The sequence below is a fragment of the Bacteroides mediterraneensis genome (assembly GCF_016900355.1).
Lineage (GTDB): Bacteria > Bacteroidota > Bacteroidia > Bacteroidales > Bacteroidaceae > Phocaeicola.
Genome location: NZ_JACJKA010000009.1, coordinates 1 through 105,303, shown reverse-complemented (window position 1 = coordinate 105,303; position 105,303 = coordinate 1). Strand labels below are relative to the sequence as shown.

85 protein-coding genes, 1 rRNA gene and 5 pseudogenes are annotated in these 105,303 nt (G+C 47.6%); 43 read left to right on the top strand and 48 right to left on the bottom strand.

Going from position 1 to position 105,303, the window contains the following annotated elements:
- Window positions 1–107: pseudogene (locus H6A28_RS15125) on the top strand (IS982 family transposase); the annotation flags it as partial.
- A 1-nt stretch (window position 108) separates the two neighbouring features.
- Here H6A28_RS15125 and H6A28_RS06760 read toward each other — a convergent pair.
- The 5 genes and pseudogenes from H6A28_RS06760 to H6A28_RS06740 form a co-directional block, all read right to left on the bottom strand.
- Entirely contained in the window at window positions 109–699 is a 591-nt protein-coding gene (locus H6A28_RS06760) for a DUF262 domain-containing protein (RefSeq protein ID WP_239465284.1), read from the bottom strand.
- Between the two features lie 15 nt (window positions 700–714).
- Window positions 715–1,191 carry a hypothetical protein gene (locus H6A28_RS06755; RefSeq protein WP_204475088.1) on the bottom strand — a complete coding sequence of 159 codons (477 nt, stop codon included), beginning with the start codon at window positions 1,189–1,191 and terminating at the stop codon, window positions 715–717.
- Window positions 1,192–1,486: 295 nt separating this feature from the next.
- A pseudogene (locus H6A28_RS06750) lies at window positions 1,487–2,890 on the bottom strand (mobilization protein).
- Window positions 2,891–3,113: 223 nt separating this feature from the next.
- Window positions 3,114–4,064, bottom strand: coding sequence for a toprim domain-containing protein (locus H6A28_RS06745; protein WP_204479458.1), 951 nt, complete (start codon window positions 4,062–4,064; stop codon window positions 3,114–3,116).
- A gap of 231 nt (window positions 4,065–4,295) precedes the next feature.
- A pseudogene (locus H6A28_RS06740) lies at window positions 4,296–4,889 on the bottom strand (helicase); the annotation flags it as partial.
- Between the two features lie 183 nt (window positions 4,890–5,072).
- Here H6A28_RS06740 and H6A28_RS06735 point away from each other — a divergent pair.
- Window positions 5,073–7,088 (top strand): KUP/HAK/KT family potassium transporter, encoded by a 2,016-nt coding sequence (locus H6A28_RS06735; protein ID WP_204479456.1) that lies wholly within the window; start codon window positions 5,073–5,075, stop codon window positions 7,086–7,088.
- A gap of 158 nt (window positions 7,089–7,246) precedes the next feature.
- Here the strand turns inward: H6A28_RS06735 and H6A28_RS06730 are convergent.
- Window positions 7,247–8,367 (bottom strand): annotated as a pseudogene (locus H6A28_RS06730) (PDDEXK nuclease domain-containing protein).
- Between the two features lie 25 nt (window positions 8,368–8,392).
- Window positions 8,393–9,622: a site-specific integrase gene (locus tag H6A28_RS06725; protein ID WP_204479454.1), complete on the bottom strand. Its 1,230-nt coding sequence runs from the start codon at window positions 9,620–9,622 to the stop codon at window positions 8,393–8,395.
- 432 nt (window positions 9,623–10,054) lie between these two features.
- Here H6A28_RS06725 and H6A28_RS06720 point away from each other — a divergent pair, with 432 nt between their 5' ends.
- The 10 genes from H6A28_RS06720 (at window position 10,055) to H6A28_RS06675 (ending at window position 23,769) form a co-directional block, all read left to right on the top strand.
- Complete coding sequence (locus H6A28_RS06720; RefSeq protein WP_204475084.1) at window positions 10,055–10,864, top strand: Fic family protein; 810 nt, start codon at window positions 10,055–10,057, stop codon at window positions 10,862–10,864.
- Between the two features lie 256 nt (window positions 10,865–11,120).
- Complete coding sequence (locus tag H6A28_RS06715) at window positions 11,121–11,831, top strand: hypothetical protein (protein ID WP_204479453.1); 711 nt, start codon at window positions 11,121–11,123, stop codon at window positions 11,829–11,831.
- 87 nt (window positions 11,832–11,918) lie between these two features.
- Entirely contained in the window at window positions 11,919–12,476 is a 558-nt protein-coding gene (locus H6A28_RS06710; protein WP_204475080.1) for a sugar O-acetyltransferase, read from the top strand.
- A 278-nt stretch (window positions 12,477–12,754) separates the two neighbouring features.
- Window positions 12,755–13,429 carry a hypothetical protein gene (locus tag H6A28_RS06705; RefSeq protein WP_204479451.1) on the top strand — a complete coding sequence of 225 codons (675 nt, stop codon included), beginning with the start codon at window positions 12,755–12,757 and terminating at the stop codon, window positions 13,427–13,429.
- Window positions 13,430–13,441: 12 nt separating this feature from the next.
- Window positions 13,442–14,032 carry an RNA polymerase sigma-70 factor gene (locus H6A28_RS06700; RefSeq protein ID WP_204479449.1) on the top strand — a complete coding sequence of 197 codons (591 nt, stop codon included), beginning with the start codon at window positions 13,442–13,444 and terminating at the stop codon, window positions 14,030–14,032.
- 65 nt (window positions 14,033–14,097) lie between these two features.
- Window positions 14,098–15,108, top strand: a complete 1,011-nt coding sequence (locus H6A28_RS06695) for a FecR domain-containing protein (protein ID WP_204479447.1) — start codon at window positions 14,098–14,100, stop codon at window positions 15,106–15,108.
- Window positions 15,109–15,334: 226 nt separating this feature from the next.
- Complete coding sequence (locus H6A28_RS06690) at window positions 15,335–18,616, top strand: TonB-dependent receptor (RefSeq protein ID WP_204475073.1); 3,282 nt, start codon at window positions 15,335–15,337, stop codon at window positions 18,614–18,616.
- Between the two features lie 11 nt (window positions 18,617–18,627).
- Window positions 18,628–20,400 carry a RagB/SusD family nutrient uptake outer membrane protein gene (locus H6A28_RS06685; protein WP_204475071.1) on the top strand — a complete coding sequence of 591 codons (1,773 nt, stop codon included), beginning with the start codon at window positions 18,628–18,630 and terminating at the stop codon, window positions 20,398–20,400.
- A 28-nt stretch (window positions 20,401–20,428) separates the two neighbouring features.
- Window positions 20,429–21,802, top strand: coding sequence for a glycoside hydrolase family 27 protein (locus H6A28_RS06680; protein ID WP_204479445.1), 1,374 nt, complete (start codon window positions 20,429–20,431; stop codon window positions 21,800–21,802).
- 206 nt (window positions 21,803–22,008) lie between these two features.
- Window positions 22,009–23,769, top strand: a complete 1,761-nt coding sequence (locus H6A28_RS06675; RefSeq protein ID WP_204479444.1) for an alpha-L-fucosidase — start codon at window positions 22,009–22,011, stop codon at window positions 23,767–23,769.
- 80 nt (window positions 23,770–23,849) lie between these two features.
- On the opposite strand, the gene H6A28_RS06670 is transcribed toward H6A28_RS06675, so the two are convergent.
- From H6A28_RS06670 to frr, 12 genes are all read right to left on the bottom strand, one after another.
- Window positions 23,850–24,956, bottom strand: coding sequence for a sulfotransferase family protein (locus H6A28_RS06670; RefSeq protein WP_072541621.1), 1,107 nt, complete (start codon window positions 24,954–24,956; stop codon window positions 23,850–23,852).
- A gap of 23 nt (window positions 24,957–24,979) precedes the next feature.
- Entirely contained in the window at window positions 24,980–26,425 is a 1,446-nt protein-coding gene (gene cysN / locus H6A28_RS06665; protein ID WP_430622424.1) for a sulfate adenylyltransferase subunit CysN, read from the bottom strand.
- 72 nt (window positions 26,426–26,497) lie between these two features.
- Window positions 26,498–27,409: a sulfate adenylyltransferase subunit CysD gene (cysD, locus tag H6A28_RS06660; protein WP_148329772.1), complete on the bottom strand. Its 912-nt coding sequence runs from the start codon at window positions 27,407–27,409 to the stop codon at window positions 26,498–26,500.
- Between the two features lie 13 nt (window positions 27,410–27,422).
- Window positions 27,423–28,034 (bottom strand): adenylyl-sulfate kinase, encoded by a 612-nt coding sequence (cysC, locus tag H6A28_RS06655; RefSeq protein WP_204479442.1) that lies wholly within the window; start codon window positions 28,032–28,034, stop codon window positions 27,423–27,425.
- Between the two features lie 28 nt (window positions 28,035–28,062).
- Window positions 28,063–29,604 (bottom strand): SLC13 family permease, encoded by a 1,542-nt coding sequence (locus tag H6A28_RS06650; RefSeq protein ID WP_022054054.1) that lies wholly within the window; start codon window positions 29,602–29,604, stop codon window positions 28,063–28,065.
- A 10-nt stretch (window positions 29,605–29,614) separates the two neighbouring features.
- Window positions 29,615–30,424, bottom strand: coding sequence for a 3'(2'),5'-bisphosphate nucleotidase CysQ (gene cysQ, locus H6A28_RS06645; RefSeq protein WP_204475063.1), 810 nt, complete (start codon window positions 30,422–30,424; stop codon window positions 29,615–29,617).
- 96 nt (window positions 30,425–30,520) lie between these two features.
- Window positions 30,521–32,203 carry an amino acid permease gene (locus tag H6A28_RS06640; protein ID WP_204475062.1) on the bottom strand — a complete coding sequence of 561 codons (1,683 nt, stop codon included), beginning with the start codon at window positions 32,201–32,203 and terminating at the stop codon, window positions 30,521–30,523.
- 52 nt (window positions 32,204–32,255) lie between these two features.
- Window positions 32,256–33,578 (bottom strand): TolC family protein, encoded by a 1,323-nt coding sequence (locus H6A28_RS06635; RefSeq protein WP_204475061.1) that lies wholly within the window; start codon window positions 33,576–33,578, stop codon window positions 32,256–32,258.
- Window positions 33,575–36,607 carry an efflux RND transporter permease subunit gene (locus H6A28_RS06630; protein ID WP_204475059.1) on the bottom strand — a complete coding sequence of 1,011 codons (3,033 nt, stop codon included), beginning with the start codon at window positions 36,605–36,607 and terminating at the stop codon, window positions 33,575–33,577. The genes H6A28_RS06635 and H6A28_RS06630 overlap by 4 nt, the downstream gene beginning before the upstream one ends.
- 11 nt (window positions 36,608–36,618) lie before the next feature.
- Window positions 36,619–37,695 carry an efflux RND transporter periplasmic adaptor subunit gene (locus tag H6A28_RS06625; protein WP_204479440.1) on the bottom strand — a complete coding sequence of 359 codons (1,077 nt, stop codon included), beginning with the start codon at window positions 37,693–37,695 and terminating at the stop codon, window positions 36,619–36,621.
- A 33-nt stretch (window positions 37,696–37,728) separates the two neighbouring features.
- Window positions 37,729–38,664, bottom strand: coding sequence for a ribosome small subunit-dependent GTPase A (rsgA, locus tag H6A28_RS06620; RefSeq protein WP_204479439.1), 936 nt, complete (start codon window positions 38,662–38,664; stop codon window positions 37,729–37,731).
- A gap of 76 nt (window positions 38,665–38,740) precedes the next feature.
- Window positions 38,741–39,301: a ribosome recycling factor gene (frr, locus tag H6A28_RS06615; protein ID WP_204475053.1), complete on the bottom strand. Its 561-nt coding sequence runs from the start codon at window positions 39,299–39,301 to the stop codon at window positions 38,741–38,743.
- A gap of 172 nt (window positions 39,302–39,473) precedes the next feature.
- Between frr and H6A28_RS06610 the strand changes: the two genes are divergently transcribed.
- Window positions 39,474–39,998, top strand: coding sequence for a histidine phosphatase family protein (locus H6A28_RS06610; RefSeq protein ID WP_204479437.1), 525 nt, complete (start codon window positions 39,474–39,476; stop codon window positions 39,996–39,998).
- A gap of 66 nt (window positions 39,999–40,064) precedes the next feature.
- On the opposite strand, the gene pyrH is transcribed toward H6A28_RS06610, so the two are convergent.
- The 4 genes from pyrH to H6A28_RS06590 form a co-directional block, all read right to left on the bottom strand.
- Entirely contained in the window at window positions 40,065–40,775 is a 711-nt protein-coding gene (pyrH, locus tag H6A28_RS06605; RefSeq protein ID WP_177865661.1) for a UMP kinase, read from the bottom strand.
- A gap of 71 nt (window positions 40,776–40,846) precedes the next feature.
- Entirely contained in the window at window positions 40,847–42,163 is a 1,317-nt protein-coding gene (locus H6A28_RS06600; protein WP_204479435.1) for an MATE family efflux transporter, read from the bottom strand.
- The gene (locus H6A28_RS06595) at window positions 42,160–42,897 is read right to left on the bottom strand and encodes a biotin--[acetyl-CoA-carboxylase] ligase (protein ID WP_204475047.1); all 738 of its coding nucleotides are present in this window, start codon (window positions 42,895–42,897) and stop codon (window positions 42,160–42,162) included. The genes H6A28_RS06600 and H6A28_RS06595 overlap by 4 nt, the downstream gene beginning before the upstream one ends.
- A gap of 17 nt (window positions 42,898–42,914) precedes the next feature.
- Window positions 42,915–43,283 carry a YraN family protein gene (locus tag H6A28_RS06590; protein WP_204479433.1) on the bottom strand — a complete coding sequence of 123 codons (369 nt, stop codon included), beginning with the start codon at window positions 43,281–43,283 and terminating at the stop codon, window positions 42,915–42,917.
- A gap of 73 nt (window positions 43,284–43,356) precedes the next feature.
- Between H6A28_RS06590 and H6A28_RS06585 the strand changes: the two genes are divergently transcribed.
- Window positions 43,357–43,590, top strand: a complete 234-nt coding sequence (locus tag H6A28_RS06585) for a hypothetical protein (protein WP_204475093.1) — start codon at window positions 43,357–43,359, stop codon at window positions 43,588–43,590.
- A 2-nt stretch (window positions 43,591–43,592) separates the two neighbouring features.
- Window positions 43,593–44,027 (top strand): nucleoside deaminase, encoded by a 435-nt coding sequence (locus H6A28_RS06580; protein WP_204479431.1) that lies wholly within the window; start codon window positions 43,593–43,595, stop codon window positions 44,025–44,027.
- Window positions 44,028–44,033: 6 nt separating this feature from the next.
- Here H6A28_RS06580 and H6A28_RS06575 read toward each other — a convergent pair whose 3' ends face one another.
- The 5 genes from H6A28_RS06575 to H6A28_RS06555 form a co-directional block, all read right to left on the bottom strand.
- Window positions 44,034–44,312: a DUF4834 family protein gene (locus H6A28_RS06575; protein WP_204479429.1), complete on the bottom strand. Its 279-nt coding sequence runs from the start codon at window positions 44,310–44,312 to the stop codon at window positions 44,034–44,036.
- Between the two features lie 55 nt (window positions 44,313–44,367).
- Window positions 44,368–45,072: a CDP-diacylglycerol--serine O-phosphatidyltransferase gene (gene pssA / locus H6A28_RS06570; RefSeq protein WP_204475042.1), complete on the bottom strand. Its 705-nt coding sequence runs from the start codon at window positions 45,070–45,072 to the stop codon at window positions 44,368–44,370.
- Between the two features lie 43 nt (window positions 45,073–45,115).
- Window positions 45,116–45,802, bottom strand: coding sequence for a phosphatidylserine decarboxylase family protein (locus H6A28_RS06565; RefSeq protein ID WP_204475091.1), 687 nt, complete (start codon window positions 45,800–45,802; stop codon window positions 45,116–45,118).
- Window positions 45,803–46,371: 569 nt separating this feature from the next.
- Window positions 46,372–47,406: a DUF4831 family protein gene (locus H6A28_RS06560; RefSeq protein ID WP_204479427.1), complete on the bottom strand. Its 1,035-nt coding sequence runs from the start codon at window positions 47,404–47,406 to the stop codon at window positions 46,372–46,374.
- An 8-nt stretch (window positions 47,407–47,414) separates the two neighbouring features.
- Window positions 47,415–48,932 carry an NAD(P)H-hydrate dehydratase gene (locus H6A28_RS06555; protein WP_204479425.1) on the bottom strand — a complete coding sequence of 506 codons (1,518 nt, stop codon included), beginning with the start codon at window positions 48,930–48,932 and terminating at the stop codon, window positions 47,415–47,417.
- Window positions 48,933–49,089: 157 nt separating this feature from the next.
- Here H6A28_RS06555 and hpt point away from each other — a divergent pair, with 157 nt between their 5' ends.
- The 9 genes from hpt to H6A28_RS06510 all read left to right on the top strand — a co-directional run bounded on the left by hpt (window position 49,090) and on the right by H6A28_RS06510 (window position 55,143).
- Window positions 49,090–49,626 carry a hypoxanthine phosphoribosyltransferase gene (hpt, locus tag H6A28_RS06550; protein ID WP_204475039.1) on the top strand — a complete coding sequence of 179 codons (537 nt, stop codon included), beginning with the start codon at window positions 49,090–49,092 and terminating at the stop codon, window positions 49,624–49,626.
- Between the two features lie 28 nt (window positions 49,627–49,654).
- On the top strand, window positions 49,655–50,224 hold the full coding sequence (locus H6A28_RS06545) for an adenylate kinase (protein ID WP_204475038.1): 570 nt from the start codon (window positions 49,655–49,657) through the stop codon (window positions 50,222–50,224).
- Between the two features lie 55 nt (window positions 50,225–50,279).
- Window positions 50,280–51,464 carry a GTPase ObgE gene (gene obgE, locus H6A28_RS06540; RefSeq protein ID WP_204475037.1) on the top strand — a complete coding sequence of 395 codons (1,185 nt, stop codon included), beginning with the start codon at window positions 50,280–50,282 and terminating at the stop codon, window positions 51,462–51,464.
- Window positions 51,464–52,270, top strand: coding sequence for a peptidoglycan editing factor PgeF (pgeF, locus tag H6A28_RS06535; protein WP_204479424.1), 807 nt, complete (start codon window positions 51,464–51,466; stop codon window positions 52,268–52,270). The genes obgE and pgeF overlap by 1 nt, the downstream gene beginning before the upstream one ends.
- Before the next feature lie 24 nt (window positions 52,271–52,294).
- Window positions 52,295–52,957, top strand: a complete 663-nt coding sequence (locus H6A28_RS06530; protein WP_204475090.1) for a B3/B4 domain-containing protein — start codon at window positions 52,295–52,297, stop codon at window positions 52,955–52,957.
- A 1-nt stretch (window position 52,958) separates the two neighbouring features.
- On the top strand, window positions 52,959–53,576 hold the full coding sequence (locus H6A28_RS06525) for a M23 family metallopeptidase (RefSeq protein ID WP_204475034.1): 618 nt from the start codon (window positions 52,959–52,961) through the stop codon (window positions 53,574–53,576).
- 7 nt (window positions 53,577–53,583) lie between these two features.
- Window positions 53,584–53,778, top strand: a complete 195-nt coding sequence (locus tag H6A28_RS06520) for a hypothetical protein (protein ID WP_204475033.1) — start codon at window positions 53,584–53,586, stop codon at window positions 53,776–53,778.
- Window positions 53,779–53,846: 68 nt separating this feature from the next.
- Window positions 53,847–54,380: an outer membrane beta-barrel protein gene (locus H6A28_RS06515; protein ID WP_204479422.1), complete on the top strand. Its 534-nt coding sequence runs from the start codon at window positions 53,847–53,849 to the stop codon at window positions 54,378–54,380.
- Between the two features lie 124 nt (window positions 54,381–54,504).
- A complete protein-coding gene (locus tag H6A28_RS06510; RefSeq protein ID WP_204475031.1) occupies window positions 54,505–55,143 on the top strand; it encodes a porin family protein in 639 nt (212 codons plus the stop codon).
- Here the strand turns inward: H6A28_RS06510 and H6A28_RS06505 are convergent.
- The 4 genes and pseudogenes from H6A28_RS06505 to H6A28_RS06490 form a co-directional block, all read right to left on the bottom strand.
- A complete protein-coding gene (locus tag H6A28_RS06505) occupies window positions 55,140–56,735 on the bottom strand; it encodes a hypothetical protein (protein WP_204475030.1) in 1,596 nt (531 codons plus the stop codon). The genes H6A28_RS06510 and H6A28_RS06505 overlap by 4 nt on opposite strands.
- 17 nt (window positions 56,736–56,752) lie before the next feature.
- Window positions 56,753–57,787 carry an HlyD family secretion protein gene (locus tag H6A28_RS06500; protein ID WP_204475029.1) on the bottom strand — a complete coding sequence of 345 codons (1,035 nt, stop codon included), beginning with the start codon at window positions 57,785–57,787 and terminating at the stop codon, window positions 56,753–56,755.
- A 31-nt stretch (window positions 57,788–57,818) separates the two neighbouring features.
- The gene (locus H6A28_RS06495; RefSeq protein WP_204475028.1) at window positions 57,819–59,123 is read right to left on the bottom strand and encodes a TolC family protein; all 1,305 of its coding nucleotides are present in this window, start codon (window positions 59,121–59,123) and stop codon (window positions 57,819–57,821) included.
- Window positions 59,120–59,910: pseudogene (locus H6A28_RS06490) on the bottom strand (alpha/beta hydrolase fold domain-containing protein). Before H6A28_RS06490 ends, H6A28_RS06495 begins: the two are co-directional and overlap by 4 nt.
- A 307-nt stretch (window positions 59,911–60,217) precedes the next feature.
- On the opposite strand from H6A28_RS06490, the gene H6A28_RS06480 reads away from it, so the two are divergent.
- Entirely contained in the window at window positions 60,218–61,024 is an 807-nt protein-coding gene (locus H6A28_RS06480; protein ID WP_204479420.1) for an AraC family transcriptional regulator, read from the top strand.
- Window positions 61,025–61,089: 65 nt separating this feature from the next.
- On the opposite strand, the gene H6A28_RS06475 is transcribed toward H6A28_RS06480, so the two are convergent.
- The 4 genes from H6A28_RS06475 to yaaA form a co-directional block, all read right to left on the bottom strand.
- A complete protein-coding gene (locus H6A28_RS06475; RefSeq protein WP_204475089.1) occupies window positions 61,090–62,061 on the bottom strand; it encodes a type I phosphomannose isomerase catalytic subunit in 972 nt (323 codons plus the stop codon).
- Window positions 62,062–62,221: 160 nt separating this feature from the next.
- The gene (locus H6A28_RS06470) at window positions 62,222–63,385 is read right to left on the bottom strand and encodes a hypothetical protein (RefSeq protein ID WP_204475021.1); all 1,164 of its coding nucleotides are present in this window, start codon (window positions 63,383–63,385) and stop codon (window positions 62,222–62,224) included.
- Between the two features lie 60 nt (window positions 63,386–63,445).
- On the bottom strand, window positions 63,446–66,145 hold the full coding sequence (locus H6A28_RS06465; protein ID WP_204479419.1) for a TonB-dependent receptor: 2,700 nt from the start codon (window positions 66,143–66,145) through the stop codon (window positions 63,446–63,448).
- Between the two features lie 113 nt (window positions 66,146–66,258).
- Window positions 66,259–67,023: a peroxide stress protein YaaA gene (gene yaaA, locus H6A28_RS06460; RefSeq protein ID WP_204475019.1), complete on the bottom strand. Its 765-nt coding sequence runs from the start codon at window positions 67,021–67,023 to the stop codon at window positions 66,259–66,261.
- 113 nt (window positions 67,024–67,136) lie between these two features.
- Between yaaA and H6A28_RS06455 the strand changes: the two genes are divergently transcribed.
- Entirely contained in the window at window positions 67,137–67,655 is a 519-nt protein-coding gene (locus H6A28_RS06455; RefSeq protein WP_204475018.1) for a TlpA family protein disulfide reductase, read from the top strand.
- 180 nt (window positions 67,656–67,835) lie between these two features.
- Here H6A28_RS06455 and carB read toward each other — a convergent pair whose 3' ends face one another.
- Entirely contained in the window at window positions 67,836–71,060 is a 3,225-nt protein-coding gene (gene carB, locus H6A28_RS06450) for a carbamoyl-phosphate synthase (glutamine-hydrolyzing) large subunit (RefSeq protein ID WP_204479417.1), read from the bottom strand.
- A 157-nt stretch (window positions 71,061–71,217) separates the two neighbouring features.
- Here carB and trpS point away from each other — a divergent pair, with 157 nt between their 5' ends.
- From trpS to H6A28_RS15350, 4 genes are all read left to right on the top strand, one after another.
- Window positions 71,218–72,312, top strand: coding sequence for a tryptophan--tRNA ligase (gene trpS, locus H6A28_RS06445; protein ID WP_204475016.1), 1,095 nt, complete (start codon window positions 71,218–71,220; stop codon window positions 72,310–72,312).
- Between the two features lie 4 nt (window positions 72,313–72,316).
- Entirely contained in the window at window positions 72,317–73,609 is a 1,293-nt protein-coding gene (locus H6A28_RS06440; protein WP_204479415.1) for a UDP-N-acetylmuramoyl-tripeptide--D-alanyl-D-alanine ligase, read from the top strand.
- Window positions 73,610–73,849: 240 nt separating this feature from the next.
- Window positions 73,850–75,130 (top strand): BNR repeat-containing protein, encoded by a 1,281-nt coding sequence (locus H6A28_RS06435; protein ID WP_204479413.1) that lies wholly within the window; start codon window positions 73,850–73,852, stop codon window positions 75,128–75,130.
- Between the two features lie 15 nt (window positions 75,131–75,145).
- Entirely contained in the window at window positions 75,146–77,455 is a 2,310-nt protein-coding gene (locus H6A28_RS15350) for a DUF2264 domain-containing protein (RefSeq protein WP_204479411.1), read from the top strand.
- Between the two features lie 144 nt (window positions 77,456–77,599).
- On the opposite strand, the gene H6A28_RS06425 is transcribed toward H6A28_RS15350, so the two are convergent.
- Window positions 77,600–78,610 (bottom strand): aspartate-semialdehyde dehydrogenase, encoded by a 1,011-nt coding sequence (locus tag H6A28_RS06425; RefSeq protein WP_204475010.1) that lies wholly within the window; start codon window positions 78,608–78,610, stop codon window positions 77,600–77,602.
- 187 nt (window positions 78,611–78,797) lie between these two features.
- Here H6A28_RS06425 and H6A28_RS06420 point away from each other — a divergent pair, with 187 nt between their 5' ends.
- From H6A28_RS06420 to H6A28_RS06405, 4 genes are read left to right on the top strand one after another with little or no spacing between them, the layout of a single operon-like run.
- Complete coding sequence (locus H6A28_RS06420) at window positions 78,798–80,942, top strand: cation:proton antiporter (RefSeq protein WP_204475008.1); 2,145 nt, start codon at window positions 78,798–78,800, stop codon at window positions 80,940–80,942.
- Complete coding sequence (locus H6A28_RS06415; protein ID WP_204475006.1) at window positions 80,939–81,664, top strand: tRNA threonylcarbamoyladenosine dehydratase; 726 nt, start codon at window positions 80,939–80,941, stop codon at window positions 81,662–81,664. The genes H6A28_RS06420 and H6A28_RS06415 overlap by 4 nt, the downstream gene beginning before the upstream one ends.
- Window positions 81,665–81,668: 4 nt before the next feature.
- A complete protein-coding gene (locus H6A28_RS06410) occupies window positions 81,669–82,331 on the top strand; it encodes an ABC transporter ATP-binding protein (RefSeq protein ID WP_204479409.1) in 663 nt (220 codons plus the stop codon).
- Window positions 82,328–83,164, top strand: coding sequence for a CvfB family protein (locus H6A28_RS06405; protein WP_204475004.1), 837 nt, complete (start codon window positions 82,328–82,330; stop codon window positions 83,162–83,164). The genes H6A28_RS06410 and H6A28_RS06405 overlap by 4 nt, the downstream gene beginning before the upstream one ends.
- A 69-nt stretch (window positions 83,165–83,233) precedes the next feature.
- Here the strand turns inward: H6A28_RS06405 and H6A28_RS06400 are convergent, their stop codons facing one another.
- The 3 genes from H6A28_RS06400 to H6A28_RS06390 all read right to left on the bottom strand — a co-directional run bounded on the left by H6A28_RS06400 (window position 83,234) and on the right by H6A28_RS06390 (window position 86,127).
- Window positions 83,234–84,139 carry a hypothetical protein gene (locus H6A28_RS06400; RefSeq protein WP_204475003.1) on the bottom strand — a complete coding sequence of 302 codons (906 nt, stop codon included), beginning with the start codon at window positions 84,137–84,139 and terminating at the stop codon, window positions 83,234–83,236.
- Window positions 84,140–84,289: 150 nt separating this feature from the next.
- Window positions 84,290–85,288 (bottom strand): DUF4435 domain-containing protein, encoded by a 999-nt coding sequence (locus H6A28_RS06395; RefSeq protein ID WP_204475002.1) that lies wholly within the window; start codon window positions 85,286–85,288, stop codon window positions 84,290–84,292.
- Between the two features lie 14 nt (window positions 85,289–85,302).
- Complete coding sequence (locus tag H6A28_RS06390; RefSeq protein WP_204475001.1) at window positions 85,303–86,127, bottom strand: AAA family ATPase; 825 nt, start codon at window positions 86,125–86,127, stop codon at window positions 85,303–85,305.
- Window positions 86,128–86,316: 189 nt separating this feature from the next.
- Here H6A28_RS06390 and H6A28_RS06385 point away from each other — a divergent pair, with 189 nt between their 5' ends.
- Both H6A28_RS06385 and H6A28_RS06380 read left to right on the top strand, forming a co-directional pair.
- Window positions 86,317–88,209 carry an AAA domain-containing protein gene (locus H6A28_RS06385; RefSeq protein WP_204479408.1) on the top strand — a complete coding sequence of 631 codons (1,893 nt, stop codon included), beginning with the start codon at window positions 86,317–86,319 and terminating at the stop codon, window positions 88,207–88,209.
- Between the two features lie 78 nt (window positions 88,210–88,287).
- The gene (locus H6A28_RS06380) at window positions 88,288–89,886 is read left to right on the top strand and encodes an aspartate:alanine exchanger family transporter (RefSeq protein ID WP_204474998.1); all 1,599 of its coding nucleotides are present in this window, start codon (window positions 88,288–88,290) and stop codon (window positions 89,884–89,886) included.
- A gap of 515 nt (window positions 89,887–90,401) precedes the next feature.
- Here the strand turns inward: H6A28_RS06380 and H6A28_RS06375 are convergent.
- Window positions 90,402–90,770 (bottom strand): thioesterase family protein, encoded by a 369-nt coding sequence (locus H6A28_RS06375; protein ID WP_204474996.1) that lies wholly within the window; start codon window positions 90,768–90,770, stop codon window positions 90,402–90,404.
- A 7-nt stretch (window positions 90,771–90,777) separates the two neighbouring features.
- Window positions 90,778–91,992 (bottom strand): mechanosensitive ion channel family protein, encoded by a 1,215-nt coding sequence (locus tag H6A28_RS06370; protein WP_204474994.1) that lies wholly within the window; start codon window positions 91,990–91,992, stop codon window positions 90,778–90,780.
- 90 nt (window positions 91,993–92,082) lie between these two features.
- On the opposite strand from H6A28_RS06370, the gene H6A28_RS06365 reads away from it, so the two are divergent.
- The 4 genes from H6A28_RS06365 to H6A28_RS06350 are packed head-to-tail and all read left to right on the top strand — an operon-like array spanning window position 92,083 to window position 96,298.
- Window positions 92,083–92,661 (top strand): TlpA family protein disulfide reductase, encoded by a 579-nt coding sequence (locus tag H6A28_RS06365; RefSeq protein WP_204474992.1) that lies wholly within the window; start codon window positions 92,083–92,085, stop codon window positions 92,659–92,661.
- A gap of 18 nt (window positions 92,662–92,679) precedes the next feature.
- On the top strand, window positions 92,680–93,567 hold the full coding sequence (locus tag H6A28_RS06360; protein ID WP_204474990.1) for an electron transfer flavoprotein subunit beta/FixA family protein: 888 nt from the start codon (window positions 92,680–92,682) through the stop codon (window positions 93,565–93,567).
- Window positions 93,568–93,572: 5 nt separating this feature from the next.
- Window positions 93,573–94,592: an electron transfer flavoprotein subunit alpha/FixB family protein gene (locus H6A28_RS06355; RefSeq protein WP_204474988.1), complete on the top strand. Its 1,020-nt coding sequence runs from the start codon at window positions 93,573–93,575 to the stop codon at window positions 94,590–94,592.
- Window positions 94,592–96,298 (top strand): acyl-CoA dehydrogenase family protein, encoded by a 1,707-nt coding sequence (locus tag H6A28_RS06350; protein ID WP_204474986.1) that lies wholly within the window; start codon window positions 94,592–94,594, stop codon window positions 96,296–96,298. Before H6A28_RS06355 ends, H6A28_RS06350 begins: the two co-directional genes overlap by 1 nt.
- A 168-nt stretch (window positions 96,299–96,466) precedes the next feature.
- Here the strand turns inward: H6A28_RS06350 and H6A28_RS06345 are convergent, their stop codons facing one another.
- Both H6A28_RS06345 and H6A28_RS06340 read right to left on the bottom strand, forming a co-directional pair.
- Window positions 96,467–96,826: a hypothetical protein gene (locus H6A28_RS06345; RefSeq protein WP_204474984.1), complete on the bottom strand. Its 360-nt coding sequence runs from the start codon at window positions 96,824–96,826 to the stop codon at window positions 96,467–96,469.
- 3 nt (window positions 96,827–96,829) lie between these two features.
- The gene (locus H6A28_RS06340; protein WP_204474982.1) at window positions 96,830–97,375 is read right to left on the bottom strand and encodes an RNA polymerase sigma factor; all 546 of its coding nucleotides are present in this window, start codon (window positions 97,373–97,375) and stop codon (window positions 96,830–96,832) included.
- 133 nt (window positions 97,376–97,508) lie between these two features.
- Here H6A28_RS06340 and H6A28_RS06335 point away from each other — a divergent pair, with 133 nt between their 5' ends.
- Both H6A28_RS06335 and H6A28_RS06330 read left to right on the top strand, forming a co-directional pair.
- Window positions 97,509–97,910, top strand: a complete 402-nt coding sequence (locus H6A28_RS06335; protein ID WP_204474980.1) for a DUF6249 domain-containing protein — start codon at window positions 97,509–97,511, stop codon at window positions 97,908–97,910.
- Window positions 97,911–98,088: 178 nt separating this feature from the next.
- Window positions 98,089–98,502 carry a hypothetical protein gene (locus H6A28_RS06330; protein ID WP_204474978.1) on the top strand — a complete coding sequence of 138 codons (414 nt, stop codon included), beginning with the start codon at window positions 98,089–98,091 and terminating at the stop codon, window positions 98,500–98,502.
- 307 nt (window positions 98,503–98,809) lie between these two features.
- On the opposite strand, the gene H6A28_RS06325 is transcribed toward H6A28_RS06330, so the two are convergent.
- The 3 genes from H6A28_RS06325 to H6A28_RS06315 all read right to left on the bottom strand — a co-directional run bounded on the left by H6A28_RS06325 (window position 98,810) and on the right by H6A28_RS06315 (window position 104,147).
- Window positions 98,810–101,194 (bottom strand): FtsX-like permease family protein, encoded by a 2,385-nt coding sequence (locus tag H6A28_RS06325; protein WP_204474976.1) that lies wholly within the window; start codon window positions 101,192–101,194, stop codon window positions 98,810–98,812.
- A gap of 35 nt (window positions 101,195–101,229) precedes the next feature.
- Window positions 101,230–103,578: an ABC transporter permease gene (locus H6A28_RS06320; protein ID WP_204479406.1), complete on the bottom strand. Its 2,349-nt coding sequence runs from the start codon at window positions 103,576–103,578 to the stop codon at window positions 101,230–101,232.
- A 395-nt stretch (window positions 103,579–103,973) separates the two neighbouring features.
- On the bottom strand, window positions 103,974–104,147 hold the full coding sequence (locus H6A28_RS06315; protein WP_204474972.1) for a hypothetical protein: 174 nt from the start codon (window positions 104,145–104,147) through the stop codon (window positions 103,974–103,976).
- A 799-nt stretch (window positions 104,148–104,946) separates the two neighbouring features.
- Here H6A28_RS06315 and H6A28_RS06310 point away from each other — a divergent pair.
- Window positions 104,947–105,303, top strand: a 16S ribosomal RNA gene (locus tag H6A28_RS06310); the annotation flags it as partial.

Genomic DNA, 105,303 nt, shown 5'->3' with positions numbered 1-105,303 from the left:
ACTTCATTGCCAATTCTCTATCTGCCATAGCAGCATACTGTTTCTTTGAAAAGAAGCCCGCCATTGACCTGTGTTTTGTCAAAGACGGGCAACTTACTATGTTTTGAATTATATCGAACTCACGTTATTTAATACTTTAAGCTTTTTGGCAAAATATTTTTTTGCAAACATAAGGTTTGCGGTATACAATGTTTCTGGGTATTTGTCTGCTGTAGATGATTCTTGTTCTAATATTTTTGTCTTAAAGTACTCATCGCTTGGATTGTCCTTTTCATATCCAAATACAAATGATTTATATATCGAATTATAGGAACGATACAAAAAACGATCAATCCATTCACTCTTTTGCCCGTAATTAATACCTTCATCATCACTGAATGTACGCAAAATTTCATGCAGTAGGATAATTAATGTAGTTAATCGCTGCTGACCATCAATTACATAGTAAGCAGACAATCCTTTTTTAAAGAGCCATAAATCATCTTTCCATTTTTCAATATTTAATATATCGCTTTCTTTTATTGGCTCGACTGTTAGTAAACCGATATAGTGAATTTTGTTAGGGCTAAGATTTTGAATATCTTCCCAAAAATCTTCTAATTGACGTTCTTCCCAAGAATATCCACGTTGAAAATCAGGAATTCGAAATATTTTATTATTGAATATTTCAGATAATGATAAAAGTTTCGTGTCGCTCATAAAATAGTATACTAATTATTGTGGGGTTTTCATAAATTCTAAAATATCATCAATTGTAGCTTTGAAAAAACGTCCGAAGTCATTTGACGTATTTATAGGTTCCCAAATCTTGAAACATTTTTGTCCTAAAGTCCGGCTAAAAGACAGTTGGTAATTTTTCCCACATGCGGAGAAATCAAATACTTCACCTTTTTCACCTTCTTCAAGGGCGTCTGATAAATCTTGTAAATTTTTAATCATTTCATCTTTATTCCCAAGAAAGAAAACTATTGGTTGATGATATTTTGAGTTATTGGGTAAAGTTACAGAATATACTTCGACACCATCTAAGGACGTTTTATTTAAGGTAACAGAACCAGCTGTGAAAGATTTTACCTTTTCAATTTTTGCCGTTTTCTTAAGTTGGGCAAATACGCAAACAGTACTTGAAAGAAAAAAGACTGAAATAAAAATGCATTTTAAACAAGTGGAGAGTGTTTTTGAGAATTTCATAATTGAATGTATGTATTTAAAGATTTAAAAATAAGCGTGAACCGCATGCCACACTCTTACTTGAAGGTCGTAGGAAACCCTGAATACAGATGCAACAATAGCAGCCCACGCTATATGCGTGAGAACCACTATGCTATCCTTGTATTCAGATTGAAAATTTCCTACGTTTTCAAGTACAAGATAAGCATAACGCTTCTTCTAATTCTAATATGTCTTGGAAAGAGTTTCCTCAATCCATTGGCAAAGATACACAATTTAATTGATTATCGGGAATATAGAGCCTCAAACAATCAAGTTATATTTTAAATCCTTTGCCTTTCCTTTCTTCTTGTTGCGGCACTCTTGTTCCATATCTAAGCTTGTGCCATTGTTCCCTGAACCACTCGGCAATCGGTTTCCTGTTTATTGTCAGGTTCAGCCTGCTTTCATCGTCAGGGTCGTTTTCTATCATTAAAATGTCATCCTTGACATCAAAGTTCCGTCTGTGTTGCTCGGAATAGATTTTACCGCTGCATTTCAGGGCTTCTTTTTTGACTATAAGACTTTCAGTCATTTCTTTAGTGAACCCCAGCGTGGCACAGAACTTTTCCATGCGGAGCATTTCCCTGAACATCGGGAACCACCTGAAAGCCTTGTCTATGATTCTGGCGAGCCGTGACAGTTCCTTTTCCTTTATGTCAAGTTCCTGTCTGTGCATTTCCCTGAGATTGTGGATTTGCGTATCATGCTGTTTCTGCATCTGCTGTATCTGGCTCTGCAATTTTTCAATATTGGTGTCCCGTTTTGAAACCTCGTCTTGCAGTTTTTCGTTCGCATGTTCCAGTTCTTTCAGTTTTCAGCTTCCGAAAAGAGAAGCAACACCGCTTGTTATGGCTGTCGCTGCCGTGGTGGCTGTCTTCTTTAGCTTGTCAGTGCGTATTTCTGATTTTACCTGTTTCAGTTCCTGTTCGGCAAGATTTATCTGTTCTTCTTTGTGCCGTTTTGCAGCGTCCATGCGTTGCAGCTCGGCTTTCTGTTTCTCGATGATAAAGTCGTTACGTTCCAGATGTTCCTTGCTTGTAACAGCCTTTGACTGCCCACGCTCCATCAGCAGGATATCGGATGCAAGGGTCTGCATCTGCATCATGTCCTCGTCATTGAGCTTCCGGCTCTTTCCGGTTTCGTGGTTCATCCAGTCGAAAACGATGTGGGCATGATAGTTCGGCTTGAACCATCTGCCGCCTACTTTGAAACTTTCCTTATCCTCTGCTTCCGGCTGACCGTTCAACCAATGCCCTTCGTCCTTGTGCAGGAAGATTTGAAGAGGTGTGATACCCCAGCGTCTTTGGCATTCCTCTCCGAATCTGCGCACGTCCGCCAGTGTGGTGTCCGACCTGACAAGCAACACCCCTTCACGTATGGGCGAGCAACCTGCCACTTTGATGATTTTACCGTTTTTGCCTTTGCGCTCCCGTTCCTTTTCCTGCATGGCACGTCCTGTCTTCTCCTTTACCATCTGCCTGATGTTGTCATAATGCGTCCGCAAATCCGGACTGCCGAAGTCGGGATTTATCCACTGTTCGTTATCGGCGGAGAGTTCGGGAACCACATAGATTCTGGACTCTCCGATGTGGCTCATGTATTCGGCAGTCCTCCTGTTGTGAGCCTCGCTCGATGCGATATTGCAGGGCTTGATATGTATGCTTGATTTTGTTGCCATAGATACTTGTTTTTGAGTTTGTACTTTATTATTTGCTTTTCCGCTGTCCGTAAACGCATGGGGTTCTTAGGGGTGCAACTCATAAGCGGAGATTGCAAAGAGAGGGTCACTCTTTGCTCTGGGTTCTCAGGGGAGAAACGCCCTGAGTGGGTTATTAGGGTAAAACCCTAATCCCCTCGGGAGAGCCCACAACTACGTAAGCGAAGCGTGTAGTTATAGTGGGCTATAACCGAAAGCCTCCCGGTTTATTGGGCGGTGTCTTCACTTTGATGGATTGAGCCTGTTTCTTTGTCTCTGCCCGTTTTTGCAGGTATTCGTTTAAATCCTTGCATCCGCTGTAAATGTGTGAAGCGTCACGTATATATCTGGCATTGTCATATTCCTTTTTGATTTGCTGCAGGGCTTCCATTCCTGCACGGTCATTGTCAAGGAAACAGTGGATGCGCTCATAGCTGCCCAGTGGATAGAGTGCCTTGGAAACATTGGCAACAGAGTTCAGAACCATGTAGTCCTGTCTGTCGAAATCGGGGAATTGCGGACAGCTTTCAAGCCTTAGTGTCAGAAAGGAAAGGTAGTCCATGAACCCCTCAAAAACGTAACATGCTTTTCTCGGCTCTCCCGATTGTCTGATATGTGAAATTTCCTTCGGTGCGATGCAGCCCTTGAAATATCGGTTGCGGATTTCATATCCACCCGATATGTTCGGAAAGGCAATGGCGAAATACCGTTTGCCGTTGTTGGTGAAGTGTGCCTCACGGCATTCTCTTTTCGCCAGTGCCGTATTTATTCCCCTTTCCTGCAGGTAAGAGAGCAGGGCAGGGGAAGACAGCTGCACGATGTCAAGCTGCTGGAAACTCGGCTCGGTGGCAGACTGCCTGTGAAAAGAGAAAGACACGGGACGGACATGCGGTGTCTGTTCCTCTATGCGTTTCAGGATATGCGGAACACTCTCCGTTGCGTAGAGGTGTGCCGCCAGTGCGATGATGTTGCCGCCCTTTCCCAGACCGAAGTCGAACCATTGTTCACGTTCGGTGTTTACCTTGAACGAGGGCTCGTTCTCTTCCCTGAACGGGGATTTGTACCAGAGGTTTACCCCCTGCTGCTTTACTGGGGAATACCCCAGACAGTGCAGATAGTCTGCGATTCTTATCTTTTTTGCTTCTTCTGTTGTCATTTTCGTACGGTTTTGTGATGAGTGAAAAAACGATGATTTGATGAATTTTACCTGTAATAAGCTATTATACAGAATGGTAACACTTCATCATTTTTTCATCAGACTGCTTGCCAAAAAAGAAATGATGATTTCTCTTTTCATCAGCATTATATTCCGATGAATAAATGATGAGCTTGTATTATATTGTAATACAACGTGTTATATACTGTATTCATCATTTCATCAAAATAATCATATAGCGGTCAGCTGTTTCTTGGTTATCGTGTAGAACCTTCCTGTCTTCCTTTTCGTTTCGTAGTGGCAGTCACGGTGGGGAGCAATCTCATAGGCGGTGTAGGAAAGCGAGTTCGGTGCGGAAGTCAGCTTCCATACTTCCTGAACCACTTTCCGCACCTGATATTTCTCTGCCTTTACCTGCGAATAGATAAGCAGTGTCATGAGGTCGTTCAGGCAGAATGATACGCTTTCTACATTCATGTTTGACATGATGTCAAGGAACAGTTCAGCCATTTCTATCTCCAGACGGTTGCGGTTGCTCCGGATGATTTTCTGCAGGGCTGCCGTATGTGTCAGCTTCGGATTGAACCACATACGGCTTTCCTTTTCCGTTGAAAGCTCCCTTTGTGTCAGAAAGAACAGGAAGGCTGGTATTTCCTCTTTCAGCTTTTGCAGGAAATTCGTATCATCGTTCTGCAGCGGATTTATCTTCCTTACCCAGTATCGTGTTTCCCCTGCGTCTATGATTACAGGCAGATACTCATTGTTTGAACACAATACGAACTTGGCGAAGAAGGCTATTTCCGTGCGGTCTTTTCCATCGGCTTTTGAGTTTAATAGTTATACGTAATTCAAACAGACTATTTTTTTAGACAAGCCTTGACCATCGTCAAGGTTTATATGATATTTTTCACGAAAAAAGAAAAGTGAAATCTTATTGTTAAGATTTTATTTTATATTTGCGCCGCTTGAAAGGAAAACAAATATATGTAGAACAAAAAACTACTTTTTATGGCAAACCTATCAAAAGAAGGCAATATTCAACATAAACTTGGATTTGCCGGGTTACTCATCACATTGGGTATTGTTTTTGGTGACATTGGAACATCGCCACTCTATGTTATGAAAGCCATCATTCATACTGGAGAAGCTCTTGATGAAAATTATGTTTTAGGCGCATTGTCTTGTATCATATGGACGCTTACTCTTCAGACTACGGTGAAATATGTGCTGGTGGCTCTCCGTGCCGACAATAACGGGGAGGGTGGCATACTTGCGCTTTATGCCCTTTTACGCCGCCACAGAAGAAGGTGGATTTACATCATTGCCATTATCGGTGCGAGCACTTTGCTTGCTGATGGTATTATCACTCCAGCCATTACGGTCACAACTGCCATAGAAGGACTTGAAAGTATCAGTCCGCATCTGCCTGTGATTCCTATTACACTGACCATTATTACCATTATATTTTTCGTTCAGCGTTTTGGTACAGAAAATATAGGACGGTCATTTGGCATATTTATGCTACTTTGGTTCCTGCTTCTTGGAATCGCCGGAGCTATCAGTCTGACTTCCTATCCTCAAGTATTCAAGGCATTCAATCCTTACTATGCCATACGGTTATTAGTGGAATCCCCCCACTGGTTTCTGATATTGGGTGCCGTTTTCTTGTGTACCACTGGTGCAGAAGCCTTATACTCTGATTTAGGGCACTGTGGCAGACGAAATATTACGGTCAGTTGGATATTTGTAAAGGTGATGCTTATTCTAAATTATTTGGGGCAAGGAGCGTGGGTATTGCATCATCCGGAAAGTGCAGAAGGTACAGTGAACCCATTTTATTCAATCATGCCACAAGAAATACTGTTGTTTTCCATAGCAATGGCTACCGGGGCAGCTATTGTTGCGAGCCAAGCTCTAATAAGCGGTTCATTTTCCATATTGAGTGAAGCTATGAACTTGAATTTCTGGCCTCGTATGCGTATTAAGCACCCTACCAACGTAAAAGGTCAGTCATTTATTCCAATGGTAAACCTTGTAATGTATATTGGAGTAATATTTACTATATTGTTGTTTCGAGATTCCACCCACATGGAAGCCGCTTATGGACTTGCCATAACTATTACAATGTTGATGACAACATTGTTGTTGGGATTCTATTTGCATATGCATAACATTCCACGCATTCTATCAATACTGTTTGTCGGCGGATATTGTGTTATTGAAGGTATTTTCCTTGCTGCAAACCTGTCCAAATTTATGGTCGGAGGTTGGTTTACGCTGTTAATAGGTGGATTATTATGTTTTATCATGTTTGTATGGGTAAGTGCCAACAAAATTCGTCGAAAACATATGTCTTCCAAACGGTTGAGTGAATACTACAACATTATTTCTGATATTAAGGCGGACGAAAGCATATCCAAATATGCTTCTAATCTTGTCTATGTGAATCATGCAGACAAAGAAGGTTGTGTGGACGATAAATTGTTGTATTCCATAATTAATAAGCAGCCTAAACGGGCAGATCATTATTGGCTTATTAACCTTGAATTTGTGGATACACCAGACACACTTGAATATAATTGTTCCACATTAATAAAAGGGACATTGTTTAGTATAACCATGCGTATAGGTTTTCGTATAGAACCGCGCGTGAGCCTTTATTTACGACAAGTAGTTGATGACCTTGTTGCGGATGGTGAAGTAGAACTAACAAGCTCTTATCCTTCATTGCATAAGAATGGCATACCGGGTGATTTTCGCTTTATTATTATCCACCGGATATATTATCCTGAAGATTCCCGTAACCGCCGACAAAATTTGCTGATGAGCCTTTATGCCTTAATTAGAAAGATAGGCATTGGAGAACCGAGGGCGTTGGGGCTTGACACATCGGTTGTTGTTGTCGAGCGTGTACCGTTAATTATAGCTAATAGGGCAAAACATATTCGTCGTATAGAGCGGATTAAGCCTGAAAAATGCGATAATGATGCTAATATAGTCTTGGAAGAACAGAATGTATCATAAGTGACTTGCTATAATTATCGTCTGCATTTACGGTTTAGTTCTGTCTTTTGTATATACATCCAAACTAACCTAAACCTATTCTTGTTGGCAGTAATAAACGTGCTGGCGAAAAGAGAAAGAATGGCTTTCCTTCTTTTCGCCAGTAGTGTTTTTTATTGCTAATAGTTTGCAGTTGAAATGAACTTCTTAATTTCCTCTTCAGTGGGAAGTTCTATCATATACTTTTGCACGAAGATGTTCGGGTCTAATCCGGCAGTGGCGTATTTTACCAACGTGTCGCCCTTCTCGGTGCAAAGCAGGATGCCCACAGGCGGATTGTCGTCGGGTTGCATCACTTCCGCCTTGAAGTAGTTAAGATATAGGTTCAGTTGCGAAGCGTATTCGTGGCGGAACTTGTCTATCTTCAATTCCACGATGACATGGCATTTCAAAATGCGGTGGTAAAACACGAGGTCGGCAAAGAAATAATCCCCGTCTATCAGGATTCTCTTTTGGCGTGCTTCGAAGCAGAACCCATGCCCCATTTCCAACAGGAAGTGTTGCAGGTTGTCGAGAATGGATTGCTCCAAGTCGCTTTCCGTTACCAAAGCACGGTCGTTCAATCCCAAGAACTCCAACGTAACAGGCGTGTTAATAATGTCTTTGGGCTGCAGCGGCATGGCTTGCCGTTGCAGCCCAAAGCAGATAAGGCTTCTTTGTTTTTCGACAATCCGCTGCGCTCGTAATAGAGGGAATTGATTTGCCGCTCCAGTTCTCTTGCTGACCAACAACCCCTTATTGCTTCCATTTCATAGAAAGCACGTTTGACCGGATTTTCTATTTTAGAAATAAACTTTAAATGAGAATACGGTAATCTTTCAAATAATCTATCAGCTTGTGTATTCCATTCACTTGGTTGATTATTAACGGATTGTAATTCGGCACTCACCGTGTGCCGAATTGGGTCTGTGAATTCGGCGGACAGTGTGTGCCGAATTTCGCTTCCTGCCAATATGTATTGTGCGATAGGCTCTTTCAGTTGCGGATAAACAAGGTATAGCCGCCGGAACTCACGAAACCTGCGCTCGTTCAGTCCTTTGACATTCAACCGCTGTTCCAGTTTCTTCAACAGTTGTTCGCCGTATGCGGCACGGTCTTCACCGTTTTGCTCAAACTCCACGATATAGCAGCCCATGAGCCAATTGCGGGCAGTCAGGGCGAGGTTTACAGCGTGTGCGGCTTGCGCCTGCAACGTGCTTTGTATCGTGCTGATATGTTTTACTAATGCTTCAAAGTCCATAGTTGCAAAGGTAAGTCTTTTATGGTTAAAACTTTAATTCCGGCAGGCTGTTTATCGCCTCCTCTTTCAATTTATCCACCGCACGGGTGTATTTCTCCGTATGTTTCAGTCCGCTATGCCCGAGCAGGCTGGCAACCGTCTTGATGTTCGCCCCATTGTTGAGGATATTTACGGCGAATGAGTGACGGGCGCAATGCCAGCTTATGTGCTTATCTATCCCGGCTCTTTTCACCCAACGCTTGACGGATTTGCAGCAACTTTCATACGAAGGCAGGTTGAAGATGAGAGCGTCTTTGTTACCGTCTGCCGGCGGTTCTCCCACAAGCGAAAGAAGACCGTCATTGAGCGGAATGACCACACCGCTACTGGCGGAATGACCTTTGGTCTTGTTCTGCTCAAATTTTAGCAGCTTATTAGCGTAGTCGATATTCTTATAGGTAAGGTCTTTCACATCACAGAAGCGCAAGCCACAATACAGGCAAAAGATAAACGCACGCCTTACGTTGGGGTTCTCGTTGTCATAATGGCACGCAATCAACCGCTGGATTTCTTCCGGCGAAAGCACGTCCTTGCGTAGTATCTGGCTATCCGCCTTGCAGGTAACGCCTTTGCAGGGGTCTTTCAGCATCACATCGTGGTCAATCGCATAGTGGATAACCTTCTTGAAACGTTGGAAGATGCTTTTAGCCCCTTCGCCCACGCTCCGGGATTGCAGATAAGCTACGAACTGTTCCATCATGTCCTTCGTGATAAGTTCCGGCTTGATGCCGAACTCGTGCATCGGGTAATGTTCCTTCAAAAAGTCCTTGAAACGGCTTAGGGCGATTTGCACCATCCGAATGTCTTTCTTGGTATAGTCATTGATATAGGCTTGAAAATAATCCAAGAAATTCACGTTCCGGTCTTTTTTCAGGCGATAGCCCAACATACTTTCCTTAAACTCCTGTTCACGTTCGGCACGTATTTTTACAGCAAGCTCCAGTGTTTCCTTGTTCTGCTGGCGTTCCGCAGGGGTACGTGGCTTCTCTATCAGATACAGGCTGAGGTTCTCTTTTCGCCTGTGATGCTTGATAGCGAACTTCGGCTTTCCCCACATCTTACCGCTTTCATAATACACCTGATTACCGTTTTCATCCAATACAGGCTTTTCCTCTCTACCCAAATAATACTCCAGATACAAACTAATTCTGCCGTCCGACAGCCTGTTTTGCTCCAATTTAGGGTTTTCTTTCGTTTTATTTTCTAACTTTGCCATTGTTTAGAGGTTTTATCCCGATTTAGGTACCATAACCGGGTGATTACGCTAAATAATTGATTTTCTTTTGTTTTCCGATATTGCAAAGGTACAAAAGAAAATGGAATTTCAAAGTGTACTAAAAGTGTACTTAATGACGAAAAATGGGCAAAATATGGCAAAAATAGAGAAAATAAGAAAGATGCAAATAATTGATAATAAGGAAGATAAATTCTTTTATTTTCCTATGATTTCTATGCCTTGTACCGGGTCTGGGTACCACAGGAAGCTAAGCAACTGAGAAATCAATGCTTAGCTTTTTTTCTTTTACTGAAATTTTCCTCATATTTTTTCCAAAAGTATAAAAAATAGAGTAGTAAGTCATTATTTTCTTTGGCTACGCAATGCAAATACACTACCTTTGAAAAGATAAATCCTATTAAATAAGAGTCCATGGAACAAGGTGTTTGGCAGGAGATAGAACAGTTATACCAAAAGTTTCGTCAACTTGGTATCAGTGAAGCGGTGGACTATGAGAAGTACTACCTCTATTCTCTTATTGCCCATTCTACAGCGATTGAGGGTTCCACACTCACCGAAGTGGAGGCACAAATGCTTTTTGATGAGGGGCTGACTGCCAAAGGAAAGCCGCTGGTATATCACTTGATGAATGAGGACTTAAAGAAGGCATACGAGCTTGCTAAAGAGGAAGCCAAGCGTAAAGAGTCAATCACCTCGCCATTTTTGCAAAGATTGAATGCAACGCTGATGCGTACTACAGGCAGCATACACCATGTAATGGGTGGCTCCTTTGATTCTTCCAAAGGAGAATTTCGTTTGTGCGGCGTTACGGCAGGTGTGGGTGGTCGTTCTTATATGAGTTATCAGAAAGTTCCTGCTAAGGTAGATGAATTGTGTATAGTTCTTCAAGAAAAGCAAAGAGCGGCGACAACTTTTCGTGAACGCTACGAGTTGAGTTTTAATGCCCATCTTAATTTAGTAACCATTCATCCGTGGGTAGATGGCAACGGAAGAACCGCCCGCCTGCTGATGAATTACATTCAGTTCTGCTACAACCTATTTCCGACTAAGATATTCAAAGAAGACAGGGAAGAGTATATTTCTGCTTTACAGCAATCACAGGAAGAAGAAACAAATCAGCCTTTCTTGGGCTTTATGGCTGGCCAGTTAAAGAAATCGCTCTCTTTAGAGATTGAACGGTTCAAGAGTTCTCAAAAAAAATTTCTTAGCTTGATGTTTTAGTTATATTCATGTACGAGCTACATGAATATAACTACACTTTAATGTTGACTGGAGTTCTTTTAAGTAATGGGGGAAACAAACGAAGCTTAATTATTGATTATTAGAAAAGATTCTATACATTCGCAGAAATGGGCAGCGTGAAATCTGTTTCTTGGTCATTTGATTATACATATATACCCTGACCATTTACATCAATAAAAGGAAATACAATCATTTCCTTCTGGAAAACTTTGATTAACCATAAATTCCGAATCGTATGAAAAACAATCTGTTTGTAATGTGTGGTGTGATAGCACTTTCTGTCCTTTCAGTCGGTTGTAGCCCACGTCATGCCCCGAAAGAAACTTCCTCCGTTATAGGGGTGATAGGAGGGAGTGACGGACCTACTTCTATTTATGTACAAGAGGATACTTCTGATTTCCTTTTGCAGCGGGGACTGGAGGTGATAGAGAAAATGTGTATCTTGGCTAAGGATAGCACCTATATTCACTATTGTACGCAGAACGCAGACATTATCTCTCGGGTGAAACACCTCGCTTCTTGCCATTATCATTCAGGTTATAAGTTTTTTGAGATTGTCTTTTCGCCAGCTTTTTTGAAAAAAAAAATGACTGGGAGAAACAAGGAAACCTCTGATAAGTTGTTTTTTGAACGGTTTTGTCAGAGTATTCCTATGTGGATAAACGCTTATGCAGGTTCTGCGAACGTGGCCGCCATTTCTATGCTCGCTTGTGAGGAGGTGTTTCATTGCCACACGCTTGCACATCCTTGCTTTTATCTGTACCGTTTTGAGCAAGGAATTGATTGTATGGTATGGTTTGTTCCTCGAAAGGAGAGCATTGTGCAGTCGTATGCCACTTTTTTGGTTCATGAACGGCTGGCAGACCTAAAGACTGCAAATGAGCTGAAGGCTTTCTTTTCTGAAATGATAGGTGTTGCAGAAATAGAGGTGAAAGAGATTAACTAATAGGCACATCTTGTAGTTCTCTCTTTTTTGCAGATAAGCAAAATTCCTCCTACCTTTGACTATGGTAATTTTATAAACTGAAATCCTATGAAAACAGAATACGAAAAAATGCGCAGTCAGGAGCTCTATGATTTTTCCGAACCGGAAATACAGGCCAGCCTGATACACGCCAAGAAAGTGTGCGCCCGGTTGCAGACGATGACCATTTACGACGACGATTACCGTCAGGTGATGGAAGACCTGATTCCCGGTTTCCCGAAGACCGCTACCATTTGTCCCCCGTTCCATTGTGACCACGGCAACGGCATTATCCTGGGAGAGAATGTGTTCATGAATTATGATTGTATCATACTCGACGGCGGTTATGTCCGTATCGGGAAAAACACGCTGGTCGGTCCTCATTGCCAGTTCTACACGCCCCAACACCCCATGGACTATGTGGCACGTCGGGAAGAAAAAGAAACGGCCTATCCCATTACAGTCGGTGAGGACTGCTGGTTGGGGGGCAATGTGGTGGTCTGTCCGGGGGTGACCATCGGTAACCGCTGCATCATTGCGGCAGGTAGTGTAGTGACCCGTGATATTCCCGATGATTCCCTTGCGGCAGGTGTGCCGGCAGTGGTGAAAAGAAGTCTGAAGAAATAATTTGCTTTCTACGGTGTATAAATCAAAAACGCCCTGAAGCATACTCTTTTTTGTCCTGATAAATTCTCTGTTTCACAGTGCGAGATTTGTATTCCACACTGTGAAATATATATCCCACACTGTGGTTTTTGTATCCCACACTGTGGGACAGAGAAAATGCAAGTAGTGAGAGGCTTTTTTCATCAAGGTGTTTCCCTTTTTATGGGAGAGAATTTAGTGCTTTTTAGGATAAGGTTAAGTGAAAAAACTTAACTTTGCGCGAAACAAACCTTTAGACTATGAATGCAAGACTCTTCTTGATGGTGGGCTGTGTGGCTGGAATGTGTGCTGCCTGTACCCATAAAGGAACTGGATTTCAGTCAGGTAATCAGACTGTTGTGCATACGCTTATCTTGGAGGCAGACAGTCTGATGCGGAGTGATTCTTTGTTCTGGAATGTGCCGGTCGACAGAGCACATCCGCGGGTCTGTATTTATGATTCATTGATTCGGGAAAAACTGGACAGCGCCATTGCGTTGTGTCCCAATAAGCAGACTTACCTTTTGAAATATACTTATTTGCTCCGCAGCTGGCGCCTGCCGGAAGTGTTGGCGTTGCTCCGCGAGATGGATACTTGCATGCGTGATTTCATGTCACCCGAATTGTGGAATATGAAAGCGATGCTGGAGGACTATCAGGGAGATTCGGTGGTAGCAAGGAAGGATTTTCTACGGGCGGATTCAGCCTATGGAGTCAAAGTGCAGGAAGTGACACAAGATTCTTTAATGTACGGGTTTATCCGCTTGGAGAAGGCTTTTAACCTTGCATTGATGAAAAATGATTTCCACCCGTTACAAGAAGAAATTGCGTTTTATGAACGGGTACATGGTTCGGCCATCAGCGGAATGGAGCAGTGGAAGAATCTGACAGATAAAGGTGAATATTATCGGCAGGTGTTTGGTCAGCCGGAATAAGCAGGATAAGCAATGGAACTTACGGAACGGATTATCATAGAGCAACTGAAGCGGGGTAATGAGGAGGCTTACAGGCATCTTTATCGTCATCATTATGCGCTGTTGTGTCACGTGGCCCGTGAGTATGTAGGCGATGATTTTCTGGCCGAGACTTTGGTGGGCGATGTCATTTTCCATTTATGGGAAGTGCGTACAACACTTGATATTCAGGTTTCTTTGCGGAGTTATCTGGTACGTGCTGTGCGCAATCACTGCATGGATTATCTGGCCTCCAAGAAAGAACGGACGGAAGTGGCTCTTTCTGCCATGCCGGAGGAAGGAGAAACACGTTATTTGCAGTCTGATGATTATCCGTTGGGGAGCCTGCTGGAGCATGAGTTGGAGGAGAAAATTTATCAGGCCATCCGTCATTTGCCAGAGGTTTGTAGGACAGTGTTTGTGAAAAGTCGTTTCGAGGGGAAAAAATATGAAGAGATTGCCACGGAACTGAATATCTCTGTCAATACGGTGAAGTACCACATAAAGAGTGCATTAGCCTCCCTTCATGCAGAGCTGGGGAAATATTTGCTGGCTCTTCTGCTGTTTTTTTTCACCTTCAAATAAAAAAATAATGTGTTTCGCCTACCCATGTAAGCGGAATTTTCGTCTCACTTATAGAAACCCTGAAAATGGAAGAAAGAAATTCACATATCGACGAACTGATTGCGGCGTTTCTGAGCAACGGATTGGACAAGGAAGCGCGTGAGGAGCTGGAGGCATGGATTTCTGCTTCCGAAGACAACCGCCGTTACTTCATGCAACAGCAGGAAATTTGGTTTTCTGCTGTGCAGGAAGAAGAATGCACGCATTACGATGCTGACCGGGCTTTCGAGGTTTTCCGTCAACGGGTGGCCGAACATCGGACCTCGAAACAGCCGAAGAGGACTATCGGCTGGAAGTCTGTGTTCAAATATGCGGCGGCCGTACTGGTGGTAGGGCTTGTTTCTTTCTTCTCTTATCAGAAGGGTGAACGTAACTTGAAAGAGGCTCTGACCCAGGTGGAAGTGGAAGCACCTTTGGGAGCACAGACCCGTCTTCGTTTGCCCGATGGTACGCTGGTGGTGTTGAATGCCGGTTCCCGTCTGGTCTATCCGCAGGATTTCGGAGTGGACAATCGGGAAGTGGAGCTGAGCGGAGAAGGCTATTTTGAGGTAGCCCGCAACGAAAATCTTCCTTTTCATGTGCAAACTCCTTCCTTATCGGTTCGAGTGTTGGGTACCAAGTTTAATTTTCGGGACTATCCGAATGATGAGGATGCTGTGGTTTCTTTGTTGGAGGGAAAAGTAGCGTTGGGAAACCGTATTCGGGAAGAAGCCGAGATTATTCTGCTTCCGGATGAGCAGGTGACACTAGATAAGGAAGAGGGGTATATGAAGAAGAAATCTACAAAGGTGAAGAATAGCTTAGAATGGACTTCTGGTAGATTATTTTTTGATGAGATGCCTTTGCCCGAAGTGGCTAAGATTCTGGAACGTAGTTATGATGTGCATATCACCTTTGCCATGGATTCATTGCGCAAGTACCGTTTTTACGGGCGATTCAACCGTAGTGAGCAGAGTGTGCGAGATATTTTGGAGGTGTTGAAGAAGACAGGAAAAATTCGCTACATACAGAAAGAAAAAAACATAACCTTATATTGACCGATTGTTAAACACACTAAAACCTTATGTCGTATGAAAGTAGATACTTGATTTTTGGTTTGTGGAGAAATAAAAAACCGGAAGAAAGGGAAGTTCCTCCGGTCATAGCCTTAGTTTCTCCTAACTTGCTTGTTTTAAGATGTTTCTAAGGAATTTGACAAAAATAGTAAAGATTCCTTGTAAAACACCTTTTATCAGAAGTTTTTAATCTTAAAATCTTAAATTTATGAATTACAGGAAAAAAGCCATGTTAATGGCCGGGGCTTTGCTATGCCTTAATTTGAGCATTTATTCGCAAAGTATATCATTGAAAATGAACAATGTATCGGTAGGAAAGGCAATGACGGAACTGCAAACGAAGAGCGGATATTCGTTTGTGTATATTGCCGGTGATGTGGATACGAATCGTATAGTTTCCATAAATGCCAGCCAGTTGAAAGATGCGGTTGCTCAGATTTTGAATGGACAGAATGTGTCGTATGAGATTCAGGGGAAAAATATTGTCGTTAAAAAAGGAACTCAACGGCGGACTACGACTGTGAGACAGAAAATCTCAGGTTCTGTAAAGGATGTGAATGGTGAACCGATTATTGGAGCTACTGTGATGGAAGGAGGTACCACGAATGGTACAATTACGGATTTTGACGGTAATTTTGTGCTGGAAGTAGCAGATGGTGCAGAACTGGATATTTCTTATATTGGCTATCAGACGCAAAAACTGAAGGCTCAGCCTGGAAAGCTTTTGGCGGTGACACTGAAAGAGGATGCTGAGATTTTGGATGAGGTGGTAGTTGTAGGTTATGGTACTCAGAAGAAAGTCTCCGTCACAGGAGCAATGGCAAGTACCAAAGGTAGTGATTTGTCAAAAGTTCCTACGACCAATATCACGAATACTTTGGCAGGGCGTTTGCCTGGATTGATTTCTTATAACCGGAGTGGAGAGCCTGGATATGATGATGCAGGTTTGCTGATTCGTGGAGCAAGTACTACGGGAGATTCTTCTCCATTGATTGTTGTAGATGGAGTGGCAGACCGTGCCGGAAGTTTGGGACGCCTAGATCCTAATGACATCGAAAGCATTACTATCTTGAAGGATGCGTCTGCAGCAATTTATGGTTCTCGTGCGGCAAATGGAGTTATTTTGGTTACCACGAAACGGGCAAAGTCTGAAAAATTCACGGTAAGTTATAATGGAAATGTAGGTATTAGTTCTCCCACCATATTACCAGACATGTGCGATTCGTGGCAGTATGCTGAATTGATTAATGAAATTACGCCAGGAACTTATTCTGATGAGGCTATCCAGAAATTTAAGGATGGAAGTGATCCGGTCAATTATCCCAATGTGAATGCTTTCGATATTCTGTTGAAACAGGCTGTACAGACGCAGCATAACATTTCGGCTTCCGCAGGAGGGAAATATGTCAGTTTTTATGCTTCTTTAGGATATAAGTATCAGGATAACTATTACAAAAACAGTGCAAGTAACTATAGCCAGTATAATTTCCGTACGAACATAGACTTTACTCCTCACAAGGATGTGAAGATAGGATTGAATGTGGCATTTCGTCAAGAAGACCGAAATTCTCCTATCACAGGCTCTGAAGACATTTGGCGTTATTTGATTAAGTATAATCCGATGGTAAATATCTGGTTCCCGGGTACAAATTACGGAAATGTGTCTTCTAAACAAGATAATTTTTCTCCAGCCACAGGACTGGACGGGACAACAGGCTATCAGCGTGACAGACAATCGTATTTAAATGCAGACTTGACTTTACATTGGGACTTGCCCTGGATTACAGAAGGACTGTCTATTGATGCTGGTTTGTATGTGGACCGTGCCGATGTGTTCTATAAGAAGTTCGAGAAAAAATATTATATGTATGAACAAAGTGGAGATGAGTACATTGCTAAAGAACAAGGTTCCAATATTCTGGACCAGAATATGAACCAAACTTTGGGAGTGACAATGAATGCTCGTTTGAACTATAAGCGTACATTTAATGACGTTCATAATCTGAATGTGTTTGTGGCGTATGAACAGTACCAGAGTCGTTACGATTATATGCAGGCCAGACGTCAGGATTTCATTTCTACGGCAATTGATGAAATTTTTGCGGGAGATATAAACAGTGCCACTAACGACGGAAAAGCATCAGAAACAGCTCGAATGAATTATTTCGGTCGTTTGGACTATGATTATGAAGGGAAATATCTGTTCCAGTTTAACTGGAGATATGACGGATCAGAAAATTTCCCAGCCGGAAAACGATTTGGCTTCTTCCCGGGCGTTTCAGTCGGTTGGAGAGTTTCTGAAGAAAAATTCTGGAAAGAGAATGTTTCTTGGATGGATTACTTGAAGGTGCGTGCTTCTTGGGGACAGATGGGTAATGACAAGGTGGATGCTTTTCAGTATTTGACAGCTTATACATTTGATAATCCAGCTATTTTAGGTGGTGGTATTGAAAGTGGACTTTGGTTGTTGAGAACAGCCAATCCTAATATAACTTGGGAGGTTGCGAATACTTATAATGTAGGTATTGAAACAAGATTTCTGAAGTATTTTAATTTTGAAGCCGATTTCTTTAAGACAAAACGAAATAATATTCTGGCCACTCGTAATGCAGCTATTCCTGAATATGCGGGTTTGACTTTGCCAGATGAAAATATTGGCGTTTGTTCAAATATAGGTACAGAATTGACTTTAGGATTTAGCAAGCAGTTGAATAAGGATTGGACAATCATGGCAAGTGGAAACTTTACCTATAATCATAGTACAATCGATTTCATAGATGAACCTGAAAGTACTTTACCTTGGCAGAAAAGAACCGGTCTTTCTATTGGTACCGATGGAGATATGTATTTGATGTATGAAGCGGATGGAATTTTCCGTACACAGGAAGAACTGGATTCTTATCCTCATTTGGCAGAAGCCAGAGTAGGAGATGTGAGATTCAAGGATATCAATGGCGATAAAGTCATAGATGGTAATGATAAAGTTCGTCAAGACAAGCCTGCGATACCTCGTATTATGTATGGGGTTAACTTGGGCGTAAATTATCGGAACTGGAGCTTGAGCATGTTGTTCCAGGGCGCAGCACAGGTTTGGCAATATACGTTTATGGAAGCTGGAACCATTGGAAACTTTACGAAGGATTTCTATGAGAATCGTTGGACTGAGGATAATATCAATGCAGAATATCCTCGTACCTACAATCGAGATGCAACCGTGACAGGAGGAGGAAACTATAGAAACACATTCTGGTTGAATAATGCTTCTTATTTGCGTTTGAAGAGTATAGAACTTGCTTATGATCTGCCTAAAAGCTGGTTGAAGAATACTCCTATATCTGCTGTTCGTCTTTCTTTGAGCGGATATAACTTGTTTACGATAACGGGTATTCGTAACATCGATCCGGAAACACAAGAGAATAGTCAAGGATGGGCTGCTTGGAATACTCCTCAGTCTAAGGTCTATAATTTTGGTATTAATGTCACATTTTAAATGAGTGCTGTATGAAAAGGTATGTAAAATATATATTGATGGGGCTATTAAGTGTTCCAGTATTTTCTTCATGTTCTGATATTCTGGATAAAGCCCCTTTGACAGAGATTGGAGAAGACCAGTTATGGAAGGATCCTGCGTTGGTGCAGGCATTTGTGAATTCGCGCTATAATCAAGTGGGGCATGGGTGGACAGAATCTATGCAAAGTTCTATAGTGGATGAAACTGAGCTGACTTGGTTGCGTGGTTGCGAAGTACATAATTTTGCACGTGTCAATCCAAGTGACTTGGGCCGAATGAATGGAGGCTGGTATGGATGGGACAATCGTTCCTGGAGCACCAAATGGAATAATATTGCTAATTGTAATATTTTCTTTGAACGGATAGATGAAGTTCCCTTTACAGATGAGGATTTGAAAACTCGTTTGAAAGGAGAAGTTCGTTTTCTGCGTGTTTTTGAATATAATGACCTGATAACCCGCTGGGGAGGAGTTCCCTTGATTACAGAAAGTTTTACGATTGATGATTTGGATAAAATCAAACAGCAGGTTCGTGCTTCCTATAAGGATTGTGTGGATTTTATGGTCAGCGAACTTGACCAGGCTGTGAAGGAATTGCCGGCCAGTTATTCAGGTGATGATTATGGCCGTGCCACAAGTGTGGCAGCAAAAGCCTTGAAATCTCGTATCTTGTTGTATGCAGCGAGTGATTTGATGAACGTGAATGTACAGATGCCGGAGGTAGGGTATACGACCCCCGATCCTCAGCGTTGGGAGAAAGCTGCCACTGCGGCTGAAGAGGCCCTGACAGAGGCTTTAAACAATGGCTATGGATTATTGAGAACTTCTTCTACAGCAACGGAAGATTTGTCTGCCAATTATCAGAATATATTCTTGGATAATACATCTGCCAATACGGAGGTTATTTTTGCCCGAATGGGAACAGCCAGTAATTTGGGCGAAGGACTCTCCTCGTTGGAACAATGGAATTTTCCGAACGGTTGGAACGGATGGGGAGGAAACTGTCCTTTGCAAGAATTAGTAGATGATTATGAGATTGTAAAAAATGGGGTGGCTTCTCGTTTTAACTGGAATAATCCGGAAGAGGCAGCCAGTCCTTATGAGAATAGAGACCCACGTTTTTATGCTAGTATCTTGTATGATGGAGCTTCTTGGAAAGAACGTACGTTGGAAACGTATTTCGATGTAGACGCATCTGGAAATGAAATTGGAGGAGGACGAGATACGAAATATGGTGTGGATAATTGGAATACTTCTCCTACAGGATATAATCTGAAGAAATTCTTGGATGAAGATTATGTAGGTAATTCATACAATTTTAAAGCTAAAAATTGGATCTGGATTAGAATGGCTGAACTGTACCTGAATAAGGCTGAGGCGTTATATCATATAGGTGATGAAGAGGGTGCACGTGATGCAGTCAATGAAGTACGTAATCGAGCAGGTATGCCGGACATTACTTCTACGGGGTCCCAACTTCTGGAAGACATCAAGCATGAACGCCGTATAGAGTTGGTATTTGAAGAGCACCGTTATTTCGATGTACGCCGCTGGATGGAAGCCGATAAGTATTTAGGAAGAACCATGCATGCCATTACAGTAAAGAAATATCCGGATGGACATAAAACGTATGAAGTATCTGCTTTACGGAGTGATGTGGGAGGCGATCGTATTTGGGATGACAAGATGTATTGGCTGCCTATCATGAAATCGGAACGTGACAAAAATCCGAATTTGGTACAGAATCCTTATTATACAGATTAAAAGTAGACAACTTGTAAACTTATTGGATATGAGAAAGAAATTAGCATTGGGCTTGCTTGCCTTGACTCTTCTGTGTGCTTGTACAGAGAAGAAAGAGCCAGAACGAAAAGTCTTTGCCGAAAATGAGTTTAAAGAATGGGCTCAGACTCCTCCTATGGGATGGAATAGCTGGGATTGTTACGGCCCTACTGTAGAAGAACATGAGGTGAAGGCAAATGCAGATTACATGGCTGAACATCTTTTAAAATACGGCTGGGAATATGTGGTTGTCGATATTCGCTGGTTTGTAGAAAATGATAAGGCTGGAGGATATAATCAGACTGACCCACGTTATGTTTTGGATGAGTATGGACGTTATCAACCTGCCGTAAACCGTTTCCCTTCGTCAAAAGATGGTAAAGGTTTTAAGGAGTTGGCTGACTATGTACATCAGAAAGGTTTGAAATTTGGAATACATATCATGCGTGGAATTCCGAAAGAAGCCGTAGCCCGTAAAATGCCGGTAAAGGGAACGGATGGCATTACTGCCGACCAGATTTATTCTAAAGAAAATTTGTGTAAATGGTTGTCAGACAATTATACGGTGGATACGTCCAAGTCGGGAGCACAGGAATATTATAATTCCATCATTAATATGTATGCGGATTGGGGAGTAGACTTCATTAAAGTGGATGACTTGTCAGCTCCATATTATCACAAGGATGAAATCGATATGATACGCTATGCGATTGATCATTGCGGGCGACCTATTGTTTTCAGCACTTCCCCTGGAGAAACGCCTATAGAGGAAGTGGAACATGTGCGTAGCCATGCAAACATGTGGCGTATGGTGAACGATGTATGGGATGTGTGGGGAGATATAGATCATTTGCTTTCTGTGTGTCAGAAATGGTATCCTTATATTGCTCCGGGCACTTGGCCTGATTGTGATATGATTCCTTTGGGACGTATCTCTATTCGTGGAGAGAGAGGAGAGGACCGAATGACTCGTCTCACCAAAGATGAGCAGTACACTTTGATGACATTGTTTACTATTTTCCGTTCTCCGTTGATGTTTGGAGGTGATTTACCCAGTTGCGATGATTTTACGTTATCTCTATTGACAAATGAAGAGGTACTGAAGATGCACAAGGAGTCTGTGGATACGCGTATGTTGTATCGGAAGGCAGATAAAGTGGCTATTACTTCTCGTCATCCACAGACGGGGGCAATCTATCTGGCATTGTTTAATACTTCCAATAACAAAGAAATTCCTGTTAGCGTGGATTTAAAGGATTTAGGAATAGAGGGTACTGTGGAACTCACCAATCTTTGGACAGGACAGAGTATGGGTAAAGCTTCAGGTAAAGTAGAGCAGAGACTGAAGCCTCATGCTTCTATCTTGTGTAAAATAACTCAATGATGGGTTGACGTAATTTGAAAGAAAGAATGGTTCTGGTGTGTATGCATCAGGACCATTTTTTATATTGTATCGATTTCCTCCTATAATTCCACATTTTCATCCTATCTTGGTTCAAGGTTTTCTATCTACATTTGTTTTTGTAAATCGAATAACGGGATTATCCGTAAAAAAGCAAATCGTAAATTCTTAGAAAACGAAAAATAGGCATGAATCAATTTGTAATGTTAGGTTGCTTGTGGCTGGGAGCCTGTGCAACGGCTTTTTCTCAGCAGATTAGTGGGGTGAATTATCAACTGGAACCTATGCCGTCAGTGCATAAACCGCTGCCGGAAAATTCTGTTCCGATGGGGGACAGCCTGACTTTTGAGGAAGTGAAACTGGATTTACCAATTACTGCCGGACCGTATAAGCCCACGTGGGCATCGATAGAGTCCAATTATCCGGGTACGCCCGAATGGTTGCGGGATTCCAAGTTCGGGATATGGATTCATTTCGGGCCTCAGTCGGCTGGAGAGAGCGGCGACTGGTATGCCCGTAAAATGTATGTGGAAGGGACCCCGGCTTACGAGAATCACCTGAAGAATTACGGACATCCTTCGGAAGTGGGCTACAAGGAGGTGTTGCGCGACTGGAATCCGAAGAAGTTCAATCCCAAAGAATTAGTGGATATTTACAAGGAGGCCGGCGCACGGTTTCTGATTATTCAGGGGGTACACCATGATCAGTTCGACTTATGGAACTCCAAGTATCAGGCTTGGAATGCTACCCGCCTGGGACCGAAACGGGATTTGATTGGCGAGTGGGAGAAAGCGGCAAGAGAAGCGGGTATTCGTTTCGGACTTACTTTCCATCATGAATACTCCTGGTGGTGGTGGCAGACGGCTTTTCAGTGTGACACGAAGGGCGACAAGAAGGGAGTACCGTATGACGGACACCTGACATTAGCCGATGGAAAAGGAAAATGGTGGGAAGGACTGGACCCCAGATACCTTTACGGCATTAATCTGAGGGAATACGAAACAGTGGCTGAGGCAGCCAACTCACCTTGGTCACCTCCCAAGGCAGGCATTTTTAGCGGGCATCTGGCATATGCGGAATGGTATGCGAAATGGTGGGCCTTGCGCATGATGGATGCCGTGGATAAATATAACCCGGATTTCATTTATACGGATGGTACGGACCAGCAGCCTTTCAGCGGTTCCGGTACGGGTACTGGATATAAGTGTGATGCCATGCAGCGGGTGATTGCGGATTTCTATAACAAGACACTGGCCCGTCGTGGAAAGGTGGATGTGTTCAGCATTGTGAAGTTCCGCAAGCAGACGAACGGTACGGTGAATACGTGTGAATCGGGAATTCCTGAGAATATCAAGACCGACCAAGCTTGGATTGCAGAAACCCCGGTAGGCGACTGGTTCTATGGCCCGAATTTCGTATACAGTTCAGATGCGATGATACGTTATCTGCTGGAGATTGTGGCGCGTGATGGTTCGGTGGGTGTTTCTATTCCGCTGCGTCCCGATGGTTCATTGGATGAAGGTTGCGTGAAGATGTTGAAAGAGGTCGGCCAATGGATGCGGGTGAACGGACAAGGCATTTACGGCAGTTCAGCCTGGCGTGTATTGGGTGAAGGTAAGGACGGCAAGCTGAATGTGTTGCCGGGTGGATTCATCGGAGGCAGTCAGGCTAATCATATCTTCTATTCTACGGACTTCCGTTTTACGGTAGGAAAAGATAAAGCTTTGTATGCCTGGTGCATGACGGTGCCGAATCCGGGGGAAACCTTGAAGATTGTGTCTTTGGGTACGAACTCCACAGTGGAAAAGAAGAAGGTGACTTCAGTAGAATTGTTGGGTGTAGAAGGTAATAAATTAGAGTGGAAACAGGAGGCAGACGGATTGCGTATTGTGTATCCAAAATCTGCTTCTTTGAAGACGGCTGTAGGGTTTAGAATTGTATGTGAATGAGGAAAGCCGTCTGTAGGGTTTGAAATGAAAAATGCGGGATGTGAGCGTCCCGCATTTTTTTGTAGTATAGTTTGATAAGTTTACAATTTATACCCCCACTGCTCCAAGGCGAATGACCAGTTCTTTTCAACCAGTTCAACGGTCTCGGGCTTGTATTGGTATTTGTTTTTCTTGTACCCTTTCTTTTTGTTGACGTACGCTTCGATGTCGGCACGGGCTTCGTCAAAGCCGGGGATTTGCAGCTTCTGGTAAATCTCCTGCGTCATATCGAAGGCGTTCTTCTCGTAATCCTCAAAACGGACTTCCACCAAGTTACCTTCCGGAATGAACTTCTTGTCAGCTTCGTACTTGTGGTACAGCTTGGCGTAGACAGAAAGGATATTGGCCTGCAGTTCTTCGTTGCTGATGTCCTGCAATTTCAACGGCTGGATGGTGTTGGTGAAGAAGCTGCGGGTCGATTCAAATACCGTGTATGGATTACGCATCAGGTAGATGAACTTGGCGTTCGGGAACATCTTCACCAGTTCTTTCACACGTCCGGTGTGCGGCGGGTTCTTGCTAAGGAACTGCGTGCCGTGGGTGTTCCACAAGGAAATCTTGATCAGTTTGGTGAAGGTTTCCTCAAACACTTTCAGTTCGGCGTCGCTGATGTCATCAAACAACAGGTACTTGTCGGCGTATTCCTGCATGTATTTCGGCAGGAACCAGAAGTTGTAGTACGTGTAAGGCATCATGTTGGCCAGGGCAAACTCTTCTTCCTGTGGAAGGTCGACGGCCAGCTCCATGTTATCGGTCGGACGTTTGTCCGGCATTAGCCAGCTCATGTTCTTCTTGAAGAAGGGCTGTCCCCACATCATCAGGTGCGGAAACACCGTCTGATAGGTGGTGTTGTAGCCAAAATGCTTGTCGCAGGAGAACACGTTGTGCATGAAGGTGGTTCCGCTGCGCCAGTGTCCGAGAATGAATACAGGGTCGTGTTCCAGGGGCTTGTCGGCCAGCAACTTTTCATACCGTTTGTTCTGCAAGGGAACCAGAGTGGACAACAGACGGCATACGGCCTTGGTCAGGCGGTATTTGCCTTTGTACGCCGGGTCGATGGTACGTCCGGCAGTAATCTGGTTGAAGGTCTTCCAGTCGGCTCCTACCAGGGTATTGATGGGGAGTTTATTAAATTCAAGTAGTCCCATAATCTGTTTTGAGGGTTAATGGATTATTTTTTGATTTCCACGGCAATGCCCTGACGTTCCAGGTCTTTTACGGCACGTTCAATGGCTTCGTAATGTTCCGGACCGATTCCCAGTTTCGGCAGGTTGAGGACAGGCAGTTCCATCTGGTTGTGCATGTCTTTGTCGGCCACCTGGTTGATGATCATTCCCACGGCACTGGTGTTGTTGGTAATCGGGTCAATCAGGATGAAGGCACCCGTCGCTTTGTTCTTGGTATAAGGGTCGAAGAACAGTTCCTTGGAAGAAGTCAGTACCACATGGGCAATCTGGTTGAGCTGCATGGGCACATCTTCCTTGGCCAGGCGTCCGTTTTCCACAGACAGGTGTTCCATGGTGTTGATATCTACCTTGTACTTGATGCTGTCAATGCGGGTACGGCTGGTGTTGGTGGTCTGTTTCAGGAAGAAGGATTTTTCCATGTCCATCTTTTCTTCGTCCATCCATACCAGCATGGCTTCGAAGTTACGTCCAATCATCGGCATGTTGTCGGGGTGTACCAGCATTTCACCACGGGATACGTCGATTTCGTCTTCCAGAGTCAGGGTGACAGACATCGGCGGGAAAGCATAGTCGAGTTCTCCGTCGTAGGTTACGATGCTCTTGATGTGTGAACGCTTGCCGGAAGGAAGGGCTACTACTTCATCGCCTTTGTGTACCACGCCGGAAGCCACCTTTCCGCAGAAACCACGGAAGTCGAGGTTCGGACGAAGTACGTACTGTACCGGATAGCGGAAGTCTTTCAGGTTATGGTCATTGCCGATGTGTACGGTTTCCAGGAAGTCCAGCAGAGCCGGTCCTTCGTACCATGGGGTACGGTCGGATTTTTCTACCACGTTGTCACCTTCCAGGGCTGACAGCGGGATGCACTGCACGTCGGGGATACCCAGCGGGGTGATGAAGGCCATGTAGTCGGCTACAATCTTGTCGAACACTTCCTTCGAGTAGTCTACCAGGTCCATCTTGTTGACGGCCAGTACCACGTGCTTGATACCCAACAAGGATACCAGATAGGTATGACGGCGGGTCTGGGTGATGACGCCGGTACGGGCATCTACCAGGATGACGGCCAGGTTGGCGGTTGAACCGCCGGTAATCATGTTGCGGGTATATTGTTCGTGTCCCGGAGTGTCGGCGATGATGAACTTACGGTTATTGGTAGAGAAATAACGGTAAGCTACGTCGATGGTGATACCTTGTTCACGTTCGGCTTTCAGTCCGTCGAGCAGCAGGGCATAGTCGATGTGTTCGCCGGCGTTACCCATACGCTTGCTATCGCGTTCCAGGGCATCGAGCTGGTCTTCATACAATTTCTTACTGTCGAACAGCAGGCGTCCGATCAGGGTGGACTTTCCGTCGTCGACTGAACCTGCGGTCAGGAAACGGAGCAGGTCCTTTTGTTCATCTTTTTTCAGGAATTCCTCGATAGACATCTTGCCTCTGGCTTCTCCTTCCATCGGGTTTCCTGATTTGCTTTTATCTAAATGTTCCATGTCGTTGCGTAATTAAAAATATCCTTCACGTTTCTTTTGTTCCATACTGGCTTCCTGGTCGAAGTCGATGACACGGGTAGTACGTTCACTCTTGGTGGTGGTCATCATTTCCTCCACAATCTTTTCGATGGTGTCGGCTTCGCTTTCAATGGCACCTGTCAGCGGCCAGCATCCTAAGGTGCGGAAACGGATTTTCTTCATTTCAATCTTGTCGCGGTATTTTTCCGGAAGACGGTCGTCATCGGGCATAATCAACTGTCCGTCGATGTTGACCACCGGACGTACCTTCGCGAAATACAACGGTACGATGGGGATATTTTCCAGACGGATGTACTGCCAGATGTCCAGTTCGGTCCAGTTGCTCAGCGGGAACACACGGATGCTTTCTCCTTTGCGGATACGTGCATTATAGATGTCCCAAAGTTCCGGACGCTGGTTCTTGGGGTCCCACTGGTGGAACTCGTTACGGAAAGAGAAGATACGTTCCTTGGCACGTGATTTCTCCTCGTCACGGCGTGCGCCTCCGAAGGCCGCATCGAATTTGTATTTGTCGAGGGCGTGCAGCAGGGCCTGGGTTTTCATCAGGTCGGTGTGTACCTTACTTCCGTGAGTGAAGGGGCCTACGCCTGCGCGGAAGGCTTCCATGTTGCTTTCCACAATCAGGTTCCAGCCGTATTTTTTAGCGTATTCGTCGCGGAACTGAATCATTTCCTTGAATTTCCATTTGGAATCGATGTGCATCAGTGGAAAAGGTACTTTTCCCGGAGCGAAGGCTTTTTCTGCCAGACGGACCATGACGGATGAGTCTTTTCCGATGCTGTAGAGCATCACCGGATTCTCAAATTCGGCAGCCACCTCACGGATGATGTGAATGGACTCGGCTTCGAGTTCTTTTAAGTGGCTCAATTTGTATTCTTCTTGCATGGCTATATAATGTTTATTTTTTAGTGACTTTGGGAAGAATCAGGTCGAGCAACTGGTCGACGGATTCTTTGAGTGACAGCTTGGAGGTGTCGAGCGAAAGGGCCGGATGGACGGGGGCTTCGAACGGAGCCGAGATACCGGTGAAGTTCTTGATTTCTCCCCGGCGGGCCTTGGCGTACAAGCCTTTCACATCGCGGCGTTCACATTCTTCCAGCGGGGTGCTGACGTAGATTTCCAGAAAATCGTCTTTCCCGATGATCCGGGCGGCCATTTCGCGGATTTCGTTATTGGGACTGATGAAAGCCGCCAGGGTAATGATACCGGTATCGACAAACAGCTTGCCCACTTCGGCAATGCGTCGGATATTCTCTACCCGATCTTCGGCTGAGAAGCCCAGGTTGTTGTTGATGCCGCTGCGGATGTTGTCTCCGTCGAGGATACGGCACAACAATCCACGCTGCTGCAGTTCGCGTTCCAGGGCGATGGCGATGGTACTTTTTCCCGAACCGCTTAATCCGGTGAACCAGATCATAAGTCCGTGCTGGTGAAGGAGCTCTTCCTTGTCTGCACGCCCCAGCATGCGGTCGAATATCGGATAGATATGAGTTGCTTTTGAATCGTTCATATTGTAAGGTTGTCTGTTTAAATCTGTTTTAAAACGGCCATATCAGCGGGATGAGAAAGACCGATATTAGGAATGTGATGATGTTTAGCGGCAGTCCGATGCGGACAAAGTCGGTGAACTTGTAGTTTCCGATACCTTGTACAATCAGGTTGGTCTGATAGCCGATAGGGGTGGAGAAACTGGCCGAGGCTGCCATGCAGATGACCACGAAGAACGGCATGGGATTGATGCCCAGCTGGGTGGACAATGACAAGGCAATGGGGAAAGACAGTGCTGCCGCTGCATTGTTGGTAATCAGCTCCGTAAAGATGTTTGTAATGATGAACAGCACGGCCAGCAATACGTAGGGACTGTAATTATGTCCCAGGTTGATGATGTATCCGGCCAGCAAATCGGCCACCCCGGAATTTTCCATGGCCTTGCTGATGGCAAAAGCGCAGGCAATGGTAATCAGAATATCCCATGAAATATATTTGGTGTATTTCTGCGGAGGGAATATTTTGCTCCATGCCATGATGACCGTAGTGATGGAAACGAAAAAGAACATATCCAGCTTGATGCCTTCTGGAAGGTATTTTTCAATACCCGGCAGTTCGCCCACGGTGGCCCCTACAATCATGAACAGGAGCAGGAAAAGGGTAAACCAGCGCTTCTTTTTGCCGGCAGGTTCGTATTCTTTTCCGTTGGCCAGCATCAGGAAGACGGATGATTCTCCCCATGTCTGGATGAAACTGTCATCGGTCAGCACCACCAGTGTGTCACCCTCCCGGAAACTGACCTCGCTCAGATTCTTATAGGTGCGTCCGCTGCGGCGAAGTTCTTTCACCTCCGCTCCATAATGGCGTTTGAAATCAAATTCGCTGACCGTCTTGTTGATTCCCGGGAACCGGGGGCCGATTACGGCTTCTACCAGGTGCAATGAAGAATCGCCATCTTCTTCGCTGGTGGTTTCCGGACGGTCGGAAGGCAAGAGCTTTTTAGAGAACAGAAGCAGGTAGATGATGCCGGCCAGGGCGATAAAGACTCCCACTTTTCCGAGTTCGAACATGCTGAACCCTTTCAGTCCTGCGTCAAGAATCATGCTGTGGACTACCAGGTTGGTAGAAGTGCCAATCAGGGTGCAGATGCCTCCGAGAATGGTCACATACGAAAGGGGAATCAGGAAATAAGTGGCCGGAAGTTTGACGTAGCCGGCCCACCGTTTGATGATAGGGGCAAAAATGACTACTATCGGGGTATTGTTCAGGAAAGCGGAAATGAAGGCAATGCTGGGCAGCATGCGTATTTGTGCCCGGAAGACCGAAGTGGTCTGCTGTGGCAGCAGTTTTTTGATAAGCTGTGACAAGGCATTGCTCTGACGGACGCCCTCGCTTATCAGAAACAGCATGGCTACGGTAATCATGCCTTTGTTGCTGAAGCCTTCCAGCATTTCTTTAGGGGTAAGGATACCCGTGCAAAGAAAAATCACCACCACCGAGAACAAAATCATTCCCGGTCGCATCTTGTCCATAATCAGTGCGGCCAGCATGGCCACGAGTGAAAGAAGTACGATGATAATCTCAGTAGACATAAATTGGGGGTTATTCTGCAATGAACCAGGGGTTCAGCAGGTCTGTTTTATTATATTGTAGCGGTTCTGTTTTTCCAGCCTGATAGACTTCCTTTCCGGCAGCACGGATAATGGCATGGCCGGCTGCGGTGTCCCATTCCATGGTCGGGGCAAAACGAGGATATACATCGGCGTTGCCTTCTGCGATGAGGCACAGTTTCAGGGAACTTCCTTTGGAGATGGTTTCTACCTGTGCATGCTTCTGCTGCATTTCGTGGATATAGGCTTCCGTTTCAGGAGTCAGGTGTGAACGGGAAGCGACGATGATGAAGCTTTGGTTGATTCGGTTCGCATATGGCAAACGGTGCGCATGAGCTATCAGCGCATCCAAGGAAGTATATTCACCAGTTTCCGTGATGTGGTCTATCTTGTAGGCTCCTAAGGTGGTGTCGGCAAAATAGAGTTCCTGTTTAACAGGGATATAGATGACTCCCGCTTCGGGGCGGCCGTCTTTTACATACGCAATGTTGACCGTAAATTCACCGTTTCGTTTAATGAATTCCTTGGTGCCGTCCAATGGGTCGACAATCCAGAGTTCTTTCCATTGCTGTCGTTCCTCAGGCGCTATTTTGGCCCCTTCTTCACTCAGCAAGGGGTAGGGAGTGGAAGCCAATGCTTTGGCTATGACAGCATGCGATTTGCGGTCGGCAATGGTTAGCGGAGAATTGTCTGCTTTTCTCTCTATTTCAAAATCTGCGTTCGGGTCTGTATACACCGACATAATTTCTGCTCCGGCGGTAAGTGCGGCCTGGATGGCAGTATATAATATATTTTTATCCATGATAGTATAAATCGCTGTAAAATAACAGCTTTTTTAAATATCGTTTATGGTTGATTACTCGTTTTTTTTGTTCCTGCCCTATTTTTATAACTTCTTTTAAGAAACTGCCTCTTTATCAAGTGAATGAGACTTGTCGTGAGGATGTTTCCAAATTCGCCACATGTAGTAAGCGCAATGGGTGAAGGCAAAGACAAAAGAAATAATCAGCAGGGTTTTGTCTTCGTCCCATCCCACGGTTTGCTGGTGCCACAATCCGGTTACTACACTCAGTACTGACAAAATCAATCCCGTAAGGTTTAATACCATATCTCCTTTCCGGTGTTTTTGTCCAGGTTCCAGTTTGCTGTGGTGGATACCATAAGACGCATATACATCCAAACCAATGAGCATCCACAGCACCAGTCGTATCCACGTATCGGCCGGAAGAAAGCTCATCATGCACAGACAGGTGAGGATGCCCATGATGGGTACGAAGGGGACGAACGGGGTTTTGAAAGCCCGGTGTACGTGGGGCATGGTCTTTCGTACAATCAATATGGCGGCACAGACCAGTGTGAAGGCCAGTAAGGTACCGATACTGGTCATTTCGCCGGCAACTTGGGCTGGAATGAAACCGGCCAGCAGGCTGACAACGACCATGAACAAAGCATTGCTGTGGACCGGTGTACGGAAACGGGGGTTGATTTTGGAAAAAAACGGAGGTAACAGTCCGTCGCGGCTCATACTCAGGAAAACGCGGCTTTGTCCGAGCAGGGTAACCATGATGACCGAACAGTAACCAAATAGGATAGCCAGGATGATGGCCTTGTTCAACCATGGATAAACCGGTTGGATGATGCCTTGGGCATCAGGATATCCCATTTTCTCAATGGCTACGGCCACCGGGGCAATACCCACTTGTCCACTGAAATCGGTGTAGTGGGCTACTCCCGTCATGACATGGGCAAAGAGGATATATAAAATGGTACATATTAACAGGGATACCAAAATACCGATAGGCATGTCCCGTTTCGGGTTCTTGGTTTCCTGGGCTGCGGTACTCACCGCATCAAATCCTAAAAAGGCAAAGAAGACGATGGCAGCTCCTCGGAAAATACCCGAAATACCAAATTCTCCCAATTTACCGGTGTTGGCAGGTATGTAAGGTACGTAATTGTCACTTTGGATGAAACGCCAGCCCAGTACCACGAATATTAGAATCACCGCAATCTTCAGGAAGACAATCAGTCCGTTGAAGAACGAACTTCCGGCCGTACCTCGCATTAGAATCAGGCTCATGAGTACCACAATGACCATGGCAGGGATATTGACAATCCCTCCGTCCCACGGACAGGCTGTGAATGCTTGAGGCAGATCAATGCCTATTCCTTGCAGGAAAACGGTCATGTAACGGCTCCAACTGATACTGACCGTGGTGGCAGCTACAGTATATTCCAACACCAAATCCCATCCGATAATCCACGCAATGAGTTCTCCCATGGTAGCGTATGAATACGTGTAGGCACTTCCCGATACAGGAATCATCGACGCAAATTCCGCGTAACAGAGTCCGGCAAAGCAGCAACCAATGGCAGCAATAATGAATGAAAGCGTGATGGCAGGGCCTGTATAAGAAGCGGCTACGGTACCCGTGATGGAAAACAGACCGGCTCCAATAATGACTCCCACTCCGAGAGCCACCAGGCTGACAGGACCTAACACACGTTTCAGTGTGCTGCTTCCCGTTTCTTTGGCTTCTGCTTGCAAAGCCTCAATACTTTTTCGAATAAAAAGCCCCATTTTTGCTGTATTTGTAAATTGTGGGGCAAAGATACAAAAAAATATGAAATATTTATTTCAGGTATTGTGTCACCTTTCCACTAAGTTGCAGCAAAGAGATTTCACACATCTTTGTATCGTATTGAGCAGAGAGAATGCGTTCTTCTGCATCAAGAAGACTTTTTTGGGCTTCACGCATTTCGATTCCGGATAAATCTCCCAGCAGGTAGCGTTCTTTGGCTATCTCGTGGTTCTCTTTGGCCGAAATCAGGTTCTGCCGTTCCAGGTTCAGCAGTCGGATGTTGTTGCGGTAGGCTTGCCACAGGTTGCTCAGGTCGGCCCGGAGTCCTTGCTCCAGCTCGTCGCGGGCCAGCTGGGCGTTGCGGATGGCGAGGCTGGCATTTCGTTTTTCCCGTCGCCGGTTACCGTCAAAAATGTTGAATCCCACGGTGATGCCACCGCTGAATCTCCAGTTGCTTCGCTGGCGAGTGGCATTCACATCGTATTTATTTAAGGTATAGCCGTAGCCTGCATTCAACCGTACATATGGATAGTTGCGTGACAATACTTTTTTATAATCCAATTGGGCCAGCACGGTATTCTGGTCAGCCTGCAGCAAACTGGAGTTGGCTTGAAGAGTGCCGTTCCATAACTCCGTGAAATCCAGGTTTTCGTTGACGTCAATCACCGAGTCTTTTACGCTGATGGGGCGGTCCATATCTTTGGCGGCCATCAGCTCGTTCAGGTTGATGCGCGAGGTATGTACCAGTTCCCTTTGCTTGATATATTGTGCCCGGTCGGCATTGAAGTCCACCGTAGCCTGCTGGTAGTCCAGTCGGGAGAAGTTACCGATGTGGTAGCGTTCTTCCACGATGCGCAGACGTTCCCGTGACAGCGACACGGCATAGCGGAAGTTCTTCAATCGGATTTCCTGTTGGATGTAGTTGTAGTATTCTGCCGTGAGGGTGGCAATGAAATCTTCGATGGCAATCCGGGTGTTGGTGGCTCCTTGTCGTTCGAGTTCTTTCAGCTGCTTGTAAGTGGTGCTGATGTTGAATCCGTCGAAAATCGTCCAGTTCAGGTCGATACCCGCATCCAGAGTCTGGTCGTATACGCCACGGAGCTTGGTAGTTTCTCCTGTCTCACGCGACTGGCTGTTGCTGTTGTCCGCATTGCCGGTATAGCCGGCAGTCAAATCCACCGTAGGCAGGTAGCCCGCATTCCCTAAGGTAGCGTTGTTCTTACTTACCTGCTCTTCGTTGCGGGTGATGCGGAGCGAATAGTTGTTGGCCAATCCTTCTTCCAAGCATTGTTTTAGGGTATAGGTATATTGGGCCTGTGCCGGAAGCCCCAGGCCGAGCCACAAAATTGCAAGATAAAAAGCCCGTATTCTCATTTCTTTTCTTTTTTAGCACGGTTAGTTGATATGTAAGAGTAGATGGCCGGTACGATGTACATGGTCAGGAAGGTAGAAACCAGCATACCGCCCACTACGGCCACTCCCATGGCGATGCGCTGGTTGGCCCCTTCGCCCGAAGCGAAGGCCAGCGGCAGCAAGCCGAGGATGGTAGAGGCACTGGTCATCAGGATAGGACGCAGACGCTGGAGAGCCGCATCGCGAATGGCTAACATCTTGTCTTCGCCTGCCTCCTGTTTCTGATTGGCAAATTCCACAATCAGGATACCGTTCTTGGCCACCAGTCCAATCAGCATGATGATACCAATCTGACTGAAGATATTCATCGTGATGTCGCCGAAGTACATGAATACCAGGGCACCGGCAATGGCCAGTGGCACGGTGAGCATGATGATGAGCGGGTCTTTGAAACTTTCAAACTGGGCCGAAAGAATCAGGTAAATCAAAATTAGAGCTAGGATGAAGGCGAACATTAGGCTGGAGGAACTTTCGCGGTATTCCTTGGAGTCGCCCGACAAGGCGGTGCGGAACGTGTCGTCCAATACCTTGTCGGCAATCTTGTCCATCTCGTCCAGACCGTCGCCGATAGTTTTCCCCTCTGCCAGTCCTGCGGAGATAGTGGCCGAGATGAAACGGTTGTAGTGGTACAGTTTAGGTGGTGCCACGGCTTCTACAAATTCTACCAGGTTGTCCAGCTGGATCATTTCTCCTTTGTCGCTCCGGATATAGATGGATTTGATATTGGCGGGTTGGTTACGTTGCTGACGGTTGATTTGGCCGAGAATCTCGTACTGTTTGCCATTCATGTAAAAATAGCCCATACGTTGTCCGCTCAAGCCATATTGCAAGGTTTCTCCGATGTCGCGCACACTTACTCCCATGGTGCCGGCTTTGTCGCGGTTGATATTGACACGCATTTCCGGACTGCTGAACTTCAGGTCCACATCGGCCATCTGGAAGGTGGGGTTATCGTACACCTGAGCCAGGAATTCCGGCAATACCTCCTGCAACTTCTCAATACTGACCGCCTGAAGCACATATTGTACCGGCATGCTGGCTCTTCGCCCGCCGAAAGAAGACTGCTGCTGCACGAAAGAACGGGCTTTGGTGTGTGTACGGATGGCTTGGGAGATTTTTTCGGCAACTTCCATCTGGGTATAATCACGTTCCTTGATGTCTTTCAAGGTGACCTGGATGTTTCCGCTTCCGCTCGATACACGGGCGGTGACAAAAGCCGCATCCGGTACAATGGAATCCACCAGTGTATTGATTTCTTCCGTATAGTCACGGATGTATTCATAGCTGGCTCCTTCGGCGGCACGGGTTCGGATATTGATTTGCGAGCGGTCTTCCAGCGGTGCCATTTCTGCCGGAATGTGACTCCACAGGTAGCCGATGAGGGCCAGGGTAATCAGAATGAACGGAATGGCGATGATGCGCTTGCGCAGAAAGGCCTGGAGTGAACGGGAGTACAGACGGTTCATGCCTTCAAAAAAAGGTTCTGTTTTCCGGTAAAACCAGTTCTGCTTTTCCCGGCGTTTTAGCAGTTTGGTGGCCAGCATCGGAGTGAAGGTCAAGGCCGAGAATGCTGAAATGAGGACGGAACCGGCCACCACGAAACTGAATTCGCGGAAGAGTCGTCCGCTGGTACCTTCCATAAAGACAATCGGAATGAACACGGCGGCCAGGGTGATGGTGGTGGAGATCACGGCAAAGAAAATTTCCTTAGCCCCTTCGATACCTGCCTCAAACGGTTTCATGCCTCGTTCGATACGGATGTAGATGTTTTCAGTCATCACGATGGCGTCGTCGACCACCAATCCCACTGACAGGACAACAGCCAGCATAGTGAGTACGTTGATGGAGAATCCGGCGATGTACATCACGAAGAAGGCACCGATAAGGGAGACCGGAATCACGATGCACGGAATCAAGGTGACGCGCCAGTCGCGCAGGAAAAGGAAGATGATGATGATAACCAGTACAAAAGCCTCGTACACGGTACTTTCCACTTCTGCAATGGAGGCACGAATGAAGCGGGTGTTGTCGAAGCCATAGGTGTATTGCACGTCGTCGGGCAAATCCTTCTTCATCTGTTCCATGCGTTCATATACGGCATCAGCAATGTCAATGTGGTTGGCGCCCGGCTGTGGGATGACGACGACACCCACCATGGGAACCCCGTTCATCTTCATGTAACTCTTCAGGTCGGCCGGTCCCAGTTCTGCGTAACCAATGTCACTGAAGCGTACCACCTGTCCGTTTTGTTCTTTCAGGATGATGTTATTGAATTCCTTGGCTGTATGCATCTGTCCCATGGTGCGCAGGGTCAATTCCACGGTGTTTCCTTCAATGCTACCGGAAGGCAGTTCCAGGTTTTGGTCGTTGATGGCGTTCTTGACATCCACGGGCGTAATGCCGTAGCCGGCCATCTTGACGGGGTCGAGCCACAGACGCATGGAGTAACGTTTTTCTCCCCAGATGGAGACGCTGCTCACGTCGGGAATGGTTTGCAACTGTTCCTTCACCGTCAGGTCGGCAATTTCACTCAGCTCCAGCAAGGAGCGGGTGTTGCTTTGTATGGCCACCATGAGGATGGGGCTGGCATCGGCGTCGGCTTTGGACACCGTAGGAGGGTCACAGTCGCGAGGTAGGTAGCGTTGGGCACGCGACACCTTGTCGCGCACGTCGTTGGCGGCCGTTTCCAAGTCGACCGACAGCTCAAATTCCACGGTGATGCGGCATTGTCCCTGCTGGCTGGTACTCGACAAGGAGCGGATGCCCGGAATCCCGTTGATGTTCTGTTCCAACGGTTCCGTAATCTGGTTCTCAATCACTTCTGCGTTCGCTCCTGGGTAACTGCAGGTCACGGAAATGATGGGATTGTCCACTGACGGGTATTCGCGTACCCCCAAGGTGGTGTAGCCAATCATTCCGAAAAGCAGGATGATGATGGTGAGCACAGTGGCCAATACAGGCCTTCGTATACTAAGTTCGGAGATGTTCATAAGGCAGAAAGTTAATCGATTTGATCAAGAATTACCGGCATACCAGTGCGCAACTGCAAGGTTCCGGAGGTTAGGATGGTATCTCCGGCCGACAGTCCTTTCAGTATCTGTACTTCTGCTTCTGTGCGGATGCCGATTTCCACATCCACGGGTTCGGCCACTCCCGAACGGTACAGGAATACCTTGTTCTTTCCCATTTCAGGAACGATGGCTTCCGAAGGGATGGCGATGGCATTGTGAATTTCTTTCTGCTTCAGTTCGATGTCCGCATAGCGTCCGGGCAACAGCTCTCCGTTCCGGTTCGGATAGAGGGCGCGGACGGTCAGCGTATGGGTTTCTTCGTTGATGCGTGATTCCGTGGCATAGACCTGAGAATTGAAGGATTCCAGTCGTCCTTCAATCTTGAAGGTCAGGTTCGTACCTTTCTTGATTTCACGGGCATAACGCTCCGGTACGGCAAATTCCACTTTGAGTGGCGTGATTTTCGTCAGCTTGGCAATGACCGTTGTGGGGGAGGCGTAGGCTCCCAGGCTGACCTGCCGCAGTCCGATGATGCCGTCGAACGGGGCCCGGAGTTCCGTCATGGCAATGTTTGCTTTCACATTCTCGATATCTGCATTCAGGGTTGCCAGTTCCGTTTTCACCTGCTCATAAGCTTCCTTGCTGACCGCATCACGCTGCAGCAAGGCATTCTGGCGGAACACACGGTCTTCGGCCAACGGCATTTGGGCTTCCAGTCGTTTCAGCTGGGCCTGCAACTGGCTGTCATTCACTTTGGCCAGTAGTTGTCCTTTGGACACGAAAGAACCTTCCGTAAAATCAATGTTCGTGATTTTGCCGGAAGTTTCAAATGACAAGTCTACTTCCTCATCCGGTATCAGCCTGCCGCTGACAAACAGCTGGTCAGTGAGCAAGTGTGGTTTCAGTATTTTGGCATTTACGTTGAGTGCTTTCGACTTGTCAGTGGGCACTTGCTTTTCAGCGGCTTCCAGTTCTTCATTCTTTCCAGGAGTAAACGTATGAATGGCCAGGGCAACGATGCCTGCTCCTATCAGTACGATAATTCCCCATTTAATTCGTTTGTCCATGTGTGTTTTTCGTAAGGTTTGAGGTTAAATAAGTTAATAAGCCGATCGGTATTTCCCTTCTTCTTTATCTTTCAGTATGTTCAGGTAGGAAGCGTACCGTGACTCGCTGATATAGTGGTTTTCTACCGCTTCGCGTACGGCGCAGCCCGGTTCATGCCGGTGGGTGCAGTTTCCGTATTTGCAGTGTGCGGAGAATTCGAATATTTCCTTGAAGTAGTGTCCCACTTCCTCGTCTTTCATGTCAAAGGTACCGAATCCCTTGATACCCGGGGTGTCGATGATGTATCCGTCGCCTTCCACGGGAAACATTTCGGAAAAAGTGGTGGTGTGCATGCCTTTGTTGTGTGCCGTGGATATTTCGCCCGTCTTGACATTCTGTTCGGGGAGGATGGCATTGATGAGGGTGGATTTTCCTACACCGGAATGTCCGGAGAACAAAGTAACTTTTCCTTGCAGGGCTTGTTTGATTTCCTCTATGCCGGTACCTTCCAGCGCAGAAATCCGGTAGCAAGGGTATCCGATATGGGTGTACAGGTGAATCAGTCCCTCCAGGTAATGCAATTCCTCTTCCGTATACCGATCTACTTTGTTGAAAACCAGGCAGACCGGCACGCGATAGGCTTCAGCGGAGGCCAGGAAACGGTCGATGAAGATGGTGGAAGTTTCCGGATAGTTCACTGTGACCACCAGCATGCACTGGTCCAGATTGGCCGCAATGATGTGCGATTGTTTGGAAAGATTCGAAGAACGGCGGATGATGTAGTTTTTCCGGTCTTCTATTTCGGTAATGAATGCGGTACCTTCCGCATTGGCATTGATTTGTACCCGGTCGCCTACGGCGATAGGGTTTGTGCTGCGTATTCCTTTCAGGCGGAAATTTCCTTTTATCTTACATTCAATCAGCTTTCCCTCGTCGGTTTTGACCAGATACCAGCTTCCTGTATTTTTAATGACCAGACCTTTTTCCAATAGATGTAAATTTAAAAAAAGAGGAGGGAAGAAATCCTGACGGTTCCCTCTCTCCTCTTATGGGGGTGAATAAAATTTATACTGTCATGATTTCTTTATCCTTGGCAGCCAGCATGTCGTCAATCTGCTTGATGTACTTGTCGTGTACTTTCTGCAACTTGGCTTCCGAGTTCTTCTGCTCATCTTCCGGCATACCGTCTTTTACGGCTTTCTTCAAGGCATCGATGGCGTCGCGGCGTGCGTTGCGGATGCTTACCTTGGCCGTTTCTCCTTCGCCTTTGCACTGCTTGCTCAGTTGTTTACGGCGTTCCTCGGTCAACGGCGGGATGCCCAGGCGGATGATTTCACCGTTGTTTTCTGGCATGATACCCAGTTCAGAGTCGATAATCGCCTTTTCAATGATGCGGAACATGCTCTTGTCCCACGGTTTGATGGCAATGCTGCGTGCGTCGGGAGTAGTCACTGCGGCTACGTTATTGATGGGCACCATGCTTCCGTAAGAGTCTACGCGGATACCGTCCAGTAGACGTACGTCGGCTTTTCCGGCACGGATGTGAGCCAGCGCGTCTTCCAAGTACATGATTGCCATATCCATTTTCTCTTCAGCTTCGCTGATAATAGTTTTAGAATCTGCCATATATTTCTTGCATTTATAGGTTTTATATTCTCTGATAAGTATTTATGTGAACAAAAATAAGCTATTTTTTATTCTCTTGCAATACTTCGGAACATAACTTTGTGCCTGTCTGGCTCGAAACTTGTCGGAAACTTCTTATCTTTGTTTGTCAACTTAAAAATCAGTACGGTTTATGATTACACTTTATTTGGCCCGTCACGGACAGACGGTGGAAAATTTGAGTCGGATTTTTCAGGGGCATTTACCAGGTACCTTGACGGAAGAAGGCAAGCGGCAGGCGGTGGAATTAGGACAGGCTCTGCGCGAGATTCCGCTGGATGCGGTGGTGAGCAGTGACTTGCAGCGGGTGGTGGATACAGTACAGCTGGCTGTGGGCGACCGACATCTGCCGTGGCAGCGGACTGCTTTGTTGCGGGAAATTGACTGGGGGCCTTGGACCGGACTGACGGTGGGCAGCGTGGATTTGAGTCATCCGCCTGCCGGAGTGGAGACTCCTCAAATGTTGTATGACCGTGCTGGAACTTTTTTGGAGTATCTGTGGCAGCATTATGACGGAAAGCGGGTATTGGTCGTGGCGCACGGGCAAATCAACCGCAGCCTGGAAGCTCGGATAAAAGGGGTGGCATTGGCCGATCTTCGTACGGTTCCCTTGATGAAAAATGCCGAATTCCACCGATATGAACTGACACGTGAATAAATAAAAACGGCAAGGAACAGTGGTTCGCTATTCCTTGCCGTTTGTTTATTTAAAAGGATTGGATAATCAATTGTGTACCAATGTACCGATGTTTTCGCCCGACATCACTTTCTTCAGGTTACCTACGGTATCCATGTCGAATACAATAATCGGCAGGTTGTTTTCCTTGCACATGCAGGTAGCGGTCAGGTCCATAACCTTCAGTCCACGTGACAATACTTCATCGTATGTAATGTCGTCGAACTTCGTAGCCGTCGGGTCTTTTTCCGGGTCGGCGGTATAGATACCGTCCACGCGGGTGCCTTTCAGCATGACATCGGCTTCAATTTCAATACCTCGCAGTGAAGAACCGGTGTCGGTGGTAAAGAACGGATTGCCTGTACCGGCCGACATGATGACTACTTCTCCGTTTTCCATGGCTTCAATGGCTTTCCATTTGGTATAGAATTCACCGATAGGTTCCATGCGGATGGCGGTCAGTACGCGTGCCTTCACGCCGGCAGCCACTAAGGCAGAGCTCAGCCCCAAGCTGTTGATAACCGTAGCCAGCATACCCATCTGGTCGCCTTTCACACGGTCGAAGCCTTTTCCGGCTCCCGATAATCCGCGGAAAATGTTACCTCCACCAATGACGATGCCAATCTGTACCCCCATGTCATGGATTTCCTTAATCTGCTGTGCATATTCGCCCAGGCGCTTTTCGTCAATACCGTATTTTTTTTCTCCCATCAAGCTTTCGCCGCTGAGTTTTAACAGGATGCGTTTGAATTTTGCCATAATCGTAGTTGTTTTATTAGTTGGTAGCAAAGTTAGTAATAATTTCGGATATCCCCGCCTTGTGATGAAAACTATGACAGAGGATGTAAGCCTGTAAGCTGTTTTCGATAAAGGATGATTCCTTGCACGATACCCCGCAGCGCCAGGTACACGATGAAAGCCATCCAAAGAGCATGGTTTCCCAGCGTGTGGTGCAGGCCGTAGTAAAGGAGGAAGAAACTGGCAGAGGCAACCAGCATGGCAATCAGCATGAGGCGGGTAGCTGTGGATCCAATGCAGACTCCGTCAAGCAAAAAGGCGGAGAACCCGGCCAGTGGGATGGCCAGCACCCAGTAAATGTATTCTTCAGACGCAGCTATGACAGAGGCATCATCCGTCAACAGGCCGAGAAATCCTTTTCCTCCCAGTCCGTAGAGCAGGGTAAACAGCAGGGAAAGGGAAATACCCCATTTGAAAAGATGTTTTACGGTTTGTGTCAGGGCCTTGTGGTTCCGGGCTCCGATGTATTTTCCGGTGAGTGCTTCTCCTGCGTAGGCAAATCCGTCCATGAAGTAGGAAAAGAGGGTGAACAGTTGCATGAGCAAGGCGTTCACTGCCAATACTACGTCACCGTATGCGGCTCCTGTAGAGGTGAAAAAGACGGTCACGGCAATCAGGCAGAGGGTCCGGAAGAAGATATCCCGGTTCACCTGGAAGAATCGTTTCATTTCGGTTCGGTCGAACAAGCCTTTCTGGTGCAAGTATTTCCGTAGCGGGCGATAGTAGACAAGCCAGAGCAGACAGGCCATGCCCAGTCCCGCATATTGTGCCACGAGGGTACCGAGGGCCACACCTTCCACTTTCATGCCGAGGGAGAAGACGAAAAACAAGCTGGCGGCAATGTTGACAATGTTTTGGATAATGGCGATGAACATCGGAAAGCGGGAGTTCTGCATGCCGATGTACCAGCCGTTGAACCCGTAGAGTCCTAAGGTGGCCGGAGCTCCCCAGATGCAGATATGGAAGTACAGTGTGGCCAGCTTCTGCACCTCTTCACTCGTATCGATGAAGGTAAAAGCTAAGCTGCGGATGGGAAATTGCAAGATTAGCAGGGCAAGGGCCAGCAGCAGACTGATGCTCAGCGAGCGGAGCAGGATGCGGGTAGATTCCTGTAAGTCGTGCCGGCCGTAGGCTTGGGCGGTGAGTCCTCCTGTGCCCATACGGAGAAAACCGAAGAGCCAGTAAATCATATTGAACAGCATACCTCCCACGGCGATGGCCCCGATGTAGGAAGCCGCTCCCAAATGGCCTACAATGGTGACGTCAATCAGTCCCAGCAGCGGGACGGTGATGTTCGACACGATGGAGGGCAGGGCGATGTGCAGAATTTGTCTGTCGGTCGTCTTCATAAGATGTACTCCACTTCCTTGAATAAATAGCCTCTTATGTTTCCCTGTGCATCCTCCAGTATCAGGCGTCCGCTGGGTTCGATGTCCACGATACGGGCCTGGAACTGTCCGTCTTTGTCCTGGAACGGGTGCAAGCCTCCTTTGCGATAGAGGGCTTCCTTGTAACGCGTTTCCAGCATGTCAGTCTGTCCTTCCTTCAGCCGTTGGTAATAGTCGGCGACCTTGTCCATGATTTGCTCTAAAATCTCACGGACATCGTACCGGTTGCCCGTAATCTGACACAGGGAGACCGGATTGGGGGCATCGCTGTAAAAACGTTCCTGATTCAGGTTGACCCCGGTTCCAGAGATGGAACGGCTGATGTGGATACCGGTCAGGTCGTTTTCAATCAGGGTGCCGCAAATCTTTTTGTCTTTCCAGTAGATGTCGTTGGGCCATTTGATGGAGATACCTTCCGTATAGCTCGACAGTACGTCGTACAAGGCCAGTGCTGTGACCTGTGACAGATAGAACTGGCGGTGTGCCTCCAGAAAGTCCGGATACAGCACAAAGCTGAAAAGCAGGTTCTTGCCTGCTTCCGATTCCCAGCTGTTGCCCCGCTGTCCGCGGCCGGCCGACTGAAAAGAAGAATATACACTGGTGAGTTCCGGACACGTCTGCGCGTTGCAAAGGTCCGACAAATAAGAGTTGGTAGAAGTGGTTTCTGCCAATACAATAGGTTCAGGGTATTTCATGATTTTCTATGCATTAATTAATTCCACACAGGCGGAAAGAAAGCATCCTCGATGTGTTCTATCCGGAAAGGAGGCTGTATCCCCACTACGGTAATGAGGTCGAAGCGGACTGGAAGGTCAATGGCGAATTTCCGGACATACGCATCGGTAGAAGCCACAATGTTCCGTATTTTCCGGTTGTCCACCGCTTCTTCCGGCTGTCCGAAGCGGTCGTCCCTTCTGGTTTTCACTTCCACGATGACCAGGGTACTGTCTTTTTGCGCCACGATGTCCAGATCGCGGTGCCCGGAGTGCCAATTTCGGTGCCTGATTTCATACCCTTTTTGGGTCAGGTAGTCTACCGCAGCGTCTTCACCTTCTTTTCCCAGGTCATTATGTAGTGCCATTTTCTGCTTTTTTGCAAAAATACGCATTTTTATGCTTCAATTTTAACGGAATACGCTAATTTTGCAGTACAATATGGTAAATACCGGAAAAAAAAGGAAGAAAGTACCAGTCAGCAATCCTCCCCGCCGTCAGCGGATGGTTTGCCTGATGAGCGAAGAAGAGGTGCGGATTGTGGACCGTTATCTGGAAAAGTATCAGATAACCAACAAGGCACGCTGGCTTCGCGAGACGGTTTTGTCTTTTATCCATCAGAACATGGAAGACGATTATCCCACGCTTTTCAAGGAACATGATATGCGCAGATAACCATGGCAGACGATTCTTTTTACATGAAACAAGCGCTGGCTGAGGCTGCACGGGCCGCAGACCGAGGCGAGGTACCCGTGGGGGCCGTAGTGGTCTGCCGGGACCGCATCATTGCGCGTGCGCATAACCTGACCGAGACGTTGCACGATGTGACGGCGCATGCGGAGATGCAGGCGGTGACGGCGGCGGCTAATGCATTGGGGGCGAAATACTTGAACGACTGTACCCTGTATGTGACGGTGGAACCCTGTGTGATGTGCGCTGGGGCGATTGCCTGGGCGCAGGTAGGGCGTCTCGTATTCGGGGCAGAAGACGAGAAAAGAGGGTATCAGCGGTATGCGCCGCAAGCCTTGCACCCTAAGACGGTGGTCGTAAAAGGGCTGTTGTCTGACGAGTGCGCCGGATTGATGAAAGACTTCTTCCGAAAGAGAAGATGAAAAGTGTTATTTGATTTCTTCAAAATCCACGTATTCCCCTTCTTCTTTGTCGAAAATCTTTTTCCGTCGGCGTACGGAGGTGTTTCCTTCGTTGGAGGAAGAGTCGAAGCTATCTTCCTGTGGCTGACTGGAACCGGAGGAATAAGTGGTCCGTTGGGCAGAGCCGTTGCGTTGCATACGGCGTTTGAATCCGAATATCATGCCGACGACCTTCGAGAGAATAGCCAGTCCAATGAGCAGGATGACCAGAATAATGAGAAATAAAATACCTAAAATATGGAACATTGTCTTTTGTTTTTAGTTTGAAATGAACAAAAAATGTGCCACACCGTTTCCCCTCTTATTTCTTATATGTCAGTAAGGACAAAATAATATACCATACGATGACTGCCGCAAATCCGCTCAACTGGAAGATAATCAGCAGCGGGATACTGACAATCAGGAAGATATAGCTTATCTTGTTGTGCCCCCATGACAAATCCTTAAATTTCAGGGAGAACATGGGCAGTTCGGCTACCAGCAGCAATGACATGACAAGGACCAGAATAAACAGGTATAGGGCATTGAAGCTGTCAGAAACCAGAAAGTCGTGTGCTCCTACAGTGAGTGAGCCCCAGAACAAGGCATTGGCCGGAGTCGGCATGCCGATGAATGAGCTGGTCTGGCGTTCGTCCAGGTTGAACTTGGCCAGTCGCAGGGCAGAGAAGACGGAAATCAGAAAAGCCGTATAGGGCATGATGTCCGATAAGGGAAGGAGAAAATCCGGATAATGTACTTCCTTGAACAGGGAGAAGGCAATGGCTGCCGGGGCCAGTCCAAAAGTCACATCGTCGGCCAGCGAGTCCAGTTCTTTCCCAATGGGGGACGACACATGCAGCAGACGGGCTGTCATTCCGTCGAAGAAATCGAACACCGCTCCCAGCACGATGAAAAGCAGTGCCCATTCATATTTGCTATGGAAAGCCATGTAGCAGGCTATACACCCACAGAACAGATTACAGCTGGTAATCGTATTGGGAATATTCCGGATAATCGCGTGAGCCATGATATTATATATAAATAAGGTATAAAGATGTCGTTTTTCAGGGTTAAGGCAGACGGGCAATCACTGTTTCGTTGCCGGTTGTTTTCTGTCCCATCGTGACACATACCTCTGTGCCCAGTGGCAGATACACATCCACCCGCGACCCGAACTTGATGAATCCCATGTGTTCGTCAATGTAACAGTCTTCTCCCGGCACTGCATAAGTGACAATGCGTCGGGCTACGGCTCCTGCAATCTGACGGGCCATCACCGTATGGCCTTCCGGTGTGTCAATGACAACCATAGAACGCTCGTTTTCTGTGCTGGCTTTCGGCAACCAGGCTTTCATGAAGCGTCCGTTATGGTGGTCTACATGTTTCACCACCCCGTCTACCGGATACCAGTTGGCATGTACGTTTGTAATCCCCATAAAGATAGAAATCATCAGTCGACGGTCATGGAAATATTCATGTTCGTCCACTTCTTCAATGACTACCACATGTCCGTCGGCCGGTGCCACGACTGTTTTTTCTGTATCCCCTTTAAACAAGCGTATCGGGCAGCGGAAAAAGTTGACCATCAGTCCGTAGACGATGATGCTTACAAGTGCTACCAGATAGAATGGGATTTTGCATTCTATTCCCCAGTATAAGGCAATATTTATAAGGAGTAACAGGATTGCACCGGTAATCAGTATGTGGGTACCTTCGTGATGAAGTCGGATTTTTTTTAGTTTCTTTATCTTGTTCATTCGGGTCATAACAAAGTTACATGTATTTATCGTGCGAAGATAGGGCTATTTTAAGAACTCTGCAAATAATGGCAACAGAAAAACGGCTTAGAACGAAGATTTCCTCTATGTAAGGTGGAAAAACTGGCAATTTTTGTAGCTTTTTGCTACTTTGTGAAAATGAGGAAAGTCCCACATCAAATATTCTCTCCATACGGTTCCTTAAATTTGTTTTTCCCTTGCATCTTCTTCTGAATCTTCTTTCATATTCTCTGTTTCACAGTGCGGGATTTGTGTCCCACAGTGTGAAATATATATCCCACACTGTGGTTTTTGTATTCCACAGTGTGGTACAGAGAATTCTTTTTGGTGTTTGAAGGAAAATGCCCTGAGTAAGAAAGGTTTGCGAGGGAACGCCGGAACAAATCCTCTTTATGTGGGAAATGCGGGTATTCGTGTAAAGACTTCGTCTTGTCCACAGCTTGGTATGCTACTTTACGGTTATAAGAGGATTGGGCCACAAAAAAATCCCGTTCTCCGGTATTGCACACAGAGAACGGGATTCCTAATCTTTATAAATTCTGATAGAATCAGTCCTTGTCAATTTTTACGATTCCACCCGTAGTGGGGTTGAAAATGACACGGGTATTGACTTTCTTGTCAAACAGGCCGTCTACCAGCACTTCGGTATAGCCGAATTGGGTAAACGACATCTCGTCATCGAAAAGCTTCTTGCCCTGATAGGTGACGGTGACTTTTCCTTTGCCCGGTACGTTGTAGATGATACCGTCTTTTTTCTTCTTCTTGCCGTCTTCCGATACGGGCAGGTTTGAGGTGTTGCGTACGGACACGTAAATCGGGTCTCCGGCGAGGTTATTGGTGGGGAGCACTCCCAATTGGGTGGAGAAGCGTGCGGCGATTTGTTCCTTCACGTTATCTCCTGGTTCTACCAGAATGGTGAAAACCTTGTCTGTACGGTCGGTAATGCCGGTAAAGGCTTGCATCAGTGCTTTCTCTTGCTTGTTAAGCTGGTCGATGACCAATTGCAGGGAAGCCCCGTCTTTAGGCATGGTGTCCGCTTGTCCGCGCAGGATAAGATTCTTGCTGTCGCGGATGTTATAGATTTCCCGAGCGGTCAGTTCGGCCATTTTGGCACTGGAACCCGCCATGAGAATGTCTTCGGTCATATATTTGCTGGCATTTTCGTGGGGCTGGGGCGTTTCCAGTTTGTAGTCGGGAAGCGATTCTTGCTCCGTGGAGGTCGTGTTGATGGCTTTCACGATTCCGTTGTCTGTCAGCTGTATGTTAGAAGCCACGCTTTTGTCTTTCAGCTTCATGATGTAAGCCTTGGTGGAGTCGGGTACTCCTGCCAGTCGTACGTGGATGTCTTTGATTTCCCAGTGGGTTTCAGGTTTCGTACTGATATCATTCAGCCGCAGATACCGGCTGGCATAGAGGTAAAAGTCACCCGGTTGATAATCCACCTTGGTGGCGACGATGTCGATGGCTACTTTGGTCTTCGGCAGGAAGTAGACAATGCCTTCACCTTCCTGTGGCACGTAGCTTTCCTGGGAATAGGCGCTCAGAGAGGCCAGCAATCCCAATGCGATGATTCCTCTTTTCATATGGTTTGTCATTTGGTTTCCGTTAATTGTTTCCAGGCTTCGGGCAAGGCTTCAATGATGTCGCCGGAAGTCATGCTGATCACTCCTTTTTGCTGGCAGGCGATGTCACCGGCCAAGCCGTGTACGTAGACTCCTAAGCGGCAAGCCTCCTCTTGCGTGTATCCTTGTGAAAGAAGAGACAGGATGATGCCTGTCAGCACGTCTCCGCTGCCGGCAGTGGCCATGCCCGGATTGCCTGTCGGATTGAAGTAAGTCTCTCCGTCGGGCGTGATGACAGCGGTCCAGGCTCCTTTCAATACGATGTAGCATTGCAGGTAGGCAGCCAGTTCCTTTGCTTTGGACAGTCTTTCAAAACCGTTGCTGCAACGGCCGATGATACGCTCCAGTTCCTTGACGTGGGGAGTAAGGATGCTGTGGCGGGGAATACGGGTCAGGTAATTGCGGTAGTTGCTGAAAATATTCAAGGCATCCGCATCGAGTACCAAAGGAATGTAGCAGTTGCTGATCTGGTCGAAAAGGGCCTGCACGGTTACTTCATCCTGTCCCAGTCCCGGACCGATGGCTACGGCTTGGAAATTGTCGAGGTCGGCCGCTTCGGCAAAGTAACGGTCGTGAACGTCGTCTTGTACAATGGCTTCGGGCACATAGGCTTGAACCAGGTCATGATTGCATATAGGCGTATGTACGGTGAGCAGGCCGATGCCCGAGCGAAGGCAGGCCTTTGAGGCCAGCAAGGCGGCTCCTCCCATACCGTAGGAACCGGCTACCAGCAGTCCGTGACCGAACATGCCTTTGTGGGCGAACTTCTTTCGGGGTTTGATCAGGTCATGCATTTCCTTTGCTTCGGTGATGAAGTACGGAGTCTTGGCCTTCTCTATGAATTCACGGCTGATGCCGATGTCGAGCAGTTGCCATTCGCCTACAATGTCGGCATTCTCCGCAAACAGGAAAGAAAGTTTCGGCAGCTGGATGCTCAGGGTCAGGTCGGCCTTGATGATATTCTGACGGATGTTGTGCGTATTGTCTTCACCCATCAGTCCGGAGGGGATATCAATGGATACCACCTGGGAGGGGGAAGCGTTGATGTATTGTACTACAGCAGCAAAGCCTCCACTCAGCGGCTTGTTGAGGCCGGACCCGAACAGTCCGTCTACTACGACGTCGTGGGTGCCTAATTGTGGAGGGTCAAATTGGCTGCTGACTTCTGTATAATTGGCAAATCCGCTTTCTTTCAACCGCTGTACGTTGGTGAGGCATTCTTCGGAAAGAGTGCCTTTTACGTTGAACAGGTAGACTTCTACCGGATAATGTTTCAGGAAAAGGATGCGAGCTACAGCCAGCGCATCGCCTCCGTTGTTGCCTGGACCGGCAAAGACGATGATGCGGTGTGACTTATCCCAGCGGTCGCTGATGGCTTGTGCCAGCAGACCGGCTGCTTTTTCCATGAGGTTAATAGACAATATGGATTCGTGGGCGATGGTATATGCATCGGCTTCTTTTTGTTGTGTACAACTTAAAATCTTCATTGTATATATAAAAAGCTATTTTGTCGGTAAAAGTACGAAAAAAGCCCTGAATGGTGTATATGTTCTATTGAAAATATCTTTAAATACTCAAAGGGATGTGTGGCGGTTTTAGGGAAAATCCGTAAATTTGCGCAATTTCTAAAAACTACATCATAACATGGAAACGATTCAGATAAAAGACAAACGTTTTAAGACGTTTATCCCGGAAGCGAATATTTTGAAGGAAGTAGCGCGTGTAGCTAATGAAATTAACCGTGATTTGGAGGGTGAGAAACCGCTGTTTTTGAGTGTGTTGAACGGCTCGTTCATGTTCACGGCCGATTTGATGAAACATCTGACGATTCCGTGTGAGATTTCATTCGTGAAACTGGCTTCGTACGAAGGAACGGCTTCTACGGGCAAGGTAAAGGAACTGGTAGGGTTGAATGAAGACATTACCGGGCGTACGGTCGTGATTGTGGAAGATATTGTGGATACGGGACTGACCATGCAGCGTCTGCTGGAAACCTTGAAGGCACGTCATCCGAAGGAAATCCGCATTGCCACCCTGCTGGTAAAACCGGATAAACTGAAGGTGGATTTGGATATCCATTACGTGGCCATGCGCATCCCGAACGACTTTATTGTGGGATACGGACTGGACTATGACGGGCTGGGCCGGAACTATCGCGACATTTATACGGTGATTGAATAATTTTTTTATAAATCATATCTAAAACAACATGTTGAATATTGTAATTTTTGGTGCTCCGGGTTCAGGTAAAGGAACTCAGAGTGCTCGTATTGTGGAAAAATATGGTTTGAACCATATTTCTACGGGAGATGTATTGCGTGCAGAAATCAAAAACGGTACAGAACTGGGCAAAACAGCCAAAGGTTATATCGACAATGGTCAGCTGATTCCTGATGCATTGATGATTGACATTCTGGCTAGCGTGTTCGACAGCTTCAAAGACAGCAAAGGTGTAATCTTCGACGGATTTCCTCGTACCATCGCTCAGGCTGAGGCTTTGAAAAAGATGTTGAAGGAACGTGGTCAGGAAGTGTCTATCATGCTCGACCTGGAAGTACCGGAAGATGAACTGATGACTCGTCTGATCAAACGTGGACAGGAATCAGGTCGTGCCGACGATAATGAAGAAACCATCAAGAAACGTCTGGTTGTATATCATTCTCAGACTGCTCCGTTGATTGACTGGTACAAGAACGACGGTAAATATTGCCACATCCAGGGTCTGGGTACCATGGAAGGTATCTTCGCTGACATTTGCGCAGCTATCGATAAACTTTAAATAATGGATAAACTGGCGGGCTGGTGACAGTCTGCCAGTTCTTAAACTTTAAATTATGGCTGAATCGAATTTTGTTGATTACGTAAAAATCTATTGCCGCTCCGGAAAAGGAGGCCGCGGTTCGGTGCACATGCGCCGTGAGAAGTATATGCCCAACGGAGGTCCAGACGGTGGCGACGGTGGTAGAGGAGGTCATGTGATTTTGCGGGGAAACCGCAATTATTGGACGTTGCTGCACCTGAAGTATGACCGTCACGTGTTTGCGGAACATGGTGGAAACGGTTCGAAGAACAAGAGCTTCGGAAAAGACGGGGCAGACAAGGTCATCGAGGTTCCATGCGGAACCGTAGTTTATAATGCCGAAACCGGCGAATATGTGTGCGACGTAACGGAGCACGGACAAGAAGTCATCTTGCTGAAAGGCGGACGTGGCGGACTGGGAAACTGGCATTTCCGTACAGCGACCCGTCAGGCACCTCGTTTTGCACAACCGGGGGAACCCATGCAGGAGATGACGGTGATTTTGGAATTGAAATTATTGGCAGATGTGGGTCTGGTAGGTTTCCCGAATGCGGGAAAATCGACTTTGCTGGCGGCCGTTTCTGCGGCACGCCCGAAGATAGCCAACTATCCTTTTACCACGCTGGAGCCGAATCTGGGCATCGTGTCCTATCGCGATGGCAAGTCGTTCGTGATGGCGGACATCCCGGGTATCATTGAAGGAGCCAGTGAAGGAAAGGGACTGGGATTGCGTTTCTTGCGTCATATCGAACGTAACTCGTTGCTGCTGTTCATGGTGCCGGGCGATACGGACGACATCCGGAAGGAGTATGAGATTCTGCTCCATGAGCTGGCTACCTTCAATCCGGAGATGCTGGACAAGCAGCGGGTACTGGCTATCACGAAGTGTGATATGCTGGACGAGGAGTTGATGCAGATGCTGGAGCCTACATTGCCTGAAGATATACCTCATGTCTTTATTTCTTCCGTGTCCGGGATGGGTATCCAACAGTTGAAAGACCTGTTGTGGACCGAATTGAATAAAGACAGTAACCAGTTGGAAGCCGTACGTCGGGAAGCCATCGTACATCGTCCGAAAGACCTGAAGAAACTCCAGAAAGAGCTGGAAGATATGGGTGAGGACGAGGACTTCGAGTATGAATACGAGGAGGATACAGACGAAGATGACTTTGATTACGAGTACGAAGAAGAAGATTGGGACGACGAAACACAGAAGTAATGAATAACCTGACAGAGGATAAAAGGATGTGGGTGTACGGGCTGACGAATTCGTGCGCCGACATCTTTTGTTTTTCTACTACCCGTCATGGGGGGTACAGTGAAGGAAATTATGCCTCGTTCAACTGTAACCATTATTGTGGGGATGATCCTGAAAAAGTAGAACAGAACCGGAAGCTGTTGTGCTCACTGATGCCGGTCCGACCGGAAATGCTGGTAATCCCTCATCAGACGCATGGTACGGAGGTGAGAGAGATAGATGAGACGTTTGTCGGACTTGCTTCAGAAAAGCAAAAAGAACTCCTGGAAGGGGTGGATGCCTTGGTGAGTGATTGCCCGGGAGTCTGCCTGTGTATCTCTACAGCCGACTGCATTCCGGTGCTTTGTTACGATACGAAGCACAAGGCAATGGCCGCCATTCATGCCGGATGGAGGGGTACGGTAGCCCGGATTGTGGAGAAAACCCTTGACCGGATGAGTGAACTTTACGGCACGAAGGGAGAAGATGTGCGGGCTTGCATTGGTCCCGGTATTTCGCTCGAGGCATTCGAGGTGGGCGAGGAAGTGTACGAAGCCTTTAAAACTGCCGGATTTGATATGGCTAAGATAGCCCGACGGTATGCGAAGTGGCACATCGATTTATGGGAGGCCAACCGTATTCAGTTGCTTTCTAAAGGAGTAAAGGCGTCCAATGTGGAATTGGCAGGTATCTGTACCTATCAGCATGCTACGGACTTTTTCTCGGCACGCAGGTTGGGAATTCACTCCGGACGTATTCTGTCGGGAATTATGCGAATGGAAAAATAGGAAGGAGAGTTTTGCGGAATGGATTTGAAAATTGAAGTATCAGAAGAATTGCGGCAGGCTTGGCCGCAGTTTCGCGGAGCAGCCGTTTTTGCAACCGTGAAAAATTCACCGTATAGTGAAGCTTTGTGGAAAAAGATTGATGAGTTTACGGAACTTTATCGCCAGAAATATACGGTAGATTCCATCAAGGAGATGCCGGCTATTCAGGCCACTCGTCAAGCCTATAAAAAATGTGGAAAGGATCCCAGCCGTTATCGGCCTTCTTCGGAAGCCTTGTGCCGCAGGTTGTTGAGAGGACTTTCTTTGTATCAGATAGATACGCTGGTCGATTTGATTAATTTGGCGTCTATCTACAGCGGTCACTCCATCGGTGGTTTTGACCGTGACAAGATTCAGGGCGACAAACTGGTGTTAGGAATCGGAAAGGCGGGTGAGCCTTACGAGGGTATTGGCCGTGGAGAATTGAACATTGAAGGCATGCCGGTGTACCGGGATGCCGTGGGAGGTATCGGTACGCCGACCAGTGACAATGAACGGACGAAAATCTCGGAAAACACCACTCATCTGTTGGCGATTATGAACGGATATAGTGGCAGTGAGGGACTGGAAGAGTCTGTGAACTATATGGTGAACTTGCTGAAAGAATTTGCGGATGCCCAAGATGTAGAACTTTATTATTTTAAGTAAGATGAAACAGATTGTATGGATGATGCTGCTGTGGTGTTTCTGGGTAGGAAGCATTCAGGCCGGTGAACCGGTATCCTCCGGGTTCACGTCTATGGAACGCAATCATATCAGGGTGCAGACTCCAGGATTGTTTGCCAAAGGGAATCGTTTTGAAATTCATCTGGAATGTCTGGCCGATTCGCAATTCTGCTTTCCGCTTCGCAATGGGAAAGTGATTTCGGCCTACGGAAGCCGGGGTGGACATTCCGGGTCAGACATTAAAACGAAAGCCAATGATTCCATAGTGTGTGTGTTCGATGGCGTAGTGCGCATGGCCAAGCATTATGGTGGATATGGAAAAGTGATTGTAGTGCGTCATGCCAATGGATTGGAAACCGTGTACAGCCATAACTCTAAGAATTTGGTGCAATCAGGTGATACGGTGAAAGCTGGACAGGTCATTGCGCTGACTGGGCGGTCTGGACGGGCTACTACGGAACATCTTCATTTTGAACTGCGGGTGAACGGACAGCATTTCAGTCCCGGACTCTTGTTTAATATGCAGACGCGCCAGCCTCTGAAACGTACCTTGATTTGTACAAAGTCGGGTAAGCATGTAAGATTACAACCTAAAAAATAAGCAGATTATGGATATTGAAAAGATATTGACCGAAGGGATTGTCTTTAAGGGAAGCAAATCTTCGGATGGAAAGAAGAAAGAAGAAAAGGTAAAGACGAAAGCCAAGAAGAAAACGTACATCACGGGACTTCATGGTTCGGGCTCTGCCAAGATGAAGGCGGAGTATCGTCGCCGGAGAGCCAACCGACATAAACAGGGTTGAGCATCCGGAATCTTGGAATGAAAAGAGAAAAGTGTATCAAAATAAATTGTAGAACAAAAAAGACGATTATGAAAAAATTATTTTTACTTGTGGTGATTGTCATGGCGGCAATCTCAGCCAGTGCACAGGAAGGTGTATATCTGGGAGGTGGCATCAGCTTGTGGAGAAACAATGATGTGGATAAGGCTTCATTCTCCATTACCCCGGATGTAGGTTATAATTTGAGTGAGAAATGGGCAGTAGGTGTGGAACTGGCTTATGCATATAAAGGATATGACGGAGAGCATGAAATAGATACCAATGCCTTTGCTTTTGCTCCGTATGCCCGTTATTCATTCTACGAAAATAAAATCGTACGTTTGTTCCTGGATATGGGATTCGGCTTTTCTACCTATAAGGCAAAACATGCGGATGCTGTGAACGGTTTTGAAATTGGTGTAAAGCCGGGTCTGGCCTTGAAATTGAACGACCATTTCAGCTTCATTACAAAGGTGGGCTTTGCCGGTTATCGCGACGATTATTATCGTGATATGGAAGGAAACGGATTTGGTGTCGGTTTGGATATGGAAAACATTTCCATTGGTATCGATTACGAATTCTAAGAAATAACGTTTAAGACCTTGTGAGAAGGGAGCAAAAAGAGGGAAAAACTTCTTTTTTGCTCCCTTTTTATTTGCAGCTTCGCTTTATCTTCTTATTTTTGTGTAAATCATCTATTGTAAATTTATGAAAAGAATTGCATGTATAGTGGCCTGTTTGTTCACCGTGTTGACAATGGCCGCACAGACGAAAGTGACCTGGAGTATGAAGGTAGGGCTGGGTATGAGTACCTGGATGGGGAAAGATGCCGGAGATTCTTCTCCTCTGTTTAATCAGAAGGTGGGAGTAGGCATTGATGTGCCCTTGAGCGGACTGGTTTCTTTCCAGACCGGATTAAACTGGGTATCCAAAGGGGCCGGTATGGACATGGACTTTGCAGGGCTCAATACGAAGAATAAGGTGAGCGTGCATGTAAATCAGAATTACTTTGAAATGCCTTTGCTGGCAGCCTTTCATGTAGGAACTGCATCCAACTTTGATATGGTTTTTACCGCAGGTCCGTATCTGGCTTACGGTGTGAGCGGTAAACGGGATGCCGATATAGATGATCTTACCGTTTCTTATAATACATTTGGCGATTCGAAGGTGGAAGAAGAAGTTATTTCGGGTCTGCGTCGTTTCGATGCCGGTCTGATGGGAGGAGTCGCGCTGGACTTTCCACGTTGGACGGTAGGGCTCGACGGAGAATTTGGTCTCTGTAAGCTGGCCAGTTATTCCAAGACCCGTAACCTTGCCTTCTTCTTTACCGCTGCTTATAAGTTCTAATGTTTGGCAGGACGATGAATGCTGGACAGTTTGTATCTCTTCTTGACGGGCAGACTGTGCAGCATTTTTAATGCAGATACGTGACGGTCACGCCATATTCGGTAGGTGACGACAATGGCCAGGAAAACAGTACCGATAATGCAGACCCATCCGAAGAGCTCTTTTAAACTGGTCAGCATGGTTTGAGTATTTACCTCATTGTAAAGTTGCATGAGGGAAGCATTATTGGGCATCCATTCGGTCAGGTCGTCCATGTTTCGACTCAGCAAGGCCCAGTTGTCCAGCTGGAGGTGTTTCATCCAACGGTTCAGAATGGCGCTTCCCAGTGGGGTAGCAATACTGGTACGGATGAAGCTGAGCACGCACAATGATTGGAAGAAGTGCTTGAAGGGAATATTTTTGGCCACATAGATGGTTAATGCAATGTACAAAATTCCATGTCCGATTCCTTTTAAAAAGTTAGGTAGATACAGGCTTTCAATATTCAGGTCTGGGTAAATGAGAAAATACATGTAATACTGGTACACGACAATCAGTGTAAATCCGATTGAAATCAGCAGCTTATATCCTTTCTTCCAGACTGCTTGGCGTAGAAAGACAATTCCTGCTCCAGCCAGAATACCTACAAATACACACCAGTTTAAGGAGATGGCGTTCAGAGTATCGTATTTCAAAATAGACATCATGAAGGCATTTTGAAGGACGGAAGACGTAGTGAGAAACAGGCAGAGCATGAGGAACAGAAACAATATGACAGGGAATTTCTTGTACTTGAATACCTGTGGGTCGATGTAAGGATGGCGGATGGAGTTCATCCGATTGATGTTGAGTAGCAAGGCCACTACGGCAATGACGATGCTGGCACGGATTTGCACGCTGTCCAGCCAGTCATAATAGTCTCCATAGATGCAGATGAAAACAATGGCAAACAGCATGGTAGTCCACAAGGCAAGTCCTTTCCAGTCGATGCCATACAGGGGCATTTTCTTCATCAGGCGGACAGAACGGGTAAGGCACATCACGCAAACCCATACAATCATCAGCATACCGATGACGAACCAGTGCATATATTGCCAGTTGGCCCAGTCATTGAGGTGCATCGTTACTAGTCCAGACAACTGGATGCTTTCGAGTACGATGATGTAGATGACAGGATAGAACACGGAGAAGTTGCCTGAAGGCGTAATGCTCAGACGGATATTGGAGAAACATTCAAACGTACCCCACATGCGGAAGAATCCCGACACGAAGCATACACAAATCATTAGAAAAATATTTTCTGTGTGCATGGTAATCAGGTTGCAGGCAATCAGTACCGGACATACCGTCATGAAAATGGAACGTGTCGTAAACCGAGCTTTCAGACGGAACAGAATCGGAAAGATGATGGTCATACCGATGAACGAGGCATATCCGGCCATGTTCACATCTTCTTGGATGCAGCCCAGGGCACTCGACATCTGGGTTGCTGCCGGCAGGAATACTCCTCCATTGAACTGAAACACCATGGCAAAAAACATGGACAAGCCAATACACACGGAGGTGGGCAGAAAATCTTTAAAATATAGGATACGGGGACGTTGTTCAGCCATTTCTCTACTGGTTCAGTTTATTGTTTTACGTAACATTCTACATTCATTCCGGCTCTCAGGCGCTGCAGGTCTTCCGGACGGTTGTTTTTGGTAAATTCAATACGGACAGGAATACGCTGTTCCACTTTCACGAAGTTTCCGGCAGAGTTGTTTTGCGGAATCAGTGAATAAGAAGCTCCTGTGGCATCTGAGATGGAAGCGATACGTCCTTCAAATTTTACGCCCGGAATGGCATCTACTTTCACTTCTACCAACTGATTTCTTTTCATGTCAGTGGTTTGTGTTTCCTTGTAGTTGGCAATCACCCATTTTTCCGTACCATCCACCAGTGTCACCAAGGCTTGTCCTGGCTGTACCAGTTCCCCTTCGTGGATTTCCTTTCGTCCGGTCACACCGTCAGTGGTAGCCAGAATAACTGTATAAGAAAGATTCAGTTTGGCCAGGTTAAGCGCAGCTTCTGCCAGTTTGATGGCTGATTCATTCTGATCCAGTCGCTGGGTTTGTTCCTGTTTCTGGAGTAAAGTAGACTGTTTCTGGCGCAGCAATTGTTCGTAACGTGCCTGAGTGGCTTCGTAGTCTGTTTTGACCCGGTCGAATTGTTGCGGAGTGACGGCTTCTTCTTTCAGCAGTTCCTGGTAACGTTTGTAATCGGTTTCAGCATTCTTCAGGCGGACCCGTTGTTCATCGATGGCTGCATCCGTGACAAGAATGTTGTTCTGTGTGGTATTGATGGTGGTGTACATGGCACTCTTTCCGGCCAGGGCATTGCGGTAGTCTGCTTCAGCCTGTGCCACTTTCAACCGGTATTCCGTGTCTTCGATGATGGCAAGTGTATCTCCTTTTTTCACGGTCTGGTATTCTTCAAAACAAATTTTCTTGATGAATCCCTGTACGCGTGTGCTGACGGGAGTCAGATGTTGTTTCACCTGTGCGTTGTCAGTGTATTCCACGTTACCCAGATGGATAAATTTGCCGCATACCCAGCTGATACCCGCTGCGAGCACCAGAAGTATAAAGAAATTAGAAATAGCTCTTTTTTTGTTTCGTATCATATCTAGATTTTTTGTGTGAATATAAATGAAGTTAAAGGGTTCCTGTAATCTTTTTCAGCAGATAGTATTGATACAATATACCTATCTGATAGTTGGCCAGCTGAAGTTCCATGTCCAGCTGCATGTTACTGGCATCCAGCATGTCGGTAATCAGTGACAATCCATTCAAGTAACGTTGGCGGACAATCCGGAAGTTTTCGTGGGCCAGCTGTACACTCTTTTGCTGTGTATGGAGCCGTACGTAGGCTTCGTTCAGGTTCACGTACGCTTCGTGTACGTTGTTCTCGATTTCTTCCTTGGCCAGTTCGTAGTTCTTTTCGGCTTTGGAAGTGGCAATTCGTGCCTGCCGCAGTTTCTTCTTCGTTTTGAATAGGGCATCCAGGTTGTATGAGATGCCTACTCCGGCAAACCAGTAGGTGAAATTGTTGTTCAATGGCGGCACTTCCACCAGAATTGGGCCAGTGAAGTCGTTCGTAGCTGTCAGGCTGATGTGCGGTCTGCGTTCGGAACGAACCAGCTCCTGCTGGTTATGGCTCAGCTTGATGGCGGTTTGTGCCTGTTGGAGAGTAGGAGATTCTTGCGAGTCTTCCATCCAGGAAATTTCCTGTCGCTTGTCCACATTGATTTGGAACAGAGCGGTAGAATCTGGTACGATGTGTACGGTAGGTTCCAGCCCGATCGTCGTAGTCAGTTTGTGGTTCAGCACGTTGAGCTTGTTCACCGTAGAGGTGAGTCCTAACTGGAGATTCTGGAGCTGGAGTTCATAACGGGTAATGTCACTTTTCAGTGCCGTGCCTTGTTCGTAGGCTGCCCGCATATCTTTTACCAGCAGGCGGGTCTGTTCAATGTTCTTTTCATATACCGTCTGTTGGTTTCTCAGCTGGAACAAGTCGAGGTAATATCCCAACAGCATGAAACGCAAATCCTGCTGGTTGTTGTAGTAAGTCTGTTGCGACAGTTGGTGTTGGAGTTTTGCTTTTTGGATGTTGGCATTGATGCTTCCTCCGGCATAGATGACTTGTGAAGCCTTGAGCACGAAAGTGTTCCCGAAATGAGGCATATCGGCATGTACCCCATTGCTGAAGTTTCGGTCGGTCATGCAACCGTCCCCAATGTAGTTAAGTTCCAGTTGGGCATTGATAGACGGCAGTTTGGCATCCTTGGCAACCTTTACGGCTTGTGCGCTCTCGTTGATGGCCAGTTCATGCAGCTGAATACTTTTACTGTTCTGGTCTGCCAGCTGAAACAGCTCGTCGATGGAAAGCACTCGTTCCTGAGCTGCGGTGTACATAAAAAAAGAAAGAATTCCGATGCTTGCAATTAGTCTTTTATTCATTTTTCTGTGTGATATTGAAAAACAGTTTGAAACCAGTTGACCACTTTCTCGATAACCGGTTGCTGGAACCAGTATAAGTCACCGTGTCCGGCACCTTCTACTGTGATATAGGTAGCTTGGTTTCCTTTCTCGGTCAATGCCTTATACAGTTGTTCGCTTTGTACAGGGGATACCAGCTTGTCGTTGCTTCCGTGCATAATCAGGAAGGGAGGCATATGCTCTTTTACGTGTCCCAGTGGACTGGCTTTCATGGCCTTTTCCGGGTCTGACAAGATGCTGGCGCCTGCGAAATCTGCAAAGGCTGTACCATGTACGAGTAAAGCTTCTGTCACGGCTGGTGAAGCATGTACCTGTTGTACGTGTGCTGAATATCCTTCGCCGATGTTCAGCAGATTGCTGATACCGTAAATGGTGACGGCTGCTTGTACATCAGACGACTGGTCCAGATAATCCCCTTGGTCGAATTCCTTTTCCCCGTTGGTCGTCCCCACCATTTGTGACAAATATCCTCCGGCAGAATCTCCCATACTCCGATGCGGGTCGGGTCGATATGGAACTGTGCGGCATGGGCTCTCAGGAAGCGTACAGCCGCTTTACCATCGACTACCAGTGCGGGGAATTTGTCGGGAACTGTACGGTACTCTGCCGCAGCCACCACGAATCCGGCTTTGGCCAATGCCATGCGCATTTCAATAAATTTCTCATAATCTGCCGATGTGAATCCTCCTCCGGGGAAATATACAATTGCAGGTTTGGGCGTACGGGTCCGTGGTACCAGGACGGTCATCCGCAACGCACGGTTGCTTCGGGTGGAGATGACTTGTGAGTAGATAAGGCCGCTTATCACGTCAATTTGTCCTTCAGTGATTTCTACTTTCATGCTTTCCTGCTTGTTTTCAGAAATCTTCTCGGGCGCAGCCGATGCGCTGAAGGTGGTTCCTGCGAGCAAAACTGCAATTGCAAAAATACATTTCATCATAATTTCATCGATAATTTATAGTCTCTTCTATTGCTGGTGCAAAATTAAACCTTTATTTTTATGCGGAATTTGCAGTTTATGCAAAAAGATTACCATTTTAAGCCATTGGGAAAAGATGAATCAAGAACAGAAGAGCTATATTTCATTGATTAACCATACGCGTAAGGAAACCATCCGTATCAAGAAAACGGGTTGGGAGGAAATCAATCTTCCGGGACATACCCACGAAAGGTGTCAGATTATCTATACGCTTTCGGGGACGTTGCATGTGCAGATTGGGGCTACGAATTATTTTGTGCCGGAGAAACACATCGCCTGGATACCCAGCTATATGGGGCATGAACTGAGCAGTAACAACCGGAGGACTTCATTGGTGATATTCTATTTGTCGTTGGATGCCTGTGAAGACGGTACACCGCTGAACGAGTTTTCCATTTACCATGCCGATTCGTTCATTGCAGAGAATCTGAAGTTCATCGCTTCCAAAGGGCGGGGGATAAACCGGGAAGATGCTCCGGACTTGTATGCGTTTGCCCTTGGCTTTTTCCGGTTGCTTCCTACTATCTGCCAGAACATGGAATTTCTGCTCAAGACGTTGGCCATTCCTAACGATGCCCGTTTGCACCCCATTCTGGCTTATTTGCAGGAGCATTTGCAAGAAAACCCGAAAATGCCGCAGTTGGCTGAGCATTTCGGTTTTTCAGTGCGTAACCTGAGTCGTTTGTTCAATGAATCGGGCATACGTTTCAGCTATTATGTAAATAATCTTCGAATTATGCGGGCCATTGAATTGTTTGCCGACGGGGGAAAGACCATGCAGCAGATTGCTTACGAAGTGGGATTCAGTACCCCGAATAATTTCAACCGGGTATTTCGGCAGATTACGGGCATGTCGCCTCACAACTTCGTGAAAAATGACTGAGCCCTTTTTCTCGGTCTGCTTGTGAAGAGAGAAAAAAGGCTCAGCGATTTTAAAAAAGTAAAGTATCATACATACGTTTCGAGGAAAGAAACCTCACCTTCCGGCACTACTTCTAAGTTTTGAGTAGTAGCAGGGAACAGCACCGACTCACCAGCTCGCAACGGAATACTGTGGCCTTCATTGTCGGTCACGGTGCAGCTTCCTTTCATGCAGATGTAGATAACAAAAGAGTCCAGTTCGCTGTAGTCCATCGTCATGGGTTCTGTCAGGTTGTAGACAGAAGTGGTGAAATACGGACAGCTGACCAGTTCCACCGGTTCGTCCTTACGCGGAGTGTAGTGGGTACGGTAATCGTTTTCCACTGTATAGTCGATGGCATCCTTTGAAAGTTCGGTATGCAGTTCACGCAGATTGCCGTTCTTGTCTCTTCGGTTGAAGTCGTAGATACGGTAGGTGATGTTGGAAGTCTGCTGGATTTCAGCCAGGAAGCAACCTGCTCCGATGCTGTGAATACGTCCGGCAGGCAAAAAGAATACATCGCCCGGCTGCACGTCATATCGGGCCAGTGCGTCACAGATGGTGTTGTCTTCAATCATCTGGGCATATTCTTCCGGGGTAATCTTTTTCTTCAGTCCGGAATACAGATGAGCCTTTCCACCTGTGTTGTCGATGATGTACCACATCTCTGTTTTTCCCATGGACTGGTGGCGCTTCATGGCCAGTTCGTCGTTCGGGTGTACTTGAATGGACAAGTCTTGTTTGGCATCGATAAATTTGATGAGCAAGGGAAACTTACCCTGGAAGCGCTGGTAGTTTTCTTTTCCCACCAGTTTTTCCTTATATTCTTGCATCAGTTGAGTCAGATTCTTTCCGGCATCTGCTCCGTCGGCTACGACCGATTCATCGCCCGGTACGTCGGATATTTCCCAGCTTTCTCCCACCTGTTCCTGCTGGCAGTCCAGTTGTTTGAAAGGGATAATACGTTCACCGCCCCAAAGGGTGGATTTTAAGATAGGTTTAAATTTAAAAGGATACATCATATGATTTTAATTTAGGTCTGGACAAAAATAAGAAAAACCCTTCATAAAATCAGGAAATAGAGGAAAAAAGAATCTCCGGTTCCCATACGCGGCAGGTGCGTTGCATGAAAACCGGAGAAGGAAAAAGAAGAAAAGCAATCTTGTGTGTAGGGCTTATTTAAAATTGATAGCCTGTCCAACTGAAGGCTGACTGGTCGGCTCCTGTGTTGCCGTTCACCACTTTGACATTTTCATAAGAAGCGTCTCCTTCATTCAGTTCTTTGCCGGTGAGTGTAGAACTGATATTGTTGGTGGCACTGATGCTGGTTGCTGTAGCGGCGTTTCCTTTGGAGTCGGTCACATCGATGAAGTCTTTCATTTGTCCGTTTCCGGTTACGAGTGCGTTTTCAATGTGGGCGGTAGCTCCTCTGCGCACTTTGATAGCATCGTCCATCACTTGTCCGGTGGCATAGGTGGCAATGGTCATGTTCTTGATGGTGAAATCAGACTGTCCCTGGTGGTCGGGTCCGTTTCCGTCCAGGTTACCGTCGGCTTCCACTCCGCGCGGATCTTCTTCCGTGCTGGTGAATCCACTTTCCCAGATTCCGTAGCAGTTGCTCAATGTACCTTTGTAACCTTGAGTGAAATCGAACATGTCATCGTCACAGTTTACAGCCAGTATGTTTTCTACGTTGACTGTACCGCCAAAAAATTCGATGGCATCGTCCGCACCGTCTACGACATACAGGTTCTTGATGGTAGTTCCTCTTCCCACACCGTTCAGTGTCAGTCCGTTGTGTTCGATATCCGCACTGGAACGTGCACCGGTATAGCGTAATTCCACGTATTCCAACGTACCGCTGTTGTCGTTTTCATCCGTACCTCCGTATTTCTGGTTGTTGTCTACTTCCGTAGAACCCAGTTCACCGCTGGTAGCTCCTGAGATTGGTGCCTTTCCGTTGAGAATCAAACCTCCCCAGTAGCCTGCTGTGGCATTGGCTTCATCGTCGGCGGTAAAGATGATAGGTTTGTCGGCCGTACCCTTGGCATTGATTTTACCTCCCTGTGCCACGAGGATATAGTTTCCGAATCCTTTCGCTGCCTTGATGGTGGTACCAGCCGGGATTTCCAGAGTAGCTCCGTCGGGTACGGTCAGTGTGCCGTTCAAAATGTATTCATTGTTGGCATCCAAGGTCAGGGTGCCTTCTACGATTCCGTTCAGTTCAATCTTTTCACCTCTTGTGCCAGTTTCTTCCGGAGTATCTTCGTTGGAACAAGCTGTCAAACTTACGCTACTTACTATGGCAGCAAAGGCCATTGCAGTTAAAAATACCTTTTTCATAATGATAATTGATTAAGAAAATTGATTGTCTTTATTTTTAGTTCATGTAAAGTTGCTGGGTTAGAAATTGCAGGTCACTCCGATGCTGAAGTCTATGCCTTTCTTGTATTTGCTCAGTACCACTTCCTTCCCATCCGCATTGCCTTTCCGGGTCAGCTGATGGGTAGAATTCAACAAGTTTTTCGCTTTCAGGCTGAGGGTCACGTATTTGTTCAGCTGGGCGGAAGAGACAAAGTCGAGTGTCGGAATCCCGTTTTCCACGATGTCCTGATATCCCTCCGTACCGATGGTATGGATACGGTCGCTGAAGTAGTTCACCACCAGTGTATTGGTAAAACTTTTCTGTCCTTTTTGGAACAGGTGGCTTAGGTCTGCATTGAAAATCCAGGGCGCAGCTCCTTCCAGTTGTGAACCGGTGGGGGCGGTGGCCAGGGGAACTTTGGCATAGGTGTATGTATAGGCTCCGTTGACTCCTAAACTGAGTTTGCTGACTCCGTTGCCTTGCAGCTTGCGGTTGAACAAGTCCTTTCGGAACTCCATCTCCACTCCGGCTACGGTGGCATGGCTCGCAATGTTCTCATAGGAAAGAAAACCTCCGGCACTGGCAATCTCGATGCGTGAAATAGGGTTCTGGATGTATTTGTAGAATCCGGTGATGGAGAACAGCTCGCTTGCGGAGATATAGAAATCCCATTTCAAGTCCACGTTGTAATTGTCGGAAGGCTTCAAGTTCGGGTTACCCTGGCTGTTGAAGCTGACACCGGTATAACGGAACGGGGAAATTTCTTTGGCCTGTGGCAAAGTATATGTCTTGCTGGCAGCCAGTCGGAGTGCATGTTGGTCGCTGAAATTATAACGCAGGTTGAGGCTGGGCAGGAAATAAGATTTGTCGATGGTATTTTCTCCCTTGGTCCCTCCACGATTCACGTTGTAGTCTACGCGGATGTTGACATCGTCGTATTTCAGTCCGATATTGGCGATGAAGTGCGAGGTGAGCTGATAAGTGGCTTCCGCATAGGCCGAATGGATATTCTTCCGGACACCGTATTCATCCACGTTGCGGTCCAGCTGGAACATGCCGTTGTCCAGATTCTCCTGGTTGTAGAAATCCCCGAAAGAGATGTGTTCCAAATCGAAAGCCGACTGTTTAATCACAGACATATCGTATTCTGTCGCTGTGAAGTTGTCATCTACTATCCGGCCCATGTAGCCCAGTTGAATGTTCGACAGGTCACCATACCCGTCGTGGAGCTTATAGGTCAGTCCGGCCCGGAGGTTCAGGTCGTTTTCCTGTAATTCAGAGAAATAACGCTGTTGCACGCCCGTACCTTTCATCGGCACATAACCCTTGTCGGTTTTCACCAGGTTGTTGATTCTTCTGTCGGGTTCGTTTCCTTGAATCGTGTTGTAAGAAAGTCCGGCGTCCAGCTGGAAATTCTTGCCCAAGTCCCATTGCGTGTGAAGCTGGTTCACAAACAGCAGGTTGTCGTTGGTCTGCTGTCGGCGCATGAATCCTTCGTAGGTGTCCGATGACTGATAATCGGCATCCATGCCGAGGTAATCACCCACAGAGGAATTGGAAGCATGCACCATCATGAAGTTGTAGGATAGGTGGTGCTTCTGATTGTGGGTATAGCTCAGGTTGGCCATGGCCAGCTGACTGGTTTCGATGCGGGAGATTTCGCCGTTCATATCTTGAGACAAATCGCCGCTGGTGAGGGTATTTCGCACTTCCTCGTCGTAGTAGGAGAAGCTTTTGTGGTGGCTGGCCACGATGAAGAAAGAGAGTGGGTTGTTGTGAATATAGAATTGTTTACCACCCGACAGGCTGTAATCTTGGTTGACAGGGGCATTCTTCTGGGAAGGGTCGATGGCATTTTTAAAGCGGTAGCTCTTCAAATCTGCTCCCGGTTGGGTAGTATTGGCAAATCCGAACAGGTTGCTTCCGCTGGCCTGCTGCAGGTCGCCCGACAGCGCTTGGGTATTGATTCCGCCCGACAGGCTGAAATCCAGTGTGGCATCTCCGGTCAGTTCCTTCGACGTGATATTGATGTTGGCTCCCGACGCATCGGCAGAGGTGTTGCCGTAAAAAGCCTTGTTCACTTCTACCGACTGGATGACGTCGGTGGAGAAAAAGTCGAGGGCAATGTTTTTGTATTCAGGATCTTCCGAAGGAATGGGATAGCGGTTGAGGGTGGTGAGGTTGTAACGGTCGCCCAATCCGCGGACAAAGACATTTTTCACTCCTTCTTGTTTGGAGATACCCGAGATTTTGGTCACGGCAGCCTGTGCATCGCTGACGCCTTTTCGGGCCAGCTCTTTGGCACCGACTGCCTGAACGGCCACTACCGACCGTTTTTGTTCCAGCAGGGTCACGCTTTCAGATTCGCGGTTGGCCTTGGCTACCACTACTACATCCGACAACAGGTGGTCGTCAGTCACCATTTCGAAGTCGAGTGTCGTGATTTTATTGTTCTCAATCTTGACCTGCCTTTTGATGGCAGTCTTGTAGCCTACATATTTAATCTCGATGTCGTAGATGCCATCTTCCACTCCTGAAAGCTGGAAATTTCCGTCCATGTCGGTCACGGCTCCGATGCTGCTCCCTACAATCTGTACCGTGGCGCCAATCAGCGGCTCTTTTGATTTTTGGTCTGTGATGCAGCCCTTGATATTGACATTTACCTCTACGGCAAACACGTGGGCCGTAATGAGTGAGGTAAAAAGGGCGGCACTAATCCATCTTCTTGTTCTGTTCATGTATCGTTTGCTTTTTCTGCTGCAAAGTTGCAGTTTTCCTGTTACAGGGTGAAAGCAATCCGATGAAGTTGCATTTACGAAGATGTGTCGTCAGGGTTTCCGGCTTTTCATTTCTATTTCAGTAGGAAGCGGAGTGTCTGTGCATCGCTGGAGGCCGCATCGTAGGAAAAGCCTTCCCATTCAAAGGCTTTCAGCTGTTCCGGTTGTTCAATCCGGTTTTTCAGGATGAAGCGGGTCATTTCGCCGCGGCACATCTTGGCATAGACGACCACGGTGGTGGGTTTCCCGTTCTTCAGGGTATAAAATTCGGGTGTGATGACCTGGACTTCCCGGCATACCTTGTCCCAGTGGAACAGGTCTTTCATCTCGCCACTGGCCAGATTAATCAGAATACCCCCTTGCTGGCGGACAGCTTCGATGAAATAGTCGGTCAGAATCGGTTTCCAATAATCGAACTGTGTTTGGTGCTGGTGTTCCGGCAAGCGGACATTTCCCTCCATCCGGTAGTTCTTGATGGCATCCAGCGGACGCAACAACCCATATAAGAAAGAGGTAATGAGCAGATGTTGCTGAGCGAATTGAAAATCTTCTGGGGTAAAGTCGGCCGGATGGATGCGTTTGAACACCATGCCCGTGTAGGCCAGCAGTGCCGGGAGAGACGGGGTGTCGGGTGAAAGGAAGTCTTGGTAGCGCAGTCGGTTCTCTGCCGCCAGTTTGGCATTCACTTTCAGTATCTGGCCCAGTTCTTCGGCAGTGAACTGGTTCATGTACAAGGCATTTTCCCGGGCTTCCTCCTGAAAATGAGGTATTGTGGTTTCGGGGTATTTTATCTTGGTGCGTGCCGTCATGGTTTTGGCACACGAAATGAAGGTCATCATCTTGTGGGTTTATTTTTTCGTTAAAACTCTTTACAAAGATAGGTTCCCCGGCGGATTTTCCATCGGTTTACGGTATCTTTGTCAGGATTTAACATTTACAGAAAGGAAAAACAATGAAAAGCGTACGAATCTGGAGTCTTCTGTGCCTGATTTGGATGGGGGTGCTGGCAGCCTCTGCACAGGATACGGGAAAAGAAAAATTGAAAGTGGGGGATGCGATGCCAGCCATTACTCTCAATTCTGAAGTGTATGGGAAGGTGACCCCGGCCGACTTGAAAGGAAAAGTGGTACTGGTGAGTTTGTTTGCCACCTGGTGCGGTCCTTGCCAGCTGGAACTGGCAGAGGTGCAGAAAACCTTGTGGCCGAAATATAAGGATTGCAAGGATTTCAAACTGCTGGTCATCGGACGGGAACATACCGATGCCGAGTTGAAGAAATACAATGAACGGAAGAAATTTACCTTCCCTCTTTATCCGGACCCGAAACGGGAAGTGTTCTCTCTGTTTGCCGACCAGACGATTCCCCGTGCCTATCTGTTCGGAAAGGACGGCAAGCTGATTCATGCTTCCATAGGGTATACAAAAGCTGAATTTGAAGAGCTGATGAAGACCATTGAGACAGCCTTGAAATAAGTAAAAAAAGGTCCTGAAAAAACGCCTTTGCGTTTGAAGGAAAACGTAAGTACGTTTTACCTGAAACGCAAAGGCGTTTTACTTTAAACGTAAGTGCGTTTTAGTCCAAACGCACTTGCGTTTTTTTAGGGCCTCAAAAACCTGCTGAGAAAGCCTCTGCAGGCTCCTGATTTACCTTTCTTATTTGTATTCCTGCCAACTCTTGATTTGGATTTCTTCCTGCGTCATGTGGCAGAAAGCTTCAATGAAGGCTTTGGCCAGACGGGCATTCGTAATCAGCGGAATGTTGTGGTCGATGGCACCACGGCGGATGCGGTATCCATTGGTGAGTTCCCGTTTGGTATGATTTTTCGGGATGTTCACAATCAGTTCAAACTTGTGTTCCGCAATCATCTTCATCACGTTGTTTTCGGCGTGCGGGCGTTCATCGGGCCAGAAGACCGGTGTGGTCGGAATGCCGTGGGAGTTCAAGAAGGCAGCCGTGCCGGCCGTCGCATAAAGTTCGTATCCTTTCTGGTGCAGCAGGTGGCTGGCATCCAGCAAGTCCACTTTCGACTTGGTGGCACCGGAAGAGAACAGTACCGATTTTTTCGGAATCTTGTAGCCCGTAGCAATCAGGGCGTTCAACAAGGCTTCGTTAAAGTCGTCACCTAAGCAGCCTACTTCTCCCGTAGACGACATGTCGACACCCAGTACCGGGTCGGCATTTTGCAGACGGGCAAACGAGAACTGCGAGGCCTTGACCCCAATCCAGTCGATGTCGAACGCCAGTTTGTCGGGACGCACGTAGGGGGCATCGAGCATGATGCGGGTGGCTGTTTCGATGAAGTTACGTTTCAATACCTTCGATACGAACGGGAAGCTGCGGGAAGCACGCAGGTTACATTCAATCACTTTCACGTCGTTGTTCTTGGCCAGGTACTGGATGTTGAACGGACCTGAAATGTTGAGTTCCTTGGCAATCTTGCGACTGATTTTCTTAATCTGACGGGCCGTCGCAAAATAAATGTGCTGTGCGGGGAATACCAGAGTGGCGTCACCGGAGTGGACTCCCGCATATTCGATGTGTTCCGAAATGGCGTATTCCACAATCTCTCCGTTCTGTGCCACGGCATCGAATTCGATTTCCTTGGTTTCCTGCATGAACTGCGATACGACCACCGGATATTCCTTGGATACTTCGCTGGCCATTTGCAGGAAGCGTTCCAGTTCTTCCTGGTCATAGCATACGTTCATGGCCGCTCCGGAGAGCACGTACGACGGACGCACCAATACCGGATAGCCCACTTTCTTCACAAACTCTTTCACGTCGTCCAAGCTGGTCAGTTCCTGCCAGGCCGGTTGGTCGATGCCGAGCTGGTCGAGCATGGCCGAGAACTTGTTGCGGTTTTCCGCCCGGTCGATGGAAATCGGAGAGGTTCCGAGTACCGGCACCGACTGGCGATACAGTTTCATGGCCAGGTTGTTCGGAATCTGTCCGCCCACGGAAACGATAACACCGCGAGGCTGTTCCAAGTCGATGACATCGAGTACCCGTTCGAAGGAAAGTTCATCGAAGTACAGACGGTCGCACATGTCGTAGTCGGTAGATACCGTTTCCGGGTTGTAGTTGATCATGATGGATTTGTAGCCTAACTTACGGGCGGTCTGGATGGCATTCACCGAGCACCAGTCAAATTCCACGGACGAGCCGATGCGGTAGGCACCCGAACCGAGGACGATGACCGATTTCTCATTCTTATAATAATTGACATCGTAACCTTCCACGGCATACGTCATATACAGGTAGTTGGTCAGTTCCGGATGTTCGGAAGCCACCGTGTTGATGCGTTTCACTGCCGGCAGGATACCCAGCTTTTTGCGGTAGGCACGTACTTGCAGGTTTTCTTTCTCCATGTTTCCCTGCGTGGGCTTCAGTACGAAGCGGGCAATCTGGAAATCGGAGAAGCCCATCACTTTGGCTTGGCGAAGTACGTCGGCCGGAAGTTCTTCAAGCGAGTTGTATTCTGACAGCTTATGTTTGTAGTCGACAATGTTTTTCAGTTTCCCGATGAACCACGGGTCAATCTTGGTCAGTTCGTAGATGCGTTCGATGGAATAACCTTCTTCCAGCGCCTGTGCGATGGCGAAGATACGCAGGTCGGTCGGGTTGGCCAGTTCGTCGTCCAGGTTTGTGAAGCGGGTATGGTCATTGCCCACGAAGCCGTGCATGCCCTGACCAATCATACGCAGGCCTTTCTGGATAATTTCTTCAAACGTCCGTCCGATGGACATGATTTCGCCCACCGACTTCATGCTGGAGCCGATGCGGTGAGAAACTCTGGCAAACTTGTTGAGGTCCCAGCGCGGAATCTTGCAAATCAGGTAATCCAGTTGTGGAGCCACGTAGGCCGAGTTGGAAGTCCCCATTTCGCCGATTTCATCCAAGGTATAGCCCAAGGCAATCTTGGCGGCTACGAAAGCTAATGGGTAACCGGTGGCTTTGGAAGCTAGGGCAGAAGAACGGCTCAGGCGGGCATTTACCTCAATGATGCGGTAGTCGTTGGTCTCGGCGTGGAAGGCATATTGGATGTTGCATTCTCCCACAATGTTCAAATGGCGGATACATTGTTTCGACAAATCTTGCAGCATGCTGACTTGTTCTTCGGTCAGTGAGCAGGTAGGAGCCACCACGATGGATTCTCCGGTATGGATGCCCAGCGGGTCGAAGTTTTCCATGCTGGCCACGGTGAAGCAATGGTCGTTGGCATCGCGGATTACTTCGAACTCGATTTCTTTCCAGCCTTTTAGGGATTCTTCCACCAGAATCTGCGGAGAGAAGGTGAAGGCACTTTCTGCCAGTTCGATGAATTTTTCTTCATCGGGGCAGATGCCGCTTCCCAAGCCACCCAAGGCATAAGCTGAACGGATCATGACCGGATAGCCGATGGTGCGTGCCGCTTCGAGGGCATCCCGCATGTTTTCCACTGCCCGGCTGACAGGAGTTTTAAGAGGTACTTCATCCAGCTTTTTGACAAACAGGTCGCGGTCTTCGGTGTACATGATGGCTTCCACTGAGGTGCCCAGCACTTCCACGCCATATTCTTTCAGAATGCCTTTCTGGTAAAGTTCCGTACCGCAGTTCAGGGCTGTCTGTCCGCCGAAAGCTAACAGAATACCGTCCGGACGTTCCTTCTTGATGATTTCGGTTACGAAATACGGAGTGACAGGCAGGAAGTAAACTTGGTCGGCAATGCCTTCCGAAGTCTGGATGGTCGCAATGTTAGGGTTGATGAGTACGGAGCGGATACCTTCTTCACGTAAGGCTTTCAAAGCTTGCGAACCTGAATAGTCGAACTCTCCGGCTTGTCCGATTTTCAGTGCGCCTGATCCGAGAACCAGGACTTTCTTTAATTCTTTTTTCATGGATATAGATAAATTTGGGGTTTCTCAAAGGTTGTCTGCGTCCGGCGGCAGTTTTTGTCGTGGAGGACTACTTGCAAAGAAACGATTTATTTTGAAGAAAACAAAGGATTTATATATCTTTGCTGCAATTTAAAAAGTAGATACAATAGCTTATATTATGAAGAAAGAAAAGATTATTTTGACCGGTGACCGCCCTACCGGTAAATTACATATCGGCCACTATGTGGGTTCATTGCGCCGACGTGTGGAGTTGCAGAATTCAGGACTTTACGATAAAATATTTGTGTTCGAGGCCGACGGACAGGCGTTGACCGACAACATTGACAATCCGGAAAAGGTGCGTCAGAACGTAATTGAAGTGGCATTGGACTATTTGTCTGTGGGACTTGACCCGGCAAAGTCTACCATCTTTATCCAGTCGCAGATTCCGGAACTGTGTGAATTGACATTCTATTACATGGACCTGGTTACTGTTTCCCGTTTGCAGCGTAACCCGACGGTGAAGACCGAAATCCAGATGCGTAACTTTGAAACGAGCATTCCGGTGGGCTTCTTTACTTATCCCATCAGTCAAGCTGCCGATATTACCGCTTTCAAGGCGACTACCGTACCGGTGGGAGAAGACCAGGAACCGATGATTGAACAGACCCGTGAAATTGTGCGTCGTTTCAATCATATCTATGGCGAGACATTGATAGAACCAGAAATCTTGTTGCCGGATAATGCGGCTTGCTTACGTTTACCGGGTACAGACGGAAAGGCTAAAATGAGTAAGTCATTGGGCAACTGCATTTACTTGTCGGATTCAGCAGACGAAGTGGCAAAGAAGGTGAAGAGCATGTATACTGACCCGACTCACATCAAGGTGAGCGACCCGGGTAAACTGGAAGGCAACTGCGTGTTCACCTATTTGGATGCATTCTGCCGTCCGGAGCATTTTGACCGTTATTTGCCGGAATATGCCAGCTTGGATGAATTGAAAGCGCATTACACACGTGGCGGACTGGGTGATATGAAGGTGAAGAAGTTCCTTGCAGCCGTCATGCAGGAAGAACTGGAACCGATTCGTGAACGTCGTAAGGTATTTGAAAAAGACATCCCGGCTGTCTACGACATGCTGAAGAAAGGTTGCGAAGTAGCCCGTGAGGCAGCAGCCCAGACGCTGGATGAGGTACGCCGTGCCATGAAAATCAACTATTTTGACGATGCCGCACTGATTGAAGAGCAGGCAAAACGCTTCGCAGAGCAATAAGAATATGGAAATAGAGGAACTATACAGCCGTTTTACGGAATGTAACGGACTGACGACGGACAGCCGCCATTGTCCGGAGGGTTCTATGTTTCTGGCCCTGAAAGGAGAAACATTCAATGGGAATGCTTTTGCGGCCCAGTCGTTGGCACAGGGCTGCCGCTATGCGGTGGTCGATGAACCGCAATATGCTTCCCCCGAGAATCCGCGGATTATTTTAGTGGATAATTGTTTGGAGACCTTGCAGAAGTTGGCCAACTATCACCGTCGCCGGTTAGGAACCCGCATGATCGGGGTGACCGGTACGAATGGAAAGACCACTACGAAAGAATTGATTGCAACCGTGCTGGGCGAGAAGTTCAAGGTACTTTATACGCAAGGGAACTTTAACAACCACATCGGAGTGCCGTTGACCTTGTTGCGTCTGAAGCCGGAGCATGAGATGGCAGTCATCGAAATGGGGGCCAACCATCCGGGAGAAATCAAGACTTTGGTACATATCGCCGAGCCAGATTACGGTATCATTACCAATGTGGGAAAGGCGCATCTGCAGGGATTCGGTTCCTTTGAAGGGGTTATCCGTACCAAAGGAGAATTGTATGATTTCCTGCGGGAAAAGGGAAATTCTACCATTTTCATTCAAAATGAGAATCCTTACCTGAACAAGATTGCCACAGGATTGACGTGCGTCCGCTACGGACAGACTCCGGGACTGGATGTGACAGGTAAAGTGGTATCCTGTTCTCCATTCCTGCGTTTCAGCTGGACGGCCGAAGGTACTTCTCATGAAGTACAGACGCATTTGATAGGTTCCTACAACTTGGACAATGCCTTGGCTGCGGTAACCATCGGTCGTTATTTCGGGGTAGAGGATGCAAAAATCTGTCATGCATTGTCTTCGTATGTACCGCAGAACAACCGTTCACAGTTGGTACACACCGCTTCCAATACCTTGATTGTGGATGCCTACAATGCCAATCCCACCAGTATGATGGCGGCATTGGAAAACTTCCGTCAGATGGAGGCGGCGCACAAGGTGGCTATCTTGGGCGATATGAAGGAACTCGGAGAAGGAAGTCACGAGGAACACCAGAAGGTGGTCGACTTTTTGAAAGAATGCGGATTTGAACGGGTGATGCTGGTCGGTCCGGAATTTGGAGGTACTGCCTCTTCCTTCGAGCATTATAAAGATGTGAAAGAAGTAGAGGCCCTGTTGGCAGCTCATCCTTTGCAAGGGTGCTGCGTGCTGGTAAAAGGTTCCAACAGCATGAAGCTGAGCGAACTTCCGGCCAGTCTATAACATAAGAAATCGCTTTTAAGCGCAGAGTCCATATTCGAGAGAAAGTCTCTTGGATATGGACTTTTTTTGTAGGCTAGGAGGCGAAATGTATGGCAGAATGTGATAATCTTAGCAAAAAAGGAATCAAATTGTAGGTTTAGCGTACATTTGCTCGTTTTTTTCTCCTTCCTTGACGGGATTTTTATCCCTTCCTTTTGTTGAAAATCTTATTTTTGCAGAAAGAACTTAAACACATAGGCTATGAAGCACATCTTTTTTTTATTTCTAATGGGATTCCTTGTCTGGGAAGGACTGTCGGCACAACGGCTGGTAGAGGTGGCCGAGGGTTATAGCTCCACCTCTGTGAATACGGCCATTTTCCGGAACAGTTCGTTGGTGACCGACAAGGGAATACAGTATGTATCGTATTATGATGCGGACGGTTACCTGGTAGTGGGTAAGCGTGACTTGGGAACGGAGCAATGGACCTTGCACCGCAGTCAGTATAAAGGTAATGTGGCAGACGCGCACAATGTTATCAGTATGATGGTGGACGGTGACGGGTATCTGCATGTAGCTTTTGACCATCACGGCAACGAGTTGAATTATTGCCGGAGTACGGCTCCCGGCGCATTGACCTTGGGAGAAAAGGAACAGATGACAGGGAAGGATGAGTCGGATGTGACATATCCGGAGTTTTATCGGATGCCCAACGGCGATTTGTTGTTTGCTTATCGTTCGGGGGCTTCCGGGCGGGGAAACTTAGTGTTGAACCGTTATGAATTGAAAAGTCGCAAATGGATACGGGTACAGGATGTCCTGATTGACGGAGAAAATCAGCGGAACGCTTATTGGCAATTGTATATGGATGCAGATGGCCGGCTTCATCTGTCGTGGGTGTGGCGTGAGACTTGGATGGTAGAGACCAATCATGACCTTTGTTATGCCTATTCTCCCGATGATGGACGCACATGGTATAAGACGAATGGTGAAAAGTATACGCTGCCTATTCGGAAGGACAATGCGGAGTATGCTTGTTACATTCCGCAAAACAGTGAACTGATTAACCAAACCAGTATGTGTACCGATGCGGAGGGACATCCGTATATTGTCACTTACTGGCGAAATGCGGAAAATGAAGTGCCTCAATATCGATTGGTGTGGCACGATGGAATCTCCTGGCAACACCGCCAGATAGTCAACCGTTCGCAGGACTTTACGCTGAAAGGCGACGGGACGAAGATGATTCCGATTTCCCGGCCACGTCTTGCGGTAGATGAGGGAAAAGCTTATTTTATGTTCCGTGATGCAGAACGTGGAAGTAAGGTTTCAATGGCCTACACCGATGATGTGAAGTCGGGAGAATGGCAGGTGAAAGACTTGACCGATTTCTCGGTGGATGCCTGGGAGCCCAGTTATGACACGGAGTTATGGAAAGCCCAGAAAAAGTTGCATGTGTTTGTGCAGGAAACGCGTCAAGGCGACGGAGAAAGAGTAAAGACTTCCGCAGCGACTCCCATTTATGTATTGGAAATTGATTAATCTCAAAATAAAACTATGAAACAAACAGGTAAATTTTTATTGGCTTGTGCGATGGGACTGTGCGCCGTGTCGGCAGGAGCCAAGGATTCTGAGGCTGTTCAAGTCCGGAAGATGATTGAGAAAGTAAATCAGCATTGGCAGGTGGAGCATTCGCCGGAGGTACGTGCGTTTTGGGACAATGCCGTATATCATACTGGAAATATGGAAGCGTATTTCCTGACGGGTAATGAAACGTATCGCACTTATTCGGAGACATGGGCCAACTATAACCAATGGAAAGGGGCCAAGAGTGACAATCGGGCAGAGTGGAAATATTCCTACGGAGAGTCGGATGAATACGTACTCTTCGGCGATTATCAGATTTGTTTCCAGACGTATGTCGATTTGTACAACTTGGCTCCGGAAGATCGGAAAATCCGTCGGGCCCGTGAAGTGATGGAATATCAGATGAGTACCTCACAGAATGATTACTGGTGGTGGAGCGATGCGCTCTATATGGTCATGCCCGTGATGACTAAATTATATAAGGTAACGCATAACACACTGTATTTGGATAAGTTGTATGAGTATCTACAATATTCCGACAGCATCATGTTCGACAAGGATGAGAATTTGTATTACCGGGATGCGAAATATGTCTATCCCAAGCATGCCACAGCCAATGGAAAGAAGGATTTCTGGGCCAGAGGAGATGCTTGGGTACTGGCCGGACTGGCTAAGGTGCTGAAAGATATGCCGGAAAATTATGTGCATCATTCGTTTTTTGTGAATAAGTTTCAGCACATGGCCCAGGCCGTAGCGGCCATTCAGCAGCCGGAAGGATACTGGACGCGCAGCATGATGGATCCGGATTTTGCTCCGGGGCCGGAAACCAGCGGAACGGCTCTGTTTACCTACGGTTTTTTGGGGGGTATCAACAATGGGTATTTAGCAGAAGCTACTTACCAGCCGGTGGTAAAGAAAGCATGGAACTATTTGTCGAAGAAAGCGTTTCAGAAAGATGGTACGGTGGGGTATGTACAGCCGATTGGAGAGAAGGCGATTCCCGGACAAGTACTCGATGTCAATTCTACGGCGAATTTCGGAGTCGGGGCCTTCTTGCTGGCAGCCTGTGAATATGTACGTTATCTGGAAGCTCCGCAGACTGCCGACCGTACTTACTGGTGCGACTTGGCGTATCGGATGGCGGCTCCCGTATTGAGCAACATGGCCAAGGAAGAATTGCAGAAGAACATGCAGCTGGAGGTCAGCCCTACTTGGGACGGACGCAATAAGAAAGTGGCTTATATGGAAACCTTCGGACGGCTGATGGCTGGCATTGCTCCTTGGCTCTCCTTGCCGGATGATGACACGGAAGAAGGGAAAATGCGTAAGGAATTGCGTGAGTGGGTCTTGAAAAGCTATACCAATGCAGTTGATCCCCAGAGTCCGGACTACCTGTTGTGGCGTCAGGAAGGACAGACATTGGTCGACGGTGCCTATGTGGCTGAAAGTTTCCTTCGGGCGTACGACCAGCTTTGGATGCCGTTGGATGAAATCACCAAGAAGCGTTACATCGAAGAGTTTCAGCAGCTGCGCCGAATTGATCCGCCTTATACAAACTGGTTGCTGTTTTCGTCTACTATTGAAAGTTTTTTGGCTAAAGTGGGAGTGAAGTTTGATGAATACCGGGTGAATTCCGCCATTCGTAAGGTGGAAGAATGGTACACCGGCGACGGATGGTACTCAGACGGCCCATCTTTTGCATTTGATTATTACAGCAGTTACGTGTTCCATCCCATGTACTTGGAGACGCTCCAGGCCATGAAGGATGCCAAGGTGCGCAGCCGGATTGACTACGGAAAATATTATGACCGCGCGTTGAAGCGTGCCCAGAAATACAGTCTGATATTGGAACGTTTCATTTCACCGGAGGGAACTTTCCCCGTATTCGGTCGTTCCATCCCGTACCGTATGGCCACTATGCAGCCTTTGGCTTTGATGGCTTGGTATGAGAAATTGCCGGCAGGGGTGACAAGTTCACAGGTGCGTTGTGCACTGACAGCTGTGATGAAGCGCATGTTTGCTACCGGTCATAATTTTAATGAAGGCGGTTTCCTGACCATCGGTTTTACCGGTCGTCAGCCGAATGTAGCCGACTGGTACACCAACAACGGAAGCCTGTATATGACTTCCTTGGCTTTCTTGCCATTGGGACTTCCGGCATCGCATCCTTTCTGGACCGATGCGCCCCAGGAATGGACCAGCGTGAAGGCATGGGGAGAGAAACCTTTCCCGAAGGATCATCAATGGAAAGATGAAATTCATACCTGGGATTTATTTTAAAGGAAGAACAGCTTGTCGGTCAAATTCTTTGATAAGACATCATTCTCCGGAAAGGAGGAAATGAAAAAGGCCATTGTCTCCGTCGGTTGAACCGATACGAGGCAATGGCCTTCTTTATCGTGTAATCAGAGGGAGGAAGACCTCTTATCCGATGTTCTTTACTTTAATCAGGTATTCTGCAATCTGTACGGCGTTCAGTGCGGCACCTTTCTTGATTTGGTCACCTACAATCCAGAAGGTCAGACCGTTCTCGTTTGACAAGTCTTTACGGATACGTCCTACGTATACAGGGTCTTTTCCAGCCAGGAACAACGGCATCGGATATTCTTTCTTTTCCGGGTTGTCCATCAGTACCAGGCCTTCTCCGTGAGCAAAGGCTTCACGGGCTTCTTCTACAGAAACCGGACGTTCAGTTTCAATCCAGATGCTTTCTGAGTGAGAACGAAGAGCCGGCACACGTACGCAAGTGGCACTGACTTTCACGTCAGAATGCATGATTTTGCGTGTCTCGTTGTACATCTTCATCTCTTCTTTGGTATATCCGTTGTCGGTGAATACGTCAATCTGAGGAATCAGGTTGAAGGCCAATTGGTAAGCGAACTTTTCTACTTTCACTGGTTCGCCGGCCAATACCTGACGGTATTGTTCGTACAGTTCGTCCATGGCAGCTGCTCCAGCCCCACTGGCAGCCTGGTATGTAGCTACGTGTACACGTTTGATGTGTGTCAGGTTCTCGATGGCTTTCAGGGCTACGACCATCTGGATAGTCGTACAGTTCGGGTTCGCAATGATTCCGCGCGGACGGTTCAGGGCGTCGGCTGCATTGACTTCGGGCACTACCAAAGGAATGTCATTGTCCATGCGGAAAGCACTGGAGTTGTCAATCATCACGGCACCATATTTGGTGATAGTATCGGCAAATTCTTTTGAGGTGCCTGCACCGGCTGAAGTGAATGCGATGTCAACTCCTTTGAAATCATCGTTGTGCTGCAGAAGTTTGACTTCAATTTCTTTTCCCCGAAAAGTGTATTTTCGTCCGGCGCTTCTGGTTGAGCCGAACAACAGCAGTTCATCTACCGGGAAATTTCTTTCATCAAGCACGCGCAGAAACTCTTGTCCTACGGCTCCGCTTGCACCAACAATTGCTACTTTCATTTTTTATGTTTATTATTTAAGTTAATAGATTTTGTCCTTGCATAGCCTTCTGTGTTTCAGCAAGATTTTTTTAATTCTTCTTACAGCTATTGAAACGCAAAATTAAAACATTTTGGAATACGAAACGGGAAATGCAGAACTTTTTTCTTATTTTTGTCCATAAATTTAAAACTGCCCGCTCATTTATATGGAAGAATTGTTAGATTTGTTTCATTTCGATATAGATTTTCCCATTACTGACCCGACCTGGATTTTTTTTCTGGTATTGGTAATCATTTTGTTTGCGCCGATTGTGTTGGAACGTTTGCGCATTCCGCACATCATCGGGATGATTCTGGCGGGTATTGTGGTCGGTGAACACGGGTTCAACATCCTGGCCCGTGACAGCAGTTTTGAACTTTTTGGCAAGGTAGGATTATACTACATCATGTTTCTGGCCGGTCTGGAAATGAACATGGAGGACTTCAAGAGTATCCGTGTGAAGGCAACCGTATTGGGATTGCTGGCGTTCATTTTCCCGTTGGGCATTGGAGTATGGACCAATTTGAATCTCTTGGGATACGGGCTGATTACGTCGGTCTTGCTGGCCAGTATGTATGCCTCGCACACCTTGATAGCCTATCCGATTGTGATTCGTTATGGCATCAACCGGCAGCGGGCGGTAAGTATCGCTGTGGGAGGTACGGCGGTGACCGATACGTTGACGTTGCTGGTGCTGGCCGTGATTTCCGGTATGTACAAGGGAGAAACGTCGGATATGTTCTGGATTTGGCTGGTGCTGAAGGTGGTGGTGCTGAGTGCCGTCATCATGGTCACTTTCCCTCGTATCGGTCGCTGGTTTTTCCGTCGTTACAGTGATCAGGTAGTACAATATATTTTTGTGATGGCCATGGTCTTCTTAGGAGCGGGCCTGATGGAGTGGGTCGGTATGGAAGGCATTTTGGGCGCTTTTCTGGCCGGACTGGTGTTGAACCGCTTGATTCCGCATGTGTCTCCGCTGATGAGTCACCTGGAGTTTGTAGGAAATGCTTTGTTTATTCCTTACTTTTTGATTGGGGTGGGTATGTTGATTAACGTCAATGTACTTTTCGGACATATTGATTCCATTAAGGTGGCTTCGATAATGATTGTGGTGGCGTTACTGGGCAAGTGGATTGCTTCCTGGCTGACACAGAAGATTTATCGCATGAAGCCGGTGGAACGAGAACTGATGTTCGGACTAAGTAACGCACAGGCGGCGGCTACGTTGGCAGCGGTACTGGTAGGCTACAATATTATACTTCCTTCAGGCGAGCGTTTGCTCAATGAAGATGTGCTGAACGGTACCATCCTGTTGATTTTGGTAACTTGTGTGGTCAGCTCCTTCATTACCGAACATGCCGCCAAGCGGATTGCCATGGATGATGCGGAACTGGATGAAGAAAAGGAACAGAAAAAGGAGCGGATTCTGATTCCTGTAGCCAATCCGGATACTTTGGAACGGTTGATGCAGCTGGCACTGGTGGTGCGCGATGAGAAACGTACGGACAATCTGGTGGCGTTGAATGTGATTAACGACAATAATGATTCAGTGCGATTGGAAATGCGGGGCAAGCGTAGCCTGGAAAGAGCGGCACAGATTGCGGCTTCGGCCAATGTGCCTTTGAAAACAGTGACTCGTTTTGATTTGAACATTGCCACGGGAATCTTGCATACAGCCAAGGAAACGGAATCGACCACGATTGTCATCGGTTTGCATAACAAATCCAATCTGGTAGATTCGTTCTTCGGAAATCTGACAGAGGATTTGTTGAAAAATACTTATCAGCAGGTGATGATTGCGCGTTTTCAGATGCCGGTCAATACGCTGCGGCGTATTATTGTGGCTGTACCTCCCAAGTCGGAATTTGAGCATGGATTTGTGAAATGGATTACGCACCTGTGCCGGATGAGCAGTCAGTTAGGATGCCGTTTGCATTTCTTTGCCCATCCGCAGACCTTGGGTTACATCAAGGGATATATCCAAAAAAAGCATAAGGATGTGATGACGGAGTTTCAGGAATTGGACAACTGGGACGATTTGCTGATTATTACCGGACAGGTGAATTTCGATCATTTGCTGGTGATTGTAAGTTCACGAAGAGGGTCTATTTCGTATGATTCTTCGTTTGAGCGTTTGCCGATGCAGGTTTCCAAGTATTTCAATAACAACAGCATCATGCTGTTGTATCCGGACCAGAAAGGTGACCCGAATGAAACACTGAGCTTTGCCGATCCGCGCGGATGGGCCGAGACCCAGTATTATGACAAGGTGGGCAACTGGTTTTATAAATGGTTTAAGAAAGATTCATGAACGAAAATAACAGTATGGAATGGCAGCAGCGTACGGAACTGCTGTTAGGTAAAGAAAAAATGGACCGCTTGCGACATGCACATGTGCTGGTTGTCGGCTTGGGCGGTGTAGGTGCCTATGCGGCAGAGATGATTTGCCGTGCTGGAGTAGGGCGGATGACGATTGTAGATGCGGATACGGTGCAGCCGAGTAACATCAACCGTCAGTTGCCAGCTACTCATTCCGTGATTGGCCGACCGAAGGCAGAAGTGTTGGCGGCACGTTTCCGGGATATTAATCCGGACTTGGACTTGACTGTATTGCCGGTTTATTTGAAGGATGAGGCGATTCCGCAGTTGCTGGACAGTGCTTCGTTCGATTTCATCGTAGATGCCATCGATACGGTGGCACCCAAATGTTACCTGATTTACCATGCACTCCAACGGGGCTTGAAGATTGTCAGCAGCATGGGAGCAGGGGCTAAGAAGGATATTACGCAGGTACGTTTTGCTGATTTGTGGGAAACGTACCATTGTGGGTTGAGCAAGGCGGTGAGGAAGCGTTTGCAGAAGATGGGCATGAAGCGGAAACTGCCGGTAGTCTTCAGTACGGAACAGGCCGACCCGCAGGCAGTGATATTGGTAGACAACGAACAGAACAAGAAGTCGACAGCGGGTACGGTGAGCTACATGCCGGCGGTGTTTGGCTGTTATCTGGCAGAATATGTGATTCGTAAATTGTAAAGGAATGATTCAGTTAGAAGGAATAACTAAGAGCTTTGGCACGCTTCAGGTGTTGAAAGGAATCGACCTGGAGATTGCCAAAGGGGAAGTGGTGAGCATTGTAGGTCCCAGTGGCGCGGGAAAGACGACGTTGCTGCAGATTATGGGTACGCTGGACAAGCCGGATAGCGGACGCATCGTCTTGAACGGAACGGAGGTGAACCGCTTGAAAGAAAAGGAACTCTCTGCTTTCCGGAACCGGGAAATCGGTTTTGTGTTTCAGTTCCACCAGTTGCTTCCGGAATTTACGGCGGTGGAGAACGTGATGATGCCGGCCTTGATTCAGGGGCAGCCGATGGGTACGGCCCGGAAAGAGGCGTTGGATATTTTGGCGTTTCTGGGATTGTCGGAACGTGCTTCCCATAAGCCGGCGGAGCTGTCGGGAGGAGAGAAACAGCGGGTGGCCGTGGCCCGGGCTTTGATCAATCATCCGTCGGTTATCCTGGCTGATGAACCTTCGGGCAGCCTGGACACACAGAACAAGGGCGAGCTTCATCAGCTGTTCTTTGATTTGCGTGACAAACTGGGACAGACGTTCGTCATCGTGACCCACGATGACGAACTGGCTGCACAGACCGACCGCACGATTCACATGATAGATGGTAAAATAAAAATGGAAGAATTATGAGTCATATCAAATTAGGAAAATATAATCAGCTGGAAGTAGTGAAGGAAGTCGATTTCGGAGTCTATCTCAATGGAGATGAGGACGGCGAAATCCTGCTTCCGAAACGGTATGTGCCCGAAGGAACAAAACCGGGCGATATCTTGAACGTGTTCATTTACTTGGACATGGAGGAAAGACTGGTGGCCACCACCTTGCAACCGTATGTGCAGGTGGGCGAGTTTGCCTGCTTGGAAGTGGCATGGGTCAATCAGTTCGGGGCCTTCCTGAATTGGGGATTGATGAAGGACTTGTTCGTGCCTTTCCGTGAGCAGAAAATGAAGATGCAGAAGGGAAAACGCTACGTGGTGTATGTGCACCTGGACGAGGAAAGCTACCGTATTGTGGCTTCAGCCAAGATAGAACATTTCTTGTCGACCGAGAAACCGGATTACCAGCCGGGGCAAGAGGTCGAGGTGCTGGTATGGCAGCGCACGGAGCTGGGATATAAGGTGATTGTGGAAAATAAGTTCAGCGGTATGCTGTACCACAATGAGATTTTCCAGCCTTTGGAAGTCGGCATGCGGCTGACGGCGTTTATCAAGCAGGTACGTCCGGACGGAAAGATTGATTTGGTTTTGCAGAAAGCAGGTGCCCGGAAGGTGGATGATTTTTCGGAGGTGCTGTGGCAATATATCAAGGACAACGACGGATTCACTCCGTTGAACGACAAGACGGATGCGGAGGTGATTTACCACACCTTTGGGGTAAGCAAGAAGACTTTCAAGAAGGCCGTCGGCGATTTGTATAAGAAACGTCGCATCGTATTGAAAGGAGACGGCATACATTTGGCTTGAGGTCATCAACCTCAAACTCAAAGTGCTGAAGTTTCTCGGAAAATTCCGGTAGGCTTCAGCACTTTGAGTTTATAGACGCTTAGAGAGAGATTTTCGGTCGTTGGACACTTCTTTTCTTTGATTTTGCCGGGAACGGCTTTGTGCGGATTTTACCGTGGTACCTTTGTTCGGCCTTGCCTGTGGGCGAGTGGCCGGTCGTCTTTGTGGGGCAGTTTCAGGTCTTCGCTGTGTTTGGCTTTCAGGCCTTTTTTGCGGACGGGCTTCCGGACGAGCCTGAGGCCGGTTGTTCGGCTTTTGTACAGATCGGTATTCTGGTCTGCCGTTTGCCACGGGTTGGTGTCCCGGGCGGGGAGCCGATGTCCAGTGATTGACTTTAGGCGGGCGGTTTCCCGGCTTCGGTCTGGCAAAATCTTTAGGACGCAGCTGCGGACTGATGCGGCACGGACGGCTGTACACCGGATGATGGTAACGTAGCGGATAGTTCCTCCGATAGAAGCTGGCACCTCCGAAGTGAGCCCGGCAGTGTCCTCCCCGATAAGTCAGGTAGTGACGGGGCGGGCCGAAATAAAAATAATTCCGGTTGGGATATACTTGATAAATACGGAGGTAGCACACGCTGTTCACCGCATAGATGGGGCGGAAGAAATATTCGATGCCCATGAAGCGTACATATTCCGCATTGGAAAGTACCCAGCGGAGGTCATCGTTTCGTTCGTCCAGGTAACGGTAGTACGCATCCAAGGCGCGGCTGTCAGCAATGGCAATGCCTGAAAGGTAAGGATCGACATTGTTCAGAAAGTCGTAGTTGATTTCGTACAGGTCATTGTACTGGTCGGTACTCAAGTGCAATTCAAATGCCATACGGTCGGTCAGGAAACGGGCGTTGAGGCGGAAGTCTCCCCATCCGGAGGCATAGCTGGAAACTGTGGTCAGGCAGAAGGCCAGCAGACAGAGGAAAAATGTACGGGTTCTCATAACTTGTAGTCTTTATCAGCCGAAGGAGGTAACTCTTTCAGCTTTTGTTCATGGTACAAAGTTAGGAGGAGAAAAAACGCCCGTCAAGATGAAAACGCCCATTCTTTGATAGGGTTTTCCCTATCTTGTATAGGAGTTTCGTCACTTTGCTTACCGGATAATCTTGAGAAATTTCTCGATGTCCTTTCGGATCATTTGATAGAGCGGGGAATTGGTGTAGAAGTTGTTCCGGTGGATGACGATTTCCACGCCCACCTGGCTGCGTTGGTAGCTGGTCAGCTCGTTGTGCAGCTGCATGTCGTGGAGTGCCAGGTCATGAATCTGCTGTTCCCGTTCTCGGCGCAGCACGGTGCATACGGGAATTAGCAGGCGCAGCACCACGTTGTCCATGATGTGATGGCCCTGGATAAACATATAAGTATTGTCGGGATGCACGCCGAGCCGGGCAAATTCTTTCTTCATGTCTTCAATCTCTCCCAAGGCATCCGGGTGGCGGTGTTCCAGGTCGTGCAGCTTCCGGTTGACTTTCTTCGCCATGTTTTCCAGGCTCCGTTCCGGATGATACGTGCTGACCTGTTCCAGCTTGACGTACGAACAGAAATCCAGCAGGGAGAATTCCGAGAGAATGTGCCGGCGGTAGAACCACACCGACCAGATGAACAAAGGATAGGCAATCTGGGAATACATTTTCATGAACTCCACAAAGTTGATGAGCTTGTGGTCGTTCAGGGTAGCCATGACACAGACCTCGTGCAGCCCTTCTGCATAGCAGTGGTAGTTCTCAATGGCGTAGGCATAGGTTTGCATCACGTAGGGGCTCTCGATGATGTATTGGGAAGTATGGGTACGTCCTTGCAGGAGGTAATCGTAATCGCTGTCCACGCAGGCAATCATGTTTTCGCCCAACTGCTTGCCGAGCTGGTTCATCAGTACGGTTTTCTTGCCTTTGGCCAATGAGGTCTGCGAGGGCAACATCACTTCGAAGTAGCGGGTGTTGTCTTCGTATTCCGAGAGGATGGTCCTCCAGAAAGAAATATCGTCGTAGCTTTCCACGTAAGCCACGATTTTTCTTCTCGCACGTTTGGGCTTGAGGCGGTTGGCCGCTCCAATGTACAGGGAAGAAAGGTTCTCAGTCAGTCTTTTTCCCATACAGCTACTTGGTTTTAACGGGTGGTAATGTCACTTACTTCGGTCACGGCATCCATCCAGCCGTTCATGATGAGGGCGGGGGAATGGGTGGTCAGGATGATTTGTACGTTCGGATTCAGGCTCCGGATGAGGGAGATGAGGCGTTGCTGCCATTCCACGTGAAGGGAGATTTCCGGCTCGTCCATGAACAGGGTACACGACTGGTTGTCTTGTACCAGTACGGTGAGCAGAATGACCAGCATCTGCTTTTCACCGGAAGACAGTTGGTAAGGCGTCAGGATGTCGCCGTCCTGTTCAAACTGGATTTCGTTGTTCTGGCGGAGAATTTTCTTGCCGGTCTCGCTGAACAGGTCGTCCATCAGGTCCTGGAAATGCGTCTTCGGCTGTGAGATTTCAGCCGCTTTCGCCTGGTTTTCCGGCTTTCCGCTTGTCAGCAAGGCAATTATCCGGTTGCCGATGTTCACCTGATAGTCCAAATAGCGCCGCTGGAGCAGATAAAGCTGCCAGTCGAGTTCCGTCTTCACGTTCTGGTTCCCGATTTTATCCAGTAGTCCGGCGCTGAGCAGCGGACGGTCGAAACTGCGTATCACATCGAAATGGATGTAGGTGGCATCTTCGGGATAGAAAGTAAATGATACCCCCTCATGCACCCCGTTGCTGAGAGCCCCTCCTTCCAGGTCGCTCAGACGGCGTACGGAATTGTTCAGGATCGTGCTTTTCCCGATGCCGTTCACTCCGCTCAGGATGTTGACGTCCGGGCGTAAATCCCAGGCAATGTTTTTCCGGCCCCATAAGCCTTTAATCTCAATGCGCTTGATGTATTCAGCTTGCTTTTTCATGACTGTTTTTGTTTACGCGTCAAACAAAAATAGCAAATTGCTTGGAATAAATCAACGGGTAGCCGGTTCTTTTTTCAAAAACCTCGTAACTTTGCAAAAATTAGGAAATAGTAGGCCGTGAGCAGGGCAACCGGGAGCCCCGATGGACTTGTGTCTGGCGGCTATCCTTCAATCCGGAAAGAGAAGAATATGAAAAAAGAAGATACAGTCATCCAATCGCCGATATTGTACTTGCAGCATCATTATGAGCTGTTGAAGCTGGAATATGAATACGAGAAAGCGCAGTTCAAGCAGCAGACCGAACTGATGGGCATCGGCCGGAAAATCAAGCGGGGCATGTGCTGGTATCCCTTGTCGCTGGGAAGAAGTTATTACAACGCCTTGAACCAGTTGGTCATCGAGGTAGAACGGAAGGAGGACAAGGAGATTGAGCACTTGTTCGAGTATGGGCGTCCGGTGTGTTTCTTTACACAGGACCTGTCGGGCAAGCTGACCTACCTGAACTTCGTGGCCACGGTGAACTATGTGGAGGAAGACCGCATGGTGGTGATTCTGCCGGATGCCAATGCGTTGCTGGCTTTGCAGAGCAAGGAAGTGCTGGGCGTGCAGCTGTATTTCGACGAGACCAGCTACCGGCTGATGTTTGAGGCCGTCAAGCAGGTCCTCAGTGCGAAGAACAACCGTCTGGCGGAGTTGAGGGATATTTTCCACGGCACACAGCCCGTATCCACCTTCTCGTTTCAGCCGGTACGTTTCCCTTGGTTGAACGCCACACAGGAAGAGGCGGTCAACAAGGTGTTGCATGCCAAAGACGTGGCCATCGTACACGGCCCTCCCGGAACGGGAAAGACGACCACGCTGGTAGAAGCCATTTATGAAACTCTCCATCGGGAAAATCAGGTGCTGGTCTGCGCACAGAGCAACATGGCCGTCGACTGGATCAGTGAGAAGCTGGTCGACCGGGGCGTGAGTGTGTTGCGCATCGGGAATCCCAGTCGGGTCAATGACAAGATGCTGTCGTTTACCTACGAACGGCGTTTCGAGGCCCATCCGGACTATCCTCAGCTGTGGAGTATCCGCAAGGCCGTGCGTGAATTGTATGCACGGAGCCGGAAAGGAGCCGACCGGGAGAGTATCCGGCAGAAAATCAATTCATTGAAAGACCGGGCCACGGAACTGGAAATCCGCATTAACGAAGCCCTGTTCAGTGAAGCGAGAGTGATTGCCTGCACGCTGGTGGGAAGCGCCAACCGTCTGCTGATGGGACAGAAATTCGGAACGGTATTCATTGATGAGGCGGCCCAAGCGTTGGAAGCGGCCTGCTGGATTCCGTTGCGGAAAGCCGACCGGGTGATTCTGGCCGGCGACCATTGTCAGTTGCCGCCTACGGTGAAATGTCCGGAGGCCCTGCGTGCTGGACTGGGGCATACGCTGATGCAATGCATTGTGAAGAACAAGCCGGAGGTGGTGTCACTGTTGAAGGTGCAGTACCGCATGAACGACGAAATCATGCGCTTTTCGTCCGACTGGTTCTACGGGGGCATGCTTCGTTCGGCGCCCGAAGTGAAATACCGCAGCATTCTGGATTTTGATACCCCGATTGAATGGGTCAATACCGAAGGAATGGATTGCAACGAGGAGTTTGTGGGCGAAAACTACGGGCGCATCAACAAGCCGGAGGCGGAACTGTCCATCGGGCAGTTGAAAGAATACATCACGAAAATCGGCCGCGAACGTTTCCTGGAAGAACGCATCGACGTGGGACTGATTTCGCCGTACAAGGCGCAGGTGCAGTACCTCCGCCAGCTGGTCAAGAAAGACGCGTTTTTCAAGCCTTACCGCTCTTTGATTACCATCAATACGGTGGACGGTTTCCAGGGGCAGGAGCGCGACGTCATTCTCATCAGTCTGGTACGCGCCAACGAAGACGGACAGATTGGTTTCTTGAACGATTTGCGCCGTATGAACGTGGCCATTACGCGGGGCCGCATGAAGCTCATCATTTTAGGAGATGCTTCCACTTTGACCAAACATGCCTTTTACAAGAAGCTCTACGAATATATTGTCAGTTTGCAGGAGTGAATTCAGGGGTCGGGATAAGGATATTCACAAAATTTGTCTATCTTTATCCCGATTTTATTTACACTATTCTAATTTTTTATGTTGACAGACTTACTGCAAACTTCGTATTTTGCAATTTTCTTGATTGTAGCCTTGGGCTTTATGCTCGGACGTATCAAAGTGATGGGCCTATCGCTCGATGTGTCTGCCGTGATTTTTATCGCCCTTGCTTTCGGGCATTGGGGCGTGTCTATTCCAAAGGAACTGGGAACCTTCGGACTGGTGTTGTTCATTTTCACCATCGGCATTCAGGCCGGTCCGGGTTTCTTCCACTCTTTCCGAAGCAAAGGAAAGACCTTGATTCTGATTACCTTGCTGATTGTGGCTTCTGCCTGTCTGACGGGGGTGGCCATGAAGTATCTTTTCGATATTGATACCCCCAGTGTGGTAGGACTGATTGCAGGTGCGCTGACCAGTACGCCGGGATTGGCAGTGGCCATCGACAGTACGCAGTCGCCACTGGCTTCCATTGCCTACGGTATTGCCTATCCGTTCGGGGTGATTGGGGTGATTTTATTTGTAAAGCTGCTTCCCAAGCTGATGCGTGTCGACTTGGACGAAGAGGCCCGGCGCTTGGAAAAGGAACGGCGCAGCCAGTTCCCAGAGCTGGGTACCTGCCTGTTTCGGGTAACCAATCCTACCGTTTTCAACCGTACCCTGATTCAGTTGAATATCCGGGCCATGACGGGGGCCGTGATTTCGCGCTTGAAACGGGGCGACGAGATTCTGATTCCGAAAGCCCACACGGTGTTGCAGGAAGGCGACCACATCCAGGCGGTAGGCAGTGAGGATTCCTTGAAGAATCTGGCCGTGATGTTGGGCGAGCGGGAAGAAGGAGAACTTCCGCTGAGCCATACGCAAAGCATTGAATCGTTGTTGCTGACCAAGAAAGACATGATTAACAAGCAGCTGGGTGAACTCAACTTGCAGAAGAACTTCGGTTGTACGGTCACCCGCGTGCGCCGAAGCGGTATCGACCTGTCTCCTTCGCCGGAACTGGCCCTGAAGTTTGGCGACAAACTGATGGTGGTGGGCGAAAAGGAAGGTATACAGGGAGTGGCCCGGTTGTTAGGTAACGACGTGAAACGCCTCTCGGATACCGATTTCTTTCCCATTGCCATGGGTATTGTGCTGGGCGTACTGTTCGGTAAACTGTATATCTCTTTCGGAGGAGGAATGACCTTCTCTCCGGGACTGACCGGTGGCGTGCTGATGATGGCGTTGTTCCTGAGTGCCATTGGCAAGACAGGGCCGATTATCTGGTCCATGTCGGGACCGGCTAATCAGCTGTTGCGTCAGTTGGGCTTGCTGCTGTTCCTGGCCGAAGTGGGTACCTCAGCCGGAAAGACCTTGGTGGCAACCTTCCAGGAGAGCGGTTTTCTGCTTTTCGGGGTAGGTGCTTTGATTACTTTGGTACCGATGCTGCTGGCGGCTGTCGTAGGACGGCTGGTGTTTAAGGTCAGTCTGCTCGATTTGTTGGGCACCATTACCGGCGGTATGACCAGTACCCCGGGACTTGCGGCTGCCGACTCCATGACCGACAGCAACATTCCGGGAGTGGCCTACGCTACAGTATATCCCATTGCCATGGTGTTCCTGATTCTGTTTATTCAGTTGATTGCACTGGCAGTAATATAGTATTTGAGAAGGCTTGCTTTGCCTTCGGTGAGGAAATCCTGAAAGTCTGCATCTGCAAAGAGGGGCGGCTTTCAGGATTTTTTTGTAGCATCCGGCGGATACTTTCAGCATCCCCTGAGATAAAGTTCAGCGGCCTTGTCGCATACTTCTTTTTGTCCCAAAGAATTCTCTGTTTCACACTGCGGGATTTGTATCCCACACTGTGAAATACATATCCCACACTGTGGTTTTTGTATCCCACAGTGTGGGACAGAGAATTTTTCCCGAAGTTTGGGGGAATATGTAAGGGGAAACGGAAGTTTTTACTGCAGTAAATATTAGTTGTCACCGGGGAAGATGAGTTCTGAGTTTGGAACAAATTAGGATAAATCCAGATAAAATAGACAGAATATGCGAAAGAATATGGGGCAGATGCCCGTAAACTGTATCAGATAGGAGCGGTATTTTCTTCGGAAACGGGAACAATAGAGGAGTGGATAGTCAGATGACAGACTGATCCACTTCGACTCTTTGGGTTATAGTTTGCTCAAAAAACGTTCCCGGTCCACAATATATCGGATGTGAACGCCTTCTCCTACCAGTCCTTTGCGGTCGGAGGCACTTACCTTGAAGGTCAGTTTTCGCCCTTCTATTCCGGTGAGTTCTGCGGTGGCGGTGACTTCCTCTCCCAGACCGGAAGGCTTGAGGTGCGAGGTTTGTATCATGGCCCCTACGGTGGTAGAGCCTTCCGGAAGAGCCGGTTGGACGGCACGCATGGCCGCATTTTCCATTAAAGCCACCAAGGCGGGAGTGGCAAATACTTCCATGTCACCCGAGCCGAGGGCCAAGGCGGTGTTGGTGGAATTTACCTGTACGGTACTGCTGTATGTAAGTCCTGTTTCCATTGTTCTTTTATTTTGAAGTTATAAATTTATTTTTCTCATTGGGTTGAAAATCGGTTCCGGCAGGGCGTTGGAAGATGTGCAACCCGAATTCCGGTACCATGGCAATCAGATGGTCAAAGAGTTCGCCTTGCAGGGTTTCGTAGGGAATCCAGTCGGGCGTGTTCGAGAAGCAATAGACTTCCACAGGGATACCTTCGGTGGTAGGTTGCAACTGGCGGACCATCTGCATCAGGTTGTGGTTCACGTCGGGATGGCTGCTGATATATTTGAGGGCATATTCTCGGAATACGTGCAGGTTGACCGGTGGTTCACTGCCTTCTGTGGGGGCAGTCATCCAACCTTTTTCCGTGAAACGGGTCACTTCTTCTGGGGTACAGAAATGTACGGTGGTCATGTCAATGTATAGCGACCGCTTGATGCGTCGTCCGCCGCTTTCACGCATGCCCCGCCAGTTTTGGAAGGAGTCACTCACCAAGGCGTAGGGAGGGATGGTGGTGATGGTCTTGTCGAAGTTCTGTACCTTGACCGTAGTCAGTGAGACTTCCAGCACATAGCCGTCGGCCCCGTATTTGGTCATGGTAATCCAGTCGCCCGGACGCAGCATGTCGTTGGCCGAAAGCTGTACCCCGGCTACCAGTCCCAGGATACTGTCTTTGAAGATCAACATCAGTACGGCGGCTGAGGCACCGAGTCCGGTCAGGATGGCCGTAGCGTTTTGGTCAATCAGCACGCTGATAATCAGGATGACGCCAATGCCGATGGCCACCAGGTTAATCATCTGGTAGATACCTTTGAGCGGACGGTTTTTCAAGGCTTCGTGTTCGCTGGAAATCTCATACAGTGAGTCCAGAAAACATTTAATCAGCATGAGGGCGGTGATGATGAGGCAAATCAGACTGATCTTCAGTAAAATTTGAAGCAGGTAGGCTGATTGATCGTTGAAGGCGAAGGGGAGCAGGATGTACCAGATAATAGGGGGAATCATCCGGCAGAAAGAGGTCATCATCTTGTGGTTAAACAGATAGTCGTCCCACGTAGCCTTGGTACGGGCCGTGATTTTCCGTACGGCCGGCATAATCAGGTGTCGGAACACCAAAGTGGTGAGATAGGATATCAGTAAAATGGCTAAAATAAGCACCACTTGGGTAGTCCAGCTGAGGTCGTTCTTTTCGATGCCGGTCTGCTGGAGAAGTTGTGCGATTTCTTGGTTCAGTGTATTCATATTTGCAGTGTCTTTTTATCTTTTCCGGACCCAAAGATAAACAAGTTCTGAGAGTTTGCAAAACTTGTGTTTCTTGTTTATCTTTACCGTATGAAGTGGAATCGGAATTTTTTAGGGGTTCTTTTCGGATGCCTTTGTTTTTCGTGTATCCGGGATGAGGTGCCGGCTGGCGAGGATATCGTGAAGCCGGGAGATAGGTTGCCCGATTTTTCGGTCGTATTGAACGACGGTTCGGTGGTGAGCCGGAAGTCGCTGGAGGGAAAAGTGGCTGTGCTGGTCTTTTTTCATACAGGTTGTCCGGATTGTCAGAAAGAACTGCCGGTTATCCAGCAATTATATGAGGAATATGCTTCTTCGTCCGATGTCTGTATTTGTGCTATCAGTCGGGAAGAAGGGGAGGAAGAAGTGGCTTCCTATTGGCAGATTCATGCGCTGACTATCCCTTACTCGGCACAGGAAGACCGGAGTGTCTATGCGCTTTTTTCTACGAGTGGGGTGCCTAAAGTTTATGTCTGCGGGCCGGACGGAAGGGTAGTTTCTATCTATTCCGATAATCCCATCGCCACCTATTCTGAGTTGAAGGAAGATGTGGAGAATGCACGTATTTTTTCTTCATATCTTTTTGCGGAACAAATGGTTTCACTAAATTTGCCGACAAGAAATTACTAATACCAAAATAAGAATCTAATGAGTTTGAAAATTGTAGTATTGGCAAAACAAGTTCCCGATACACGCTGTGTGGGAAAAGATGCCATGAATGCCGACGGTACAATTAATCGTGCGGCACTTCCGGCGATTTTTAATCCGGAAGACTTGAATGCCTTGGAACAGGCACTCAGACTGAAAGACACACATCCCGGTTCTACTGTGACAATTCTGACAATGGGACCAGGCCGTGCCGCTGAAATCATTCGTGAAGGATTATACAGAGGAGCCGACAACGGTTATCTGCTGACAGACCGTGCTTTTGCCGGTGCCGATACGCTGGCCACTTCGTATGCGTTGGCAACTGCCATCCGCAAGATTGGTGCATACGACATCATCGTGGGCGGACGTCAGGCTATCGATGGAGATACGGCACAGGTAGGTCCGCAGGTGGCAGAAAAATTAGGATTGCCGCAGGTAACCTACGTAGAAGAGATTGAAGAGGTAAAAGACGGACGCATCCGCGTGAAACGTCATATCGATGGAGGTGTGGAAACCGTAGAAGCTCCGCTGCCGATTGTATTGACGGTGAACGGCAGTGCCGCTCCTTGCCGTCCGCGTAATGCGAAACTGGTGCAGAAATACAAACGTGCGCTGGGTGGTCAGGAAAAGGCAGCTCTTACGAAAGACGGCAGCGCATTGCCTTATGCCGATTTGTATGAGAGCCGTCCTTATCTGAATATCACGGAATGGAGCGTAGCCGATGTAAACGGTGATACGAAACAATGCGGTCTGTCGGGTTCTCCGACCAAGGTGAAGAAGATTGAAAACATCATCTTCCAGGCTAAGGAAAGCAAGACACTTACTGGCAGCGATGCAGACGTAGAGAATTTGATTGTTGAACTGTTGGCTAACCATACTATCGGATAAAGACTATGAATAACGTATTTGTATATTGTGAGATGGAAGGTGCCCATGTGGCCGATGTCAGTCTCGAACTTTTAACCAAAGGTCGTAAGTTGGCCAATCAGCTGGGATGCCAGTTGGAAACGATTTGTGCCGGCAGTGGCCTTGCAGATGTAGAAAAACAAGTTTTGCCATACGGAGTAGACCGCGTGCATGTGTTCGATGCTCCGGGCTTGTTCCCTTATACTTCACTTCCTCATACTTCTATTCTTGTCAACTTGTTCAAGGAGGAAAAACCTCAAGTTTGCCTGATGGGTGCGACGGTGATTGGTCGTGACCTGGGTCCGCGTGTGTCTTCAGCCTTGACGAGTGGTCTGACTGCCGACTGTACGCAGTTGGAAATCGGTAACCACGAAGACAAGAAAAACGGTATCACTTACGAAAACCTGTTGTATCAGATTCGTCCGGCTTTCGGAGGTAACATTGTGGCTACCATCGTCAATCCGGAACATCGTCCGCAGATGGCTACCGTACGTGAGGGTGTGATGAAGAAAGAAATCGTAGATGCCAACTATCAGGGTGAAGTGATTCGTCACGACGTAGCGAAGTACGTGCCTGAAACGGATTATGTGGTGAAGGTTATCGACCGTCACGTGGAAAAAGCGAAACATAATCTGAAAGGAGCGCCTATCGTGGTAGCCGGTGGTTACGGAATGGGCAGCAAGGAAGGTTTTGATATGCTGTTCGAACTGGCCAAGGAACTTCATGCAGAAGTGGGAGCCAGCCGTGCGGCGGTAGATGCCGGTTTCTGTGAACATGACCGTCAGATTGGTCAGACAGGGGTAACGGTACATCCGAAATTGTATATCGCTTGCGGTATTTCCGGACAGATTCAGCACATCGCCGGTATGCAGGATGCAGGTATCATCATCTCTGTGAACAGCGATCCGAATGCACCGATTAACACCATCGCCGACTATGTCATCAACGGTACGGTGGAAGAAGTAATCCCGAAAATGATTAAGTATTACAAAAAGAACAGTAAATAATGGCAAACTTTTATACAGAACATCCGGAACTCAAGTTTCACTTGAACAATCCGATGATGGAGCGTATCTGTCAGTTGAAAGAACGCGATTACAGAGATAAAGACGAGTTCGACTATGCGCCGCAGGATTATGCGGATGCCATCGACTCTTACGATAAAGTGTTGGAAATTACTGGTGAAATCACGGGCGAAGTGATTGCAGCCAATGCCGAAGGGGTAGACTTGGAAGGTCCGCATCATGCCAATGGCCGTGTGGAATATGCTTCCGGTACAAAGGTCAATCTGGAAACCATGGTAAAGGCCGGATTGAACGGAATGACCATGCCGCGCCGTTTCGGTGGCTTGAACTTCCCGATTACGCCGTACACCATGTGTGCAGAAATCGTGGCGCAGGCCGATGCCGGTTTTGGTAACATCTGGTCTTTGCAGGACTGTATCGAAACCCTGTATGAGTTTGGTAACGAAGACCAGCACAGCCGTTTTATTCCGCGTATCTGTGCGGGCGAAACCATGTCTATGGACTTGACTGAACCGGATGCAGGTTCCGACTTGCAGAGCGTGATGCTGAAGGCTACCTACGATGAGGCCAACAACTGCTGGCGTCTGAACGGAGTGAAACGTTTCATTACGAACGGTGATGCTAATATTCACCTGGTACTGGCTCGTTCGGAAGAAGGTACTCACGACGGTCGTGGTTTGTCTATGTTCATCTACGACAAGAACGATGGCGGAGTTGACGTACGTCGTATTGAAAACAAGTTGGGTATCCATGGTTCTCCGACTTGTGAACTGGTGTACAAGAATGCGAAGGCTGAACTTTGCGGCGACCGCAAGCTCGGTTTGATTAAATACGTGATGGCATTGATGAACGGTGCCCGTCTGGGTATTGCGGCTCAGTCAGTAGGTTTGAGCCAGGCTGCCTACGATGAGGCGTTGGCATACGCAAAAGACCGTAAGCAGTTCGGTAAGGCGATTATCGAATTCCCGGCTGTGTACGACATGCTGGCTACTATCAAGGCGAAACTGGATGCCGGTCGTGCATTGTTGTACCAGACTTCCCGCTATGTGGATATTTACAAGGCCTTGGACGACATTGCTCGCGAACGTAAACTGACTCCGGAAGAACGTCAGGAACAGAAACGCTATGCAAAACTGGCCGACAGCTTTACTCCGTTGGCAAAAGGTATGAACTCTGAATATGCCAACCAGAATGCTTACGACTGTATTCAAGTACATGGCGGTTCCGGTTTCATGATGGAATATGCGTGCCAGCGTATCTACCGTGATGCCCGTATCACCAGCATCTACGAAGGAACGACTCAGTTGCAGACGGTAGCTGCCATCCGTTATGTGACCAACGGTTCGTATGCCGCTACTTTGCATGAATTTGAAACGGTACCTTGTGCGCCGGAATATGAAGGTTACATGGATCGTATCAAGGACATGACTCGTAAGCTGGAAGCCTGCACCAATGCGGTGAAAGAAGCACAGAACCAGGAACTCTTGGATTTGATGGCTCGTCGTTTGTATGAAATGGCAGCTGTCTGTGTGATGAGCCACTTGCTGTTGCAGGATGCCACCAAGGCTCCTGACATGTTCGGCAAGTCACTGAATGTGTATGTGAACTATGCAGAGGCAGAAGTGGAAAAACATTTCAACTTCATCCGCAAGTTCCAGGCTGAAGAACTGGCCAGCTACCGGCAATAAGATTCCGGCTGGTTCTTGAAATAAGAACAGGCCGACTGAATAAGTGATTATAAAAGAATCCTCCTGTGTGTAGTCTTCATCACGTGAAAGACGGGCACAGGAGGATTCTTTTTTTGCGTGTGAGTGAATACGATTTTCTGTTTGGAAACTCGCTTTTGAACAGCTTCTTTAAGTGTGTGAGATGAGTTTTCTCCGCAGCCATCGGTTGAACAGGAAGAGCAGGAAGAGGGCGCAGAGAATAGGCAGATAAAACAAACAGGTCTGCAGGGAAGGACTACCTTCTTGCAAGGTGTGTAGCAGGGAAAGTAGCTTATTCCCGTATTGCCAGCACAAAAATCCCAGGCAACCTCCGACCGCCAGAAAGGTCGTGACGAGCATAAGGATGAACAATCTTTTCTCTTGCCGTTTTTCGCGTAGCAAGGTTTCCTGATGAATCTTCTGTATCATCCGGTAACTGAAATTGCTGGGCAGCCGATAGTCAGGCTGCTGGCTGAGAGCCTTTTTAAGTCCTTTATCGTTGGTATTCATAAGTCAATCCTCCTCTTTTATTAAGGTACATAATTTTTTGCGGACGCGGTGTAGCTTCACTTTCACATTATTTTCGGTCAGGTGAAGGATATAGGCTATTTCCGTCACCGGTTTTTCTTCTTCATAGAAGAGTGTCACCAGGGCCTTCTCGTCCGAAGTCAGACGGGTGAGGGCTCGTTGCAGCTTTTCTATCTGTACTTCATTTTCCGTATTGAGTGCTTCATCTACTTCCGTATCCGACAGGCTGTTCCACATCCGGTCGTCGAACGAAAGGAGCTCATGCTCTTTTTTTCGCAGGGCAGACGTGGCCGTGTTGTAGGCGATGCGGTAAATCCAGGTGGAGAAACTGCTGTTCTCCTGAAACGAGGAAAGGTGGGTGAAGGCTTTCATAAAACAGTCTTGCGTCAGTTCTTCTGCATCTTCTGGTGAACCCACCATGCGGACAATTAGGTGAAACACCTGTGGTCCGTAGGTATCCAAAAAGTAGGAGAACTGTTCGGTTCTCCCGCTTAGGATGGATGCGATGATATGTGATTCCTCGTTTTGCATGATGCCTTTTAGACGCGATGCCTTGTGAAAGGTTACATTCTACGGAAAAATTTTTTTCATGCTCATGAAGTGTAACCTTTTCCGTGGAGATGCGTCTAAAGGGGCAAAGTAACAAATTAAAAACGAAACGACGATGGAAGAATTAATGATTGTTGCCAATGTGGCCATTGTATTTGGAGTGATTTACAAACTGTTTGAATTGTTTGCCGGAAGAAGAGAACGGATGATGCTGATTGAGAAACTGGGAGATAAGCTGACGCCGGAAACCTTTAAGAAAGGTATTGTGTATCGGCCCAGTTTGTTCTCTTTTGGTGGACTACGGATAGGATGCCTGCTGTTAGGGATAGGTGTGGGACTGTTGATTGGATATGGTTTGGTGTATGCCACTCAGCCGGAATATTTTATGGAAGATCCGAGCCGGGCAGTAGAGTATACGGTTTCCGTCATTTACGGATCCAGTGTGTTGCTGGGAGGCGGTTTAGGTCTGGTCATCTCTTATTTGATTGAAAAGAAGCAGCTGGACAAGGAAAAATAAAAATTCATTTTACTTTCAGACAAAGCGGTTTGATGCAGGATTGAGGTATCAAATCGCTTTTTTTATGGCGTGATTTACCTTAAAGATGTGCATTTATTCTTTATTTATCCAAACAGATGTAACATATAAAGGTATTCGTCGTAACTTTACAGAGAGGTTAAAATGGAGGTTTTGGGTTATGAAATGGAGTTACATAACAGGTGTGGTATGTGCTTTCATGCTGTTTGCGGGTCAGGTACATGCACAAGTGGAAGGAACGGATTCGCTTCGGATGGTGATGTACCATGACGGTGAGAATGAGTTAAAGGAGATGATAATCTGTCCGCCCGTATTTTGTTCCTTGCCCGACGGAAAACGCTTGAAAATGAAAATCTGTAACGACGGAGAAGAAACGGTGCGGAAAGTCTCTTTTTGTCTGTTCTATAAGAAGAAAAGGGTTTGTAGGGTTCGTCTGCCGCACATGCAGAAAGGCGAAACCTATGAGTTTGCGGTGAATATCCACGAAAGACTCTCGCGGAAAGACCGGGAGAATCTGGAGTTTGAGTTGAAAAAAGGCCGATGCTACCGGATGTACAAGTTTCCGTCTTATTAGAGGGAAGAGGGGCCTGCACTTCTTTAGCTTTGTTTCTTTACTTGTTAAGAGATTTAATCAAAGAATAGGAGGTTGTTAATGTATGTTGTAAAACATTCTTTTTTAGCTTCAGGCTTTGTCGTTCCAAATAAAATAAATACTTTTGCACTGTGTTTTTCATAGTATTAGATTTAAGGTTAACAAAAGGTTGGAGTTCAGCGGAACTCCTTTTTTTATGTCCGTACGTCTGGGCCTGAAAAAAGGCCATTTCCACGGGCGGTGGAAACAGCCTTTTTAAAGTAATTCACTATTGTTTTTCTGATTGATTTTATTCCGATTTCAGGCAGTCTACCGGATTGCTGGTAGCCGTCCGGTAATTCTGTATCGTAATGGTAACCAATGTAATGGCGCTGATAAGCAGGCAGGTACCAAGGAAAACCCAAGGCGAGATGGCAATCCGTTCATTGAACTGCTTCAGCCATTCTGATACGGCATACCAGGCGATAGGGCTGGCGATGAGGGAACATACCACTGAGAGTATCAAGTAGGAACGTCCGAACATCCAGAGAATTTGCCGGATGGAGGCTCCGTAGACCTTGCGCACGCCGATTTCTTTCTGCCGGTGTTCAGCCTCAAATATAATCAGGCCGAATACGCCTACCAAGGAAATGAGAATGGCCAGCAGACTGAACCAGGTTATGATTTTTTGTTGGTCGGTTTCCTTCTGATACAGTTGTCCGTAGATCTGGTCATAGAACTTCACTTCGGTGGGATAACCGGTGAAGCAGTCGCTAATGGTCTCGCGGATGTGTTTCAGGGCGGTATCCATGTCGCTCCCGGCTTTTACGCGGATATAGGCAAACGGCAAGACTTGGTTGCTGTAGGCACCGTTGGGGCAGAATACGTAAGGCACGGGATTCATCTTTAATGAAGTAAACTGCACGTTGTTCACATATCCTTTGAGAAGGGCCTTCATTCCCCACGGGAAAAAGTCGAGTGTCTCTCCTGCCGGGATACCGCTTTCTTGCTGTAAGTCCTGTGTGGCGATGAAGTTCAGCTGGGAGGTGTAGATGGAATCGCTGGGCAGAAAGTCACTTCCCGACAGGATGTGCATGCCCATGACGCGGCAGAAATTGGGAGTGACGTCAATATACTGATGCCCATATTGAGTTCCTTTGTAGGTGAAAGCATATTGCGTGTATCCTTCGCTGGCCCCCAGTTCCCATTTGGCATAGGCGATGTCGTCGATTTCCGCAAAACTCTTCAGTTGGCTGTCGAACTTACGGTACGGACTGCTGTGGAAAGGCTGTTGGGGGAGGGAAGCTACCAGTATCTGGTCTTTGTCGATGCCCAGGTCATGGTTGCGCATGAAGCGGTTCTGCAGGAAGATGAAAGCGGCAGTAGTAATCAGGGCAAACGAAACGATGTACTGGAAGCCGATGAGTATCGTACGCAACCGTTGTCCTTTTCCGCTCAGGGCGTAGTTGCCTTTCAGCACGAGGGCAGGCGGGAAGGAGGTCATGTACCACGCCGGATACAGTCCTGCCACGATGCCGGTAAGCAGGGCTATCAGTCCGGTGTAGACTACATATTTCCAGTAGACAAGCAGGGAGGGTGTGAAGCCCATGAAGGATAGCACGTTCAAGTGAATCAGGGCGGCCACGATGCACAATGACAGCAACCAGCTGACCAGTACGATGACGACCGATTCGAGGGTCAAGGCACGGCGCAGTTCTCCGTTGGTACTTCCCAGCACTTTCTGGGTGTTGATGCTGCGCATGCGCATCGGAGCCAGTGCCGTACTGAAATTGATGAGGTTGATGCATGCAATGAGGATGATCAGGAAGCCGATGCTTACCAGCAAGGTCATGGTGTTGCGGCTGCCCGTCTTGAAGTAGTAGGGGGAATACATGTCATAATACAGTTTCTGTATCGGGAAGACATAGAGTTTCTGTGTGCCTGGCTCTCCTGTGAACAATCGTGCGTCGACCCCTGTAGCCGTAATCTGTTGGTTGACTTCTTCTACGCTGACGCCCGGTTTCAGCAGGAAGAACGCATAGAAGTTCTGGCTGCCCCAGTCGTTCTCCTGCAGCTTTCCCATCGGAACGAAAAGGTCGTTCTTGAACTGGCAGTTTTCGGGGAGGTCTTCAAAGATACCGCATATCCGGAACTTCGTGGCTTCCGGACTTCGCCAGTCTGGGGTGTCTGCATACAGATAGGAGCCCAAGGCATTTCCTTTGGGGAACAGTTTGCGGGCATAGCTTTCGGAGATAATGACACTTTCCGGCTGGTTCATCTCCTGGTCGCTGCCTTCCACGAACTTCAGTCCGATGATTTTGCCGAAATCCGGATATACGGCCCACGGTTCCTCGTAGAAATATTGCGGATTCTTGGGGTCGGTGTAGAAAGCCTGCTTGGACCAGGCAGGGGAATAGATGGTACCGTATTCGATGCCGGGCACTTGCTGGATGAGGTAGTCGATAGGACCTCGGGGAAGGATACTGACATGATTGCTTCCTTTGGCTTCTGACAGGTTCAGCATGACCAAGCGGTCGGCATGGGGATAGCAGGTATCGAAATTGCGCTCGTAGCTCACCTTCATCATGAGTAGGACAAAGGCGGCAAAGGCGGCCGAAAGTCCCAGGAGGTTCAGCACGGAGGCGGTCCGGAAGCGCTTCAGGGTGTAAAATAGATTTCGTAAAATGGTTTTCATATCGTTGTTATTTTATGTTTTGGGTTTGATAGAGATTATTCGGTCTTCAGGTTGCATACCGGATTTTCCCGTACGGCTTTTCGGCTGATAAGCCAGACGGAGGCCAGGGAGATGAGGCTCACAATCAGGAAGGCGGCAATCGGTACCCACCAGGGGAAACTGCTCTCGTAGGTTACAATCTTGTCTATCTGGCGGATTCCCACATACATCAGCGGGAGCGCAATCAGCAGACTGATAACGAGCGAGACGGAAGAGAATCTCATCAGTTGCAGCATCTCGTGGCGGCTGTCGGAACCGAAGACCTTGCGGATGGCAATGTCGCGTTTCCGCTGGGCGATGAAATAGATGCTCATGGCAGTCAGTCCCAACAGAGAGATAACCAGTGCCGCGCAGGTGAAGATGCGGATCAGCTGGCTCATGCGGGTAATATTCTCATAGATGTCTTGCATCAGGGTGTCATACCATTCCGATTCAAACGGGTATCCGTCTATGATCTTGGAATAGAGCTGGTCAAGTTGCTTCTTATATACATCAGGTTGGTCGTCACGTACTTCCACCAGAATGTTCCAAGGGCTGATGCTGTCGGCAGGAGCAATCTGCATGCGCAGCGGATGAGGCTCTTTTTCCAGCAGGGAGCGGACTTGAAAATCCTTGAACTCGCCGGTGATGTTCCAGGAATAGTTTCCGTCACTGCTGTGGACATGGTCGGTAAATCCCAGTTGTTTCAGCTTTTTCATGGCCGATTGGCTCACCAGATAATTGTGCGTATCAAATCCGGCATGACGGTCGTCCGTGATTTGGATGTGAAACATGTCGATAAAGGCAGAGTCAACGATAAAACTCTGGAAGCTCAGTACTTCTGTACTGTCGGCAGAATTAAAGTTCATCGTGTCGTTGTTGCCTCCGTCCAAGGGGGTACCCTTTGAAAAACTGACGCGCTTCACAAAAGGAAGTTTCTGGGCTTCGTGGCGGAAGAGTTGCAGCTTCTGGTCGCTGGCCATAGGAGGGTAGTAAATGACGTGTCCGTATTCATATCCTAAGGGGGCGTGCAGGATGCGGTAAATTTGTACAGTCAGATAGAGGGCACATCCCAACATGGCGATGGTCAGTCCGTTTTGCACGATGTTCAGCAAGCGGAGATATAACGTCTTGGTTTTCCGGCGGAAGGTACCTTTCACGATGTCCAGCGGATGGTAGTGCGACAGCATCGTGGCGGGCACGAAACCGGAGAGCAGGGAAAGTACGACAATCAGCAGCAGATAGCAGGATATGGTGACAGAATTTAACCCTCCCACGATGTCGAGCCGTGTGTGGAGCAGGTTCATGGCGGTCGGTTCTGCGGCTTTGGCGAGCAATAATCCCACCAGGAAAGCGAAGGTGGTCATCAGGAACGACTCGGCAATCATGCGCCAGAAAATATTCTTCTTGGAAGAACCTAACAGGCGGCGGGTAGCCATTTCCTTTGCCCGGTAGCTGGTCTGGGCCACGCTCATACTGATGTAGTTAAAAGTAGCCATGCACAGAATCAAGATACTGATGGTCAGGAAAATGAGTACCAGTTTCCGGCTGTACTGGTTAAGGGTTGCTCCGGCAGCATAAATATCGGAGAAATAAAAATCATGTACAGGTATAAAGCGTACTTCTTTGACAATGTCGTATTGGTAAATCCAGAAGAATTCCTTGAAGAAGCGGGCAATGTCACCGGCCTTGTCGTTGGGGTTGACACCCGGATGGAAACGCAGGAAGAAGATGCAGCTGGCGGCATTGCCCAACTCGGTATTTTCTTCGCTGGCACTCCAATGTACATACCGTACATTCTTATGAGGACTGAATGCTTCAATGTGGGAAGGAAAGATGGAGTTGTCAATGTCTTCGATGATACCGCTTACTGTACATTTCTGGTTGTCGAATGCCTGTTCTGTGAGGGTTTTACCCAGCGCATGCTCCGTACCGAACAGCTTGATGGCGCAGGAACGTGTCAGTACGATGTTATTTTCATTGCTCAGCAAGGTTTCAGGGTTTCCTTCCAGCAAATGAAAATTGAAGAACCGGAAGAAGTTGTCGCGGACAAACATCATTTGTATATTCACGGGTTTGTCGTTTGTCTTGACAAACTGTTCGTAGGAACCGCTCACGGCGCACCAGTCTTCTATTTCCGGATAACGGCTTTGTAGTTTGTCGCCCAGCAGGATATGACCTCCTGCCCATATTTCGCTGGCCAGTACGTAAGTCCGGTCCGCATCTTTCATGTCTTTATCAACAGTGAGTTGTCGGGTCACCATGTGGCTGATCAGCAAGAAGAACATCAGGGAGATGCTCAAGCCAATGACGTTGACAAAGGTGAAGAGTTTGTTGCGTTGTAAGAATGTAAAGTAAGTTTTCATATTCTGTGGTTATGTTTTTTTGTTTGTCGTGATTCTTAATACAATTTCCGTGCCATTATCGCAAGTGTCTGATTGATAGAATTATGCTGATTTTTCGATAGAGAAGGAGTGTCTAATTTTTTGACAATGAGTGTATGATTTTTAGACAATTGGAAACGCCTTCTCAAGAGGGAGGAATCATATCCTATTGTGGAATTCTGCACTTTTTTAGTTTTAAACCTTTATCTGTTAAGGGATTTAATTGAAATATGGTAGATGGTTAATATGTGTTGTAAAACATGATTTTCCGGCTATATTCTTTGTGGTTTTCCCGGGAATGCTTACTTTTGCACTGTGTTTTTCATAGTATTAGATTTAAGGTTAACAAAGGTTGGAGTTCAGCGGAACTCCTTTTTTTATGTCCGTAGGTGAGGCTTCCTTTTTTTTTCTGTTTGCTGAGCCGTTCTTTTATTTGTTCGTTTTTCTGTAAGTTTTCCTTCAAGTTGTTCCTTTTGTTTTTCTTTGTAAGCGGCTGCTTGTTCTTTCTTGTAAGCGTCCCGTTTGTTTTTCAAACTCTCCGTTTTTTCCATTCAAATGTTCCGTATTGAAGAAATGCCGGTGAGATAATTCTCCGTTGCCTCTATGTTTTCTATGTTTCCGGCATGAGAAACATATGTTTCCCTGCCGAGAAACGTACGTTTTCCAAGGCGGAAACATACGTTTCCCGAGAGGAAAACATAAAAAATGCCGGGAGTTTCTGGAAAAAATGTGCTGGCGGTGCGAGTATATATGTGCGCACGTACGCGCCCGCGCGAAATACATAATGTAGGACCTTTCCCGTCCGCTTTTAGCAGCGTCAAAAAATATTCACCTATAACCTTCTTGTTCCCAGTAATTTACGAAATTTCTTCAAAAAATCCGCAAAAAAGTATTGCGTAAAAGTTGCAGAACCGGAAAAAGTGCGTACCTTTGCAACCGCTTTCGAGAGGGAGAGCCACTGAAGATGACAGACTGGTAAAGAGAGGCAGACACTTGAAGGCGCTGCCCCCGAGTATCTTACCTTGCAAGACGGCAAGGGAGCGAGAAAAGGATAAGCCCCGAGAAGTCACCCTGAAAAAACTTTTTCGAAAAAAACTTTCGGAAAAATTTGGAGGGAAAGAAAAAACGCCTTACCTTTGCAAACGCTTTCCCGCTGAAACGGGAGCTCAAGAAAAGATAGTTCTTTGAAAGACTTTAGATAAACAAACGAAGATGTAGTACAAGAAGTAGTCTTATATATAATGTATATATGGGATGAAACAAGAACCGTCAATAACCTGAATAAGGATATAGAAAATCGGTTTCCTGAAACAGAATCAACAATACCCGCAAGGGTAAAGAAAATATTTTACAATGAAGAGTTTGATCCTGGCTCAGGATGAACGCTAGCTACAGGCTTAACACATGCAAGTCGAGGGGCAGCATGGACTTAGCTTGCTAAGTTCGATGGCGACCGGCGCACGGGTGAGTAACGCGTATCCAACCTCCCGCTTACTCGGGAATAGCCTTTCGAAAGAAAGATTAATACCCGATGGTATCTTAAGCGCACATGCAAATAAGATTAAAGATTTATCGGTAAGCGATGGGGATGCGTTCCATTAGATAGTAGGCGGGGTAACGGCCCACCTAGTCGACGATGGATAGGGGTTCTGAGAGGAAGGTCCCCCACATTGGAACTGAGACACGGTCCAAACTCCTACGGGAGGC

Bases quoted from the DNA above. Each gene is read 5' to 3' on its own strand.
- H6A28_RS06760 (WP_239465284.1), bottom strand. From the start codon at position 699: ATGAGCGACACGAAACTTTTATCATTATCTGAAATATTCAATAATAAA.
- H6A28_RS06755 (WP_204475088.1), bottom strand. From the start codon at position 1,191: ATGAAATTCTCAAAAACACTCTCCACTTGTTTAAAATGCATTTTTATT.
- H6A28_RS06745 (WP_204479458.1), bottom strand. From the start codon at position 4,064: ATGACAACAGAAGAAGCAAAAAAGATAAGAATCGCAGACTATCTGCAC.
- H6A28_RS06735 (WP_204479456.1), top strand. From the start codon at position 5,073: ATGGCAAACCTATCAAAAGAAGGCAATATTCAACATAAACTTGGATTT.
- H6A28_RS06725 (WP_204479454.1), bottom strand. From the start codon at position 9,622: ATGGCAAAGTTAGAAAATAAAACGAAAGAAAACCCTAAATTGGAGCAA.
- H6A28_RS06720 (WP_204475084.1), top strand. From the start codon at position 10,055: ATGGAACAAGGTGTTTGGCAGGAGATAGAACAGTTATACCAAAAGTTT.
- H6A28_RS06715 (WP_204479453.1), top strand. From the start codon at position 11,121: ATGAAAAACAATCTGTTTGTAATGTGTGGTGTGATAGCACTTTCTGTC.
- H6A28_RS06710 (WP_204475080.1), top strand. From the start codon at position 11,919: ATGAAAACAGAATACGAAAAAATGCGCAGTCAGGAGCTCTATGATTTT.
- H6A28_RS06705 (WP_204479451.1), top strand. From the start codon at position 12,755: ATGAATGCAAGACTCTTCTTGATGGTGGGCTGTGTGGCTGGAATGTGT.
- H6A28_RS06700 (WP_204479449.1), top strand. From the start codon at position 13,442: ATGGAACTTACGGAACGGATTATCATAGAGCAACTGAAGCGGGGTAAT.
- H6A28_RS06695 (WP_204479447.1), top strand. From the start codon at position 14,098: ATGGAAGAAAGAAATTCACATATCGACGAACTGATTGCGGCGTTTCTG.
- H6A28_RS06690 (WP_204475073.1), top strand. From the start codon at position 15,335: ATGAATTACAGGAAAAAAGCCATGTTAATGGCCGGGGCTTTGCTATGC.
- H6A28_RS06685 (WP_204475071.1), top strand. From the start codon at position 18,628: ATGAAAAGGTATGTAAAATATATATTGATGGGGCTATTAAGTGTTCCA.
- H6A28_RS06680 (WP_204479445.1), top strand. From the start codon at position 20,429: ATGAGAAAGAAATTAGCATTGGGCTTGCTTGCCTTGACTCTTCTGTGT.
- H6A28_RS06675 (WP_204479444.1), top strand. From the start codon at position 22,009: ATGAATCAATTTGTAATGTTAGGTTGCTTGTGGCTGGGAGCCTGTGCA.
- H6A28_RS06670 (WP_072541621.1), bottom strand. From the start codon at position 24,956: ATGGGACTACTTGAATTTAATAAACTCCCCATCAATACCCTGGTAGGA.
- cysN (WP_430622424.1), bottom strand. From the start codon at position 26,425: ATGTCTATCGAGGAATTCCTGAAAAAAGATGAACAAAAGGACCTGCTC.
- cysD (WP_148329772.1), bottom strand. From the start codon at position 27,409: ATGCAAGAAGAATACAAATTGAGCCACTTAAAAGAACTCGAAGCCGAG.
- cysC (WP_204479442.1), bottom strand. From the start codon at position 28,034: ATGAACGATTCAAAAGCAACTCATATCTATCCGATATTCGACCGCATG.
- H6A28_RS06650 (WP_022054054.1), bottom strand. From the start codon at position 29,604: ATGTCTACTGAGATTATCATCGTACTTCTTTCACTCGTGGCCATGCTG.
- cysQ (WP_204475063.1), bottom strand. From the start codon at position 30,424: ATGGATAAAAATATATTATATACTGCCATCCAGGCCGCACTTACCGCC.
- H6A28_RS06640 (WP_204475062.1), bottom strand. From the start codon at position 32,203: ATGGGGCTTTTTATTCGAAAAAGTATTGAGGCTTTGCAAGCAGAAGCC.
- H6A28_RS06635 (WP_204475061.1), bottom strand. From the start codon at position 33,578: ATGAGAATACGGGCTTTTTATCTTGCAATTTTGTGGCTCGGCCTGGGG.
- H6A28_RS06630 (WP_204475059.1), bottom strand. From the start codon at position 36,607: ATGAACATCTCCGAACTTAGTATACGAAGGCCTGTATTGGCCACTGTG.
- H6A28_RS06625 (WP_204479440.1), bottom strand. From the start codon at position 37,695: ATGGACAAACGAATTAAATGGGGAATTATCGTACTGATAGGAGCAGGC.
- frr (WP_204475053.1), bottom strand. From the start codon at position 39,301: ATGGCAGATTCTAAAACTATTATCAGCGAAGCTGAAGAGAAAATGGAT.
- H6A28_RS06610 (WP_204479437.1), top strand. From the start codon at position 39,474: ATGATTACACTTTATTTGGCCCGTCACGGACAGACGGTGGAAAATTTG.
- pyrH (WP_177865661.1), bottom strand. From the start codon at position 40,775: ATGGCAAAATTCAAACGCATCCTGTTAAAACTCAGCGGCGAAAGCTTG.
- H6A28_RS06600 (WP_204479435.1), bottom strand. From the start codon at position 42,163: ATGAAGACGACCGACAGACAAATTCTGCACATCGCCCTGCCCTCCATC.
- H6A28_RS06595 (WP_204475047.1), bottom strand. From the start codon at position 42,897: ATGAAATACCCTGAACCTATTGTATTGGCAGAAACCACTTCTACCAAC.
- H6A28_RS06590 (WP_204479433.1), bottom strand. From the start codon at position 43,283: ATGGCACTACATAATGACCTGGGAAAAGAAGGTGAAGACGCTGCGGTA.
- H6A28_RS06585 (WP_204475093.1), top strand. From the start codon at position 43,357: ATGGTAAATACCGGAAAAAAAAGGAAGAAAGTACCAGTCAGCAATCCT.
- H6A28_RS06580 (WP_204479431.1), top strand. From the start codon at position 43,593: ATGGCAGACGATTCTTTTTACATGAAACAAGCGCTGGCTGAGGCTGCA.
- H6A28_RS06575 (WP_204479429.1), bottom strand. From the start codon at position 44,312: ATGTTCCATATTTTAGGTATTTTATTTCTCATTATTCTGGTCATCCTG.
- pssA (WP_204475042.1), bottom strand. From the start codon at position 45,072: ATGGCTCACGCGATTATCCGGAATATTCCCAATACGATTACCAGCTGT.
- H6A28_RS06565 (WP_204475091.1), bottom strand. From the start codon at position 45,802: ATGAACAAGATAAAGAAACTAAAAAAAATCCGACTTCATCACGAAGGT.
- H6A28_RS06560 (WP_204479427.1), bottom strand. From the start codon at position 47,406: ATGAAAAGAGGAATCATCGCATTGGGATTGCTGGCCTCTCTGAGCGCC.
- H6A28_RS06555 (WP_204479425.1), bottom strand. From the start codon at position 48,932: ATGAAGATTTTAAGTTGTACACAACAAAAAGAAGCCGATGCATATACC.
- hpt (WP_204475039.1), top strand. From the start codon at position 49,090: ATGGAAACGATTCAGATAAAAGACAAACGTTTTAAGACGTTTATCCCG.
- H6A28_RS06545 (WP_204475038.1), top strand. From the start codon at position 49,655: ATGTTGAATATTGTAATTTTTGGTGCTCCGGGTTCAGGTAAAGGAACT.
- obgE (WP_204475037.1), top strand. From the start codon at position 50,280: ATGGCTGAATCGAATTTTGTTGATTACGTAAAAATCTATTGCCGCTCC.
- pgeF (WP_204479424.1), top strand. From the start codon at position 51,464: ATGAATAACCTGACAGAGGATAAAAGGATGTGGGTGTACGGGCTGACG.
- H6A28_RS06525 (WP_204475034.1), top strand. From the start codon at position 52,959: ATGAAACAGATTGTATGGATGATGCTGCTGTGGTGTTTCTGGGTAGGA.
- H6A28_RS06520 (WP_204475033.1), top strand. From the start codon at position 53,584: ATGGATATTGAAAAGATATTGACCGAAGGGATTGTCTTTAAGGGAAGC.
- H6A28_RS06515 (WP_204479422.1), top strand. From the start codon at position 53,847: ATGAAAAAATTATTTTTACTTGTGGTGATTGTCATGGCGGCAATCTCA.
- H6A28_RS06510 (WP_204475031.1), top strand. From the start codon at position 54,505: ATGAAAAGAATTGCATGTATAGTGGCCTGTTTGTTCACCGTGTTGACA.
- H6A28_RS06505 (WP_204475030.1), bottom strand. From the start codon at position 56,735: ATGGCTGAACAACGTCCCCGTATCCTATATTTTAAAGATTTTCTGCCC.
- H6A28_RS06500 (WP_204475029.1), bottom strand. From the start codon at position 57,787: ATGATACGAAACAAAAAAAGAGCTATTTCTAATTTCTTTATACTTCTG.
- H6A28_RS06495 (WP_204475028.1), bottom strand. From the start codon at position 59,123: ATGAATAAAAGACTAATTGCAAGCATCGGAATTCTTTCTTTTTTTATG.
- H6A28_RS06480 (WP_204479420.1), top strand. From the start codon at position 60,218: ATGAATCAAGAACAGAAGAGCTATATTTCATTGATTAACCATACGCGT.
- H6A28_RS06475 (WP_204475089.1), bottom strand. From the start codon at position 62,061: ATGTATCCTTTTAAATTTAAACCTATCTTAAAATCCACCCTTTGGGGC.
- H6A28_RS06470 (WP_204475021.1), bottom strand. From the start codon at position 63,385: ATGAAAAAGGTATTTTTAACTGCAATGGCCTTTGCTGCCATAGTAAGT.
- H6A28_RS06465 (WP_204479419.1), bottom strand. From the start codon at position 66,145: ATGAACAGAACAAGAAGATGGATTAGTGCCGCCCTTTTTACCTCACTC.
- yaaA (WP_204475019.1), bottom strand. From the start codon at position 67,023: ATGATGACCTTCATTTCGTGTGCCAAAACCATGACGGCACGCACCAAG.
- H6A28_RS06455 (WP_204475018.1), top strand. From the start codon at position 67,137: ATGAAAAGCGTACGAATCTGGAGTCTTCTGTGCCTGATTTGGATGGGG.
- carB (WP_204479417.1), bottom strand. From the start codon at position 71,060: ATGAAAAAAGAATTAAAGAAAGTCCTGGTTCTCGGATCAGGCGCACTG.
- trpS (WP_204475016.1), top strand. From the start codon at position 71,218: ATGAAGAAAGAAAAGATTATTTTGACCGGTGACCGCCCTACCGGTAAA.
- H6A28_RS06440 (WP_204479415.1), top strand. From the start codon at position 72,317: ATGGAAATAGAGGAACTATACAGCCGTTTTACGGAATGTAACGGACTG.
- H6A28_RS06435 (WP_204479413.1), top strand. From the start codon at position 73,850: ATGAAGCACATCTTTTTTTTATTTCTAATGGGATTCCTTGTCTGGGAA.
- H6A28_RS15350 (WP_204479411.1), top strand. From the start codon at position 75,146: ATGAAACAAACAGGTAAATTTTTATTGGCTTGTGCGATGGGACTGTGC.
- H6A28_RS06425 (WP_204475010.1), bottom strand. From the start codon at position 78,610: ATGAAAGTAGCAATTGTTGGTGCAAGCGGAGCCGTAGGACAAGAGTTT.
- H6A28_RS06420 (WP_204475008.1), top strand. From the start codon at position 78,798: ATGGAAGAATTGTTAGATTTGTTTCATTTCGATATAGATTTTCCCATT.
- H6A28_RS06415 (WP_204475006.1), top strand. From the start codon at position 80,939: ATGAACGAAAATAACAGTATGGAATGGCAGCAGCGTACGGAACTGCTG.
- H6A28_RS06410 (WP_204479409.1), top strand. From the start codon at position 81,669: ATGATTCAGTTAGAAGGAATAACTAAGAGCTTTGGCACGCTTCAGGTG.
- H6A28_RS06405 (WP_204475004.1), top strand. From the start codon at position 82,328: ATGAGTCATATCAAATTAGGAAAATATAATCAGCTGGAAGTAGTGAAG.
- H6A28_RS06400 (WP_204475003.1), bottom strand. From the start codon at position 84,139: ATGAGAACCCGTACATTTTTCCTCTGTCTGCTGGCCTTCTGCCTGACC.
- H6A28_RS06395 (WP_204475002.1), bottom strand. From the start codon at position 85,288: ATGGGAAAAAGACTGACTGAGAACCTTTCTTCCCTGTACATTGGAGCG.
- H6A28_RS06390 (WP_204475001.1), bottom strand. From the start codon at position 86,127: ATGAAAAAGCAAGCTGAATACATCAAGCGCATTGAGATTAAAGGCTTA.
- H6A28_RS06385 (WP_204479408.1), top strand. From the start codon at position 86,317: ATGAAAAAAGAAGATACAGTCATCCAATCGCCGATATTGTACTTGCAG.
- H6A28_RS06380 (WP_204474998.1), top strand. From the start codon at position 88,288: ATGTTGACAGACTTACTGCAAACTTCGTATTTTGCAATTTTCTTGATT.
- H6A28_RS06375 (WP_204474996.1), bottom strand. From the start codon at position 90,770: ATGGAAACAGGACTTACATACAGCAGTACCGTACAGGTAAATTCCACC.
- H6A28_RS06370 (WP_204474994.1), bottom strand. From the start codon at position 91,992: ATGAATACACTGAACCAAGAAATCGCACAACTTCTCCAGCAGACCGGC.
- H6A28_RS06365 (WP_204474992.1), top strand. From the start codon at position 92,083: ATGAAGTGGAATCGGAATTTTTTAGGGGTTCTTTTCGGATGCCTTTGT.
- H6A28_RS06360 (WP_204474990.1), top strand. From the start codon at position 92,680: ATGAGTTTGAAAATTGTAGTATTGGCAAAACAAGTTCCCGATACACGC.
- H6A28_RS06355 (WP_204474988.1), top strand. From the start codon at position 93,573: ATGAATAACGTATTTGTATATTGTGAGATGGAAGGTGCCCATGTGGCC.
- H6A28_RS06350 (WP_204474986.1), top strand. From the start codon at position 94,592: ATGGCAAACTTTTATACAGAACATCCGGAACTCAAGTTTCACTTGAAC.
- H6A28_RS06345 (WP_204474984.1), bottom strand. From the start codon at position 96,826: ATGAATACCAACGATAAAGGACTTAAAAAGGCTCTCAGCCAGCAGCCT.
- H6A28_RS06340 (WP_204474982.1), bottom strand. From the start codon at position 97,375: ATGCAAAACGAGGAATCACATATCATCGCATCCATCCTAAGCGGGAGA.
- H6A28_RS06335 (WP_204474980.1), top strand. From the start codon at position 97,509: ATGGAAGAATTAATGATTGTTGCCAATGTGGCCATTGTATTTGGAGTG.
- H6A28_RS06330 (WP_204474978.1), top strand. From the start codon at position 98,089: ATGAAATGGAGTTACATAACAGGTGTGGTATGTGCTTTCATGCTGTTT.
- H6A28_RS06325 (WP_204474976.1), bottom strand. From the start codon at position 101,194: ATGAAAACCATTTTACGAAATCTATTTTACACCCTGAAGCGCTTCCGG.
- H6A28_RS06320 (WP_204479406.1), bottom strand. From the start codon at position 103,578: ATGAAAACTTACTTTACATTCTTACAACGCAACAAACTCTTCACCTTT.
- H6A28_RS06315 (WP_204474972.1), bottom strand. From the start codon at position 104,147: ATGGAAAAAACGGAGAGTTTGAAAAACAAACGGGACGCTTACAAGAAA.